Source organism: Collinsella aerofaciens (assembly GCF_039758965.1).
Lineage (GTDB): Bacteria > Actinomycetota > Coriobacteriia > Coriobacteriales > Coriobacteriaceae > Collinsella > Collinsella aerofaciens_BR.
This window is the reverse complement of record NZ_JBDMSL010000005.1, coordinates 1-81,320: the sequence shown is the minus strand read 5'-3', so window position 1 is coordinate 81,320 and position 81,320 is coordinate 1. Positions and strand designations below refer to the sequence as shown.

65 protein-coding genes, 4 tRNA genes and 1 pseudogene are annotated in these 81,320 nt (G+C 60.0%); 30 read left to right on the top strand and 40 right to left on the bottom strand.

The features are described from left to right. From ABHU32_RS02685 to ABHU32_RS02640, 10 genes and pseudogenes are all read right to left on the bottom strand, one after another. A pseudogene (locus ABHU32_RS02685) lies at positions 1-1,015 on the bottom strand (hypothetical protein); the annotation flags it as partial. Between the two features lie 100 nt (positions 1,016-1,115). Then, positions 1,116-2,849 carry a GH25 family lysozyme gene (locus ABHU32_RS02680; protein ID WP_346978831.1) on the bottom strand — a complete coding sequence of 578 codons (1,734 nt, stop codon included), beginning with the start codon at positions 2,847-2,849 and terminating at the stop codon, positions 1,116-1,118. A 262-nt stretch (positions 2,850-3,111) separates the two neighbouring features. Continuing rightward, positions 3,112-5,322 (bottom strand): hypothetical protein, encoded by a 2,211-nt coding sequence (locus ABHU32_RS02675; protein ID WP_260698881.1) that lies wholly within the window; start codon positions 5,320-5,322, stop codon positions 3,112-3,114. A gap of 80 nt (positions 5,323-5,402) precedes the next feature. Continuing rightward, entirely contained in the window at positions 5,403-6,305 is a 903-nt protein-coding gene (locus tag ABHU32_RS02670) for a PspC-like choline-binding domain-containing protein (RefSeq protein ID WP_346978830.1), read from the bottom strand. 87 nt (positions 6,306-6,392) lie between these two features. Beyond that, a complete protein-coding gene (locus tag ABHU32_RS02665; protein WP_346978828.1) occupies positions 6,393-6,659 on the bottom strand; it encodes a hypothetical protein in 267 nt (88 codons plus the stop codon). A 312-nt stretch (positions 6,660-6,971) separates the two neighbouring features. Continuing rightward, entirely contained in the window at positions 6,972-9,458 is a 2,487-nt protein-coding gene (locus ABHU32_RS02660; RefSeq protein WP_346978826.1) for a glycosyltransferase family 2 protein, read from the bottom strand. Next, positions 9,459-10,526 (bottom strand): glycosyltransferase family 2 protein, encoded by a 1,068-nt coding sequence (locus ABHU32_RS02655; protein ID WP_346978825.1) that lies wholly within the window; start codon positions 10,524-10,526, stop codon positions 9,459-9,461. A gap of 12 nt (positions 10,527-10,538) precedes the next feature. Next, positions 10,539-11,657 carry a glycosyltransferase family 2 protein gene (locus ABHU32_RS02650; protein ID WP_346978823.1) on the bottom strand — a complete coding sequence of 373 codons (1,119 nt, stop codon included), beginning with the start codon at positions 11,655-11,657 and terminating at the stop codon, positions 10,539-10,541. 74 nt (positions 11,658-11,731) lie between these two features. After that, on the bottom strand, positions 11,732-12,772 hold the full coding sequence (locus ABHU32_RS02645; RefSeq protein ID WP_346978822.1) for a glycosyltransferase family 2 protein: 1,041 nt from the start codon (positions 12,770-12,772) through the stop codon (positions 11,732-11,734). A 6-nt stretch (positions 12,773-12,778) separates the two neighbouring features. Next, a complete protein-coding gene (locus ABHU32_RS02640; protein ID WP_346978821.1) occupies positions 12,779-13,882 on the bottom strand; it encodes a glycosyltransferase family 2 protein in 1,104 nt (367 codons plus the stop codon). Positions 13,883-14,138: 256 nt separating this feature from the next. On the opposite strand from ABHU32_RS02640, the gene ABHU32_RS02635 reads away from it, so the two are divergent. After that, a complete protein-coding gene (locus ABHU32_RS02635; RefSeq protein ID WP_346978820.1) occupies positions 14,139-15,158 on the top strand; it encodes a glycosyltransferase in 1,020 nt (339 codons plus the stop codon). A gap of 24 nt (positions 15,159-15,182) precedes the next feature. Here the strand turns inward: ABHU32_RS02635 and ABHU32_RS02630 are convergent, their stop codons facing one another. From ABHU32_RS02630 to ABHU32_RS02610, 5 genes are all read right to left on the bottom strand, one after another. Next, on the bottom strand, positions 15,183-16,979 hold the full coding sequence (locus ABHU32_RS02630) for an AAA family ATPase (RefSeq protein ID WP_346978819.1): 1,797 nt from the start codon (positions 16,977-16,979) through the stop codon (positions 15,183-15,185). A 202-nt stretch (positions 16,980-17,181) separates the two neighbouring features. Continuing rightward, positions 17,182-18,993 (bottom strand): VgrG-related protein, encoded by a 1,812-nt coding sequence (locus ABHU32_RS02625; RefSeq protein ID WP_346978818.1) that lies wholly within the window; start codon positions 18,991-18,993, stop codon positions 17,182-17,184. A 127-nt stretch (positions 18,994-19,120) separates the two neighbouring features. Continuing rightward, positions 19,121-19,540 (bottom strand): HI0074 family nucleotidyltransferase substrate-binding subunit, encoded by a 420-nt coding sequence (locus ABHU32_RS02620; RefSeq protein ID WP_055286557.1) that lies wholly within the window; start codon positions 19,538-19,540, stop codon positions 19,121-19,123. Next, on the bottom strand, positions 19,527-19,814 hold the full coding sequence (locus ABHU32_RS02615; protein ID WP_035138649.1) for a nucleotidyltransferase family protein: 288 nt from the start codon (positions 19,812-19,814) through the stop codon (positions 19,527-19,529). The genes ABHU32_RS02620 and ABHU32_RS02615 overlap by 14 nt, the downstream gene beginning before the upstream one ends. 8 nt (positions 19,815-19,822) lie before the next feature. Next, positions 19,823-20,254 carry an RrF2 family transcriptional regulator gene (locus tag ABHU32_RS02610; RefSeq protein WP_117790831.1) on the bottom strand — a complete coding sequence of 144 codons (432 nt, stop codon included), beginning with the start codon at positions 20,252-20,254 and terminating at the stop codon, positions 19,823-19,825. 224 nt (positions 20,255-20,478) lie between these two features. Here ABHU32_RS02610 and sufC point away from each other — a divergent pair, with 224 nt between their 5' ends. From sufC to sufU, 5 genes are read left to right on the top strand one after another with little or no spacing between them, the layout of a single operon-like run. Further along, positions 20,479-21,279 carry a Fe-S cluster assembly ATPase SufC gene (sufC, locus tag ABHU32_RS02605; RefSeq protein ID WP_117821353.1) on the top strand — a complete coding sequence of 267 codons (801 nt, stop codon included), beginning with the start codon at positions 20,479-20,481 and terminating at the stop codon, positions 21,277-21,279. 12 nt (positions 21,280-21,291) lie between these two features. Beyond that, the gene (gene sufB, locus ABHU32_RS02600; RefSeq protein ID WP_117854891.1) at positions 21,292-22,704 is read left to right on the top strand and encodes a Fe-S cluster assembly protein SufB; all 1,413 of its coding nucleotides are present in this window, start codon (positions 21,292-21,294) and stop codon (positions 22,702-22,704) included. Then, positions 22,704-23,975, top strand: a complete 1,272-nt coding sequence (locus ABHU32_RS02595; protein WP_346978816.1) for a SufB/SufD family protein — start codon at positions 22,704-22,706, stop codon at positions 23,973-23,975. Before sufB ends, ABHU32_RS02595 begins: the two co-directional genes overlap by 1 nt. Continuing rightward, entirely contained in the window at positions 23,972-25,297 is a 1,326-nt protein-coding gene (locus tag ABHU32_RS02590; protein WP_346978815.1) for an aminotransferase class V-fold PLP-dependent enzyme, read from the top strand. The genes ABHU32_RS02595 and ABHU32_RS02590 overlap by 4 nt, the downstream gene beginning before the upstream one ends. Continuing rightward, complete coding sequence (gene sufU / locus ABHU32_RS02585) at positions 25,290-25,724, top strand: Fe-S cluster assembly sulfur transfer protein SufU (protein WP_260698897.1); 435 nt, start codon at positions 25,290-25,292, stop codon at positions 25,722-25,724. The genes ABHU32_RS02590 and sufU overlap by 8 nt, the downstream gene beginning before the upstream one ends. 659 nt (positions 25,725-26,383) lie before the next feature. Here the strand turns inward: sufU and ABHU32_RS02580 are convergent. After that, a complete protein-coding gene (locus ABHU32_RS02580; RefSeq protein ID WP_260698898.1) occupies positions 26,384-27,196 on the bottom strand; it encodes a transposase in 813 nt (270 codons plus the stop codon). A gap of 403 nt (positions 27,197-27,599) precedes the next feature. Between ABHU32_RS02580 and ABHU32_RS02575 the strand changes: the two genes are divergently transcribed. The 4 genes from ABHU32_RS02575 to dinD all read left to right on the top strand — a co-directional run bounded on the left by ABHU32_RS02575 (position 27,600) and on the right by dinD (position 32,162). Next, on the top strand, positions 27,600-28,334 hold the full coding sequence (locus ABHU32_RS02575) for an iron-sulfur cluster assembly scaffold protein (protein ID WP_006235554.1): 735 nt from the start codon (positions 27,600-27,602) through the stop codon (positions 28,332-28,334). An 18-nt stretch (positions 28,335-28,352) separates the two neighbouring features. After that, positions 28,353-29,357 (top strand): GGGtGRT protein, encoded by a 1,005-nt coding sequence (locus tag ABHU32_RS02570; RefSeq protein ID WP_006235553.1) that lies wholly within the window; start codon positions 28,353-28,355, stop codon positions 29,355-29,357. Positions 29,358-29,613: 256 nt separating this feature from the next. Beyond that, positions 29,614-31,140, top strand: coding sequence for an FAD-dependent oxidoreductase (locus tag ABHU32_RS02565; protein WP_346978814.1), 1,527 nt, complete (start codon positions 29,614-29,616; stop codon positions 31,138-31,140). A 161-nt stretch (positions 31,141-31,301) separates the two neighbouring features. Further along, a complete protein-coding gene (gene dinD / locus ABHU32_RS02560; RefSeq protein ID WP_346978812.1) occupies positions 31,302-32,162 on the top strand; it encodes a DNA damage-inducible protein D in 861 nt (286 codons plus the stop codon). Between the two features lie 263 nt (positions 32,163-32,425). Here the strand turns inward: dinD and ABHU32_RS02555 are convergent. The 3 genes from ABHU32_RS02555 to ABHU32_RS02545 all read right to left on the bottom strand — a co-directional run bounded on the left by ABHU32_RS02555 (position 32,426) and on the right by ABHU32_RS02545 (position 32,716). Continuing rightward, positions 32,426-32,498: transfer RNA gene (locus tag ABHU32_RS02555), tRNA-Lys, on the bottom strand. 43 nt (positions 32,499-32,541) lie between these two features. Continuing rightward, positions 32,542-32,617 (bottom strand) — tRNA-Lys (locus ABHU32_RS02550). Between the two features lie 22 nt (positions 32,618-32,639). Beyond that, positions 32,640-32,716, bottom strand: a tRNA-His gene (locus ABHU32_RS02545). Positions 32,717-32,882: 166 nt separating this feature from the next. Between ABHU32_RS02545 and ABHU32_RS02540 the strand changes: the two genes are divergently transcribed. Both ABHU32_RS02540 and ABHU32_RS02535 read left to right on the top strand, forming a co-directional pair. Next, a complete protein-coding gene (locus ABHU32_RS02540) occupies positions 32,883-34,064 on the top strand; it encodes a pyridoxal phosphate-dependent aminotransferase (RefSeq protein WP_006235487.1) in 1,182 nt (393 codons plus the stop codon). A 141-nt stretch (positions 34,065-34,205) separates the two neighbouring features. Next, positions 34,206-35,096, top strand: coding sequence for an ROK family protein (locus tag ABHU32_RS02535; protein WP_022094812.1), 891 nt, complete (start codon positions 34,206-34,208; stop codon positions 35,094-35,096). A 113-nt stretch (positions 35,097-35,209) separates the two neighbouring features. Here ABHU32_RS02535 and ABHU32_RS02530 read toward each other — a convergent pair whose 3' ends face one another. The 4 genes from ABHU32_RS02530 to argS form a co-directional block, all read right to left on the bottom strand. Beyond that, positions 35,210-35,659, bottom strand: coding sequence for a VanZ family protein (locus tag ABHU32_RS02530; RefSeq protein ID WP_346978810.1), 450 nt, complete (start codon positions 35,657-35,659; stop codon positions 35,210-35,212). A gap of 7 nt (positions 35,660-35,666) precedes the next feature. Beyond that, entirely contained in the window at positions 35,667-37,067 is a 1,401-nt protein-coding gene (locus tag ABHU32_RS02525; protein ID WP_346978808.1) for a hypothetical protein, read from the bottom strand. A 313-nt stretch (positions 37,068-37,380) separates the two neighbouring features. After that, the gene (gene rho / locus ABHU32_RS02520; protein ID WP_346978807.1) at positions 37,381-39,798 is read right to left on the bottom strand and encodes a transcription termination factor Rho; all 2,418 of its coding nucleotides are present in this window, start codon (positions 39,796-39,798) and stop codon (positions 37,381-37,383) included. 664 nt (positions 39,799-40,462) lie between these two features. After that, positions 40,463-42,316 (bottom strand): arginine--tRNA ligase, encoded by a 1,854-nt coding sequence (gene argS, locus ABHU32_RS02515; protein WP_346978806.1) that lies wholly within the window; start codon positions 42,314-42,316, stop codon positions 40,463-40,465. 342 nt (positions 42,317-42,658) lie between these two features. On the opposite strand from argS, the gene ABHU32_RS02510 reads away from it, so the two are divergent. Continuing rightward, the gene (locus ABHU32_RS02510) at positions 42,659-43,144 is read left to right on the top strand and encodes a CarD family transcriptional regulator (protein WP_006235480.1); all 486 of its coding nucleotides are present in this window, start codon (positions 42,659-42,661) and stop codon (positions 43,142-43,144) included. A 108-nt stretch (positions 43,145-43,252) separates the two neighbouring features. Then, entirely contained in the window at positions 43,253-43,852 is a 600-nt protein-coding gene (locus ABHU32_RS02505; RefSeq protein ID WP_346978805.1) for an HD domain-containing protein, read from the top strand. A 70-nt stretch (positions 43,853-43,922) separates the two neighbouring features. Here ABHU32_RS02505 and ABHU32_RS02500 read toward each other — a convergent pair whose 3' ends face one another. Further along, positions 43,923-45,209, bottom strand: a complete 1,287-nt coding sequence (locus ABHU32_RS02500; RefSeq protein WP_346978803.1) for a glutamate-5-semialdehyde dehydrogenase — start codon at positions 45,207-45,209, stop codon at positions 43,923-43,925. Between the two features lie 112 nt (positions 45,210-45,321). Here ABHU32_RS02500 and ABHU32_RS02495 point away from each other — a divergent pair, with 112 nt between their 5' ends. After that, positions 45,322-46,740: an alpha/beta fold hydrolase gene (locus ABHU32_RS02495; protein WP_346978801.1), complete on the top strand. Its 1,419-nt coding sequence runs from the start codon at positions 45,322-45,324 to the stop codon at positions 46,738-46,740. Between the two features lie 198 nt (positions 46,741-46,938). Here ABHU32_RS02495 and proB read toward each other — a convergent pair whose 3' ends face one another. From proB to ABHU32_RS02470, 5 genes are all read right to left on the bottom strand, one after another. Next, on the bottom strand, positions 46,939-48,066 hold the full coding sequence (proB, locus tag ABHU32_RS02490; protein WP_346978800.1) for a glutamate 5-kinase: 1,128 nt from the start codon (positions 48,064-48,066) through the stop codon (positions 46,939-46,941). Positions 48,067-48,146: 80 nt separating this feature from the next. Beyond that, on the bottom strand, positions 48,147-49,652 hold the full coding sequence (locus tag ABHU32_RS02485) for a nicotinate phosphoribosyltransferase (RefSeq protein ID WP_346978799.1): 1,506 nt from the start codon (positions 49,650-49,652) through the stop codon (positions 48,147-48,149). Positions 49,653-49,736: 84 nt separating this feature from the next. Continuing rightward, a complete protein-coding gene (locus ABHU32_RS02480) occupies positions 49,737-50,195 on the bottom strand; it encodes a hypothetical protein (RefSeq protein WP_346978798.1) in 459 nt (152 codons plus the stop codon). Between the two features lie 64 nt (positions 50,196-50,259). Continuing rightward, positions 50,260-50,332 (bottom strand) — tRNA-Ala (locus tag ABHU32_RS02475). Between the two features lie 150 nt (positions 50,333-50,482). Continuing rightward, entirely contained in the window at positions 50,483-51,421 is a 939-nt protein-coding gene (locus tag ABHU32_RS02470) for a radical SAM protein (RefSeq protein ID WP_006235472.1), read from the bottom strand. 525 nt (positions 51,422-51,946) lie between these two features. Here ABHU32_RS02470 and ABHU32_RS02465 point away from each other — a divergent pair. Continuing rightward, a complete protein-coding gene (locus ABHU32_RS02465; RefSeq protein ID WP_346978796.1) occupies positions 51,947-53,146 on the top strand; it encodes an MraY family glycosyltransferase in 1,200 nt (399 codons plus the stop codon). A gap of 156 nt (positions 53,147-53,302) precedes the next feature. Next, positions 53,303-54,352 carry a tryptophan--tRNA ligase gene (gene trpS, locus ABHU32_RS02460; RefSeq protein WP_346978795.1) on the top strand — a complete coding sequence of 350 codons (1,050 nt, stop codon included), beginning with the start codon at positions 53,303-53,305 and terminating at the stop codon, positions 54,350-54,352. Between the two features lie 393 nt (positions 54,353-54,745). On the opposite strand, the gene ABHU32_RS02455 is transcribed toward trpS, so the two are convergent. The 6 genes from ABHU32_RS02455 to ABHU32_RS02430 form a co-directional block, all read right to left on the bottom strand. After that, positions 54,746-55,066 carry an MGMT family protein gene (locus ABHU32_RS02455; protein WP_196022493.1) on the bottom strand — a complete coding sequence of 107 codons (321 nt, stop codon included), beginning with the start codon at positions 55,064-55,066 and terminating at the stop codon, positions 54,746-54,748. 80 nt (positions 55,067-55,146) lie between these two features. Then, positions 55,147-56,001: a DegV family protein gene (locus ABHU32_RS02450; protein ID WP_346978793.1), complete on the bottom strand. Its 855-nt coding sequence runs from the start codon at positions 55,999-56,001 to the stop codon at positions 55,147-55,149. 119 nt (positions 56,002-56,120) lie between these two features. Beyond that, entirely contained in the window at positions 56,121-56,570 is a 450-nt protein-coding gene (locus tag ABHU32_RS02445; protein ID WP_022093866.1) for a MarR family winged helix-turn-helix transcriptional regulator, read from the bottom strand. A gap of 170 nt (positions 56,571-56,740) precedes the next feature. Then, positions 56,741-57,460, bottom strand: a complete 720-nt coding sequence (locus tag ABHU32_RS02440; RefSeq protein WP_346978791.1) for a B3/B4 domain-containing protein — start codon at positions 57,458-57,460, stop codon at positions 56,741-56,743. A 225-nt stretch (positions 57,461-57,685) separates the two neighbouring features. Then, the gene (gene pckA / locus ABHU32_RS02435) at positions 57,686-59,356 is read right to left on the bottom strand and encodes a phosphoenolpyruvate carboxykinase (ATP) (protein ID WP_260699425.1); all 1,671 of its coding nucleotides are present in this window, start codon (positions 59,354-59,356) and stop codon (positions 57,686-57,688) included. A 278-nt stretch (positions 59,357-59,634) separates the two neighbouring features. Further along, positions 59,635-61,206 (bottom strand): L-lactate permease, encoded by a 1,572-nt coding sequence (locus ABHU32_RS02430; RefSeq protein WP_346978790.1) that lies wholly within the window; start codon positions 61,204-61,206, stop codon positions 59,635-59,637. Between the two features lie 180 nt (positions 61,207-61,386). Between ABHU32_RS02430 and ABHU32_RS02425 the strand changes: the two genes are divergently transcribed. Then, positions 61,387-62,961, top strand: a complete 1,575-nt coding sequence (locus tag ABHU32_RS02425; protein ID WP_346978789.1) for a lipopolysaccharide biosynthesis protein — start codon at positions 61,387-61,389, stop codon at positions 62,959-62,961. A gap of 308 nt (positions 62,962-63,269) precedes the next feature. Here ABHU32_RS02425 and ABHU32_RS02420 read toward each other — a convergent pair whose 3' ends face one another. Beyond that, positions 63,270-64,109 carry a metallophosphoesterase family protein gene (locus ABHU32_RS02420; protein WP_271758824.1) on the bottom strand — a complete coding sequence of 280 codons (840 nt, stop codon included), beginning with the start codon at positions 64,107-64,109 and terminating at the stop codon, positions 63,270-63,272. Positions 64,110-64,362: 253 nt separating this feature from the next. On the opposite strand from ABHU32_RS02420, the gene ABHU32_RS02415 reads away from it, so the two are divergent. From ABHU32_RS02415 to ABHU32_RS02395, 5 genes are all read left to right on the top strand, one after another. After that, entirely contained in the window at positions 64,363-65,964 is a 1,602-nt protein-coding gene (locus tag ABHU32_RS02415) for a potassium/proton antiporter (RefSeq protein ID WP_346978788.1), read from the top strand. Between the two features lie 227 nt (positions 65,965-66,191). Then, complete coding sequence (gene serC, locus ABHU32_RS02410) at positions 66,192-67,316, top strand: 3-phosphoserine/phosphohydroxythreonine transaminase (protein ID WP_346978786.1); 1,125 nt, start codon at positions 66,192-66,194, stop codon at positions 67,314-67,316. A 69-nt stretch (positions 67,317-67,385) separates the two neighbouring features. Continuing rightward, positions 67,386-68,549: a phosphoglycerate dehydrogenase gene (locus ABHU32_RS02405; RefSeq protein ID WP_346978784.1), complete on the top strand. Its 1,164-nt coding sequence runs from the start codon at positions 67,386-67,388 to the stop codon at positions 68,547-68,549. A gap of 175 nt (positions 68,550-68,724) precedes the next feature. Next, positions 68,725-69,945 carry a M20 family metallopeptidase gene (locus ABHU32_RS02400; protein ID WP_346978783.1) on the top strand — a complete coding sequence of 407 codons (1,221 nt, stop codon included), beginning with the start codon at positions 68,725-68,727 and terminating at the stop codon, positions 69,943-69,945. Between the two features lie 39 nt (positions 69,946-69,984). Further along, complete coding sequence (locus ABHU32_RS02395) at positions 69,985-70,674, top strand: DUF1015 family protein (protein WP_346978781.1); 690 nt, start codon at positions 69,985-69,987, stop codon at positions 70,672-70,674. A gap of 129 nt (positions 70,675-70,803) precedes the next feature. Here the strand turns inward: ABHU32_RS02395 and ABHU32_RS02390 are convergent, their stop codons facing one another. The 3 genes from ABHU32_RS02390 to ABHU32_RS02380 all read right to left on the bottom strand — a co-directional run bounded on the left by ABHU32_RS02390 (position 70,804) and on the right by ABHU32_RS02380 (position 72,753). Further along, positions 70,804-71,439 (bottom strand): histidine phosphatase family protein, encoded by a 636-nt coding sequence (locus ABHU32_RS02390; RefSeq protein WP_346978779.1) that lies wholly within the window; start codon positions 71,437-71,439, stop codon positions 70,804-70,806. Between the two features lie 17 nt (positions 71,440-71,456). Then, entirely contained in the window at positions 71,457-71,999 is a 543-nt protein-coding gene (locus ABHU32_RS02385) for a histidine phosphatase family protein (RefSeq protein ID WP_346978777.1), read from the bottom strand. Between the two features lie 82 nt (positions 72,000-72,081). Then, positions 72,082-72,753 (bottom strand): nitroreductase family protein, encoded by a 672-nt coding sequence (locus tag ABHU32_RS02380; protein WP_346978775.1) that lies wholly within the window; start codon positions 72,751-72,753, stop codon positions 72,082-72,084. A 235-nt stretch (positions 72,754-72,988) separates the two neighbouring features. Here ABHU32_RS02380 and ABHU32_RS02375 point away from each other — a divergent pair, with 235 nt between their 5' ends. Beyond that, positions 72,989-73,591 (top strand): HdeD family acid-resistance protein, encoded by a 603-nt coding sequence (locus ABHU32_RS02375; RefSeq protein WP_117797862.1) that lies wholly within the window; start codon positions 72,989-72,991, stop codon positions 73,589-73,591. Next, a complete protein-coding gene (locus ABHU32_RS02370) occupies positions 73,592-74,074 on the top strand; it encodes a YaiI/YqxD family protein (RefSeq protein ID WP_346978773.1) in 483 nt (160 codons plus the stop codon). Between the two features lie 104 nt (positions 74,075-74,178). Here ABHU32_RS02370 and ABHU32_RS02365 read toward each other — a convergent pair whose 3' ends face one another. After that, positions 74,179-75,267, bottom strand: coding sequence for a putative manganese transporter (locus tag ABHU32_RS02365; RefSeq protein ID WP_346978772.1), 1,089 nt, complete (start codon positions 75,265-75,267; stop codon positions 74,179-74,181). 172 nt (positions 75,268-75,439) lie between these two features. On the opposite strand from ABHU32_RS02365, the gene ABHU32_RS02360 reads away from it, so the two are divergent. The 5 genes from ABHU32_RS02360 (at position 75,440) to ABHU32_RS02340 (ending at position 81,071) form a co-directional block, all read left to right on the top strand. Continuing rightward, a complete protein-coding gene (locus ABHU32_RS02360) occupies positions 75,440-76,408 on the top strand; it encodes a 3'-5' exonuclease (protein ID WP_148332813.1) in 969 nt (322 codons plus the stop codon). 351 nt (positions 76,409-76,759) lie between these two features. After that, positions 76,760-77,950, top strand: a complete 1,191-nt coding sequence (locus ABHU32_RS02355) for a hypothetical protein (protein ID WP_346978771.1) — start codon at positions 76,760-76,762, stop codon at positions 77,948-77,950. Positions 77,951-78,370: 420 nt separating this feature from the next. Beyond that, on the top strand, positions 78,371-78,736 hold the full coding sequence (locus ABHU32_RS02350) for an ArsR/SmtB family transcription factor (protein ID WP_035137284.1): 366 nt from the start codon (positions 78,371-78,373) through the stop codon (positions 78,734-78,736). 63 nt (positions 78,737-78,799) lie between these two features. Further along, positions 78,800-79,018, top strand: coding sequence for a cation transporter (locus tag ABHU32_RS02345; protein WP_035137286.1), 219 nt, complete (start codon positions 78,800-78,802; stop codon positions 79,016-79,018). Between the two features lie 100 nt (positions 79,019-79,118). After that, on the top strand, positions 79,119-81,071 hold the full coding sequence (locus tag ABHU32_RS02340) for a heavy metal translocating P-type ATPase (RefSeq protein ID WP_346978770.1): 1,953 nt from the start codon (positions 79,119-79,121) through the stop codon (positions 81,069-81,071). Positions 81,072-81,320 lie beyond the last annotated feature (249 nt).

Genomic DNA, 81,320 nt, shown 5'->3' with positions numbered 1-81,320 from the left:
TGAGCCAGCCGGAGGCGAGGGCGCCGGAGCCAGTCGCGTAGTACCAGGTCCCGCCGTCGAGGACCCATCCGGTCGCCATCGCGCCGGAGGCGCTGAACCAGTACGCTGAGCCGTTGCACGCGTGGAGGCCCGTCACCATGGCGCCGCCCGCGTCGGGGTCGAGCCAGTACCAGGAACCGCCGGTGTAAAGCCAGCCGGTCGAGGCGATACCGTCAGCGAACCAGTACCAGGAGCCGTCGACGAGGCCCCAGCCGTTAAGGGGGCCGCAGCTGCCGAAGTAGCGGCGGACGCCCTGCGCGTCCGTCTGGTAGCCCGTCAGCATGGCACCCGTCCGGGCGTCGAAGCAGTAGGGCACGCCGCCGACGGATACGGGGCCGCGCGCCAGCGCGCCGGAGCCAGTCGCGTAGTACCAGGTCCCGCCGTCGAGGACCCACCCGGTCGACATCGCGCCGGACGAATTAAACCAGTACAGGGAGCCGTTGCACTCGTGAAGGCCGGTAGCCATGGCATGGGTGGAGGGATCAAGCCAGTACCAGGCGCTGCCGACGTAGGCCCAACCGGAGGCGAGGGCGCCGGAGCCCGTCGTGTAGTACCAGGTACCGCCGTCGAGGACCCACCCGGTCGCCATCGCGCCGGAGGCGTCAAACCAGTACGCGGAGCCATTGCACTCATGGAGCCCGATGGCCATGGCATGCGTCGAGGGGTCGAGCCAATACCAGGCCCCATTGGTATAGAGCCAGCCAGAATGCAACGAGACCGGATTGACTGAATCCACATAGAACCAGTTGCCGTCAAACGAATTCCAACCCAGATTCCATTTAACGGATTCTTGAGCAGGACCATCATCAATTGAATCGGAAGGAGAAAGAGTCGAGGGGACGGATTGCCGCTCAAAATCAGTAGGGATGGAGGAGCTTATGGGTTCTGCGTTCGCGATATCAACCACACCGGGTCCAGCGAGCAGTAGAGTTGAAAGAATGATTAGGATTAATGTTATTTGCTTTTTCCTTGCCATGTGCAGCCCCCAGTAGTTACCGATTTTTATATAAACATAGTCTACAAATGGATAGCTAAGAGCAATATGTAATTAGAAAAAAGCAATTAAGGAAGAGTTGCTAGCCGAGCCAAGCGCCATTACTAGCAAAAGAGTATTTCACCCCATCGATTTCTTGAACACCCGTAGTCATAGCGTGCGTCGAGGGGTCAAGCCAGTACCAGGCGCCGCCGACGTAGGCCCAGCCGGAGGTGAGGGCGCCGGAGCTCGTCGCGTAGTACCATGTGCCGCCGTCGAGGACCCATCCGGTCGCCATCGAGCCGGAGCCGTTGAACCAGTACATGGAGCCGTTGCACCCATGGAGCCCGGTGGCCATGGCGTGCGTCGAGGGATCGAGCCAGTACCACGCACCGTTTAGGCTGAGCCAGCCGGAGGCGAGGGCGCCGGAGCCAGTCGCGTAGTACCAGGTCCCGCCGTCGAGGACCCATCCGGTCGCCATCGCGCCGGAGGCGCTGAACCAGTACGCTGAGCCGTTGCACGCGTGGAGGCCCGTCACCATGGCGCCGCCCGCGTCGGGGTCGAGCCAGTACCAGGAACCGCCGGTGTAAAGCCAGCCGGTCGAGGCGATACCGTCAGCGAACCAGTACCAGGAGCCGTCGACGAGGCCCCAGCCGTTAAGGGGGCCGCAGCTGCCGAAGCAGCGGCGGACGCCCTGCGCGTCCGTCTGGTAGCCCGTCAGCATGGCACCCGTCCGGGCGTCGAAGCAGTAGGGCACGCCGCCGACGGATACGGGGCCGCGCGCCAGCGCGCCGGAGCCAGTCGCGTAGTACCAGGTCCCGCCGTCGAGGACCCACCCGGTCGACATCGCGCCGGACGAATTAAACCAGTACAGGGAGCCGTTGCACTCGTGAAGGCCGGCAGCCATGGCACCGCCCACGTCGGGCTCGAGCCAGTACCAGGTGCCACCCTGGCACAACCATCCGGTATACGCTTTGCCGTCAGAGGTTGCGTAATACCAAGTGCCCTCTTTTAACTGCCAGTAATAAAGAGAGACATCAACATACGCGTAATTCATATCAACGTTTCCGCTAATACCAGAAACTTTTCCGCGGCTTGTATACTGCCAAAAGCTGTAACTGCCGGTATAGTGACATTGGGAGTTGTATTGAGCAATCCAATGATCCCAAGAACCGCTCTTAAATACAGGGTCGGTCAATATATTGTTAAACCAATTTAGGTTTGCATAAATGCCTGGCTTATATCCAGCACTAGAAACCTTATTACAGAATATCTGAGCTCTAGATGCAATTCCGGATTGACGACCATCTGCAATAATTGTCTTGTCCTCAAGATCGTAATACACCGGTAGCCTAGGATTGCGCCCCGATAGGCAGTCAATCACCATGGACGCCTCATCGGCTGCCTGTTGATTATCAAAAGCATATGAATAGATATAGACGCCGTAAGGAATTCCGAGTCGCTCGCACTCAGAAATATTTCGATTAAATTGATAGTCAACTCGACCGCCCCAAGATGGAGCGCCAAATCCAACACGCAGTATAGCGAAATCGATACCAGAAGCCTTAACAGCATTCCAGTCAATACGTCCTTGATGCTCACTGACATCGATGCCCTGCGCCGTAGCCCCATCGGGAAGAATGTCCATGGACAATAAGGCTATTCCATCTTCTTCGGAAGAAGCATCCTCTGCGACCAATTGTCCATCCTCATAACGCCAGGAATTCTCAACTAGGGACCGCGCAGCTTCCGCGTTCGAGGGAAAAACAAACACAGAAATGGGCGCAAGGACCATCAGCACCAACAATGCCGAAAATAACTTAAGATGTTTGCTCATGTAAACCTCGTCATTCGTTCTTGTTTGCGTCTAGCTTACAGCATGGCTGTGAAAGATTTCCGAACATCCAACTGGACAAGGCGCCATCTAGGACGACAAATAACTGCACGCAATACCACAATGTAAACAAGAACTTCCCAGCAAGGTGAAACCAAGGACTCCTGGTCCCTACTCTTTGCCCAAAGAATGCCGACATCAGTTAGCTTTCAAACTAGATGTCAAAAAGGCAGGGGGCCCAGAGAGTCCCCTACAACTCGGAATTCTAACGAATCAATATTACTTTCGATGGACCCAAAGCAGTCAAACCAGAAATACGGTTTCCATAACCGTCACTATGCCAAAACAAGTTTTCGCTCGGCGAATTGCCCCAGAAAAAACCGATATGACTATCGTCCGCATATGGATTGTAAGGATTGAAAAATACAATATCCCCCTTACGAGCCAAACCACTACGCAACAACTCATCAATAGAGTTGAAATAAGTCACGTTCGCGCATGTATCGATAGCGTAGCCATACCAACGATACGCGTTAACGCAGCCGCCCCTTCCGGGACCCCCACTCCAAGGCGAATGGCTCTGCTCAGCGGCAATGGGAGCTAAATTACCGCCCGCCTTCATATATGCATGCGATACAAATCCGCCGCAGTTCATACCGGTATACCCGTCCCAACGAGGATCACCCTTTGGATACATGCATGATTCTTGGCTAAGATGCGTATCATAGCGTGTTCCACGGTAATAGCCGTCGTTTTCGTGGCTCATAAGCCAATTGACCAGGCTGGACCTATTGACCCCCAAAACAGAACCAGACGTATTCAACCATGCACCGCTTGCATTGAAGTAGTAGTCAACGCCATCGATTTTCAGCCACCCATTAGCAAACATGGCACCCGAAGGCTGGAGCCAGTACCACGTACCGCCGTCATTAAGCCATCCAGTTTTCATCTTGAATGTGGAAGGGTCCATCCAATACCACGCACCGTTGACATATTGCCAACCAGACTTAAGGACACCATTGGAAGATGCGTAGTACCAAGTATTACCGTTTTCATCAGAAGCGTCATTCGACATAATCCAACCAGATGCCACATTAACGACACCGTTTGCGTCCGCATAGAAAACTGCGTCTCCAATATGAATTGCACCTGGCAATGAAGACAAGTCGGCACGATCGGCGATTACGGGAGATCCATCAGATGAAGTAGGCAACGGCTCGCTCAGTGCTCCAGACGAATTCGCCCATGACATACCGTCGCTCAAGTTGATCCAGCACGAAGATGCCATCGCACCAGAATCATAAGAATAATAGCGCGTGTCGCCTACCGTATATTCACCAGTACGCATTGCGCCGGACACCTCATCAAGGTAATACCAGGCGCTTCCGGACTTTATCCATCGCCCTCGTTGAATTGCTCCGCTTGATGCGGCGTAGTACCAAGTATTATCAGCAAGTGCCCAGCCTGTTGCCATGGCACCTGAACTCGTAAGGAAATAGGAGGATGTACCCACTTGCACAAAGCCCGTGAGCATAATATGGCTTCCTGGATCCAGGTAATACCAAGAATTCCCTAGAAGTAACCAGCCTCCATGCAGCAAGCCGTTGGAGTCAGCGTAATACCAGTTGTTGTCAATAAGCGCCCACTGGGAGGAGAGCATGGCCCCCGATCCGTTAAAGATATAAGGGGTTCCATTGCATGCATTCAACCCGGTGGCCATAGAACCGTCCGCAGGATCAAGCCAATACCAACGGCCCCCATCCGAGAGCCAGCCCTTTACCAGGGCGCCAGAGCCGGAAAAATAATGCCAGACGGAAGCATCAAGATGCCATCCGATAAGCATTGCGCCAGAAGAGGAGAATCCATACGTAGCTCCCCCGATCTGCAGCATCGAGTCGTGGACCATCTTGCCTTCATCATCCAGCCAATACCAGTTGTTGCCGTCTGAAAGCCAGCCTTTTACCATGGCGCCAGAACTGGAGAAATAACGCCAAGCAAAAGTGGAGCCCGTAGAATCTAGGTACCAGCCGACACGCATTGCACCCGAAGAGGAGAATCCATAAGTCGCACCCCCGACTTGGACCAATCCATCCTGAGCCATTCGACCTTCGTCGTCGAACCAGTACCAGCTACCGTTTATATGTCTCCAAGAAGAAACAGCGATCGTTCCGTCGGACAAGCCCCAACGCCAAAAACCAGCCCCTTCTTCGGGTGATATCCACCCCTGATGCCAAACAATTTGATTCGAAACCTCAGAAGGGATCTCATTATCCATCTGAGAGTTCTGCTCGACAGCGAAGGTCGATTCGCGCTGAACATCAACGCCTGACTCGACAGAAGCAATAGCAACGTTAGATGCGGGACCTTCGTCAGTGTTATTCAAATCAAGGGCGTATAACATCGAGGGCGAACCCAAAAGGAGCCCCAAAGAAACAAGGCCCGAAAAGACCAGCACCCCGAATGACCATTTCTTCATAGCAGCACAGTATCCAATCACGCAGTGGCCCCGTCACCTCAGGGCAACGGGGCCTCAATCAAAACTAGCTCAGTAATGTACTAGCCAATTTGCTGGCAGTTTTTGCACTCTCGTGAAGCGCCACGCCTCTGGGCCTCCTGGATAGAGATCTGCGAATAGCCCTTTGCGTCCTTGCCAACGGTACGGCACTTATGCGTATGGTAAACATGGCTACCGCTCTTGTACCAAACTAAACCGTAGCCCGGAATCCACTTGCCGTCCTCGCCGACATAGTAGGAGCCAACCCAGGCATTCGTAGCCATGGCACCGGAAGACTGGAGGTAGTAGTCGCCGACCCAGGCGTCGTGGGCCATAGCGCCGGAACCGCTAAAGTAGTACCAGGCGCCGCCGACCTGACGCCAGCCGGTGGCCATCGCGCCGGAATCGTCGAACCAGTACCAAACTCCACCAACGTTAGCCCAAGAGTTAGAGGCCATAGCGCCCGAACCTCCGAGCCAATACCACGTGCCGCCATTGCTGAGCCAGCCGGTTGCCATGGCGCCCGAACCGCTCGCATAGTACCAAGAGCCGCCTGCCAAGAACCAGCCAGTGGCCATTGCACCGGAGTCGTCGAACCAGTACCAGGAGCCGCCGAGGCTGCGCCAGCTGTTAGCGACCATGGCGCCCGAGCCGTCGAGGTAGAACCACGTACCGCCGATGTTGAGCCAGCCAGTGACCATCGCACCGGAGGCATTAGTGTAGTACCAGGTACCCGAATCGTTAATCCAGCCAGTCAGCATGACCCCAGATTCGTTGAAATAGTACCAAGCCCCGCCGAGATTATGCCAACCGGTCAATAGCTCACCGTCAGAGGTCGCATAGGACCACTTTCCGTAGATGGAGTCGTAGAACCAGCCACTATGCTGCATGCGGCCATCGGCGTTGGCACCAGGGGTGTTCAGGAAGTAGTTCTTGCCGTCAATCTGAACTCGGCCGTATGCCATATCATGGCTTTCGGGATAGAAGTAATACTTGTCCCCACCGATAGACTGCCAGCCCGACACCGCGGTCCCGTCAGCGCCAAAATAGTACTAGACAGCTTCGTATTCGTTATGCCACTGGTTCGTGACCATGGCGCCAGTTTCGGGATCGAAATAGCGAAGGCTGCCGTCCTCGCACCGAACGAGTCCAGTCTTCGGACGACCGTCGGAACACCATTCCGTAATCGGTCCACCGCCTCCGCCACCGCCAGCAATATCAGCAAATGAGGGCGCCGGGGCAACCGTCATGCAGGCAGCGGCAAATGCAACAACTCCCAGCACTGTTAGTCCGTGCCATCTTTCTCGAAGGTTTTTCATACGACATCCTTTCTCCGAGATTTAAGGCTCTCTTAAGTTATTTTTAAACTATCAATTCAGTATTTCAACGGGAAATCGGTAAAAGGTGTCTTTGTGACTGCAATTTAAATATGAGTCGCCACACCTCAACCGTTACGCTAAATAGCTTCTGAGTCAAACCGAGCACATAAGCGAACCAATTTAATACGGCCACCTGAAAAATCCTGACACACGTTTTCGATATGACAAGAGCTGCTTGAACGGGGAGTACTTGAACCCCACCGCCCTTGCAGCTCTTGAGGATACTTTGCCGGAACTTGGCATTACTTCGCACTAAAACGAGAAGTACTCACTGTCGGAGGACAAGTTCGGCCCCAACCATGAATCGCCCGTCAAGAAGAACTCAGGCCAGCGTTGCATGAACAGTGCCTGTTCGCGCTTCCAGCGGCGCAACTTTTCCTCGTTGGCCTCTTCCCTGCCGCGCGAGGTGAACTCGTAGTGATACAGCTCGGCATAGGGCGTATAGATGGTGCGGTAGCCCGCCTCCCATACGCGCAGGCAAAAGTCTGCGTCGTTAAAGCCAACGGCGAATTCCTCGTTGTAGCCTCCGACCTGCTCAAATACGTCGCGTCGCACCATCTGACAGGCACCCGTCACGGCGCTAAAGTTGCCCGGGCGCACAGCACGAGCAAGATAGCCCTCGCGCTTTGCCGAGAAGTCTTGGTTGGCATGGGCAAGTGCGCCGCGCACACCGACCAAAATGCCAGCGTGCTGCACCAGATGGTCGGCAAAATAGAGCTTGGCGCCCACCACGCCCGCATCGGGACGCTGCAGATGCCCCATCATCTCTTCGATAAAATCGGAGCTTATGACCTCGGTATCGTTGTTGAGCAGCAACAGGTAGTCGCCCCTGGCGTGCTCCACACCAAAATTGACGATCTGAGAGTAATTGAACTCGCCCGGCCAGTACACAACGCGCGCGGTGCCCTTACCTTCGGATGCTGCAGCCACGCGCTCCGGCAGGGTTTCGTAATACGCAAACGTCTCCGGGGCTTCGCTGTTGTTCTCCACCAAGACGATCTCGTAGTTGGTATACGTGGCCTTCTGAGCGATCGACGTCACACAGGCATCGAGCGTCTCAACGTGATCCTTGGTGGGAATCACGATGCTCACCAGCGGCGCAGGCTCCGGCAGCGCATAGCGCATGCGGTAGACAAACGGCGTCTCGGTCTCCTCGACCGTTCCGCAAATGCCCAGTGCGTTAAAGTGGCGCTGAAGCGCAAGGCGCCCGGCTTCAATAGCATACGGCTTGCTATCGGCAGAACCATCGGCGGTCGATCCCGGATGAACGCGCCAGTGATACAGCACGTGCGCAACATGCTCAAACCGCGCGCCCGCCGCAAGGCAGCGAAGCGTAAGGTCGTAGTCCTGGGCACCAGCAACATCTTCTGGGGACGTGCCAATGTAATCGATGAGCGCCTTCTCCACCATCAGGAAATGCGTCACACAGTTATGACTATAGAGCAGATCGGCGTTGAGCTTGGTCTTAAAGACCGGCTGACCCCACTCCCCCGTTTTCTGAAACACGTCCTCGTCGCAGAACAGGACCTGGGGGCGCTCGCCCTCGGCCGCCTTATTCAGCGCGGAAACATACTGGAATAACGCGTCCGGTTCCAGAATGTCGTCATGGTCCAAGAACGCGATGTAGTCTCCAGCCGCCTGCTGAATACCAGCGTTGGTGTTGAGCACAATGCCGCCGTTGCCAGGCAGCTCAATACGACGGACCCGCTCGTCATTGGCGGCAGCCGCAAGATTGGCCACTGCATCCCATTCGGGCGAGGCGTCCATAAGCAACAATTCCCAGTTGTCATAGCTCTGGGCTAGCACCGAGTCCAGTAGCTCGCGCAGGTAGACTCGATCGGTCTTGTAGCACGGCACCACAATGCTCACGAGCGGCCTATAGGCAAAAGCCACCGAAGCGACACGCTGGCACGCTAAATCGCCCGGCTTTGCGCGATGCTGCTCAAACCAACGTCGATAAGCCGCGTCGTCTGCACGCGCATCCTTCATGCGGTTCCAGCTGTCGTCGACCATGCCGTTGTACAGGCGACCATCCATAGCGCAAAAACCACTCTGAATCTGCTCCGTGGGATCGCTCGCAATCGCGACAAAATCTCGTATAACCTGGGGCATCTCAACACTCAGATACGTTTTATTGACGCGGCATCCGTCCTGCTGCGGCACATCGACCTGCGACTCAAACACATGCACGGTGGCATCGATCGCATTCATATGCGTATCGAAGATCTGGATCTCAGGGGCGCACTGAGGATCTCCCGCCCACGTAACCTCATAGCGCCACACCGCGCCGGCGTCTGCCGGCAAATAGCGAATGGCATCGATCTCGTAGAGGCCGCAGTGTTCGCCACGCTGCGCATCGCGGATAAGCGCACACAGCGCAGGCTTTGCTTTGTAGTTAATCTTGGATTCCAACTTGGCCACGCGGCTATCGAGGCGAATGGAGCCCAACCTTTGGCCACCGGATGCAAAAACGACATCCATCGACGAGCCATCCAAAAACGGAAGCACCAAGACGGCGAGCTCGCGCTCGTAATCGGAAACGGAAGGGCAAAGCGCCAGCACACGGCCACGATCGACCGGGAGCACCAGCGACGGCACACAAGAACCGCTCGTCGTCGCATGGACAAACGCTTGAGAACCCTCCCGCTCGATAAGCGCGGCGACATCCTGACCGGCAAAACGAAGCAGCACAAACAGACGGCCCTGACTGCGACAAAGTGCCAAACGCTTGATACTCATCTACACTTCTCGCTTTCCCAGGGCGTTCGCTGCCATGCGTTTGCAGGCACCCAGGCGCCCAAACCTCAAGACGTCGTAATCGAACATGAGCTTTTTGCACCCACGGGCATTGGGGGCCTTGCTGGTAAGCGCCGCACGCACCATAGCAGCAACAGAAGAAGCGCATTGTGCGAGCGCAGCATCGCTGCCCACGGCAGAACCGGCAAGCGCCGTGGCAACGGCAGCAAACACCTTGCCGCAGTCCGAACCCAGCAACCTGAGCGCATCGTACAGCACCAGATCGCAGAGGAAGTACGCCAGGTCATCGGCATGCAGGACATCGAGACCGTCGCGCTGCCAGTCAGCCAGCACCGCAGAGTAAATCTTCACGTGCTCCAGCAGACGTGTCTCGTCGTCGTAGCGCATGGCGTCCATAAGCGAACCCTTGCGCGCCACGCGGTAGTCATACAGCTTGTTCGAGATAAGCGCGGTCTTGTGCGAACGACCGTACACGGCAAAATCGAAGACCTGGTCCTCGCCATACGTAACGGTATCGTCGAACACGATCCCGTTATCCAGCAAAAACTCACGCTTGCAGGCGGTGCGCCATGCAAAGGGGCGAGATGCTTCCTTAAACAGCAGATTGGAGCTATAGCCTTCAAACGACACATCGCGCGGGCTCAGCACATAGTTAAGCCACGGATACCCCGCCTCCAGCGGATACGGGTTCGCGCCAAAGGTCAAAACGTCGCAGTCCTCGCACTCAAAGGCATCGACGATCACGCGGCATGCATCGGGCGTAAACCGGTCGTCGGAATCCAAAAACGTGACGATAGGCGCCGTGGACGCAGCGATGCCTGCATTACGTGCACTCGACAGGCCACCGTTCTCCTTATCGACCAGCGTAAAGCGCGCATCCTTTTCGCAATAAGCGGCCGCAATATCGCGCGAGCCATCCGGTGAGCCATCGTTGACCAGCACGCCCTCCCAATCGAGCATATCCTGCGCAAGCAGGGAGTCCAGGCACCAGGCCAGGCACTCCTCCACTTTATAGATGGGAACGACAACGGAAATCTTGGGGGTAACCATAATCACTCGCTCCTACAGTGCGGCCGGAACGTCATCAGGGTGCGGGTTGTCGCCGTAGGTGCGCTGATACGTCAGCACGCGCCAGACCAGCGGCAGGCCGCCAATCTTAAAGTAGTGCTTAAACGTATTGAGCTTGCCGGGCTTCTTAAAGTCAAAGCGCGAATCGATATAGGCGCGGGGCGACTTGACCATCAGGCGCAAGTCGGTCTCGCCACGCGGATCGAACAGCGACAGGTCAAAGCGACCGGCATCCCAATCGGCCTTGAGATCGGACGAGGCTTTCTTCCAAAACTGCTCACGCAATTCATCGACCAGACGCTCATCATTCCAACGATACGTATCGACCTTCATGCGCATTAAAATGCCCTGGAGCTGAGCCTTGAGCTCAGGACGCTCGTCCAAAAAACGTTGCATCTCGGCATATTCGTCGCACACGCAAAACACCTTGTTGGGCGAATTAACGGAGCTCTTCTCGTTATCCTGGCGATAGCACAAAATAGGGTCCGCGATAAACGCGGCGCGCTCGGCGCAAGCCCAAACCTTAAAGTTAAAGCCTGCGTCCTGATACGAGGCACCCGGCGTGGGAAGGAACCGAATCTGATTGTCGTTGAGGAACTCGCGCCGATAGATAGCCGACCAAATGGAAGGTTTGCGGTAGAAGATGCCCGGGCGATCGACGGGGCGATACGCGGCGCCCGTCATATGCTCGTCGATAATCCCAAACAGCTCACGGCGCTCGCTGGGCGTGGACCAATACAGGTAAAAGTCGCCCTTCACCACATCGGCATGCTCAGCATCGGCCTTGGCGACCAGCTTTTGGAGCGAGTCCTCAAACATAAAGTCGTCGGACTCAAGGATGCCCACGTACTCACCGCGCGCCATCTCCAGACCGCGGTTCATCGAGTCGCCGTAGCCGCTGTTGGCTTTGTCGATCATCTTTACACGGGGGTCGCGCTCCATGTACTCGCGGATGATATCAGGCGAACTATCGGTAGAACCGTCGTTAATGCAAATGATCTCAATGTCTTTGAGCGTCTGCGCAACGGCAGAACCGAGGCACTCGCGCAGGTAGCGTTCGACATTGCAAATAGGAACAAGCAGCGAAACTTTAGGGTTATCAGAGTTCTGCAAGAGAACCTCCTGTTGAATAGCGTGTAACAGGGTTATTTTAGCAGCCGAGTTGCGGCGGGCGGCAGCGCTTGGAATTAGATAAAGCGCTCCAGGCAGGCTTTGAGACCGCGAGTCGAAAGATAGAACAGCGTGGCGTCTGCCATCGTAACGCCCGAGGTCGCCGCAACGAGCTTGTGGGCAACACGGCGAACGGCGCCCTTAGCAGGCACATCCGCCCACTCCGTTCCCAAAAACGTCGTGAGGTCCATGTTGACGCGAGCCGCCACGCGATGGAAGTCATCGGCATCCAAGCGCGCCAGGTCGAACACAATTAAGTCCAAAAACCAAGTTATCAGCTCGCCGGGGCACAGGTCCATAAGACCGTAGCCCGCCCAGTCCTCCAAGACCTCCTCGAGCATTCTCATATGGGCATCGAGCTTTTTGGCGCGAGCCTCGACACTGTTGAACTCGTGCGTCGCCGATTCGCTCTCCATCACGTAGTGGTAGAACTTGTCCGGCATGACGACGGTCTTGTGGGCAAGCGCATAAGCCGCAAATTGGAAGACGACGTCCTCGCCCAAAGCCAGACCGGGGGCGAAGCGAATGCCTTCGCGATTGAGCAGCTCGCGCGAAAAAGCCGCACGGCAGGCATAGGGCTGCGCATTCGAATGGAACAGCAGTTGGGGATCACGGGCGCCGAAGGTGCCAGCTTTGGGGCTCATGAGTTGCTGGACACGTTTGGGGGCAGCATCGGCAGGTTCACAGACGCCGCCAAAAACGGCGGCCTCGGCATCCGCAGACTCCATGGCATGCAGCACGCGCTCGACCGTCTGGGCATCGATGTAATCGTCGGCGTCCACAAAAAAGACGGTCTCGCCCTCGGCGGCATCGATACCGGCATTTCGAGCACACGAGACACCCGCATTTTCCTGGTCAATCACCAGTACGCGATCGTCAGCCTGCGCGATCTGGCGCAACACGTTCAACGAATCATCAGTCGACCCGTCGTTGACGCAGACAACCTGAATCGAGCGCTCGGACTGGGCCAACAGCGAATCAACGCATCGCTGAATGGAGCGCGCAGAGTTGTAAACGGGGACGACAATGGTAGCTTTAGGACACGAGGCCTCTCCCATGCCGACCTACCCCCTCAGCGATTCGATGAGGAAGGCGGCGACCACACCTGGGCCTCCAACCGAGGCGTAATACTTAGCACGCCCCAAGGCACCATCCGTCGCAAAACTCGGATGCTCGTCAACCCAGCCCTCAGGATCTTTGAGGATGGCAGCGAGGTTCGCGCGCTTCCACGGCTTGAGGTCGTCAAGCGAAAAGTCCCCGGCATCCAAGGCCGCCTGAAATTCCTTGGCCATCTGAGCCAGGAACTCCTTATAGAACTTAGGCGCCAAGCGCACATAGTTCCACATATACGAGTCGTACTTAATGAGCTGATTGAACTTGAGCATGCGCGCGACGTCATCGCTTGCGTGATCGCGGGCAAAATCCTCTCGGATCCAACGTTCGATCTCGGCATACTCGGTATTGACGCAAAAGACCTTAGCCGAAGAATTGACCGAGGAGTTCTCGTTGTCCTGACGATACGAAAGCACGGCATCGTGCAGGTAAACGGCCTTGTCGGCGCAGGCAATCACCTTAAAGGCAAACGACGTGTCCTGAAAGGATGCTCCCGGAGTCGGCAAGAACTTGATGCCGTTGCGCTCAAGAAAATCGCGACGGTACACAGCCGACCAAATCGACGGTTTCTGCTTAAAGAACTGCGTCGTGTCGCTCGGGTGCACCGGCTTACCGCAGTCCTTGGCCTTAAACATCTCGTGCAGCGAACGGCGCTCCTCGGGCTTAGACCAGTAGAAATCAAAGTTCGCCTTCGCAAAGTCGGCATTATTGCTATCGGCGGCCGAGACAAGCTTTTCGAGTGCGTCGGGCGCCATAAAGTCATCGGACTCCAAGATGCCAACGTACTTGCCACGCGCCATCTCCAGACCGTGGTTCATCGAGTCGCCGTAGCCGCTGTTGGCCTTGTCGATCATCTTGACGCGCCTATCGCGCTCCATATACTCGCGGATAATCGCCGGCGAGTTGTCGGTCGACCCGTCGTTAATGCAGATGATCTCAATATCCTTGAGCGTCTGCGCCAGGGCGGAATCGAGGCACTCGCGCAGGTAGCGCTGAACATTGTAAATGGGAATAAGCAGCGACAGAACAGGGCTGCCAGAGGCGTTAGTAGACAAATGTGCTCCTTAGGAAATACCTGTCGTTTCATGGTATCAAAGGGTCAGCGCGCCAGCGGGCGTTTATATAATCTATGGAGCCTCTTGCGGGCAAAGCAGCCCCACGTCATGCGGCGGGCCCATGGCAGGTTCCTGCGTTTTATTCAAAGCTTGCCGCCAAGGTGCGCCGAGCCTTTACAATAGGACAGTCCCAAGGACGTATTCGATAGCTTCCGTGCAGCGCATGCGCGCCGCACGTGAAAGGATATATTGCCCCATGCCTTCAACCCTTCCCGCTCCCATCGATAAGCTCGCCATCGTTGTCGTTACGTACAAGCGCCAGGAGCTCTTGGCCAACCTGTTCGACTCTATGACCGAGCTCACGGCAACGCCCTGGCGCATCGTGATTGTCGATAACGAGAATTCGCGCGAGACCGAGGCCATGTGCACCGCATTCAACGAGCGCCTGGCCAACCTGTGGGGCACCGACATCGATCAGCCCGACGCGAAGGTCGGCACCGACCGCGTTATCTACGCGCCGCAGGTTGAAAACGGTGGCGGCGCGGGCGGATTTTCCGCCGGCACCAAATGCGCCTATGACCTGGGCGCCCAGTGGTTTTGGGTCATGGACGACGACGTGCTCGTCATCCCCGAAGGTATCGAGCGTCTTGCCAAGTGGACCGACCGCTACGATGTCATCCAGGGTTCGCGCCTGGACTTTGACGGCGGCGCCTTCTTTTGGCAGTACCAGCTCATCCTCTCGCTCGGCATCCCCAACCCTGTCGCCAAGTGGGACTTGGGCCCCGAGGGCTACCGCGCCATGAACCAGCTGTGCTTTGAGGGCGGCATGTTCTCACGCCGCGTAGTCGACAAGATCGGCCTGCCCGATGCGCGCTTCTTTATCTACGGCGACGATGCCTGCTACGGCTACGTAGCCAGCCAACACTTCCCCGCCGCCGTGGTCGCCGACGTGGTGCTCAAGCGCGCCCGCGCCGTCTCTAACTGGGATATCGCCGGCAAGCGCCAGCTCAACTCTACGAGCGACACCAACCGTTACTACATCATGCGCAACCGCGGTTATCTGGCCCGCTACATGCAGATTTACGGCGACTATCACCCCGTGCTGTTCCGTCTGGGCAACGTCGCGACCTTCTGCAAGGAGTTCATTCGCCTGGCTGCGGTCGATAAGTGCTTTAAGACCGGTATTCCGGCGCTGCGCCGAGGCATGAAGGACGCCCGCAAGATCGTCAAGGATCCCAACTGGAAGCCCATGCCGCCCCTGAAGGACGCGGAGTAACGGAAGCCGGAAACACCTCGGCGCTTAAAGCAGCTGGCACACCGTAGCCACATGCTGCCCATCAAAACCGAACCCCCAGCGCATGCGACCCACGCCGGGGCGCGGTACACGGATTTCGTCGATGCCGCCGCGCTCTATGTCGAGTAGCGACTGCACGGCCAGCAATTCCAGGCCCAACGCATCCACATCGGGGTCATACATCAAGTTAATCGTTATCAGCGGGCGCTCGTCCAGCATGCCAATCGTGTCTGCTACGTCGAACACAGCACCCGTAGGGAAAACCTGGATGTCCCAGCGACCCGCGCCACACTTTCGCCTCGAGGCAGGATTGGCATAGCCCGGCAAGCCAAAGCAGAGCCCCTGCAAGAGCAGATGATATGGCAGCGGCGTATCTAGGTCGGTCTCACCGATTCCCGCATCACCCAGGATGCGGCTTAGCGCCCGCCTCACCGCATCCTCATCCCCACGGCACAGCCCGTCGCGAAACGCATCGACGTCTCGAATGTCTTCGGCAGCGCACTCAAACCACTCAACAATCACTAGACGCAAGGCCTGTCGAAGCTCGTTATTGGGCAATCGCAAAGCACGGAGGCGATCGCCATGCTCTGGCTCCTCAGTCATATCCGTCGTAAGAAAACCGGACAGATATAGCGCTGTCCACATGCCATCGTCAGGCGAGACATCTGGCTCTGCAGTGCCCAAACAAAGCGGGACCTCAGCGCACCCATGGGCCTCGAGCAAATCAAAGAAGACCGAAAGGCGGTCGAGATTCCACCCGGCAACTACCCTACTCAGGCAATCGGCATATCCATACAGATCGGCACGCACAGGCGCCGTACAGCCTCGGTCCAGAAAACCGATCACACGCTCTGGACTCGAGCAATAGGCCCTGCCAAACCGATACCCCTCGAGCCATTCACGCGCATCATCAAGGTATTCCTCGCGCCCAGCATGATTCAACAGAGCCTGGACCTCGGCATCCGAAAAGCCGAACCAACGGTCACACCAGGTCGAAAGCGGCGTCGTCAGACAATACGAGCAGCCATGCAAAGAAAGCGCCACTTCAGCAGGACGGGGACACTCCCCCATCAGACACGTCAGCCGCAACGAATCGCCCGCAGTGGCAATGGCCTCGAAAAGCACGCGATCAAATAGATCCGCCGAATCGGCGCCGGAAGCGCCCCTCGCGCTCGCACGGCCCAACCACGCCGCGTCGTACCCATCAACGAGCAATACAACCTGCTCATCGCAGGCCATCTTCAGCAGCTCTATGAGCACACCGAGCACCGAGTCAACCTCGTCCGCGCTCGCCACGCCGCGCGCGACGCGTTCGATGTGACGCACCTTATCTCGAGCTAAATCCGGAGCCCCCAAGAGCGCCAACAAGCGAGCGCACTCGCCCGAAAGGACATCGCGCACGACGCCGGCAACAGCGGGGCCACGCCTCGTAGCGCCAGAAAAGTCCAGCGATATCACCGGATAGCAAGCATACTCATCCCGATAACGCCCGCCGTCTGCATCCCAAATCTGAGCATCGGCAAACGAGCTCCGACCGGCGCGACCGACCGCAGGACGCTCCAGAAAAGCCCTGAGCATCGACAAGTTCATGCTCTTGCCAAAACCCTCGGGTCGACAGCACACCACAACGGACGCGTCGCAGTCCAACGCATCGGCAATAAACATGGTCTTGTCGACCAGCGTGCAGCAACCAAGAGCCTCCGCATAGTCGTGCATGCCAATGGGCAAAACTGCATCGTCGACACAGCCAATCAAACGCACGTCAAAGCCGGCAGCACAACCATTATTTGCCTGTTCAGACACCAAAACGTTCCCCCTAAATCGCAGCACGACGCCAATTGTAATGACCGCATCGCATGTACCGATGTCACCGCGCAAACATATCGGGCAACGGTAGCAACAAGAGGCGTGAGGGGGCACAACCAATCGTTGCACAACAAAACGGGGCCCGATGCATTCGCACCGGACCCCGTCCCAACTCTTTAGTTATCTAGCAACCGAGAGGCTACTCCTCCGAGCTGTCCTCCCCAGAAGCTTTCTTCTGCTGATCGAGCTTATGCTTACCACTTACGATAGACGTAGCGCCCAGTGTGGCTAAGCTTGCACTGGCAAGGCTCGCCATAACGATAAGGTCGCCCGTCTTGGGCATGTTACCGCCAGATGACTTGGTCGTTGTAGTCGTCGTGGTGGTCACCTTTTTGGAGTCATTTTGCTCCTGGTTCCGGTTGTCAGTGTTGCCTTTACCGTTGTCCTCGCCCTGCTGCTTTCCGTCCTTGGTCTTGCCCTTGCTCTCGTCCTTCTCCTCAGATTCAGACTTCTTATCCTCGTCCTTCTTCTGTTCGGACTTGTCGCCCTTCTCCTCAGAGCTAGAACCCTTATCGGATTCGGTCTTCTCGGAAGCCTTGTCCTTGGAGTCGTCCCTTGCGGCCTCGGTCTTTTCCGTGGAACCCTGATCAGAGTTGTCCTTGTTCTGGGCCGAGCCGTTATTGACGCCAGCCATCAGCGAAGAACCCAGCGTAGAACCAAGCTGCTCGGAGAAAGAAGGCTTCTTGTCCGGCGAAGCAACGGGAGCGTCCGGCGCCTTATTCGAGTCGTCCTTGGAAGCATCGGAATCAGGGGTCGTGTCAGAGCCGGAGCCGTTGTTAGAGCCGGTGTCAACGGACGAATCGCTCGAGCCGATGGATGAGTTAGAGGTGTCAGCGTCGGTCGAACCAGAAGCGTCGCTGTCCGTATTGCCGGCAGAGCTTGGAGACGAATCACCCGCAGCAGAGCCGTTCAAATCGGAGCCGTTCGAGGTAGAGCCGTCGTTGGTAGTGCCACCAGCAGAGCCATTACCGTCAGCATCGGTCGAGGGCGCATCCATCCTGTCATCGTTGGCATCGTCACTCGAGTCGTCATTCGAATCAGGTGTCGGCGAGGGCGCCGGCGTAGGCTCGGGCTGCACGGGCGTCGCAGCGGCTGCCTCGTCCTCAGCGATATAAACCAAGCAGTCCTTTAGCTCGTTGCGGTAGCGGTTCTTCCAGCCCTCGTGGTACTGGGGCTGGCTTGCATACTTGGTCGCCACGTTATTGACCACGCTGTTGGAAAGCGCCGTCACAAACTCGCGGTCGGACATATCGTTGGAAAGATTCGCCCAGCGGAAAAAGTCCCTGCAGCCACCAGTGCCGCACATGTTGGTAATGCTCCACACCATGCCCTTGACGCAATCGGCGCGGCCCGAAATATCAATACCCAGGCCGCTCTTGAGCCACGCCTCGGTCACCGCATAGTACGAGTTGTACGCATACGCATCCTGCAGAGCCGAAAACTCAGCAGGATCGGTGTTATAAGCACCCTGGAAGGCCTCCTGTGCAATACGGCCCAGCTCGGTAAGCTGGTCGTTCTCGTACATGGCATTGCTCGCGTTGGAAATCTCGCTGCCGCGATCAATCGCATCCTTGAGCATGCCGTACTTGGCAGAATCGTAGTTGTAAACCTGCTTCATAAACGGAATGAGCGACCAACGACGGTCGAACTGGTAATAGCCCAGCGCGTTGTAGCCGTCACCATACGAAAAGCCCTGGTTGTAGTTACCATGGCTCTCGTACTTGGTAAAGTACTTCATCTCGGTAGTCACGTTGACAAACGAAACGCCCTGGACCGACCTCAGCACGCCCGAGAAGGACTGCTGGGTGTAGAGACCCTTATCGATATCGGTGGCATCCGAGGCAACGCCTGGCGTGGGCTCCTCGGCAGCGGCGGGTGCCGGCGCGGAAACGGCGCCAAACGAAAGCGCCAGCGTCAGACCCGCGACAATAGCAGAATGCTTGGGCTGCATAAGATCCTCCCTGCATTGGTGTAGTTAAAGTGCAGTTTGCAAAGATAGAATCAGTATTGCAGCTCGTCCGTTGTTGCACAACAACCCCTCGGTAAACGGCAACAACCTTCCGCGAAATCTTAAGGAATTAAACAAACTGGTCGTCGGGCGCCATCAGAAGCTCGCCGTATCGCTCCATCAGCCCGTCCCTCAACTGACAGAAAGCGGGGATATAGACGTTCAAGATGCGCTGAATCAAATCTTGAGCGAGCTTGTTGTCGTAGATATGGACGTTCGTATTGCGGTCTCTGAGCATGTCTAGCCAGGCCGCCTCATCAATAAAGTCGTAGAATCGGTACGACTCCTTCAAGATGGCACGAGGAGACCCCGACGCGGCAAGCGTGGCGCCCTCATACTCGAGCAGACGCTTAAGGAGCTTCCAGCTCAGTTCAAATTGAAGATTGAACTTATTAATCAATCCACTCTGAACAAAATCATTGTTGAGATCCTGATTGGGCGCATCCTCAAGATTCGCCAAGGCGCTAACAAAGTTCTCATATTTTTTCATACAGAATCACACCATCCCTGGCAATCTCATCGAGCAATTGCTGCGATAAGGGCTCATCGAGATTGACGACATCTACATCTAAAAGAGTATCAAGACGCTCCTCGATCAAATATGACAACCGGCCGAAATCCCGGCAACCTGCTACGGCGATGTCAATATCGCTCTTAGGCAAGTTGTCACCTCGAGCGCGGGAGCCAAACAGCACAACCTTCTCGGCGTCACATTCCCGAGCAAAAACTTCAATTTGCTTATACACCTTGTCGAGAGATGCCATTTGCAGCCCTACAGCTTAATGTCGAAGTTGATTTCGGGGACGGCGGCCAGGTCGGCCAACGTCACGCCGTCGACATAGTTCTCGATGACCTCGTCAAGGCCACGCCAGAACTTGACGGTGGAACACAAGTCACTGCGGGCGCAGCTGTTGTCGATGCCATCGCACGCCACCGGAGCCGTGCTGCCCTCAACGGCACGCAAGATGTCGCCGGCACGCACCTCGGCCGGGTCCTTGGCCATCATGTAGCCGCCGCCCTTGCCACGCACGCTCTTAAGCAGGTCCGCCTTCATAAGCGGACGCACCAGCTGCTCCAAATACTTTTGCGAGATATGCTCGCGGTCGGCAACCTCGCGCAAGGCAATCTTGCCCTCGGCGTCGCCCAGCGCCGCGATATAGATCATCAGTCGGAGGGCATAGCGGCCCTTGGAAGAAATGAGCATACCTACCCTCCCATCGCATCTGGGACAACATAACCAGGTTTGTTTGTCCCAAATTTAAAGTAAGTGGGACAAACACAACAGGTTATTTTGTCCCAGAATTTGAAAAGTCGAGTGGATTAGTCGGGTTTTCCCTTGACTAACGCCGAACCCATAGTAACTTTATTCCGAGAAGATTCCTAGGGTTTAGTACACCTATGAGTACACCATATACAGAGAGGGACAGCATGAGCGCAAATCCGCTGCTTTCCATCGAAGGTCTGACCGCCTCCGTGGACGAGAAGACCATCCTCCACAACGTCAACCTCAACGTCGCCGCCGGCGAGACCCACGTGCTGATGGGACCCAACGGCGCCGGCAAGTCCACCCTCGGCCACCTGGTCATGGGCGACCCCGTTTACACGGTCAACGACGGCCGCATCGTCTTTGACGGCCAGGACATCACCGAGCTCACCACCGACAAGCGCTCGCGCGCCGGCCTGTTCCTGAGCTTCCAGGCCCCGGTCGAGATTCCGGGCGTGCCGCTGTCGAGCTTTTTGCGCGCCAGCATCGCCGGCCGCCCCGGCCTGGAGATGAAGGGCAAGGAGTTCCGCCGTCGCGTCAAGGAACTCGCGGCCGAGCTCAACATGGATACCGCCTACCTCAACCGTGAGCTGGGCGTGGGCTTCTCGGGCGGCGAGAAGAAGAAGGTCGAGATGCTCCAGCTTTTGCTGCTGCAGCCCAAGCTCGCCATCCTCGACGAGACCGACTCGGGCCTAGACGTCGACGCCCTGTCCACCGTCAGCCACGGCATGGACGCGTATCGCAAGAGCTGCGACGGCTCCATGCTCATCATCACGCACAACACGCGCATTTTGGAGCACTTGGATGTCGACCGCGTCCACGTTATGGTCAAGGGCCACATCGTGCGCGAGGACGACGCCTCGCTCATCCCCTGGATCGACAAGAACGGCTTTGAGACCTTCGAGCGCGAGGCCGCCGAGCAGCGCGCCCAGGCCGAGTCTGCCGCTGCCGAGCAGCAGGCGTAAAGGGGCGACGCAATGACCAAGAACCGCACCGAGGTCGCGGACATCGACCGCAGCCTCTACGACTTCACCTATGGCGAGGAGGGATTCGAGCGCCTCGACGCCGGCATCACGCCCGACATCGTGCGCGAGATCAGCGCCAAAAAGGACGAGCCGCAGTGGATGCTCGACCTGCGCCTCAAGTCCCTCGAGATCTTCAATCGTTTTCCCGACCCGACGTGGGGCCCCTCCATCGAGGGCCTGGACATGGACAACATCGTCACCTACGTCAAGCCCAACACCGATCAAAAGCACGACTGGGAGTCGGTGCCCGACGACATCAAGAACACCTTTGAGCGCCTGGGCATCCCCGAGGCCGAGCGCAGCTACCTAGCGGGTGTCGGCGCGCAGTACGACTCCGAGCTCGTCTACCACAACATGCAGGACACGGCGTCCAAGATGGGCATCGTCTACTCCGGTATTGAGGAAGCCCTGCATGACCCGCAGTGGGAGCCGCTCATCCACGAGAAGTTTATGACGCTCATCCCGCCCACCGACCACAAGTTTGCGGCCCTGCACGGCGCCGTGTGGTCGGGCGGCTCGTTTGTCTACGTGCCCAAGGGCACCAAGTTGGACTTCCCGCTGCAGAGCTACTTCCGCCTTAACGCCAAGGGCGCCGGCCAGTTTGAGCACACGCTCATCATCGTCGAGGACGACGCCGACCTGCACTTCATTGAGGGTTGCTCCGCGCCCAAGTACAACGTGGCCAACCTCCACGCCGGCGCCGTCGAGCTCTTTGTGGGCAAGCGTGCGCACCTGCGCTACTCGACCATCGAGAACTGGTCCAAGAACATGTACAACCTCAACACCAAGCGTGCGCGCGTGGACGAGGACGGCGACATCGAGTGGATCAGCGGCTCCTTCGGCAGCCACGTGGGCTACCTCTACCCCATGAGCGTGCTCAACGGCCGCCGCGCCCGGTCGAGCTTTACCGGCATCACCTTTGCCGGCGCCGGTCAGAACCTCGATACCGGCTGCAAGGTCGTGCTCAACGCACCCGATACCTCGGCAACCGTCGAGACCAAGGGCATCTCTAAGAGCGGCGGTATCCAGACCTTCCGCAGCTCTATCGTTGCCACGCCCAAGGCCGAGGGCTCCAAGGCAACCGTGAGCTGTCAGTCGCTGATGCTCGACGACCAAAGCCGCTCCGACACTATTCCGGCCATGGACATCCGCGCCAAGAACGTCGACATCGGCCACGAGGCCACCATCGGCCGCATCGGCGACGATAAGGTGTTCTACCTGATGAGCCGCGGTATCTCGGAGGAAGAAGCCCGTACCATGATCGTCAACGGCTTTGCCAACCCGGTCTCCAAGGAGCTGCCGCTGGAGTACGCCGTCGAGATGAACAACCTGATCAAGCTCGAGATGGAAGGAGCGATCGGATAATGAAACAGGAAACCAACACCGCTGCTACCACGCTCGAGCAGGTCAACGCGATGCCGGCTGCCACTTGGGGCTGGCTGAAGATGAATCAGACCAAGCTCGAGCTCTCTGACGAGCTTGCCGCCGCTCCCACCGAGGCCGTTGAGGTCGAGGGCTTGGACGAGCAGTTTACTGGCGTGGCAGACGCGTTCGAAGCCGCCATGGACGCCATGGCCGAGCGCTTCCCCGAGCGCCGCGCCTCCGCGCCCGGCGATGCCGCCGACCGCGCCCGCATCACGCCCGAGACCGAGCTCGACGTGCCCGCCACCTCCGTCTACCAGGCCGGCGCCATCAAGCTGGAGGAGGAGCTCTCCCCCGCCGAGGCCTTCGAGACTGGCATGGGCGAGGCTGCCTACGCCTACTTGGCCGAGCACGCCACCAAGCGCATCGTCATCGATGTGCCCACATACAAGCACGCCACGGTTACCGTGCACGTGAGCGGTGTCGATGCCGCCGCGGCCATCGCCGCCGTCGACGTCGTCGCTCGTCCCCAGTCGACGCTCGATCTGCAGATCGCCCTAGACTCCCCCGTTACCGGCGAGGGTGTCGTGGGCTCCGTGCTACGCGTGTGCGCCCACGAGTACGCCACCGTCAACGTGACCTGCACGCAGACGCTCGACGATAGCTGGATCGCGCTCGACGACACCGGCCTGTTCCTGGACGAGGGCGCGCGCGTCAACGTGCAGCACACCGTCCTGGGTGCTGGCGCCAGCGCCACCGGCCTTGCCGGCGACCTGCTGGGCGATACCGCCAAGGTCACCATCGATACTGACTACCTGGGCGCCCGAGAGCAGGTGCACGACTTTAACTACGAGCTGCGCCACCGCGGTCGCAAGACCGAGTGCGAGATCGACGCCAACGGCGTGCTGACCGGCACGTCCAAGAAGGTCTACCGCAGCACCATCGACCTCGTGCACGGCTGCAAGGGCGCAACCGGCACCGAGCGCGAAACCGTGCTGCTCGCCAACAAGGGCGTCGACAACAAGACCGTCCCCGTCATCCTCTGCGACGAGGACGACGTTGCCGGCAACCACGGCGCTACGATCGGCCACGTCCGCGACGAGCAGCTGTTCTACCTCGCCTGCCGCGGCCTTGACCAAAACGCCGCCGAGGACTTGTTCATCCGCGCCAAGCTGGAGGACGCCGCGCTTTCCGCCACCGACGAGCGCACCCGCGCAGCCGTCGTCCGCCTGGGCAACAACCTGATCGACAACTTTGAAGAGGAGCTCGCATGATCGACACCGAACACGTTAAATGCGATACCTGCACTGCCCCCGAGCCCATGGAGCTCGACGCCAGCGACGAGGCTTCGCGCGGCTGGCCCACCGTAGACATCGAGACCAACCCCTACAAGGCGCAGTTCCCGCTCTTCCAGCAGCACCCCGAGATCGCCTTCCTCGATAGCGCCGCCACTGCGCAGCGCCCTGCCTGTGTGCTCGACGCCGAGCGCGACTTCTATCAGCGTATGAACGCCAACCCCCTGCGCGGCCTGTACTCGCTGTCCGTCGAGGCCACCGAGGCCATCGCGAAGGTCCGCCAGCAGATCGCCGACCTCATCGGCGCTCCCCAGGCCAACGAGGTCGTCTTCACCCGCAACACGAGCGAGTCGCTCAACCTGGTCGCCAAGAGCTTTGCGCCAACGGTGCTCGAGCCCGGTGACGAGGTCGTCATTACCATCATGGAGCACCACTCCAACCTGATTCCGTGGCAGCAGGTCTGCCGCGAGACCGGCGCCAAGCTCGTCTACCTCTACCCCACCAAGACCGGCCAGCTCACCACCGAGGAAGTTCTTGCCAAGGTTGGTCCCAAGACCAAGATCCTGGCCGTGGGCCAGGTCTCCAACGTGCTGGGCGTCGAGAACCCGGTCAAGAACCTCGGCAAACTCGTGCACAAGTACGGCGGCTACCTGGTCGTCGACGGTGCGCAGTCGCTGCCGCACATGCCGGTCAACGTGGCCGACCTGGGCGCCGACTTCTTTGCCTTTAGCGCGCACAAGGCCATGGGCCCCATGGGCATCGGCGTGCTGTGGGGCAAGATGGACCTGCTCAACGCCATGCCGCCCATGCTCACCGGCGGCGAGATGATCGATTCGGTCACCGAGCAGGACGCCGTCTGGGCGCCCGTCCCCGAGAAGTTCGAGGCCGGCACGCAGGACGCCGCCGGCATCTTCGCCACGGGTGCGGCACTCGACTACCTCGTCAACACGGTTGGCTACGAAAACATCCAGGCACGCGAGCAGGCACTCGTCCACTACCTGATGGGCGAACTCATGCAGCTCGACTTTGTTCAGATCATCGGCTCCATCTATTGGGACAACCACCACGGCGTCGTGAGCTTTAACGTCAAGGGCATCCACCCGCACGACGTCGCGAGCATCATGGACATGGACGGCGTGTGCATCCGTGCCGGCCACCACTGCGCGCAGCCGCTACTCACCTGGCTGGGCGTCGAGAACCTCGCCTGCTGCCGCGCCAGCGTGGCCTTCTACAACGACAAGGCCGACATCGATAAGTTCATCGCCGGCCTGCATCACGTTTGGAGCACGTTCAATGGGTAATCTGTACACCTCCACCACGTTTATGGAGCACAACTCGCACCCCGACTACAAGTACGAGATGGATGCCCCCACGCACGAGCACGACGGCATCAACCCCAGCTGCGGCGACGAGCTCACCTTGCAGCTGCGCGTCGAGAACGGCGTGATCGAGGAGGCCTCCTTTACCGGCCACGGCTGCGCCATCAGTCAGGCCAGCGCCGACATCATGGCCGACCTCATCACCGGCGAGACCGTCGAGGAAGCTCGCCGCCTAGCAGAGCTCTTCCTCGCCATGATCCGCGGCGAGAAGCTCTCCGAGGAGGACCTGGAAGACCTGGACGAAGCCGCCCAGCTCCAGGACATCTCGCACATGCCCGCCCGCGTCAAATGCGCCGAGCTCGCCTGGCGCACCCTCGACGGCATGCTCGAGGGGCAAGCTAACCAGTAGCGTATGCTCCGAATCCAAGGTTTTTGATTGCCGAGCCGCCCGATACGGGCGGCTCTGTTTTTCCTAATGAGCACGAACACACAAAATCAGCGCGTCCGGCGCCCCGTCTGTCATTTACCACACGGCCAGACGCGAACACGGGCGTTTTCCACAGCACCAAAGGCCTGCGGCAGGGCCCCGGGCCCGCCAAGCAATGCGCCAAGCCCCGTTCTGCTGAGCTCCGACTCGCTTCGCGCCTGCCGCAGACGGGTCCCATAGGGTGCGACGTGCATTTTTGCGAGTATTCAGCACGCCAAGCTGTATGTATACGCATCGAAAGCGTTAATCAACGTCTCCAGGCGCATATATATTGTGTTTTAGAACAAGCATCGCGGTCTCAGGGATCACATACATGCGCTTCGGAGGCGCATCGGAAGGCATAAATAGCTTCGGGACCCGTATGTTGCAAGACTGCGGCAGTGCCGACAGCACCACGATGCTGAAAACTCCGTTTTTTGCACGGCGCAGACGGGGGTAGGCACGGGCAAACCCGGACTGAGCTGTTATTTTATGCAAGATGACGATTGTTCTATGCATATTAAGAAGTGCAGTTACCGTACCAAGCTTTTGAACGCTGGTTGCGGCGTATGGACGACCCCAACTGCGGTGAACAGGCGACCTTACATCACGTTTCCGCCAGCCCGCATCGCCGTTCGCGCGCGGGCGCGCACGATACGAGAGACGGTACTTTTGCCAATCCCGGTATACCGCTCAATCTGGCGCACCGTAAAACCGGCATCGTGCAATCCAAAAATAACGGTATCGCGCTGCGCCGGCGGTGCGACTTTAACCCCACGAAGCGGAACCCCGAGCTCCTTCGCCATCTTGTCGGCAAAGGCGTGGCGTTCCCATTCCGTCTCTTTCATATCGCACAGCGCTGGCTCACTGCCGTCGGGCGTCGAAAGCGAATAGGCAATAAAGCCCTCGGCAGAACCAAAAAGCTCAAGCACGCAAGAAGGATCAGAAAATCCCCTCGCGACATCGGCCGCGTCACCGTCGTAAGAACGCAGATGTTCCGCAAAGCTGCTCCAGGGATAACGCTCGATTAGGCTAACGCCCACCTCCTGCGGATCGGCGTGTACGGAGCGAATAGCCTCCATCACCTGCCAATCGGTATCGAGCGAACGCCGGTCAAAACGGTTCTGGAACAGATGGCCTGTGCGCCCCGTGCGCTTATTGAACCGCCGCGCGTATGTCAAAAGCAGCCGGTGCATTGCCGCGCTCATCCTGTCCTCGTAATCTGCAAGCACCAAATGCACGTGATTGCCCATAAGACACCAGGCGATAACCGTCACGCCCTCCTCGCGGCAGCGCTCGCGCATCAGCTCCAAAAACTCCCACCGGTCTTCATCGCCCTCAAAGATGAGCTGTTTGCCCACACCGCGGGCACAGACATGGTAAAAGCCGGTAACCGTTCTCCAAACGCGCTGCATGGCGCTCCCTTCGCCGGGATCTGCTTACCATCCAATACAGCACGATTGAAGCGTGCCATCAAAACATTCACGCAAAACAATACACTCGTGCGGCCAAAGGCAGCAAACAGGCGGCGAACGGCACCGTTGCAACAGGTCAACCACTGCAACGCTTGCAAGAGCGGACCAAAAGCTTGCCCAAGACGGACCCCCTCTACGGAAACTCACGACCACAGAACATAGAGTTAAACCGTTTCAATTAAAACTTCCGGACTTCTCGCTACGAAAACTGAGCCGTTCGCCGAATATTCCGTGCATTTCGCGGTATTATAGGGGCTGCATGTCATGTCCCTTTCGAAGGGTCGCCCGGCAATCGCCAGCCACGACCCCCAGACGGGACGCCAACACGATAGAGAGGAGAGGCATGCAGTACTCACAGGAAGTGGAGAACATGTGCCCCGTTGCCAAGGGTGCATACCACGGCCCCGCACCCATCCCCGAGGAGGGCAAGTGGGTCCAGGCTAAGGAGATTTCCGACATCTCCGGTCTTACGCACGGCGTGGGTTGGTGCGCACCTCAGCAGGGCGCCTGCAAGCTCACGCTGAACGTCAAGGACGGCATCATCGAGGAGGCCCTCGTTGAGACCATCGGCTGCTCGGGCATGACCCACTCTGCCGCCATGGCTTCCGAGATCCTTCCCGGTAAGACCATCCTCGAGGCCCTCAACACCGACCTCGTCTGCGACGCCATCAACGTTGCTATGCGCGAGATCTTCCTGCAGATCGTTTACGGCCGCAGCCAGACCGCGTTCTCCGAGGGCGGCCTGCCCGTGGGCGCCTCCCTCGACGACCTCGGCAAGGGCCTTCGCTCTCAGGTCGGCACCATGTTCGGCACCAAGGCCAAGGGCGCTCGGTACCTCGAGCTCGCTCAGGGCTACGTCACCCGCATGGCTCTCAACGACAAGAACGAGATCATCGCATTCGAGTTCCTGAACCTCGGCAAGTTCACCGACGCCGTCAAGGCCGGCAAGACCCCCGAGGAGGCCATCGCTGGCGCTATGGGCCACTATGGTCAGTGGGAGAACGCTGCCAAGTACATCGACCCGCGCACCGACGAGGAGACTCACTCCGTCGCCAGCGTGTTCCCGGTTCACGAGTAGAAAGGGAGGGAAATAACTATGACTGTTACGTTCGAAGGTTACGAGCGCCGCGCTGACAAGATCAACAAGTGCCTCGCCGACAACGGCATCGCCTCCCTCGAGGAAGCTCTGCAGATCTGCACCGACAAGGGCTTCAACCCGCGTGAGATCGTCAACAACACCCAGTCCATCGCCTTCCAGAACGCCGAGTGGGCCTACACCCTCGGTTGCGCTCTCGCTGTCAAGCGTGGCGCCAAGTCCGCTTCTGAGGCTGCCGCCATCATCGGCGAGGGCATCCAGGCCTTCACCGTTCCCGGCTCCGTCGCCGAGGACCGCAAGGTCGGTCTGGGCCACGGCAACCTGGGCGCTATGCTGCTCTCCGACGACACCGAGTGCTTCGCCTTCCTGGCCGGTCACGAGTCCTTCGCTGCCGCTGAGGGTGCTATCGGCCTGGCTCTAAACGCCAACAAGGCTCGCAAGAAGCCGCTGCGCGTCATCCTCAACGGTCTGGGCAAGGACGCTGCTCAGATCATCGCCCGCATCAACGGCTTCACCTACGTGAAGACCCAGTTCGACTACTTCACGGGCGAGCTCAAGGTCGTCGAGACCATCCCCTACTCCGATGGTCCCCGCGCCGCCGTCAACTGCTACGGCGCCGACGACGTCCGCGAGGGCGTTGCCATCATGTGGCACGAGAACGTCGACATCTCGATCACCGGTAACTCCACCAACCCCACGCGCTTCCAGCACCCCGTCGCTGGCACCTACAAGAAGGAGCGCCTCGAGGCTGGCAAGAAGTACTTCTCCGTCGCTTCTGGTGGCGGCACTGGTCGTACCCTGCACCCGGACAACATGGGCGCCGGCCCTGCCTCTTACGGCATGACCGACACCATGGGCCGTATGCACTCCGACGCCCAGTTCGCCGGTTCTTCCTCCGTGCCTGCGCACGTTGACATGATGGGTCTCATCGGCATGGGCAACAACCCCATGGTCGGTGCCACCGTCGCCTGCGCTGTCGCCGTCGAGGAGGCCCTCAAGGCCTAATCGCGCCCGCGCGATGCTCATATAGTTGAGCTTTGGAGCCGCTACCCACCCAGGTAGCGGCTCTTTTTGTTTGCGCTGTCGCAGGGTAGCTAATGCCGATATATCAGTTGGGGCGAAATACAAGATGTGATGAGATGGAGCGTCAGAGCGTCCATGACGCCCACCTGCCATATTTGCCCTTTACCGATTTGCCGAGTCTTTGCGGCCCCATTGCCGATCACCCGTGCGACAATGCGCCGGACGAGAAAGGAATCCGATGGAATCGACTGATGTACTGGTAATTGGATCTGGCATTGCGGGCCTTTGTGCCGCCATCGAAGCGGCACGCACGGGTGCAACCGTCACTGTGGCAAGCGCCGGCAAGACCATGAGTGGATCGAGCTTCTTCCCGGGTACCTGGGGCCTCGGCCTCATCGGTCCCGTCGACGAAGACGACGAGCAGGACCTCATCGACACCATCCTGGCCGTCGGCGGCGGCGTTGCCGACCCCGAACTCGTCCAAACGTTCGTCCACGGCATTCCCCAAGCGATTGACTGGCTCGAGCAAGACCTGGGCGTTGAGCTCCAGCGTCCGCAAAGCGCCAAGAGTGCTCAACAAAAGCAATTTATCCCCTGCTTTGACCACAAGACGCGCATGTGGCGCGGCCTCACCCGCAAGCCCCTTGAGGACGCTCTGACGACCTGGATCGAGTCGCTCGGCATTCGCCTGCTCCCCCGCCATGAGCTTATCGACCTTGTTGAGGACACGAACGGCAGAATAACCGGAACCGTACTCTACGACCTTACCGAAAATCGAATCGTGCCCTTTGCTGCCAAGGCCACGATCATCGCAGCCGGTGGCACAGGCGGCCTGTTCGAGCGCAGCCTTACGTCGGCTGATGTGCTCAGCTCCTCGCAGGCCATCGCACTGGCGCACGGCGCAACACTTACTAATATAGAGTTCATGCAGATGATGCCTGGCTTCATCGAGCCCAGGCGTAACTTGGTCTTCAACGAGAAAACCTGGCGCTACGTGCATGTAGACCAGCCGGTAGATATTGCCGACGACAAGCTGGACGACCTGCTCGAGCAGCGCTCTGGATATGGTCCCTTCACGTCACGCTTGGCCTCCCGCGCTATCGATCTCGTCATCGAACAGGCAGGTGCCGAAGGCCTGGCACTCCACTACGACTTCCCCCGCGAGGATGTCCCAGAGTTTGTGCAGACCTTTGCCACCTGGCTGCAAGACGAGCACGGCATCGCGCCGACCGACGAGATGCGCGTTGCGATGTATGCCCACGCCGCTAACGGCGGCATCAAGATCGATAAGACCGCGCACACGGGCGTTGAGGGCCTCTACGCTTGCGGCGAGGCGACAGGCGGCATGCACGGCGCCGACCGCATTGGTGGCTTGTCAAGCGCCAACGGCATCGTGTTCGGGCGCGTCGCGGGCGCATCGGCAGCCCTTGTAGCGCAGAAGGAGCCTGAGGCAGCCCTGAAGGCGGATATCACCCTCCCCCAGTACGGCATTGCCACAACAGATGCCGAACGCCTGACACACAGCCTTAGGCACACGATGAGCACCTATTGCATGATCAACAGGACCGAAACAGGCCTATCCGAGGCCCTGCAACAGCTTGAAAGCCTGCAAGACGAAGCCACGGCTCTAAATAAGCCACATGCCAACGACAGCGAAATCGCTGCCCTCGCCCGCCTGCAATCGCAGATTCGACTAGCACAGGAAATGGTCAAAGCCATGCGCAAGCGAACCGAAAGTCTCGGGTCGCACTATCGAGCGGATTAAACCGGACACCTATCTAAAGCAGAACACAACCAATCGATATCCATGGGCCCCGTGAGCTCGAAGCAGCACGGGGCCCATTCGTGTCCGCACGACAGCGTATCCTTATTCTGAATACAGAGCGGGCAAAGCCCGCATAGAAAATAGACCAGCGAGGAGGAGATATGGACAGTAGAGATATCGAGAAGTGGCGTATCGAACTTGATAGCTACGCCAATGTGGAAGACGGCGTTGAGTATTGGCTCGCACGCGATTTAATGGAACCCATGGGGTACACTCGATGGGAGAACTTCGCCGAAGTTGTTAAGAGGGCAAAAGTCTCATGCGAAACAAACAAAACTCCAGTTGATTCCCATTTTCGTGACACCACGAAAATGGTAACTGCCGGTGTCGCCGCTCGCGCGGTTAAAGACTACAAACTTACGCGCTATGCATGCTATTTAATCGCGCAGAACGGAGATTCAAACAAGCCAGAGATCGCGCTCGCCCAGGCATACTTTGCCGTGCAGACGCGCCGCCAAGAGCTCATAGAGCAGCGCTTCGCAGAGATTCAGCGCTTGCAGGCGCGCCACTCGCTATCCGATTCAGAGAAACAGCTCTCGGGCATTGCGTTCAAACGAGGCGTGGACTCCAAAGGATTCGCGATCATCAAGTCGAAGGGCGATGAGGCGTTATTCGGCGGCAGAAGCACGGCGGACATGAAGCGGCAGCTTGGTGTGCCCAAGAGTGCTGCATTGGCGGACAAGCTAGCCGATGTTCTCATCAAAGCAAAGGACCTCACGAACTCGATGACGGCCTTCAACGCCGAGGAACACGACCTGTACGGTCTGGACCAGATCAAACAAGAACACGTCGAGAACAACACGAGCGTGCGTGGTAGCCTCATCGACCGCGGAATTGTTCCCGAGAACCTACCGCCTGCCGAGGATACAAAAAAGCTCGAGCGTCGCGTGAAGGCAGACGAGAAGAAACTCAAGGAGGGTACTGACGGTTTCACCGATCCCCAGGGTAGACTCAATCTGTGAAAGCGGCCGCGCCCTTTCGGGTTCGACCCCATGCGAGGTCAACAAAAAACGACCAGCCTGAGCCAGTCGCTTTAACAATCTTTGGGTGGGCCGTCAGGGGGTCAGCCTGCTGCGCAGGCGGTCACTGCGGCGCTTCGCGCCTTGCGCGCTGCGCTGGCAAATGCTTACGCATTTCCTCAGCTCCGCGCCCCGACGGGTTCGACCCCGTGCGAGGTCAACAAAAAAGCGACCAGCCTAAGCCAGTCGCTTTAACGATCTTTGGGTGGGCCGTCAGGGGGTCGAACCCTGGACCTTGGGATTAAGAGTCCCCTGCTCTACCAACTGAGCTAACGACCCAAAGCTAAAGTCCGTTATGGCGGACTTTAGAGGAGATATCGTGTGGTGGGCCGTCAGGGGTTCGAACCCTGGACCTTGGGATTAAGAGTCCCCTGCTCTACCAACTGAGCTAACGACCCGATATCAACACGAAGCAAGAACTGGGGTGGGTAAAGGGACTCGAACCCTCGACCTACGGGACCACAACCCGTCGCTCTAGCCAACTGAGCTACACCCACCGTGTCCTGTGCGCTTCGCGCTCGACTATTATTGCAAGGAACGCCACGCGATGCAAGCCCCAATTTTCAAGAATTTTGAAAAGAGTTTTTCGAGCGCGTTTCGAGCAATTCCCACCGGTTCCATAGGAGTAAACTTGCCCCACTGCAAATCCTCGAAAGGACCGGCATGAAAGAACTCTCCAACCGCACGGCAACATTTACCGATTCGGTCATCCGCCGCATGACACGCATCTCCAATAAGTACGATGCCGTCAATCTCTCGCAGGGCTTCCCCGACTTCGATCCTCCGGCGCAGCTGCTCAACAGCCTGAGCACCATCGCCGCCGACCCCAAGCCGCTCTACCACCAGTACTCCATTACCTGGGGCTCCCAGGCCATGCGCGAGGCGCTCGCCGCCAAACAGGAGCACTTTATGGGCATGCCGATCGACCCCAACCAGAATATCGTGGTCACCTGCGGCTCCACCGAGGCCATGATGGCCGCCATGATGACGGTTACGAACCCCGGAGACAAGGTCGTCATCTTCTCGCCGTTCTACGAGAACTACGGCGCTGACACCATTCTCTCGGGTGCCGAGCCCATCTATGTGCCGCTCAACCCGCCCACATTCGACTTTGACCGCGAGGCGCTCGAGGCTGCCTTCCGCGACAACGACCCCAAGGCCATCGTCCTGTGCAACCCTTCCAACCCCTGCGGCAAGGTCTTTACGCGCGAAGAGCTCACCTTTATCGCCGACCTGTGCAAAAAGTACGACGCGTACTGCATCACCGACGAAGTCTACGAGCACATCGTCTACGCGCCCCATGAGCACGTCTACATGGCCACGCTGCCCGGCATGTTCGAGCGAACCATCAGCTGCAGCTCGCTGTCTAAGACGTACTCCATCACCGGCTGGCGTCTGGGCTACACCATCGCCCCGGCCCAGATCACCGAGCGCATCAAGAAGGTCCACGACTTTCTCACCGTGGGTGCCGCCGCTCCCCTGCAGGAAGCCGTTGTCACCGCCCTCAACTTCGACGACAGCTATTACGATGAGGTCCTCGACCTCTACACCGCCAAACGCGACCTGTTCTGCCAGGGGCTCGATAGCATCGGTCTTGAGCATAACGTGCCGCAGGGCGCCTACTACGTCATGATGGACATCTCTGAGTTTGGCTATGACAGCGACCTCGAATTCTGCGAGGACCTCGCATCCAAGGTGGGCGTGGGCGCCGTGCCCGGCTCGAGCTTCTTCCGCGAGCCCGTCAACCATCTGATTCGTTTCCACTTTGCCAAGCGGGACGAGACGCTTAACGCGGCACTGGAGAACCTCAAGTCGCTACGTGATAAAATCAAGCCGCGCGGGTAAGGACGGCCCGGCAACTAAAGCAACCAAAGAAGCCCCGCACCGCCCGCCACGTTGCGAGGCTTCTTTTTATAGCGCTTTCTTAAATGGTTTAGAGCCCTATACTTTAGTCACGGAGCAACTCGTCCCAGAGAGAGGAATACTATGGCAGAACAGCAGCTTATCGGAGCGCTCGAGGCCGGCGGCACCAAGATGGTCTGCGCCACGGGCTATGCAGACGGTACGGTCCTGGAGCGTGAGCAGATCGCGACCACGACCCCGCAGGAGACCGTTGAGGCCGTCAATGCATGGTTTGCCGACAAGGGCATCGCCGCGCTGGGCATCGGCGCCTTTGGCCCCACCGCAGTCAACCCTGCCTCGCCCCAATACGGCAAGATCCTGGAGACGCCCAAAACGGCATGGCGCTACTTTGACCTGCTGGGCACTATCCAAAACGAGCTCAATATCCCCTGCGGCTACGACACCGACGTCAACGTCGCCTGCCTGGGCGAGGTCACCTTTGGTTGCGCTCAGGGCCTCACTGACGTTGTGTATCTGACCATCGGCACCGGCGTGGGCGCCGGCGTGCTCTCGGGCGGTAAGCTCGTACACGGCATGATGCATCCCGAGGCCGGCCACATCCTGGTCACGCGCGACCCGCGCGACACCATTGGCGAGCACAGCGCCTGCCCCTTCCACGACAATTGCCTCGAGGGTCTCATCGCCGGCCCCGGCGTTAAAAAGCGCTGGGATGGCAAGAGCGCCGGAGACATGGCCGATGACCCGGAGGCCATGGACCTGCTCGCCGGCTATCTGGCACAGGCGCTCATGACCTACACGCTGTGCTACGCGCCGCAAAAGATCATCATCGGTGGCGGCGTGGCCGACCACACCCCCATCGTGCCGCTCGCGCGCAAGAAGTGCGCCGAGATGCTCAACGGTTATATCGTCACGCCCGAGGTCAACGACATCGATACCTATATTGTCAACAACAGCCTTGAGGGCAAGCAGGGCATCATGGGCTGCCTGGCCCTGGGCGCGCAGGCGCTTCAGTAACAGACGCACCCACAGGGCGTGGCGCGCCCGGCAAATCCAACCTACGGAACGACGCCACCACGCCCTATATAAGCCCTCTAATAAAAAAGGCCGCCTAGCACCAAGCATACGTCCTAGGCGGCCTTTTTGGCACATATGAGCGATCGTAGTAGATATCGGAGCACAACGCCCGTTGCCGCTCCACAGCAGTCGATCATCACATCGGTGATCATGCCGGCGCGTCCCGGCACAAAGAGCTGAATCGTCTCGTCGATCGAAGGAATCAGCAGCAGGAACACCGCCGTGGGCAGCAGCACGTCAAAGGTGCGCCGGCCCTCAAAATCAAAGGCGTGCGTTGCCAAGATGCCGAGCACCATATACTCGGTAAAATGCGCGCACTTGCGAACAACAAAGTTGGTCACCCATTCATATGGAAGTCCCACGCCGTGCAGGAAACCGCGGATAGCTTCCATGACCGTTAGGCTCAGCGAGCCCGACCCCGAGCCGGGAACCAGCGAATTGCCCCAGATCAAGAGCGCCATCAGGCAGGTCACGACCGCCCATTTTCGATTGATCTTAACCATGCAGAAGTTATGCCTCCGCGCGGAGCGGCGCGAAGCTGGCGGTACCGCCCTCGATAACGCTCAGGTAGGCACGGCCCGTACGCTTGGCGGTAGAGGACTGCAGGCGCTCGATCTCCTCCTCGAGGATCTGATTGACGCGCTCGTGACGACGGTTTTCCATAATGCCGGCGGCAATAGCCTCGGCCCGCTCGATGCTCTCGCGCGAGATACGGGCAGTATCCTCGGGGAACACAGCGCTGTGACGGCCGACATAGGCGGGGGCAGCAGGCTGAGGGGCAGCGACGGGAACGGGGGCTGCAACAGGAGCAGGCTCGTCAATCTCATCCAGAATCGCGGTGGCGGCGGCCCACATGTCCTCGTGGCCCGAGTAATCAGCCATGGGGACATCAACCTCGAGTGAGGCATCCGGAAGGTCGCCGGTGTCGATGCGATCTTGGGCATCAATCGATGCGGTGATGGCTGCAGGCTCATCGAGGTCATCGAAATCGATATCCGCGGCACCGGAGATGATAGGCATGCTGGCGAGGTTTACATTGTACGGCGCAGCCTCAGCCGCCTGCTGCTGGGCAGGAGCGCCCCACAGCGAGCTTTCGGCGGCACGGCGGGCGGCAACGGCCTCCTCGTCCGCGGCCATGGCTTCATCAACGTACGAATTGTCGGCAGAAGCGTTCGCGTCCGCCGAGGTAGCGCTGTAGGCGTTATTGGCTGCCGCGTTGGCGACGAGTGCCACGAAAGCCGCCGTGCTGCCCGCAGGGGCGGCCTGGGAGCCAGACACGGCGCGTGCCGCGGCGGCGATGTCGTCGCGATTGAAGGAGCCGGTCTGCCCGCCGTTGGTGAGCTCGTCGATGGCGACTTGATAGACGTCGCGCGAGTGTGCAGGGTCGCAGCTCACCGGCGAATCGTCGTCAAGCATACTGTCGATCATGGACCAAGCCTCGTCCTCGTCCATAGCATCTGCGGCTCGAGCGATGGTAGGGACACCATCATCGGCATGACGGCGCTGGAACGCACCAGTCAGGCCGGAAAGGAATGCCGAGGTAGACTGCTCCGCCTGAGCCTGAGAATCAGAAGCCGCAGCGTAAGGAGTCGCATCCTGCTGCTGAGCTGAAATCGAGGCGGTCTTGAACTCGCTTTGATGCTGATTGAGATTGGCGGCACCGCCCATGGCATCGGGCTGGAACAGACGCTCTTCACGCTGCGCACGATACTCGGAGATACCCAGCGAGGCGGCATAGATGCCCACGCCCGCCACCGCGCCCACGGCGAAGGGAACCGCACCCGCCACGACCGTCTCGTTCACAGACGAAAACGGCAGCGTCGCGGCATACATAACCACGGGAGCGGCAAGGCCGATCCCGCACGAAAGTCCGGCAAGGACTGCTCGTTGTGTTGCATCAGAAGAAGCCATGAGCTCTCCCCATCTTCCAGCACCCAAATCGCATCATTCAGTTGGCTGCGCGAGAGAAGATGAAGCGGGGCTATGCCCCAAAGCAACGGTATATGGTTCGTTTCATCTGCGTTATCCGTCGCGAAGCTTAAAAGCTATTATGCGAAACCGCCCTGTCGATTGCAAGCGACGATGTCGGATTGAAACGGGAAACCTGCTGCTTGCCAGTCTTATGGTCAAAAATAAGCGCGGAGCGGCGATATAGAAAAGGGCCGAGGTTCAAAGCCCCGACCCTTTATTGCATTGATGACTATCGCTGCGTGTGGATGACAACCTAGAACGTCTGCTCGTAGTCGCTGTGCTTTTTGGCCGAACGCACCAGGAACTCCTGGTTGGTGTTGGTGCCCTTAAGACCCTTGATAAACGACGCAGCTGCGCGCTCGGTATTGTTCATGCCGGCAAGAATGCGACGCAGGCCAAAGACAAACGGACGCATCTGCTCGTCAACCAACAGGTCCTCGTTACGCGTACCGGAGGCAACGGGGTCGATAGCCGGGAAGATGCGGCGGTCGGCCAGGTCGCGGTCGAGCTTGAGCTCCATGTTGCCGGTGCCCTTGAACTCCTCAAAGATGACCTCGTCCATCTTGGAACCGGTGTCGATGAGGGCAGAGGCCAGGATGGTGAGCGAGCCGCCGTTCTCGATATTGCGGGCTGCGCCCAGGAAGCGCTTGGGCGGATACAGTGCCGCCGAATCGACGCCGCCCGAAAGGATGCGGCCTGAGGCGGGCGCCGCCAAGTTGTAGGCGCGGGCAAGACGCGTGATGGAGTCGAGCACCACCACGACATCGCCGCCCAGCTCCACGATGCGCTTGGCGCGCTCGATGACGAGCTCTGCCACACGAGTGTGGTTGTCGGCGGGCATATCGAAGGTCGACGCCACAACCTCGCCCTTGATGGAACGCTGCATATCGGTAACCTCTTCGGGGCGCTCGTCGACGAGCAGGCAGATGAGGTGCACCTCGGGGTTGTTAATCGAGATAGACTGGCAGATCTTCTTGAGGATTGTGGTCTTGCCGGCCTTGGGCGGGGACACGATCAGGCCACGCTGACCCTTGCCGATCGGCGACACGATGTCGATGGCGCGACCGGTAATGGAGTCCTTGCCATGCTCCATGCGCAGCGGCTCGTTGGGATAGACCGGGGTGAGGTCACCGAACTTGGGGCGGTTGCGAATCTGCTCGGGGTCTAGACCGTTGACGGTCGTGATTTTGGCGAGGCCGGCGCGCTTGTCGCCGCCGCGCGAAGGACGCAGCGAGCCCTCGATGACGTCGCCCGTGCGCAGACGCGCGGAGCGGATGAGGTAGGCGGGGACGAAGGCATCGTCGTTGGACTTCATGTAACCGTGGGCATGGATGATACCGGAGCTGTCCGGACGAATCTGCAGGATGCCCTTGATGTCGCGGAAGCCCTCGGCCTTCGCGGCGGTGACGTAGATCTCCTCGACGAGCTCGGCTTTCTTCTTGCCGGTCGTCTCAATCTCGAACTCCTTGGCCTTCTCGCGCAGCTCGGCGACCTTCATGGCCGCGAGCTCCTCGCGCGAAAGCGTGGGCTCGGTGGGAGCGGCATTACGCTCCTTGTTGCGCTGCTTGCGATCGCGCTGGCGGTTGCGGCGGTCGTTGTTGCGCTCGTCCTTGCGCTCGTTGCGCTCGTCGTTGCGCTTGTGCTGGCGACGGTTGGGGCGAGCGCCGTCTTCGGCCTCGGCGGGCGCGGCGCCATCGGTTGCGGCGGCATCGGCGTTAGCCGCAGTATCATCGCTGGTCTCGGCCTTGGAATCGCCCTGCAGCTCGGCCTCGGCCTGCTGCTCGGACGCCCTGGCCTTAGCGGACTTCTTACGACCGCGCTTGGGCTTCTCAGACGCAGGCTGTTCGACGTCCTGGGGCTCGGCGGCATCAGTCGATGCATCGACGGTCGTCTCGGCGGAATCCTCGGACGCACCCTTCTTGGCAGCCTTGGCCTTGGACGTGCGCTTAGCAGCAGTACGACGGCTGCGACCGGGACGGACGTCGGCGGGCTCGGCATCGGCAGAAACGGCCTCGGAAGTCGTAGCATCCTGGACGGGCGCGTCGGCAGCGGTTGCAGACTCGGCGATCGCCGCAGCATCCCGAGCGGCGGCGGCTGCGGCTGCGGCCTTCTCGGCCTCGACGAAGGCCTTGGGCTTGCGACCGCGACGGTGCGGGCGCAAAGCCGGATCGACAACGGGAACTTCGCTGGCCTCGACAGGCGCAGCGGGCTCAACAGGCGATGTACCCTCCCCTGCCGCGGAACGGACCGAAGCCTCAGTGAGCTCGGGGGTTACCTGATCGGCAACCTGCTCGGCCTTAGCAGCCGTGCGACGGCGTGTGCGCGGTACCGGCTTCTCGGTCGGCTGGTCGGCGACAGGGGTCTCGGTGGCGGCAGGCGTCTCGGGCACAGACGGAGCTGCAAGCTCGGTCAGAGCCGCGGCCTCGCGCTCGGCAGCACGACGGCGGGCGCGCACCACCTGAGCCTCGCTAATCTGCGCCAACGCACGTGCCTGCGCGACCTCATCGGAAATCGGCGCCGAGGAGTCAGCTGCAACGGTGCGCTTGACGCGCGTCGTGCGCGTGGTACGGCGCTTGGGCTTGGTGACCTCCTCGCCGTCAGCAGCAGACTTGGCCGTGCGGCGCGTACGCTTGGGCTTTGCCGGAGCAGCCTCCTCACCAGTTGCAGGCACGGCCTTCTCAGCCGCTGCAGCCTTAGGCGTCTCAGGAGCCGAGGTTTGCGCGGGCGCCGCGACTTGGTCCGACGCAACCGGTGCAGCGGGAGCGGCCTGCGTCGTCGTTATTTCGTTTTCTTGCTGTTGATCAGACACAGTGTTTGCTCAACTTTCTTTTCAAGCCCTGTGATCACATGCTCCCTGCATAAACCTTCAGGGCGGCTAAACAGTCTAGTTCCGTTCAAAACGACGGACATCATTGATCTGTATCGAGATGATTGCGTCATATACGCAGCGTTAGTGTAACACAACCGCAACCACCTGCAACTTAGTCATTGGGAACGCTCTTAAACGACTAGTCAAAAGGGGCACTTTTTGGTTTAACACCCACAAATCTGACTGCCTCCGCCAAAACTATGGCGGTTTACTACGATGAATCGCTCAACCGCGACCACTCCGAAACTTGTTGAACTAAAACCGCAGGTAGATGCCTTGCACTTTTTGCGAAAAGCCGGCGTGGTTGGAATTTCTCATTTCATCGTAGTAAACCGGCATAGTTTCGTATTTCCAGCAGTTCCAAATTCGTCAATACGTCGGCGTTTGCAAAAAGCCCGACCTCCGTGGGAGATCGGGCTTTCAGGGCTCAGTTAAACCAAACTTGCGCGGTCAAATGACCCGCAGATTACATCTGCTCGGGAGCGGAGACACCAACAAGGGTGAGCACCAGGGCGAGCGTCACGCGGACGGCGTCGCAAGCGGCCAGACGGGCGCGCGAAAGCTCGGAGTCGACGGGACGGCCCTCGCTCGGCAGCACCTGGCAGGCAGCGTAGAAGCTGTGGAAGTCGCCGGCGAGTTCCTCGGCAAAGTGCGTCAGACGGAACGGGGCGCGGTCGCGAGCGCAGCTGGCAATCAGGTCGGTGAGCTCGTTGAGCTTGCGCGAAAGGGCGAGCTCGGTCGGGTCGGTCAGCAGCGAGTAATCGACGTTCTCACCGATGGCCTTGGCGGCGACGGCCTTCATGCCCATCTCGTCAGCCTGCTCGGGCGTAACGTCAGCGGCACGGCGCAGGATGGAGCACACGCGGGCGTGAGCGTACTGCACGTAGTACACCGGGTTGGAGTTGTCGCGCTTCTTAACGGCCTCAATATCGAAGTCGACCATCTGGTTGGAGCTCTTGGAGATGAGCGTGTAGCGAGCGGCATCGGAGCCGACCTCGTCGACGAGCTCCTGCAGGGTCACCATGGTGCCCTTGCGCTTGGACATACGGACGGGCTTGCCGTTGCGCAGCAGGTTGACGAGCTGACCCAGCAGAACCTCAAACTTGCCGGGGTAACCCAGAGCGTCGCAGACGCAGCGGACGCGGTCGATGTAGCCGTGGTGGTCGGCGCCCCAGATGTCGATGACGTGGTCGACGCGCTGGAACTTATCCCAGTGATAGGCAACGTCGGAGGCGAAGTAGGTGTACTCGCCGTCGGACTTGATCAGGACGCGGTCCTTGTCATCGCCCAGGTCGGTGGAGCGGAACCACAGGGCGCCGTCCTTGGTGTAGAGATAGCCCATCTTGTCGAGCTTCTCAAAAGCGCGGTCGACGGCGGAGGTGCCGGCGGTCTCGCCCTCGGTGTCCTTCACATACAGCGAGCGCTCGGAGAACCAACGATCGAAGTCGCAGTTAACGGCATGACAAAGGTCGCGCATGTTGTCGACCATCTTTACATAGCCGCGCTCGCGGAAGCTCTCCATGCGCTCCTGCGGATCGGCGTTGACCCACTTGTCGCCGTCGGTACGCCAGAACTCGGCGGCCTCGTCGATGATGTAGTCACCGCCGTAGGAGTCCTTGCCCAGAGTCTCGGCAAAGTTGTCCTGATACGGATGGGTCTCGGGGTGCTCGTCGCTCTCGTCGGCAACAAAGGCGTCGCGGTCGGCGATCAGCAGCTTGTGAGCCTCGTCGATATCAACGCCCTGCTTGGCGATGATGTCGGCAAGCTGCATATAGCGCGTGCTGATGGAGTTGCCGAAGGTGTTCATCTGAGAGCCGTGGTCGTTGATGTAGAACTCACGCTGGATGTCGTAACCGGCGTGGTCCATAACACGGCAGAGCGAGTCGCCCAGCGCGGCCCAGCGGCCGTGGCCGATGTGCATGGGGCCGACGGGGTTGGCGGAAACAAACTCGACCTGGGTCTTCAGGCCACCACCGACGTTGGACTTAGCGAAGTCCATACCCTTCTCGCGAGCCTCGCCAAAGATGGCATTCTTGACGGCAACGGAGAGGTAGAAGTTGATGAAGCCGGGGCCTGCGATCTCGACCTTCTCGATCGCGGGGTCCTCGGGCATATGGGCAACGATGGCCTCGGCGATCTTGCGCGGGGCGCAGTGGGCCAGCTTGGCGGACTTCAGGGCCATGGTAGAGGTCCACTCGCCATGAGAAGTGTCAGCCGGTCGCTCGATAGCGCAATCGTCAAGTTCAAATGCGGAAAGGTCGCCGGCCTCCTGGGCCGCAGCAAGCGCAGCGCGTACCAGCTCTTCAATCTTCTCGGGCATAGATCCTCCTTGTGTTAAAGCCCCCGAGCTCTTGGTCACTCGTAGGGCAAAAGCCAGAGTTTGTAGCACTCTATCACAAGCGACGGGCACTGTCGCAGGGTAAAGCTAATAGATATTGCATATGCACAAAAATGACTACAGCTTGTATGGAGTCACTCAAAGATGCCGGTCTGCCTGCAGATTATGCAGGCGTTGAAAATGCATAAAGGTGTGAATGAGCTGCGTCTGTTATCGAATACTCTTACCTATCGGAGTTGTGTGCTTTTCCTGCAAAAAGTAAGGGTTTGCGCACGTCAGCGTGTTATTCTAGACATACGTAAATTCGTATAAGTTGGAGGTAGCATGTTCTCAATCGGTCAACACGTCATTCATCCGGGCCAGGGAGTCTGCACCGTCGTCGGTTTTAGGGACGACACACCGCAGCCCATGCTGCTGCTCGAGACCAAGCAGGGACATGCGCAGACGATCCTCATGTACCCCGTGGCGCAGGCCGACCGTTTGCACGCCGCCATCTCACAGCAAGATGCCGAGCACCTGCTGAGCCACTATGACGAGCTGGAGTGCGACACCTTTACCGAGCGCAACAGCTCGCTTGAGGAGACGCACTTTAAGCAGCAGCTCAAACTGGGCGCGCCCGAGACTGTCCGCGTGGCAAAGACCATGATGCACCGCATTCGCCAGGCCGAGGAAGCTGATAAAAAACCCAGCTCCTACTACATGCGCGTACTCAAGGAGGCCAAGCGCCGCTCCATCGAGGAGTTCGCCGTGGCCTTGGGCGTCACCGAGGAGGCCGCCGAAGCCCGCCTAGCCCAAGCCGCCCTCAACTAACCCATCCGCGCCAAAAACCACCACAAAGGGGACAGGCACCTTTGTGGTGGTTTTCTTGTTCTAGTAGTATTCATTCTTATCGATACCCACGAGCACAAGGAGTCTCTTATGGCAGAGCTGCTTTCCGCCGGAATCACCCGCGACCGCGCGTTCGAACTGCTCAACGAGCATAACAAGGACCCGTTCCACATCACCCATGGCGAGACGGTCGAGGGCACTATGCGCTACTTTGCGCGCGAGTTCGACCCCGAGAACGAGGAGTTTTGGGGCATCGTCGGTCTGCTGCACGACCTGGATTGGGAGGAGCATGAGGACGATCCCGTGAACCACACCATCTATGCTGCAGAGATTCTTGAGGGCGAAGGTGCGTCTCCCGAGCTCATTCACGCCATCCAGACGCACACGTCGGACTTCAACACCTCGCTGCCCAAGCCCGAGCTGCAGATGGAAAAGATCCTGTTTGCCTGCGATGAGCTCACCGGCCTGATCGGCGCTGCAGTCATCATGCGCCCGAGCAAGAGCGTTATGGACTTTACGACCAAGTCGCTCAAGAAGAAGTTCAAGGACAAGCGCTTTGCCGCCGGCTGCTCGCGCGACGTGATTTCGCAGGGCGCCGAGATGTTGGGCTGGGAGCTCCCCGAGCTCTTTGACCGTACCATCGCGGCCATGCAGTCCTTTGCCCCCGACCGCGATACCTTCCAGGCCTAACCGCCCACGCCACCTAAAACCGCCACAAAGGGGACAGGCACCTTTGTGGCGGTTTTCGTTTACGAGGGGTTTAGGGGCGGACCTGGCCGGTGCCGCGGAGCTTGTATTTGTAGGTGGTGAGGGCCTCGGCGGCAAAGGGGCCACGGGCATGGAGCTTTTGGGTCGAGATGCCGATCTCGGCGCCCAGGCCAAACTCGCCGCCGTCAGTAAAGCGAGTGCTGGCGTTGGAGTACACGGCCGAGGCATCGACCGCATCGAGGAAGCACTCGCAAGCATCCGTGTCCTCGGCAACGATGGCCTCGGAGTGCATCGTGCCGTAGCGGTTGATGTGTGCGATGGCCTCGTCCTCGCTTGCCACGACCTTCACGCTCATCTCGAGAGCCAGGTACTCGCGACCCCAGTCCTCCTCAGTCGCGGCGACGTAGTCATCACCCTCGGCAAGACCGGCATCGGCGCACGCGGCGCACGTAGCCTCGTCGCCGTGAATGAGCACGCCGTGGTCACGCAGCACGGCCACGACCGCAGGCAAAAACGAATCTGCCACGGCACGGTCGACCAGCAGCGACTCGGCGGCATTGCACACGCCTACGCGCTGGGTCTTGGCATTGACGATAATGTTGAGCGCCTTATCAAAGTCGGCGGATTCATGCACGTAGATGTGGCAGTTGCCCGTGCCCGTCTCGATCACCGGCACAAGCGACTCGCGCACGCAGCGCTGAATCAGGCCCGCACCACCGCGCGGAATGAGCACGTCGACGATACCGCGGAGCTTCATGAGCTCGCCAGTGGCCTCGCGGTCGGTGGACTCAATCATCGAGACGGCCTCGCGCGGGAAGCCCTTGGCCTCGAGCGCATCGGCCAGCAGCTCGGCGATCATGGCACACGAGTGATAGGCCACCGAGCCGCCGCGCAGAATGCAGGCGTTGCCGGTGCGGATGCAGATGCCCGCGGCGTCGGCCGTCACATTGGGGCGCGCCTCGTAGACCATGGCGACCAGGCCCAGCGGCACACTCACACGGGTCAGGTCCACGCCGCTTGTAAGCACGCGGTGGTCGAGCACGCGGCCCACGGGATCGGGCAGCTCGGCGAGCTTTTCCAGGGCGGCGGCCATGCCCTCGACGCGCTCGGGCGTCAGCAGCAGACGGTCGAGCAGACCGGCCGAAGTGCCCGCATCGCGCGCGGCGGACATATCGAGCTCGTTAGCGGCGACGATGGAGTCGACACCGTTGCGCAGTGCTGCGGCCATGGCGCGCACGGCCTCCTGACGCTGCTCATCGCTCGCCCTGGCAAGCGAGGCCGACGCTGCCTTGGCGGCAACGGCAAGATCGTGGACATACGTGGCTATATCGACCGACATGGACGGCCCTTTCTCCTAGAAGTTTGCAACCATGGTAGCCGATTTGCGCATGGCCTCGCCCGCGGCGGTAGAATTGGTCAACCCGAAACACCGCAACGAACGGAAGACTCACATGGCCCTCATCACTTCGTACCACGTCCCCGGCCTTTACGTCGAGGACCACAGCATCGACGTCCCCCTTGACTGGCGCGGCCTGGAGCCGATGCTCCTGGCCGTCGGCAGCACCATGCGCCGCGGCGCTATGCCGACACCAATCGCCGGCGCGCCCGAGAGCATCAAGCTCTTCTACCGCGTGGTTTGCGCGCCCGACCGCATCAACGACGATCTGCCACTGCTCCTGTTTTTGCAGGGCGGCCCCGGCGGCGAGAGCCCGCGTCCGCTGTCGCCCACAAGCGACGGCTGGATCGAGGAGGCCGTCAAGCACTTCCGCGTGGTCCTTCCCGACCAGCGCGGCACCGGGCGCAGCAGCTGTGTAGACGGGCGCACGATTGCCGCACTGGGCGAGCGCGCGACGGTGGCCGGCTCCGATGCCGCACGCTCGCAGGCTGACTTCCTCAAGCGCCACCTCGCCAGCTCCATCGTGCGCGATTTTGAGTACTTGCGCCTGGTGGGCTTTGGCGGCAAGCCGTGGGTCACACTCGGGCAGAGTTACGGCGGCTTTTTGACGTTGAGCTATCTGTCGCTCTTCCCCGAAGGCGTGGCGGCAAGCTTTACCTGCGGCGGCATCCCCCACGTGCCGGCGAGCGCCAGCGAGGTCTACGAGCACACCTTCCCGCGCATGGCAGCCAAGACGCAGCAGTATTATGACCGCTATCCCGCTGACGTCGAGCGCGTGGCAGCCCTGGCCGATGCGCTCGAGGCTCAGAAGCCCGTGCTGCCCGACGGCTCGCCGATGACGGTCGAGCGCCTACAGCTCATGGGCAGCGACTTTGGCATGAAGCCGAGCTTTGAGCGTATGCATTGGATTATCGATCACGCTTTTGTTGACGGCGACGGCACGCTGACCTGCGGCGCCTCGGTATCTGACAGCTTTTTGATGCGCGCCTTCGAGCGCACCAACACGCGCACGAATCCGCTGTACTGGACACTGCAGGAGTTCATCTACGCCGACGGCGACACCATGCCCATTCGCTGGTCCGCGGCAGAGGAGAAGGCCCATCGTGCCGAGTTCGACACGCTCGCGCGCCCGCTCATGTTTACCGGCGAGGCCATGTTCCCGTGGATGTTTGAGCAGATGCCCGAGCTTAAGCCGTTTAAGCCCGCCATGGACCTGCTGATGGAAGACACCAGCTGGGACAAGATCTACGACCCGCAGCGACTGGCGTGCAACGAGGTGCCGCTCCAGGCCGCGGTGTATTTCGACGACATGTACGTCGATTCGGGCATGCAGCTCGATACGCTCAGCCGCGTGGGCAACTCGCATGCCTGGGTAACCAACGAGTTCGAGCACGACGGTCTGCACGGCAGCGTGGTATTCAAGCACCTCTTCGACGAAGCGCTCAACCGCGGAGACCTGCGCCGGATCTTCTAACAAAAGAGACTCACCACCTGCCGGCACATAAGGAACGTCCCCAAGTGCCGAGAACAGCAACATTGCAGGAAGAGGACGGAAAGCGAAAACGCCCCTAAGCGAGCAAGGTGACGTGAAAGAGGAGGGCATTGACCTTTTGGTCATGCCCGACGATTGAACGTCAGATTGCCGCTTAGGGGCGTTTGCAGCGTCAATTGGTTAGGCGAAGACGATTAAATTATCCCTGTGTATCGCGGGCTTCTCGGCCAGGTCTGCCAGCAGGCGGTTGCTGGCGATCTGGTCCTGGCGGCGGCCGGCAGCAAGCTCCAGCACGTCCGAATCGGCCTCGGCGATACCGCGGGCGACGACCATACCTCTCGGATCGCACACATCGAGCACATCGCCCTCGGCAAACTGGCCATCAACCTCGCGAATACCCACCGCAAGCAAGGAAGAACCACGGCTGACCAGCGCCTTCGCGGCACCGTCGTCAACCGTTACCGAGCCATGTGCCTTGTCACCCAGCGCGATCCACAGCTTGCGGGGCGCAATGTCCAGGCGCTCCGCCGGCGGATCGAACAGCGTGCCCACGCTCTCGCCACGGGCCAAGCGCACGAGGGAATCGGGCTCCTCGCCCGAGCAAATCACGCTCTGAATGCCGGCCGTCATCAAAATGCGGCTCGCGCGAATCTTGGTGATCATGCCGCCCGTGCCCACCGATGTGGAAGAATCGCCCGCCGAGGCGATAATCTTGGCATCGATCTTATGCACGACCGGGACAAACTCGGCCGTCGGATCCTCATGCGGATTGGCGGTGTAGAGGCCGTCGATGTCCGAAAGCGTCACGCACAGATCGGCAGAAACCAGGCAGCTCACGAGCGCCGCCAGCGTGTCGTTGTCGCCAAACTTGATCTCATCGACAGTAACGGTATCGTTCTCGTTGACGACCGGCACCACGCCAAGCTCCACAAGGCGCAGCAGGGCGTCGCGCGCGTGCAGGTAGGACGTACGGCGCGCCGTGTCGTGACGCGTGAGCAGCACGAGCGAGGTGAGCAGGTCGCGCGCATGAAACTCCTCGTCGTAGGCCGACGAGATAATGCACTGGCCGGCCGAAGCGCAGGCCTGCAGGCTCGGCAGGTCGCCGACCGGCTTACGGTCGAAGCCCAGCACGGGATAGCCACAGGCGATAGCGCCCGAGCTCACCACGACCAGACGCCAGCCGAGCTTGCGCAGCGCTGCGGCCTGATCGGCAAGCCCGCCGATAAAGGCGCGGTTGACCTTGCCGTCGGCGCCCACCACCGTGGACGAACCGATCTTTACCACCATCGTTTTATAAGAAGTCGTCATACGTCAAACCAATCGACTGTTCAGCGAACGGGCGAACGGGCGAGCGAGAAAATGATACGTTTTCCTCCGTCGCATGCGGATCATTTTGCCCAGGGGAAAGCCGAGGCCGCGGCCATATTCTTGCGCACGAGCTCGTCGCGCACCTGGGCCAGGCCCTGTTCCATACCCACCACGTAGGTCTGCGGATACAGGAAGCGCTTGAAAGCCGCATCCAGATGATCGAGCGCCCAAACACAGCGCTCGCGCGCGTCCTGGATGCTCTCACGCGGAGCCACCGCACTGCCGTCGCGCACGATCGGCACCAACAGCTCACGATACTCAAGTTCGGACACGTCGGTCACCAGGGCGGCATCATTCACGGCCACGAGGGTATTGCCGCGCGCGGCGCCCTCCCCCACCAGATGGTCCTCGTCGTAGATCATGTCGCAGACCGGGCCGCCAAAGCCGTCGTAATAACGGCGCACGCGCTGCACGCCCGGGATCGTGCGCTTGTAGGGCTGCTCGGAGAGCTTGACCACCGGCGTCCACGGGTCGGCCTCGCTCGCACGGCGGGCGGAAAGCTTGTACACGCCGCCCAGCGCCGGCTGGTCGTAGCAGGTCGCGAGCTTGGTGCCCACGCCAAAGCTATCGATGGGCGCGCCCTGGTCGAGCAGCGACTGAATCGTGTACTCATCCAGATCGTTAGAAACCGAGATCCCCACATAGGGCAGGCCCTCGACATCAAAACGGCCGCGAACATACTTGGAGAGCTTGGCGAGGTCGCCGGAGTCGATGCGAATAGCCGACAGACGCTCGCCCACCGCCTCCATCTCCTTGGCAACCGTAATGGCATGCTCGCAGCCCTCGCGCACGTCATAGGTGTCAATGAGCAGCGTACAGTTCTTGGGGCTCGACTTGGCAAAGGCGCGGAAGGCCTCGAGCTCGGAATCGAAGCTCATCACCCAGCTGTGCGCATGCGTGCCAAAGACGGGAATACCGTAGCGGCGGCCGGCGAGCACATTGGAGGTAGAGGAGCAGCCGGCAACGTAGCTCGCGCGCGCAACGGCCAGGCCGCCATCGGGACCCTGGGCTCGGCGCAGGCCAAACTCCGCCACAGGGCGACCGTCGGCGGCGAGCACCACGCGCGCCGTCTTGGTGGCGACAAGCGTCTGGAACCCGACGATGTTGAGCAGCGCCGTCTCGAGCAGCTGGCACTCCAGCGCGGGGCCGGTGACGCGCACCATGGGCTCGCGCGGAAAGACGAGCTCGCCCTCGGGCACGGCGTCGATGTTTACATGCGCACGAAAATCGCGCAGATAGTCAAGGAATGCGGACTTAAACATCGCGCCGCCGGCCGGGGCCTCAAGCGATGCGAGGTAGTCGATATCCTCGGGTGTAAAGCGCAGATTCTCGACTAGCTCGGGCAGCTCGGCGGTGCCGCACATGACGGCATAGGCGCTGCCAAAGGGATGGTCGCGGTAAAACGCGGTAAAACAACCCTGCTCATTGGCCTTGCCGCTCTCCCACAGGCCCTGGGCCATAGTGAGTTCGTACAGATCGGTGAGCATTGCGATGTCGGTGGGATGAGAGATATCGGTCAAAGCCATGGGGCGACCTTTCGGATGTGTGGTGCAGAATTTGAGGGTTGGACGAGAGCAGAGCATGCGGACATGACGCCCGATGCAAATCGGTTAGAGCAGGCCCATGCTGGTCAGGATCGTGTAGCCCATAAAGATGACAAACGCGATGAGGGCAAGGACAATGATGATTTTTTGAGCCGGCGCCATGCCAGGGATCTCGTTCTCGCCCGTAGGTTCCTTGGAGGTAACCATGCGCTGGGCAAAGGTCATCTCGTCACGGCTCGGCTTGGGCTCGACGGACTTAAGACGAGCGGCCTTTTTAGGCTGAGGTTTGGGCGCGGCAGGTGCAGGCTTCGCAGCAGCGGGCTTGGGTGCGGGCGCGGGCTTGCGCTCGGATGCGGCGTTCAAGGCGACCTCCTCGGCCTTCGCACGCTCGGCGCGCAGGGCAGCCAGCTCCTCACGCTCGCGACGGGCCTCTTCCTGGGCCTCGCGACGAGCCTTCTCGGCGCGGAGCTCCTCCAACTCGGCGCGCTCCTCGGCAGACAGTGGTTGGGACTCAAGCTCGGCCATGGTATAGCCCTTTCTTTTAAAAAAAGCCGCCGACACAATGTCAGCGGCTTATCAAATCCAAGGGTGGAGACGAAGGGAGTCGAACCCTCGGCCTCTGCCATGCGACGGCAGCGCTCTCCCAACTGAGCTACGTCCCCAGGACAAGTCGATATTTTACCTACGGCTCGCCAACTGTCAACGCCCAATAACCAGTCTTTTTGGGGCGCGGCTATTTTGGCAACTTTTCGAACAGGCGATCCTCTCGATGATTTTTTATCCCCGTCCCAGAAAAATCATCGACGAACGCACTACTTTGCGCTGGTAAGAACACCGGTGGTGTCGAAGGCCGGGGTGAAGCTCTCGTCTACCGCGCCGCCCTCTTGCCAGAACATCGTCGTAAAACCCAGGTCGTCGGCATGGTCGAGCACCTGCTCGTACTCCTCACGCGTCACGGCGCGTGCCAGGTCGCCGCCCTGCTCGCGCATGAGCGCATTGGGCGTGTACTGGTTCATAACCGAGATCGGCACGTCGCCCACCGTCTGCCACACCAGGTCCAGCACGCGACACGAATCGTCTGCATGCCCCGGAAGCACCAGGTGACGCACGATCATGCCACGCTTCATAAGCCCGTCCTCGTCCACCAACTCTCCCCCGCGGCGCTCGATCTCGCGCGCCATCTGGGCCAGACCCGACACGGCCACACGCGGGTAATCCTTTATATGGGAGAGCGACTGCGCAAGCCCGGCATCGGCATATTTAAAGTCGGTGAGCCACACATCGACCAGGTCGCCCAGCGCCGCCACGGCACTCGCGCGCTCGTAACCACTCGTGTTGTAGACGATTGGGATAACCAGTCCGCGCGCCCGTGCCGCGGCAATCGCGGCAGGCAACAGGTGCGCATAGTGCGTCGCCGTCACCAAATTGATGTTGTTGGCACCCTGGTCCTGCAGTTCCAGCATAATCTCGACCAGGCGCTCAGGCGAAATCTCAAGGCCAAAATTGCCGGTCGAGATCTCGTGGTTCTGGCAGTAGATACATTTGAGCGAGCAGCCGCTAAAGAAGATCGTGCCCGAACCGGCCTCGCCCGAGATAGGCGGCTCCTCCCACATATGAAGCGCGGCGCGGGCCACCTTGAGCGTGTCGTTAGCACCGCAGACGCCGTGCGCGCCCTCATCGCGCGCCGCACCGCAACGGCGCGGACACAAATGGCAGGCGGGCGAAAAAAGTTCGGTCAACGACGTCGGCATAAAACCATGCTCCAAAACAACGATTCAGCAGCTCAAACGTAAAGGGATCAACCCCACAGACGGCTCGAGCCCAAGGCGCCGTAATCGTCCGACACGATTTTTGTAATGTCAAGACTGGAATCGATAAAGTGCCGCTTTATGATGTAGGTATTCCGCCCCCCGCGGAGCAACTGGGTGAACCGTCGCGTTTATTTAGGGAGCCCACACAGTCGTACCTAGTACAGGTATCCTTCGTTGTTAAGGACGCTGGAACAGTCGATGAGGGCACCCACCTGTTTTAGGTGGGTTCATTTTCGTAACGTGGGGGGTGGTTTTCTTTTGCCGAAAATCACCATTACAGTCCATATGGATCCCCGCCGGCATCCCGACAAGCCATCGACAACATCCCAATATCTGGTAAGCGCGTGATTATCGCTGCGTGCAATTCCATGCACCCCCCTTGGTCGAGTATTATGGTTCGGCTATGCCCTTTGCGCATGGCGTTCTTCTGACCTTTTCCTTCGACGCTTGGCGGTTTTTAGATTCATGGCTTCATCCCCGAGCTACATACCGTACCTATGCGTGGCAGCGGCGGCCTTTATCACGACCTTCCTCACGGTACCCCTGGTCAAGCGCCTGGCAATCAAGCTCGACGCCGTCGACTATCCTTCTAAGCGCCGCATCAACACCAAGCCCATCCCGCGTTTGGGCGGAACGGCGGTGTTTTTGGGCCTGGTCGTCGCCTGCACTGTGCAAATCCTAGGCACCTGGTACCTGGGTTGGCCGCCCGTTTTGGTGCCCCACCCCCGTCTGCACATCAGCTACCCCATACTTGCGCTTTCTTTTACCGTTATCTTTGCGACCGGCGCTATCGACGACGTCTTCCAGCTCACGCCCAAGCAAAAGCTGGCCGGACAGGTCCTCGCCGCGCTTATCGCCTGCATGGGCGGCCTGCGGATCGGCGTCATCGTCAACCCGTTTGCTCCCGGCGAGATCATGCTCGGATGGCTCGCCTACCCCATTACCGTGATCTATCTGGTGGCATTCACCAACATCATTAACCTCATCGACGGCCTCGACGGCTTGGCCACGGGCATCTGCGGCATCGCATCGTTCACCATGTTTTCGATGGCTGTTCTCTCGGGCCGCATCGACGCCGCCGCGCTCTCCATCGCGCTCTTTGGCTCGTGCCTCGCCTTCTTACGCTATAACTTCAACCCCGCGAGCATCTTCTTGGGCGACTCGGGGTCGCTGCTTCTGGGCTTTGCGTTGGGCTCCATCTCGCTGCTCAACGTGAGCCGCACTGCCGCGCTCACCTCGCTCATCATCCCGCTCATCGTGGCCGGCGTGCCCATCATCGACACGTTTAGTGCCATCGTGCGCCGCAAGCGCGCCCACATTAGCATTGGGCAGGCCGACAAGGGCCACATCCACCATCGCCTCATTCAAGAGGGCTACAACCAAAAGCAGGCCGTACTGCTCATCTACGCCTGGTGCATTATGCTTTCGGCCGGCGCCGCCGCCATCAATCAGGTCGAGGTCCCCATGCGCGTGCTCATCTTTACCGTGCTCGCCATTGGCTCGGCGGCCTTCGCCAAGCACCTGCACCTGTTTGAGCCCGTGCTGCGCCACCATTACAACAAGCGCACGCACGAGGACGAGCTGGTAACCCCCGACGACCCCGCTTTTAAGCAGGAGGAGCAGGCGGCCGAGGAGCGCAAAGAAGAGCGCCACCACAAGCTCTAGGATAAGCTGCCGAGGATGTGCCCAGGCGCCGTTGGTCAGACGCAGCCCGGCACCCATCGCACAAGCCGCCACTCTCCTGTACCTCGCTTACTTACGCCTCGCCCCTTCAATAAACGCGTTATCATCTTGACCCATGAACATACGTTAGGAGCAATCATGCCAAACGAGAACAGCTACGAAGTCGCGCTGCAAAAGAGCAACGCCATTCGCGAGGGCCTGGCCAAGACGCCCGAGAAGTTCACCATGCTTACCGGCGACCGCCCCACCGGTCGTCTGCACCTGGGCCACTACTTTGGCACCCTCAAGGGCCGCGTTGAGCTGCAGAACATGGGCGCCAAGACCAACGTGCTCATCGCCGACTACCAGGTCATCACCGACCGCGACACCACCGAACACATCCAGGACAACGTGTACAACATGGTGATGGACTACCTTGCCTGCGGCATCGACCCCGACAAGACCATGATTTACGCGCACTCCGCCGTGCCCGCCGCCAACCAGCTCATGCTGCCGTTCCTGTCGCTGGTTTCCGAGGCCGAGCTGGCGCGCAACCCCACGGTTAAGGCCGAGATGGAGGCCTCGGGCCACGAGCTCACCGGTCTTCTGCTCACCTATCCGGTGCACCAGGCCTGCGACATCCTGTTCTGCAAGGGCAATGTGGTGCCCGTCGGTCGCGACCAGTTGCCGCACATCGAGCTCACCCGCACCATCGCCCGCCGCTTTAACAACCGCTACGGCAAGGTGTTCCCCGAGGTCGACGCGCTGCTGTCCGAGACTCCGCTGCTGCCCGGCCTGGACGGTCGCAAGATGAGCAAGAGCTACGGCAACGCCATCAACATCTCGATGACTGCCGAGGAGACGGCCAAGCGCATCAAGAAGAGCCAGACCGACTCCGAGCGCATGATCACGTTTGATCCCGAGAACCGCCCCGGCGTGTCCGGTCTGCTTTCGACCGCCGCTATCTGCACCGGCCGCTCCGAGGTCGAGATTGCCGAGAAGATTGGCATGGGCGGCTCCGGCCAGCTCAAGAAGTACGTGACCGAGGCCGTCAACGAGTACTTCGCCCCAATCCGCGAGCGTCGCCAGCGCTACGAGAACGATTTGGACTATGTGAAGGACGTGTTGCACGAGGGCAACCGTCGCGCCAACGAGATCGCCGAGCAGACCCTGGCCGAGGTTCGGGACGCCATGGGCATGGTGTACTAGACCGATTTGCTGGCTTGAGCTTTCGATTGCTTTAGGGCGGGCGCTACGACGTCCGCTTTTTTTGGAGCCGGACTGCTTCGGCTCCGCCCATTGCACTCCCCCGATAAACAGGAACGGGCCCGCCGGCAGTCAGTTGCCGGCGGGCCCGTTCCCGAAGTACACCGTTGAATCGCACAGAGGGGAGGAATGCGAATCAAACTCAACAGGGCAGGCTTTTTCATCGCCTATTGCCTGCTCCGTTGCTGAAACCAATATAGTTCACCGTGGTTTACTTTCTAGCGTCAATATGCGCCGCCATACCTTCTCCATAAGTTAGCTCCGGTAAACCTGCAACGGAAAACCACCACAAAGGGGACAGGCACCTTTGTGGTGGTTTTCGCCACGGCAGAGCCGCTAGAGCCCCGCTGGCCAGCGACAGGCGGCCAGGTCGACGTGCATGTCATCCTTAAACGCCACACCCTCCCCTAGCAAAAGCTCACGTTGAGCATCGGGACCGCCAAAAGCAAAACCCTCGCATATGCGCCCGTCGGCAAACACCACGCGGTGACAGGGAATCTCGCCGGGGCGCGGATTGCTATGCAGGGCATACCCCACATACCGCGCACTTCGTGGTCGACCGGCAAGCAGCGCCACCTGACCATACGTGGCGACCATCCCCTCGGGGATCTGCTCGACCACCTCGTACACCCGTTCAAAAAAGCCCTCAGACGCCATTGCTCGCTCCCTTCCACCCTGAAAAGCATAAACCACCGCAAAGGGGACAGGCACCTTTGTGGTGGTTTATGGCAGGTCAGTTAGTTGGCGGGCTGGAAGAAGGCTACGGCTACGGCGCCAGGGCCTACGTGGGTACCGATGGTGGCGCCGATGGTGTGAACGGGCAACTCGCCCTCGGTGTGGCCAGCCCAAAGTGCCGCGCTGTCCTCGATATACTTCTTGAGCACCGCATCCGAAAGACCCGTATAGCCGAGCGCCAGCGGCATGGAAAAGTCGATGCCGCCCGCTTTTTCGACCTTTTGGTTCAGCAGGTTGCGGCCGTTCTTGGAACCGCGAGCCTTGCCCAGCTGCACGATCAGACCGTCCTCGACAGCCACCACAGGCTTTACGTTGAGCAGCGTGCCCACGGCGCCGGCCGCAGCAGACAGACGACCGCCGCGCACCAGGTACTCCAGCGTCTCGAGCAGGCCGATGACGACCACGCGGTCACGGACGGCCTCGACGGCCGCCGCGATCTGGGCCGCACTACGGCCCTCGTTCACCAGGCGCAGGGCATACTCGACCAGGACACGCTCGCCCAGAGTGACGTTATTGCTATCCACCACGTACACGTCGCCGCCCGGCGCCTCGGCAAGTGCGGTACGGGCACTCTGATTGGTGCCTGATAGCTTAGCGCCCACGGTAATAATCACAGCCTCATCGCCGGCTTCACGAACCTTGGCAATCGCCTGCGAAAACGCGTACGGGTTGACCTGGCCGGTCTTGGGCAGCTCATCGCGCTCCACGAGCATCTCGTAAAAGCGCTGGTGATCGATGTCGATGCCATCCATGTACACATCGGTGCCAAAGGTGACGGACAGCGGCAAAACGGCCAGTGCTGGGTGCTCGACCGGCGACATATCGCTTGCGGAATCGGTAATAATGCGGACGGACATAGCGAATCCTTTCTTGCGCAGGTCCCGCGCAGGGAATTTTGACAGCAAGGCCCCGGCACGGTATACGCGCTCAAACGGGACTATGCAGTTGTTAATGGGAAGCAAATACCTTGGCGGCCTTAGATCTCGCGCAAGGTATTGAGAATCGTGCGCAGCGACGCGTACATCTGCTCGCGCTGCTCCACGCCCATGGCCTTACCGGTGGTGTCGAGCACTTCGCGAATGATGCGATCGGCCTCGCTCATGCTCTCGCCGCCCAGGGCAGTCAGGCGCACCGGGGCACGATACTTAACGGCGGCATCGCCCGAATCGTCGACCTCGACGTAGCCGCCCTCCTCCAGATGCGCGAGCGTACGCGAGACGGCGGCGCGGGTCACGCCTGCCATGCGAGCCAGGTCAGCGCCAGTCAGGCCGTCCTTGCTGCGCTCAAGATAGTAAAGGCACATAACGTCGGAGCCCTTGAGGCCCAGCCTTGCGCCCTCGGATGTCTTAATGCGCTGAATCTCCTTGTAGAGCCCGCTGATCAGTCCGACAAAGTCCTCGAAACGTGTCTCGTCGTTCTGCTGCATGGGAGACGACCGCCTTTCGCTTGCACAATGCTTACGGGTAAACATCTTAGTCGCATAAGGCGACACCCGTACCCAAATACCCCATTTGTTAACCCATCAACATAAAAACCACCACAAAGGGGACAGGCACCTTTGTGGTGGTTTGGAGCATCAATAGGTTCTAGGCGCCGCTACAGCTCCACGCAAGGATTGTCGCGGGTCACAAGCGTCTTGATGACAACCGTCGCTCCCAGATAGCGCTCAAGCAGCTCGGCTAAGCGATCGATCGCGGCCTGGCAATCCCCCATCCGCTCGGGCTCCACGCACTCAATCGCCAGGAACGCATCGGCCGAATCATCGGACAGCGCCGTGCGAACGCCGTCGCGCCAGTTCCAGCAGCGGCACACAGCGCCCGCATCGTCGATGTAGGCGAGCTCGCCGGGCAGCGTCGGATCGTCCGCCTCCTCGCCAAGCGGCAAGAACGCATCGCCACCATCGGTCACCTTCAAGCGAAGGTCTCCCTCGATCGCATGCAGATCCTCGCCTCCCACGGGCAGCGCGTAGGTCAGCGACACCGTGTTGTAAATATCCACCGCGGGCGTAATGTGGCCCACCGGCTTGCCTTTGAGCACGCGCTTAAGCAGGTTCTCAATCGAACAACGCGCACCCTTCTTAGTCTTGAACAGACGATACGCCTCGCGCCATGCCTTGACCGGTGCGTTCTCGCTGATAGTGTCGCTGGTCAGATGACGCTCCGCGTCGATATTGGCGCGATCGAGCAGCGCCGCAATCGCGTCCACGTCCTCTTGAGGAATCTGCGCCGCGGGTTTCATGCCCTCAACGACTACAACACCGACCGCTGCCTGCGGAAACAGCTCCCAAAATGAATCCTCGGCAATAAAGCTCTTCACACATGCTCCCTTCACGATTCGCGCCAACGCGAGCGCCTAAACAAAAAGCGCCCTTACAACGACCACCTTCAAAGTCCTACGGTGCCGTCACAAGAACGCTTACGCTGTCCCCATCCGGAGAAGGGGACGATATGTCAGGCGTATTGTAACCCGAGTCATCCACGTGAGCAAAACCACCACAAAGGTGCCTGTCCCCTTTGTGGTGGATATGGACTCACGGCGAAGCTAGTGGCGGAGTCCCAGCAGGCCGCGGCCGCGATGACGGGCCTCGGCGGACACCTGGGCGTGCGGGCCGGCGGCTTTGACGGACTCGGGCAGGTGCGAGTACTTCTTCTCGAAGTTCTCCTCGAACATCACCGCCAGGTTGTGCGCGGCCTCGTCGTAGCGCGCGGTGCTCTGCCAGTATTGGCGCGGCACCAGGATGCCATCGGGCACGCCGTGGCACGTCGTGGGAATGTCGACGTTAAAGATGTCGTCGTGCACGAACTCGCTGTCCTCAATGGTGCCGTCGAGGGCGCGCGCGACCAGCGAGCGCGTGTAGGCCAGCTCGATGCGATGACCCACGCCGTAGCCGCCGCCGATCCAGCCGGTGTTGACCAGGTACACGCGCGTGCGGCCGTCGGCAATGCGCTCGCCAAGCATCTTGGCGTAAACCATGGGGTCGAGCGGCATAAACGGCTCGCCGAACAGCGAAGAGAACGTGGGCGTGGGCTCGGTGACGCCGACCTCGGTGCCGGGAATCTTAGCCGTAAAGCCCGTCACAAAGTGGTACATGGCGGCGTCGGCCGTCAGGCGCGAGATGGGCGGCAGCACGCCAAAAGCGTCGCAAGTCAGGAACAGCACGACACTCGGAGTGGTGCCCATGCCCTTAGTCCACGCGTTAGGAATGTGCTCCACGGGATAGGCCACGCGCGTGTTGTGCGTGATCGAGATGTCGTCGTAGTTGGGCTTGCGGTTCTCGTCGAGCACCACGTTTTCGCAAATGGCGCCAAAACGGACGGCGTTGAAGATCTCGGGCTCGTGGAAGGCGTCCAGGCCCTCGCATTTGGCGTAGCAGCCACCCTCGATGTTGAAGATGCCCATGTCGGACCAACCGTGCTCGTCGTCGCCGATCAGCAGGCGCGTGGGATTGGCCGAAAGCGTGGTCTTGCCGGTGCCGGACAGGCCAAAGAACACGGCGGTCTCGTGCGTGACGGGATCCATGCTGGCCGAGCAATGCATGGGCAGCACGTCGTCCTCGACAGGCAGCAGGTAGTTCATGACACTGAAGATGGACTTTTTGATTTCGCCGGAGTAGCCGGTACCCGCGACCAAAATCACGCGCTCCTGGAAGTTGATGACCACGGCGGCGCTGGAGTTGAGGCCCTTGATGGCAGGATCGCACTGGTAACCGGGCGCTGCGAGCACGCAGAAGTCGGGCTCGCCGGTGCGCGCGATTTCGCGGGCGAGCGGACGGGCGAGCATTTGCTTAATGAAGAGTGCCTGGCTGGCACGCTCGCAGGCAACAAGCAGGCGACGCGTGTGGTTGCGGTCAGCGCCCGCCATGCCGCGCGTGACGAACACGTCGCGCTCGTTGAGATAGTCGACGATGCCGGCCTTGATGGCCTCATAGCTCTCGACGGACAGTGGGCGGTTGACCGCACCCCAGGCGATCTTGTCGTGAACATCGGGGGTGTCAACGATAAAACGATCGTTGGGCGAACGACCAGTGCGCTCCCCCGTCTCGATCACGAGCGCGCCATTAGAAGCCATACGGCCCTCTTTGCGACGAATAGCGTGCTCGACAAGCTCTGCCGCCGGCAGGTCCACCAGCAGACGGGGTTGATTCTCGGCGGGATCTTCAACGAGCGTAATACCAAAGTTGGACAGAACTTCTGCAGGGGTAACACCAGGCATGGGGCCTCCTTTAAAAACGCGACACGTGGACGCGGCGCGCACTTTACTCACGTAAAGCCCGTTGTACCCGATATGCAAAAACGTTTTTGCGGCAAGGGCGGCAAGCCCGCCCAACGGTCAAAAATCGCAGGCAAGCGGCCTAGTCATTGGGGACGCTTTTAAACGACTAGTCATTGGGGACACTCTTGAACAGACAACATTCAAGGAGTGTCCCCGGATGCCGGCACTTAGGGACGTTCCCAAAGTGCCGGCACATAAGGAACGTCCCTAAGTGCCGACTACAGCGGCAGGCCTTGGCCGAGCATGGCTATGGCGCTCATCAGGACCAGCATGCCGGCGGCGTAGGGCAGGACGGCGCCCAGGAGTTCGGCATCCTTACCGCGCACGAGCACGGCGGCAAGACCAATGGCGAGGGTCTGCGGCGAGATCATCTTACCGGCGGCGACGCCCAGGGCGTTCAACGCGACCATCCAGTAGTCGCTCACACCCAGCGCAGTGGCAGCCTGGCTCTGAATGGGGCCAAACAGCATGCCCGAGGACGTGCCCGAGCCGGTCACAAACGCACCAACCGCACCGATCCACGGAGCCAGAATCGGGTAGAGACCGCCGGCGACGGCGATGCAGAACGCGCTGATCGAAGAGATCATGCCCGCATAGCCCATCACCTTGGCACAGCCCAGCACCGAAAGCATCGTGATCACCGTCGGCATCATCTGCTTCACAGTCGCGGCCAGCACCTCGCCCATCATGCGTGGCGAAGCACCCTGAATGGCACCGCCGACAAACGCGGCCAGGAAGATCCAAACACCCGGCGTGTTAATCCACGAAAACGTAAGCGTACCGGGGTTCTCGCCGCAATACACCTGCACGTGGCTTGCAAAGGGCGCAAGCGCGGCATGCACGGCGGGCACCAGGTTGGACGTACCCAGCAGCAGTACAAAAATCAGAATGAAGCACGACCAGGCCGAAAGCGCCGATTTAACGGTGAGCTGTTCGCCGGCCTCGATATTCATATGGAAGCGTGCGTCCAGATGCCCCGACTTCTCGGCACGCATGGCAAGCGCAGCTGTCAGCGCGAGCGAAACGATGGATCCTACGACCACGGCCAGCTCGGGGCCCACAAACATGGCAACGACCAGAGCCGCGCCGACAAACGACACGCCGGAGAGCAACGCCACGCCGGCAACACCGTGCAGACGCTCGCCCACACTCGCGGCATTGCCCTGGTCATCGGCAACACGGCCCGCAACCAGCACAATAAATAGCGGCATCACCACAAAGAACGGTGCGAGCTGCACCAGCTGAACGGTCGCTAGGTGAAGGGAATCCAAACCCACCAGGTCGGCAACGGACACCGTGGGGATGCCGATGGAGCCGTAGGGCGTGGGCACGCCGTTGGCCAGCAGGCAGATGAGCACGGCAGGCACGGCCTCAAAGCCCAGGCCCGCGAGCATGCCGGCGGGAATGGCGACAGCGGTACCGAAGCCGGCCATGCCCTCCATAAAGCCACCGAAGCACCAAGCCACGAGCAGCGCCAGCAGACGGCGGTCGCTGCTGATGGAGGTGATCATGCTGCCGATCACGTCCATGGCGCCCGTACGAACGCACAGGTTATACGTGAACACCGCGGCGATGATCACCAGGACGATGGGCCACAGAGCCATCAAAAAACCTTCGAGCGAGGCGGTCGCGATCTGCGCTGCCGGCAGGTGCCACCATGCGAAGGCAAGCAAGCACGAAAGGACAAACGATCCGATAGCGGCCTTCCAAGCTGGCCATTTAAAGCACAGCAGCATCACGACCAGCCAAATAATCGGCACAAGAGCCAGTAAGAATGCGGCGACGTCCATAGGTAGAAGCTCCTTGGTACCGCGTGGGCGGCATCGGGGGTGTCACAAAACTTCAACAGGATACCGCACGTTTACCGACAAATTACAGCCGCCCGCCGAAATTATTGAACAATCCGTTCAAAAACACGAGCGAACACCGTCGCGTCTATACTAAAGCGCAGCAATAGAAAGGACTCCGCTTTGAGTATCACGCCCCTCGATAGCATCCGCCGCGCCATCGCCCGTCACAACGGCGTCTCCGACCCCACCGTATCGGGCGGGGCACCCAGCCAGGGCGGTCGCATCGAGAACGGCCTGTTCCCGGCCTCGCACACCGCCGAGGAGCTCGCTCGCATCCAGGAGCTGAGCCAGCGCAACGCCGGCGGGCCCGATAGCAGCCAAGCCACACGTCGTCGGCGCGAACGCGATCGGGAGCCCGGCCCCGTTCGCCGCATGGTCAACGCTTGGTGGAACCGTCTGCTCGGCGCCGTCTACGGCGGCGGCTTCTCCATGCAGGAAGCGGAATACGAGGAGCACGCCACCAGTCGCGACTATCTTTGGAACACCCTCGGCACCGCCGTGTGGGGCTTGGCGTTTCCGCTGCTCACCATCGTGTCTACGCAGCTCGTGGGAGCAGAAGAAGCAGGCAAATTCTCCATCGCCTTTGTCACCGGCACGCTCATCATGATCGCGTGCAACTACGGCGTGCGCAACTTTCAGGTCTCGGACATCGACGAAAAAACCTCCTTCGCCTCCTACCAGCTCAACCGTTGGCTTTGCGGAGCGCTCGCACTAGGCTGCGGCCTCACGTACAGCAGCGCACGCGGCTACGATGCGCAGATGGCCACGATCGGCCTGGGCGTCTACCTCTATAAGGTGATCGACGGCATCGCCGACGTGTACGAGGGCCGCCTGCAGCAGGCCGACAAGCTCTATTTGGCCGGCATGAGCCAAACGCTGCGTTCCGCCGGCGTCATCGCGGTCTTTAGCGTGGCACTGTTCCTCACGCGCAGCATGCCCATCGCGGCCATGGCCATGGGCATCGCCGCGATTGCCTCGCTCGTGCTGGTCACCGCCCCGCTCGCCCTGCTCGAGACCGAAAAATCACGCCGCATGAGCCTGCGCGAGGCTGGCCACCTGTTTATCCAGTGCGCCCCGCTCTTTGGCGCACTGTTCCTGTTTAACCTTATCGAGAGCATGCCCAAGTTCGTGATGGAAGGCGCGCTGGCCTACAAGTATCAGCTGTACTTTAATGCCCTGTTCTTTCCGGCGCAGGGAATTTTGTTGAGCATTGGATTTATCTATAAACCGCAGCTCCTGCGTCTGTCGAGCATTTGGGCGAATCCGCGCAAGCGTCGCCGCTTTGACCTGATTATTGTTGCCGTTATGGCGCTGATCGTGGTCATCACCGGCGTGTGCGCCGCATTTATGGCAGGTCCCGGTATTCCCCTCATGAGCTTTATGTATGGTCTCAGCTTTGAACGCTACCGTACGCTGGCGCTGCTGATGGTCGTCGCCGGCGGCGTCACCGCGGCCATCGACTTTATCTACGCCATCATCACGGTGCTGCGCCACGCTGGAGATGTCACCAAGATCTACCTGATCTGCTTTGCCGTGAGCGTGGTGCTCCCGGTGATTCTGATCAATCTGCTCGGCCTGATGGGCGCCGTCGTGAGCTACCTGGCCATCATGGCCCTACTGCTGGTACTGTTGATTATCGAGTACGCCCACATCCGCCAACGCATAGAGAGGGACCGGAATCCGTACGGCGCCTAATTGCGGCGATGGGAGAAGCTAATTTGCGGTGGAATCACCCCGGCTGGAGTCTCGTTGCGGACACGCAAAACTAAGTGAGTAGACTTTTACCGAATCCCGGACCACACCGACAAAGCACAAGTCCGTGACCAGCGGTTTTATTGAGGCAAATATGTTGGGTGCCCGGCATTTCCAAAAAAGTCTACTCACTTAGCCAGCGGGCAGCCAAATGATTATTTAATCCCCGTCCCTGAAAAATCAATTTGCGGGCAGAAGGGCAAAAGTAGTCAAAAAAGGCCCCGTCCAAAATTAGCTACCCCTTGCACCGATTATTCGCCCGGGTTGATATTCGCATAGAACTCGGCCCCGTCGTCCAGGCGCAGGATGCCCACGCGGCCGAACTCGGAGCCGGTGGCGGCGGCGCAGTCGATGTCGATGCGATCGGGCACACCAGCAGTGTCCTCGCCGCCCAAGCGCACGATCTGCCCGCGTCCCGATTCCTCATCGAGCCCCGCCAGACCACCGACCTCGCAATAGCGCCCAAGCGATACCGTGGGCGTGTGACCGCTCACCACGACCGGGCCCTTGCCCTCGGCAGAAAGCAGCCCGGTCGACGCATCCCAATAGCCATGACGAATCCACAGCAGGTCATCGGACGACTGCACCGCGAGCATCTGCTGCAGCAGCTCGCGATCGGCACCCACCGCTCCAACGCCATCGGCACAATCGACGCCATGCTCAAGCAAAAACGCCCGCGCCGCCTCGGTCTCAATACCGGCATGTACCAGCAGATACGGGCGCTCCTCGGTCTCGACCACCGCGTAGAGCGGCAGCGCGGCCATCCATCGCACGAGCTCCTCGTATGCCTCAAATTCCATGTCGTTGAGCTGCTCACGCGTCGTCCAGCCACCGTTGATATCCCAGGTCTCGGCATCGAGCGGATCCTGGCCAATGATGGCATCGAGCATGATCTGCTCGTGATTACCCTTGAGCACGCGGGCGTTGGGCAGCGAGCGCACGAGCTTAATAACGCCGACCGGATCGGGCCCGCGATCAATCATGTCGCCCAGCACGTACAGCGTGTCGTCGGACGTCAACGAGATCTTAGACAGGGCCTCGTCAAGCGCACGCACGTGCCCGTGAGCATCAGATGTCACATAGATCGCCATGGTACGCCTCTCTTTGCATTGCGGCCGAAGCCCGGCGCCGCAACTAAAACTTCAAGTTGAACTTAAACGTTACCCATTGTACTCCGTTGCAATAAAGCTGGAAAGGGTTTCCGAGCAGAGGCAAAGACGGCAGCCGTCTATGACGATATCGCGCGCGCCCGCAATCCAACCCCATAAACCCACCATCTTTGGGTACAAATATCCGCAGACAACTGACCGTGCCACGCCAACCACCCAGGAGCGGACACCATCCATGAACCAGATCCTTCTCTTTATCGGCCTTGTCATCATTTTGTGCCTGACCATCAAACCCGTCGGCAAAAAGCTCCCCTTCCCCACCCTGCTCATCTTTATCGCGCTGGGTATGCTGTTGGGCGTCAACGGCCCGGCGCACATCGACTTTAGCGACTACGCACTCACCGAAACCGTCTGCAGCACGGCGCTGCTGTTCATCATGTTCTACGGCGGCTTTAACACCAATATCGACCGCGCCAAGCCCGTCGCCGTGCCCGCGGTGCTGCTGAGCACGCTCGGCGTCGTCATCACTGCCGGCATCACCGGCGTATTCGCCCACTTTGTGCTGGGCTTCGACTGGATCGGCGGCCTGCTGCTGGGATCGGTCGTGGCGTCCACCGACGCGGCCAGCGTCTTTAGCGTTCTGCGCGAGCACAGCCTTTCGCTGAGGGGCGGCACCGACTCGCTGCTCGAGGTCGAATCGGGCTCCAACGACCCCGTCGCCTACATGCTCACCGCCGTGCTCGCCACACTCGCGGCCGGCGGCGACATCAACATTCCCGCACTGCTGGCCAAGCAGATTATCCTGGGCGCGGGCCTGGGTCTTGCAATCGGCTGGGCGGCGGGCCGCCTGATTGAACGCGCACACGCAACGGCCGAGGGTGCGCAGACCATCTTTTTGTTCGCCGTGGCCATCGTCGCCTACGCGCTGCCGAGCCACCTGGGCGGCAACGGATTTTTGGCCGTGTACCTGGCCGGCATTGTGCTGGGCGCGAGCGACATCACCGGCAAGGTCGAGATGGCGCACTTCTTTGACACCCTCACCGAGATGGCCGAGATGACGATCTTCTTCTTGCTCGGCCTGCTCGTAACGCCCGCACGCCTGCCGCAGATGCTGCTGACGGGCCTGGCGCTCATGGCGTTTATGCTCTTTGTGAGCCGCCCCATCGCCGTGGGAATGCTGTTGGCGCCCTTTAAGACGAGCCCCCGCCAGGTCGCGCTCGTAAGCTGGGCGGGCTTGCGCGGAGCAGCTTCGGTCGTCTTTAGCCTCTTTGCCGTGGTGGCCGGCGTTCCCGGCGGACACGACCTATTTGACCTGGTGTTTGTGATTGCCGTGTCGAGCATCGTGGTGCAGGGCTCGCTGCTGCCAGCGGTGGCGAAGAAGCTCGATATGATCGATGCGACCGGCGACGTACGCCGTACCTTTAACGACTACCGCGACGAGGACGGCATGTCGTTTGTAAAGCTCAAGGTGGGCGCGGGCCATCCGTTTGCCGGACGCTCGCTCGCCGATATTGGTAGCGCAACGAACATGCTGGTGGTCTTGGTGCTGCGCGACGGCGCGCACCCGGTGCTGCCCAACGGCGATACCGTCATCGAGGAAGGCGATCTGCTGGTGATGGCCGCCCCGACGTTCGAAGAGCGTGCCGAAGTTACGCTGCGCGAGGTCACTGTGACGCCCCACGGTCGCCTGGCCGGCCAGCGTCTTCGCGATGTGCCGCAAGGCAAGCATCCCTTTATCGTCGTGATGCTCAAACGCGACGGCCAGACGATCATCCCCGACGGCAACACCCTAATATACGCCGGCGACGAAGCCGTCATCGCCACGCTGGCGTCGTAGTGACCAGGAGGTAGCTAATTTGCGGCGAAGAGATCAAGCGCCTAGAGAACCTCATGCCTTCGCTCGCAGATTTGGATTTGCCTGAGGAGTAAAGCACCCCTCCCCCATGTAACCATCCTGTAAATCATAGCGGCGCACTCGGGTTTTGCTGTGATGCGGTCGCGCCTGGCGCTCCACTGTGCTAAAGTATCCCGAACGTCCAAACGACTACAAGGGGGAACTAGAAGATGGCACGTGTGCACAACTTCTCAGCTGGCCCGGCCGCGCTGCCTACAAGCGTGCTCGCCGAGATCGCCGACGAGATGATGGACTACCGCGGCTGCGGCATGTCCGTGCTCGAGATGAGTCATCGATCTAGCATGTACCAGCAGATCATCGACGACGCCGAGGCAACTCTGCGTCGCCTGCTAAGCATCCCCGACAACTACCGCGTCCTGTTTTTGCAGGGCGGCGCCACGCTGCAGTTTGCGGGCATCCCCATGAACCTCATGCGCCGCGGCCGCGCCGGCTACATCGTGACCGGCAACTTTGCCAACAAGGCATACAAGGAGGCCGCCAAGTACGGCGAGGCCGTACTGCTCGCGAGCTCCGAGGACACCAATTTCGACCGCATACCCACCATGGCCGACATCAACGCGCGCATTGCCGCCGAGGCCGCAGGCGACGGGCTCGACTACGTCTACATCTGCCAGAACAACACCATCTTTGGCACCATGTACCACGAGCTGCCCAACTGCGGCGACGTACCGCTGGTCGCCGATGTCTCGAGCTGCTTTTTGTCGCAGCCGCTCAACGTTGAGCACTACGGGCTCATTTACGCCGGCGCGCAAAAAAACGCCGGTGCCGCGGGCGTGACCGTGGTCATCGTGCGCGACGATCTCATCGCAGATGGCCCCGCCTTTGCGCAGACGCCGCAGTACATGGACCTTAAGACCCAGGCCGCCAAGGGCTCCATGCTCAACACGCCCAACACCTTTGGCATCTACGTGTGCGGCAAGGTATTCCGCTGGGTCGAGGAGACCGGCGGACTTGCCGCCATGGCCGAGCGCAACTGGGCCAAGGCCAATCTGCTCTATGACCTGCTCGAGCAAAGTGAGCTGTTCCATGGCACCACGCAGGCCGACAGCCGCTCTATCGCCAACGTCACCTTCCGCACCGGCGACGCCGAGCTCGACGCGGCCTTTGTCGCAGGCGCGGCAGAGCACCAGATTCAAAATGTCAAGGGCCATCGCCTCGTCGGCGGCATGCGCGCCAGCGTCTACAACGCCGTAACCATGGAGGACGTGCAGGCACTGGCCACGTACATGAAGGACTTCGAAGCGCAGCACGGTTTGAGCCAGCGATCTAACTAGCCCGCAGCACGCGGGCCGATCAGCCACTTCAAACCACTTGTTTTAAACAAACCAGCTAAGGAGTTTTTCATGCGCAAGATTAAGACCATCGACGACATCACCAAAGACGGCAAAGTCGAGTTTGGCGAAGGCTACGAATTTGTGAGCACCGCCGAAGAGGCCGACGCCATTCTGATGCGCTCAACCGACCTGCACGGCTACGAGCTGCCCGAGGGAATCCGCGCCATCGCCCGCTGCGGCGCCGGCGTCAACAACATCCCCGTCGAAGAGTACGCCAAGAAGGGCGTCGTCGTCTTTAACTCCCCCGGCGCCAATAGCAATGCCGTCAAGGAGCTCGTCCTAGGCATGCTGGTGCTCTCGAGCCGCGGCGTGGTGCAATCGATGAACTGGGTGCGCGACAACGCCGACGACCCCGAGATTCAGGTCGATGCCGAGAAGGCCAAGAAGGCCTTTGTGGGCCGCGAGCTCAAGGGCAAGCGCATCGGCGTCATCGGCCTGGGCAACGTGGGCTCCAAGGTCGCCAACGCCTGCGTCGACCTGGGCATGGACGCTTACGGCTACGACCCGTTCATTTCCGTCGAGCACGCGTGGGTGCTGAGCCGCGAGGTGCAGCGTGTGGGCACGCTCGAGGATCTCTGCCGCGGCTGCGACTACCTCACCGTACACGTGCCCAGCAAGGCCGACACCATCGGCATGATCAGCACCGAGCAGATTAACCTGCTGGCACCCGACGCCGTGCTCATCAACTACGCGCGCGAGACCATCATCGACGAAGACGCCGTCGACGCCGCCCTGCGCGAGGGTAAGCTCAGCTGGTTTAGCTGCGACTTTGCCACGCCCAAGACCGTCAAGATGCCCAATACGTTTATCACCACGCACTCGGGCGCCGGCACCGGCGAAGCCGAGGCCAACTGCGCCGACATGGCCATCAGCGAGCTCAAGGATTACCTGGAGAACGGTAACATCGCGCACAGCGTCAACTACCCCGCCTGCAGCATGGGCAAGGCGCGCGCCGCGAGCCGCATTGCCTGCCTGCATGCCAACGTGCCCAACATGATCGGCCAGATCACGGCCATCCTGGCCAAGGACAACGCCAACGTGCAGCGCATGACCAACGAGTCCGCCGGCGAGAACGCCTACACCATGTTCGACACCGATGAGCACCTGAACAGCAGCACGATCGAGGCGCTTAAGCAGATTCCGTCGATGTATCGCGTGCGCGTAATCAAATAGCGCCGGCTGATCTGACAGGCAGTTCCCCATGTGGCCTGCCCGTCACTGACATTGAATGCCCGCGGGGCGCCTTTCGCACGAGAGGCGCCCCGTTTTTGTGAGCGCTCCATTAAATGCACCGAGCCGCTTCTTGGCATACAATCTGTATGTTGACCTAACTATCTGTGAGGTGCCTATGGTTGATACAGATTTTGCTTGGCGGCTTACGCAAGGACTCGTGCGGATCGACAGCTCAGACCCGGGTGCGTATGAGGACGAGATTGAGCGCTATATCAAAGCGTTGGTTGAGGAACGGTTGGCGCAGCTGAGCCATCCGGTACTCCATGCCGTGCAGGTTGAGGAACTCGAGGTGCTGCCCGGGCGCCGCAACCTTATGGTCACCGTGCCGGGACTGAGCGACGAGCCACGACTCGTCTATATCTGCCATATGGATACCGTTACGCTGGGCGATGGCTGGGACGCGGACATTCCGCCGCTCGGGACGGTTGTGCGCGACGGCAAGCTCTATGGCCGCGGTGCCTGCGATATGAAGGGTGGCCTGGCCTGCGCCATTGCCGCACTGGTCCATACGCTCGAGCGCGTGGCGACGGATGGCGCGCTGCCCCGCCGCGGCTTTTCGCTCATCTGCTCGGTCGACGAGGAAGACTTTATGCGAGGCTCCGAGGCAGCCATCGATGCCGGCTGGGTCGGTTCGCGCGAATGGGTGCTGGATACCGAGCCCACCGACGGACAGATTCAAGTGGCGCACAAGGGGCGTACGTGGTTCGAGATTGAAATGGCTGGCGTGACAGCGCATGCGAGCCAGCCCTGGAAGGGCGCGGATGCCGTCGCCGCCATGGCCGAGGTCGTGTGCTCGCTTCGCCGCGCATTTGCGGCGCTGCCCGTGCATAATGAGCTGGGGCCTTCGACCATCACGTTTGGCCAAATCGAGGGCGGATATCGCCCCTACGTCGTACCCGACCGCGCCAAAGTCTGGGTCGACATGCGCCTGACCCCGCCGACCGATACGGCCGCCGCGACGCGCATGGTAGAGCAGGCCATCGCCGTCGCCGAAGCCGCCGTTCCCGGTTGCCATGGCAGCTACACCGTGACGGGCGACCGCCCCGCCATCGAGCGCGACCCGAACTCTCCCCTTCTAGCAGCGCTCAAGCGTGCCGCCGATGACGTGACGGACGCGGACACGACCGTCGGCTTCTTTACCGGCTACACCGACACCGCCGTCATTGCCGGCAAGACAGGTAACCGCAATTGCATGAGCTACGGTCCCGGGTCGCTCGCGCTCGCGCACAAGCCCAACGAATATGTGCCCCACGCCGATATCGTTCGTTGTCAGCAGGTGCTAATCGCGCTCGCCGATAACGTGCTCTGGGACGCGAGCGGCCAGGTTGGGGCATAATAAGCCGCGAACAAACCGACTCGTGCGTTAGGACCGCCCATGAAAGCACTTCCGTTTCCCTGCATCCGCCCGGCTCAGGACCGCGTGCTCGAGGCGCTGCCGCAGATGGGCGGCATCTTGAGCGGCAACGACGCCCTGCGCGGCGCCATTGCCGATGGCCTGATGCTCAAAGACCCGGGTGCGGCGTATTACGTGTACGAATGCTCGGGCGAGCCGGGACGTGTGACGGGCGTCGTGGCGATCTGCCCGGTTAACGTGCTGACGGCTAGCGATGAGGCTGCCGCCGAGAGCGTCGACGCACTCGCCGCCGCGCGCGCGATCGCCGAGCTCAAGGTGCAGCCGCGCCCCGTGTCGCTCGCCTACGAGGCGTCGCCCGTCATGGACATCATCCTGAGCGCTGCCAAAGAGGGCGCCTCGCTCTACGCCGTCACCGATCCTGCGGGCATCACGCACCGCGTGTGGGAGGTCAAGCGCGAGGACGCCGTCGGCGCCATCCGTGCCATGCTCGACCAGGCGCCGGAGCCGGCACTGGCCGACGACCCTGCCTACGCCGCCGCTCTGACCGGGGCGTCGCAGCTGCTGGCCGATGAGACCCGTGCCGCCGGCACCTACACGGGCAAAGAGCCGTTCAACTTTGCCGTAGCCGCGCTCCTCCCCGCCGCGCAGGTCAGCGGCGGCGCACCGCAGGTTCCGACGGGTCTGCTCACGCACCAAGTCGCGCGGTTCTAGCAAGACCAGACCGCGCAGCACAAAAATCGGCAGCTCAACAAACAGGGGGCGGAGATGCAGCAGGTACATGCATCTCCGCCCCTTTTGCATCGAGAAGTTATGCCGGCGACCCGAGCCGCCACGCTCGCGTTATCCGCGCTGCGGACCTGCAGTAGCCACAAGCGGTTCAAGGCCCAGCTCGCGTGCGTAATCCTCCTGCGTAAAAATCTCAATCAGCTCAAACGTGTCGGATTCGTCGTCAAACGCAAAGTGCAGCACCGAGCAGTTGCCCGGCACACGGTCGCGCTCGTCGGCCGCCGCGCCCTTCACGTGGTCCATGAACTCCTTGATGGCAGAGCCATGGCTTACCGCGAGCACGCACGTATGGTCCGGACGCTGCATAAGCTCGGTCAACGTCGCCACCATGCGCTCGCGCACCTGCATCTGGCCCTCGCCGCCAAACTGGCGATAGAAGTCGCGCCACGGGCGCTCGGGCATGAGCACCACGCGCTCGGCCTCAAAGTCGCCAAAGAACCACTCACGCAGGCCGTCCAGGCGCTCGTACGCCAAGCCCGGCCACAAGTTGGCGATAGTCTGCTCGGTGCGATGAAGCGTGGAGGTGTAGGCATGATCGGGCTCAATGCCGCGCGCACGTAAAAACATGCCGGCGCGCGCCGCCTGGTCGCAACCCAACTGCGTAAGCGGCGAGTCACTCCAGCCCTGAATAATGCGCTTAAGGTTGAATATCGTCTGTCCATGACGGACCAGATACAGATCTTTATTCATAGGGGTCCTTTCGTTCGTTACCAACCCAAGAGCGAAAACGCCCCGTCGCAATAGCCAAAATGAAGCACGGCACCGTTGTCGGGTAGTTCTCCCTCGCCAGTCACATACTCAAGAAACTCCTGGCAGGCTGAGCCGTGGGAAACCGCCAGCACGCAGTCGTGTTGCGGCCTGGCCATGATGCGGGACAGCGCCGCGACCATGCGCGACTGAAGCTGCACTTCCGACTCGCCGCCAAAGGCCACCGGATAATCGCCCCAGGGCCGCGGCGGCATCTCGCGATTTGATGTGCCCTCCAGCGAGCCAAAATGCCACTCACGCAGGTCATCGACCAGCTCAATGGAACGGCCCTCGCCAACGATAAGCTCGGCCGTATGCCGCGCCCGGCCCAACGGCGAGGAATACACATGATCAAAGGCCACGCCACGCGCCGCAAACGCCGTACGCGCCGTCAGCGCCTGCTCGCGCCCGCGCGCCGTAAGTGGCGAATCGTGCCAGCCCTGCAAAATGCTCTGCACATTGAGCTCAGTCTGCCCATGCCGCACCAAATACAGATCGGCCACATGCCCTCCCCTCGTACCACCACAAAGGGAACAGGCACCTTTGTGGTGGTTTACCGCCGGATCACGCCGCGGTGACGCTCAACTACACCAGCACGTCGACGAGCGAACGCTTGGGTACGTGGTGCACCTGTGCCTCGTCGCGCCAATAATTGATGGAGCCGTCGGGGTTAGAATCGATCGCATCGATCACCTGTGTCTCGGCCGGAACGCCAAACGCCATGATCAGCTTGAGCTCATACTTGTCGTTATCGAGCCCCATGGCATCGATCGCGTGGGGCGTAAAGGCCTTGAACATGCAGGCTGCCACCTCGGGCGTGGCGCTGCGGGCGGCGAGCATCATCGTCTGCGCGGCAATGCCCGTGTCGACCTCGGCAATGGGAGCGGCTGGCTTGCCCGGAACGGCGCGCTCGGCCAAAATCGCGATGTAGCCGGTCGGGCGCTCACCCTCGGCAGGACCCGGCCAATCCTTAAGCGCACCGGCCCACGCGAGCTCATCAAATACGCGCGCGCAATCCTCGGCACCGCTCACCACATGAAAACGAAGACGCTGAGCATTGGCACCACAGGGAGTCAGGTGCGCCAGCTCCGCCAGCTCAAGCAAAAGCTCACGCGGCACGCGCATGGACTCGTCAAAGCGACGGCACGTACGGGCGCGGCGAACCAACGCATCAAACGCGTTCAAGCCGAGCTTTTCGCAACCCTGCTTTGCCATCGTCTCGGCGCTTACCGGCGCCGCGGGAACTGCTTCGTTCATAGGGACCCCCAATACAAGCCAATTGTCCTTAGGAGAATCTAACCTAAAACGTAGGCAATAACGAACAGGGCTGCAATGTTCTACACCTGTTGAATAGAAAATCGCGACGTGGGGAACAACGGAAACAATTCGGGACCTTTGGGTTACGTTTCGCCCTCCCCGACCCATACGCCAGCGCCTTTAAGCGATACTGGTTGTAACGATCAAGGCTTACGCCGCACGGAAAGGAGACATTATGGGCATCTTTAAGAACGATGACCAAAAATCGAGCCAGTTTGGATTTGACGAGAAAAGCATGGCGGGCAAAGCCGTCAAGGCCGTACGCTGGATCTACGCCATCACGGGCGTCTTAGCGCTCATTGCTGGTATCGCGCTGCTTTTTGCACCCGCCAAGTCCCTCGTCTTTTTGACGACCGTCCTGGGTTTTTACTTTGTAATCACCGCTGCCATCAGGCTGTTCACTGCCATTTTTGAGCCGCTGCTGCCCACCGGCTGGCGCGTGACGAGCATCATCTCCAACCTACTCATTATCTTGGGCGGCGTCATAATCCTGCGCAACCAGGCTTTCTCGACCGCGACGCTCACCACGATGGTGGTTATCGTGGCCGGCTTTGGCTGGATTGTCGAAGGTGTCATGTCCATTCTGGAGTCCGAGCTTTCGTCCAACCGTGCCCTCGCCATCCTGAGCGGCGCACTCTCCATCATCGCCGGCATGTTCGTGTTTATTTATCCGCTGTGGTCGGCCAAGATGCTCGTCATCTTTAGCGGCGCCGCGCTGCTGGTGTTTGGCGTAACGCTGATTGTTCGCGCTATTCAATTTGGCAAACTGGTGCACTAGATGCCGCGAACGCTCTTTATTGATGCCGACGCCTGCCCGGTCACGCGCGAGTCGATTGACTGCGCGCGGCGGGCGGGCGTCGCCGTTGTTATCGCCGGCAACAGCACGCAAAACTTGGAACGGCACATTCGCCGCGACGACCCGCGCGATGCCGAGCACGCGCGACGCGGCTTTTGGGTCACGACGCTCGATGTGGGCGTGGGCGCCGACAGCGCCGACTTTGCCATTGTCGAACGCCTGCAGGCGGGCGACGTAGTCGTGACGCAGGACATTGGCTTGGCGAGCATGGTGCTCGGCCGCGATGCCGCCGCAATCGGTGTGCGCGGGCGCGTCTACGACAAGGCGACCATCGACATGCAACTGTTTATTCGCCACGAGGAAAAGAAGGTGCGCCGCGCCGGCGGACGCACTCGCGGACCGGCGGCATTTACCAGCGAAGACCGCGCTCGCTTTAAGCGCAACCTCACCGAGCTGCTGCGCTAACCAAGGTAGATTTTTGGGACATGCCTAAAAATCTACCTTTTTTTTGGCAGCGGGGAATGCCCCGGTCACAGGGGTAGATCGTAAGACATGTCCCAATAATCTACTTAAAGGCCAAAGGCAGAAAGGATAAGACCCCAGCCCGCACCGATGACGTACATCATGATCAGGAACAGGACGTTTTCGCGGGCGCTGCGGTTGGTGCGGAACAGCACCAGGTAGCCCACACCTGCAGAGATGAGCGTGCCGGCGAGCATCGGGGCCAGCTGCAGCGCGCCTTCCAGGTACAGTTGCGTGATGACGACGCTGGCCGAGCAGTTGGGAATCAGGCCGACGAGTGCCGAGCCCAGGACCGCAAGCGTCTCGTTGCCGCGCAGGAACTGCTCGATTGCGGACTCGCCGAACGACTCGAGCACGGCGACCAGAATCAGCGTCACCAGAAAAATGAATACCGAGACCTGCACGGTGTGCGAAATCGCGCTGCGTATGATCGACAGGACAGGCGTCCCTTCGTGGGAGTGGGAGTGACCGTGGCCATCATGGTGTTCATGCTCGCCCTCATGACCGTGATCGTGGCCATGTCCGTGGTCGTGCTCGTCCTCGTCTTCATCACAACCGCAATGGTCGCGCTCGCACAGCTCGTGGATGTGGTCGGCGCTCACGCCCGCCTCGGCCACCTCGTCGATGATGTCACCGCCAGTGTGGTCGTCGTGCGCGCAGTTCACGTGGGCCGGGTTGGCCGCGGTTCCCAGCACGGTGCGGCGAATCGCCGCATGCGCGCGAGCGTTACGACGCAGGCCGCGAATGGCGGCGTCCACGATAAAGCCCGTGACCAGCGCGATCAATGCCTTCGAAGCCAAAAGCATCGCCATGGTCTGCACGAGCACCTGCTCGGCGAGCAACAGCGGCAGCATCTCATCGGAGGTCGAAAGGAACACCGCCACCAACGTACCCAAGGTCACGACACGACCGGCATACAGCGTGGCCGCCATTGCCGAAAAGCCGCACTGCGGCACCATGCCCAGCAACGAGCCAACCACGGGGCCCGCGGCTCCGGCACGCTTGATGGCGCCGTTAACGCGGTTGCCCGCAACATGTTCGAGCGTCTCGAGGGCCAGATACGTCACCAACAAAAACGGCACCAGCGAGAGCGTGTCCTTGCCGGCGTCGAGCAGAATATCAATCAACAAACCCATGACGGATGGAACCTTTCGTGTCTTTCGGCAGCATTGTAAAAGTCCTAGCGGTCAACTAGGGTATTGTAGTTATCCTAGGCGCGATGCCAATAGTTGCCCATGGTAAACTATCATCTCGCCACATCTTAATGACTCAAAGCCGCACGACGCGGCCCATCCAAGGAGCAGTTATATGAACGTTTCACAAGCACTCGAATACGAGCGCCAGCCGTTTATTCCAATGTTTATCTATGGCGATCATGGCGCCATGGAGTCCGAGCGCCAGAAGGGCGAAGAGGCCCTTAAGGTGCTCGAAACCGAGTACTTTACCGCCGAGGGCGACCCCAGCTTCGACTTTGCCACCGTGCGCGACCTGGCTGACCGCAACCGCGACCTGTGCGACCAGATTGGCGAGGCGCGCCTGCGCAACGTGACGCCCGCGACGCTTTCGCGCGGTCTGTCCGACGCCGACACCTGCGCCGCCATCGGCAAGATGCAAAAGCGCACCGCCGCGTCCGTCATGCGCGAGATCCGCGGCGACCGCGACGCGCTCGGCGTGGCGTACGCCCGCAAGCCTATCCAAGGCACAGTGCTCGGCATCGACATCGAGACCACCGGCCGTGCACCCGAGCGCGGCTACATCATCAACGTGGGCTGGGAGATCATGGAGCTCACCAGCGACGCCGTCCCGCACGACGCCGAGGCACACTACTGCGGCCTGCCCGATATCTACCGCGGCGAGGATGTGCCGCTGTCGAATATCCACCACATCACCTGGGACGACATCGACGGCAAAACGCCCTTCCGCGAGAACAAAGAGCTGCAAAAGCAGCTGCTCAAGCTTATGAAGAAGTACCCGTACATGGCACACAACGCCGCCTTTGAGGACAGCTGGTTCAAGATTCACCTGGACGGTTACGCCGAGGCGCGTCGTGCCGGCAAGATTATCGTCATCGACTCGCGCCAGATCTGCCGCAGCCTGGATGCCGACGTCCGCTCGCTCCCCCGCGAATCCGCCCCCGCCGCGCTCGAGAACTGGGCGCGCCGCCGTGGAACCCTCGCCGCCGACGCCAACGAGCAGCATCTGGGTCTGGACGACACCGACCTCATGCTCCGCACCGTCCAAGCCGAGTTCAACCTCAAGAACCTGTTTGACAAGTAGAAACGTCTACGACAAACTCCGGCGTAGATCACGGGCGGCCTCGCAGCGGGAAACCCCGCAGCGGGGCCGCCCTACGTTCCACAAATAAACCTGCCATCACAAATTCTGAACCCTCATTTTGAATGATTTCGGCCAATTCCCGACACGTAATTCGTTGTCGGATGGTGATGCATCACTATCAAATGTGCGGCAATTGAGTATTTATATGCTATAGCTAAGCTGCGAAAACTTTTATTTAGGGCATACCAACTCATAATTGCGTCAAGTTTTTGGACAGCATTTGGTTAGACCTCTAAAACGACTTTTTCACTCAGCGCCATCAACACGGCATTAGCTGACACGATATATACCATGAGTATCGTATTGTCACATACCACTGCAAAAGCGGTCTACCAGGCCGTGCATTCGGTGTCTGCGAAAGGCATCGAGTTCTGTAACCCTGCCGCGATTTACGGATCATGTCCCACCGGAACGCTCCTTGACGCAGCCGCAGAATGGCTCACCAAACATGATGTTTCCCTCGACGCAAATGATTCCCTCGAGGTAATGGTGTTTCATCGCAGGAACGCGCGCTATGCAATGAACTGTCAATGCCACGTTTCTTCAAAACGATTCTCGAACTCACGCTTTATAGAGCTCAAAGATGGCATCTTCATTGTTAGCGTTGAGCTTTGCGCACTTCAGGCCGCCACCTATCTTTCTTTTCGTGAACTGGTGGAGTACTACTTTGAACTGTGCGGCGCTTATTCCCTTGGAACCGGCTCTTCCACCTCTTATAGCGAGCGTTTCGCGCTCACCTCGACCGAGAGGTTAAAGCAGTTCTTTAATTCCATTACCAGATGCGACGGTCTGGCCCTTGCCCGAAAGGCAATCCAATGTGTGCGCGACGGATGCCGGTCTCCTATGGAAACGGCCTTTGTCATGATGCTAACGCTGCCCAAAAGCGAAGGAGGGCTTGGTATTAAGGGAATTGAGACCGATTACGAGGTGCAGGTCACCGCCGCCGCAAAGAATCTCACGAGACGCAAAAAGTTCTTTATGGATGCGTATCTAAAGAAATCTCGCACAGACATTGAATACAACGGTTTTTATCATGACGCGGAAGAAGACCGCGCCATCGATGAGGAGCGCAAGAATGCACTTGCGTCCATGGGGTACGGAATCATCACCGTCAGCCGTTATTCCTTTATGCATGCCAGCTCTTTTGTTAGGGTCATGGAAGCAATCCAGCGGAAAGAGGGCGTACGCCCCTCGCGTCTGCCAAAAGACTTTCAAATCATGCAAGAGGACCTGAGACAGTTTGTGCTCAGAAGGTTTATAGAAGAGAAAAAGCGAATTCAGAAGCAGCTTCGCCAGGATTCCGAAGAGCGTCAACGAATCGACCTCGAAAAAGCAACGCTCGAAGGCATCACGCTGGATGACCCGACAATTAATGAAGTTCCGGCAATCGATGACATGCAGACTGTCGAATCCGACAGCCCATCATTTGCCCAAACAAGCAGCCTCGCGCCCGAGGGCAGGGTCTTCGGGGCCGGAGACTAGGCCGGCTAACAAGGTGGGTACCCTAGCGACGTGCAAAATTGCGAGTATTCAGCAGGGTCGGGTGTCTATCACCCTCGAGTGGATCCAAATGTGAAGCGAAATCACTCTTGCGTGAGAGCGTTAGGCAACATTTGAGGAAGAACTCATCGGATTAACACCCTAAGATAACTCTTGAACTGCATTATATGACCTGCAATAAATTAGCGGACCCCCTATAGTTGCAGAATACTCCATTTTTTGCACGGCACGAGGGTACCCACCTTGGCATCGACTATCAAAAAACGCTCAGTCCGGGATCTCGTCCACTATTCCCCATCATTTTGTACAACGAATTACCTGAACGTCATTGACATATGAACATGCACTCATATAATCGAAAGTAAATTATATGAGCGCATGTTCATATGAAAGGATATTGCAATGAGCATCCGCGTTGATGAAACGAAACTCGACATCGAGGCCACCGAACCCGCGATCCCGACCACCTGCTCGCCCGAGGACCTTCCCGACGAGGAGCTTCTCTACGACCTCGCCGACCTGTTCAAGGTCTTCAGCGACACCACGCGCATCAAGATCCTCTATGCCCTCATGGGCCGCGAGCTCTGCGTGGCAGACATCGCCGAAGCGACCGAAACCTCGCAGTCGGCAGTATCGCACCAGCTGCGCACACTCAAGCAGTCGCACCTGGTTAAATTCCGGCGCGACGGGCGCAATATCCTCTACTCGCTCGCCGACGACCACGTCTACACCATGCTCAACCAGGGCATGAGCCACATCTGCGAATAGCAGCCAACCACGGTACCAGCGCGGCCTGCACCCAAGCCGCAAATACAGGGAAAGGAACCCACCATGAAAAAGCAGTTTAAGCTCGATGAGATCGACTGCGCCAACTGTGCGCGCGAGCTTCAGGACGAGCTGGCCAAGCTCGAGGGCGTCAAATCCGTGTCCGTCAACTTTATGACCCAGAAGTTGACGCTCGAGGCCGATGACGCCGAGTTCGACGAGGTGCTCAACCGCGTTGTAGAGTTTACGGCCGACGCCGAGCCGGACTGCGAGATCATTCTCTAGCCCAGGTTTACGCCAACCTGCAAGGCCGCGATTGCCGCGGCCTTTGCTCGCGAAATTATATGAGCGAGTGTTCATACATTCAAATGGGAGGATACGAGTCATGGCCACCGCCGACCCCAAGAAGAAAAAGAAGAAGCGCAAGAAGAAAGAGTCACTCGAGCATAAGCGCAACCGCATCCTGGTAGCGCTGGGCATTTTTGCCGTGGTGTACGCCCTCGATGAGTTCGGCACCCTCACCGCCGCATTCGGTACCCCGGGCGACATCTACGCCAGCTTTGTGCTGTTCCTCGTACCGTTTTTGATTGCCGGCTACGACGTGCTGCAAAAGGCATTCAATAACATCCGCCGCGGCAAGGCCTTCGACGAGAGTTTCCTTATGGCAGTCGCGACCATCGGCGCGTTTGCCATGGTGCTCTTCCCCGATACCGACCCGCACATGGCCGAAGGCGCCGCCGTCATGCTGTTCTACCAGGTCGGCGAGCTGTTCCAGGCGTACGCCGTGGGCAAGAGCCGCAAGTCGATCAGTGCCATGATGGACATCGCGCCCGACTACGCTAACGTCGAGCAGCCCGACGGCACACTCGAGCAGGTCTTCCCCGATGACATCGCCGTCGGCACCGTGATTGTGGTCAAGCCCGGCGAGCGCGTGCCCATCGACGGCGTCATCGTCGAAGGCGAAACCCAGCTCGACACCGCCGCCCTTACCGGTGAGTCGGTCCCCCGCCCGGCCAAAACCGGAGACGATATCATCAGCGGCTGCATCAACATGACGGGGCTCATCCACGTGCGCACCACCAAGCCCTTTGGCGAGTCCACCGTCGCGCGCGTCCTGGAGCTCGTAGAAAACGCCAGCGAAAAGAAGGCGCGCACCGAGAACTTCATCACGCGCTTTGCCCGCATCTACACGCCCGCCGTCACCGGCGCTGCCGCGGTACTCGCGCTCGGCGGCGGCTTGGTCACCGGCGCCTGGTCCGACTGGATCCTACGCGGCCTGACCTTCCTGGTCGTCAGCTGCCCGTGCGCGCTCGTGATCAGCGTGCCGCTGAGCTTCTTTGGCGGCATCGGCGGCGCGTCCAAGCTGGGCGTTCTCATCAAGGGTTCTAACTACCTCGAGACGCTCGCCGACGTGGACACCGTCGTCTTTGACAAGACGGGCACCCTCACCAACGGCACGTTCTCGGTGGTCGCGGTACACCCCGAGGCCGGCTATACCGAGCAGTCGTTGCTCGAAGTCGCAGCCCTTGCTGAGTCGTTCTCCGATCACCCCATCGCGCAGTCCGTACGTGTCGCCTACCAGGGCGAGGTCGACCCCAAGCGCGTAAGCGACTCCACCAACGACGCGGGCCATGGCGTGACGGCAACCATCGACGGCAAGCACGTCGTCGTTGGCAACGCAAAGATGCTCGCCGCGGCCGGAGTCGAAGCGCCCGATTGCGAGGTCGTCGGCACCATCCTCCACGTGCTAGTCGATGGCATCTATGCCGGCCACATTGTAATTGCCGACACCATAAAGGCCGATGCCGAGCAGACGATCCGCGACCTGCACGCCGCCGGCGTCAAGCGCACCGTCATGCTCACGGGCGACCGCGAGGAAGTGGCTGCTGCGGTGGCCAAGCGGCTGGGGCTCGACGAGTTCCACGCGCAGCTGCTGCCGGGCGACAAGGTCGAGCGTGTTGAAGCGCTGCTGGCAGCCGAATCGGGCAAGGGCAAGCTCGCCTTTGTGGGCGACGGCATCAACGATGCGCCCGTGCTTACGCGCGCCGATGTGGGCATTGCCATGGGCGCTATGGGTTCTGACGCTGCGATCGAGGCCGCCGATGTCGTGCTCATGGACGACAAGCCGTCCAACATTTCCCGCGCGATCCGCGTGGCACGCAAGACCATGACGATCGTCTGGCAGAACATCATCTTTGCGCTGGGCGTTAAGCTGCTGATCCTTGTGCTGGCAGCGCTGGGCATCGCCAACATGTGGCTTGCCGTGTTCGGCGACGTAGGCGTGGCGATCATCGCCATCCTGAACGCCATGCGCGCGATGGGTGTCAAGAACTTGTAGCGTTCGTGGGCTGTCCGGCCGGGGCCGGGCTTGGTTTTGAAAACGTCCTCGACCAATGAAGTGCCCCCGTTCTGCTCCTTCGGAGCTACGAACGGGGGCACTTCTGGTCTGACGCTCCTATTTGGCAAGGTGTTTTTTAGAATCCATTTTGCGCTCGGCCTCGAACGCCCGTCTGTCCCAATCGAGCGGAAGTCCGGCCTCGACCCATGCCTCGTAGGCCCTCCTTATGGGCTTGAGCTCCCTTTGGCC

What these genes read in the sequence shown, in the direction of transcription:
- ABHU32_RS02680 (WP_346978831.1), bottom strand. Translation starts at nt 2,849, where the DNA reads ATGAGCAAACATCTTAAGTTATTTTCGGCATTGTTGGTGCTGATGGTC.
- ABHU32_RS02675 (WP_260698881.1), bottom strand. Translation starts at nt 5,322, where the DNA reads ATGAAGAAATGGTCATTCGGGGTGCTGGTCTTTTCGGGCCTTGTTTCT.
- ABHU32_RS02670 (WP_346978830.1), bottom strand. Translation starts at nt 6,305, where the DNA reads ATGGCATACGGCCGAGTTCAGATTGACGGCAAGAACTACTTCCTGAAC.
- ABHU32_RS02665 (WP_346978828.1), bottom strand. Translation starts at nt 6,659, where the DNA reads ATGAAAAACCTTCGAGAAAGATGGCACGGACTAACAGTGCTGGGAGTT.
- ABHU32_RS02660 (WP_346978826.1), bottom strand. Translation starts at nt 9,458, where the DNA reads ATGAGTATCAAGCGTTTGGCACTTTGTCGCAGTCAGGGCCGTCTGTTT.
- ABHU32_RS02655 (WP_346978825.1), bottom strand. Translation starts at nt 10,526, where the DNA reads ATGGTTACCCCCAAGATTTCCGTTGTCGTTCCCATCTATAAAGTGGAG.
- ABHU32_RS02645 (WP_346978822.1), bottom strand. Translation starts at nt 12,772, where the DNA reads ATGGGAGAGGCCTCGTGTCCTAAAGCTACCATTGTCGTCCCCGTTTAC.
- ABHU32_RS02635 (WP_346978820.1), top strand. Translation starts at nt 14,139, where the DNA reads ATGCCTTCAACCCTTCCCGCTCCCATCGATAAGCTCGCCATCGTTGTC.
- ABHU32_RS02625 (WP_346978818.1), bottom strand. Translation starts at nt 18,993, where the DNA reads ATGCAGCCCAAGCATTCTGCTATTGTCGCGGGTCTGACGCTGGCGCTT.
- ABHU32_RS02620 (WP_055286557.1), bottom strand. Translation starts at nt 19,540, where the DNA reads ATGAAAAAATATGAGAACTTTGTTAGCGCCTTGGCGAATCTTGAGGAT.
- ABHU32_RS02615 (WP_035138649.1), bottom strand. Translation starts at nt 19,814, where the DNA reads ATGGCATCTCTCGACAAGGTGTATAAGCAAATTGAAGTTTTTGCTCGG.
- ABHU32_RS02610 (WP_117790831.1), bottom strand. Translation starts at nt 20,254, where the DNA reads ATGCTCATTTCTTCCAAGGGCCGCTATGCCCTCCGACTGATGATCTAT.
- sufC (WP_117821353.1), top strand. Translation starts at nt 20,479, where the DNA reads ATGAGCGCAAATCCGCTGCTTTCCATCGAAGGTCTGACCGCCTCCGTG.
- sufB (WP_117854891.1), top strand. Translation starts at nt 21,292, where the DNA reads ATGACCAAGAACCGCACCGAGGTCGCGGACATCGACCGCAGCCTCTAC.
- ABHU32_RS02595 (WP_346978816.1), top strand. Translation starts at nt 22,704, where the DNA reads ATGAAACAGGAAACCAACACCGCTGCTACCACGCTCGAGCAGGTCAAC.
- ABHU32_RS02590 (WP_346978815.1), top strand. Translation starts at nt 23,972, where the DNA reads ATGATCGACACCGAACACGTTAAATGCGATACCTGCACTGCCCCCGAG.
- sufU (WP_260698897.1), top strand. Translation starts at nt 25,290, where the DNA reads ATGGGTAATCTGTACACCTCCACCACGTTTATGGAGCACAACTCGCAC.
- ABHU32_RS02580 (WP_260698898.1), bottom strand. Translation starts at nt 27,196, where the DNA reads ATGCAGCGCGTTTGGAGAACGGTTACCGGCTTTTACCATGTCTGTGCC.
- ABHU32_RS02575 (WP_006235554.1), top strand. Translation starts at nt 27,600, where the DNA reads ATGCAGTACTCACAGGAAGTGGAGAACATGTGCCCCGTTGCCAAGGGT.
- ABHU32_RS02570 (WP_006235553.1), top strand. Translation starts at nt 28,353, where the DNA reads ATGACTGTTACGTTCGAAGGTTACGAGCGCCGCGCTGACAAGATCAAC.
- ABHU32_RS02565 (WP_346978814.1), top strand. Translation starts at nt 29,614, where the DNA reads ATGGAATCGACTGATGTACTGGTAATTGGATCTGGCATTGCGGGCCTT.
- dinD (WP_346978812.1), top strand. Translation starts at nt 31,302, where the DNA reads ATGGACAGTAGAGATATCGAGAAGTGGCGTATCGAACTTGATAGCTAC.
- ABHU32_RS02540 (WP_006235487.1), top strand. Translation starts at nt 32,883, where the DNA reads ATGAAAGAACTCTCCAACCGCACGGCAACATTTACCGATTCGGTCATC.
- ABHU32_RS02535 (WP_022094812.1), top strand. Translation starts at nt 34,206, where the DNA reads ATGGCAGAACAGCAGCTTATCGGAGCGCTCGAGGCCGGCGGCACCAAG.
- ABHU32_RS02530 (WP_346978810.1), bottom strand. Translation starts at nt 35,659, where the DNA reads ATGGTTAAGATCAATCGAAAATGGGCGGTCGTGACCTGCCTGATGGCG.
- ABHU32_RS02525 (WP_346978808.1), bottom strand. Translation starts at nt 37,067, where the DNA reads ATGGCTTCTTCTGATGCAACACAACGAGCAGTCCTTGCCGGACTTTCG.
- argS (WP_346978806.1), bottom strand. Translation starts at nt 42,316, where the DNA reads ATGCCCGAGAAGATTGAAGAGCTGGTACGCGCTGCGCTTGCTGCGGCC.
- ABHU32_RS02510 (WP_006235480.1), top strand. Translation starts at nt 42,659, where the DNA reads ATGTTCTCAATCGGTCAACACGTCATTCATCCGGGCCAGGGAGTCTGC.
- ABHU32_RS02505 (WP_346978805.1), top strand. Translation starts at nt 43,253, where the DNA reads ATGGCAGAGCTGCTTTCCGCCGGAATCACCCGCGACCGCGCGTTCGAA.
- ABHU32_RS02500 (WP_346978803.1), bottom strand. Translation starts at nt 45,209, where the DNA reads ATGTCGGTCGATATAGCCACGTATGTCCACGATCTTGCCGTTGCCGCC.
- ABHU32_RS02495 (WP_346978801.1), top strand. Translation starts at nt 45,322, where the DNA reads ATGGCCCTCATCACTTCGTACCACGTCCCCGGCCTTTACGTCGAGGAC.
- proB (WP_346978800.1), bottom strand. Translation starts at nt 48,066, where the DNA reads ATGACGACTTCTTATAAAACGATGGTGGTAAAGATCGGTTCGTCCACG.
- ABHU32_RS02485 (WP_346978799.1), bottom strand. Translation starts at nt 49,652, where the DNA reads ATGGCTTTGACCGATATCTCTCATCCCACCGACATCGCAATGCTCACC.
- ABHU32_RS02480 (WP_346978798.1), bottom strand. Translation starts at nt 50,195, where the DNA reads ATGGCCGAGCTTGAGTCCCAACCACTGTCTGCCGAGGAGCGCGCCGAG.
- ABHU32_RS02470 (WP_006235472.1), bottom strand. Translation starts at nt 51,421, where the DNA reads ATGCCGACGTCGTTGACCGAACTTTTTTCGCCCGCCTGCCATTTGTGT.
- ABHU32_RS02465 (WP_346978796.1), top strand. Translation starts at nt 51,947, where the DNA reads ATGGCTTCATCCCCGAGCTACATACCGTACCTATGCGTGGCAGCGGCG.
- trpS (WP_346978795.1), top strand. Translation starts at nt 53,303, where the DNA reads ATGCCAAACGAGAACAGCTACGAAGTCGCGCTGCAAAAGAGCAACGCC.
- ABHU32_RS02455 (WP_196022493.1), bottom strand. Translation starts at nt 55,066, where the DNA reads ATGGCGTCTGAGGGCTTTTTTGAACGGGTGTACGAGGTGGTCGAGCAG.
- ABHU32_RS02450 (WP_346978793.1), bottom strand. Translation starts at nt 56,001, where the DNA reads ATGTCCGTCCGCATTATTACCGATTCCGCAAGCGATATGTCGCCGGTC.
- ABHU32_RS02445 (WP_022093866.1), bottom strand. Translation starts at nt 56,570, where the DNA reads ATGCAGCAGAACGACGAGACACGTTTCGAGGACTTTGTCGGACTGATC.
- pckA (WP_260699425.1), bottom strand. Translation starts at nt 59,356, where the DNA reads ATGCCTGGTGTTACCCCTGCAGAAGTTCTGTCCAACTTTGGTATTACG.
- ABHU32_RS02430 (WP_346978790.1), bottom strand. Translation starts at nt 61,206, where the DNA reads ATGGACGTCGCCGCATTCTTACTGGCTCTTGTGCCGATTATTTGGCTG.
- ABHU32_RS02420 (WP_271758824.1), bottom strand. Translation starts at nt 64,109, where the DNA reads ATGGCGATCTATGTGACATCTGATGCTCACGGGCACGTGCGTGCGCTT.
- ABHU32_RS02415 (WP_346978788.1), top strand. Translation starts at nt 64,363, where the DNA reads ATGAACCAGATCCTTCTCTTTATCGGCCTTGTCATCATTTTGTGCCTG.
- serC (WP_346978786.1), top strand. Translation starts at nt 66,192, where the DNA reads ATGGCACGTGTGCACAACTTCTCAGCTGGCCCGGCCGCGCTGCCTACA.
- ABHU32_RS02405 (WP_346978784.1), top strand. Translation starts at nt 67,386, where the DNA reads ATGCGCAAGATTAAGACCATCGACGACATCACCAAAGACGGCAAAGTC.
- ABHU32_RS02400 (WP_346978783.1), top strand. Translation starts at nt 68,725, where the DNA reads ATGGTTGATACAGATTTTGCTTGGCGGCTTACGCAAGGACTCGTGCGG.
- ABHU32_RS02395 (WP_346978781.1), top strand. Translation starts at nt 69,985, where the DNA reads ATGAAAGCACTTCCGTTTCCCTGCATCCGCCCGGCTCAGGACCGCGTG.
- ABHU32_RS02390 (WP_346978779.1), bottom strand. Translation starts at nt 71,439, where the DNA reads ATGAATAAAGATCTGTATCTGGTCCGTCATGGACAGACGATATTCAAC.
- ABHU32_RS02380 (WP_346978775.1), bottom strand. Translation starts at nt 72,753, where the DNA reads ATGAACGAAGCAGTTCCCGCGGCGCCGGTAAGCGCCGAGACGATGGCA.
- ABHU32_RS02375 (WP_117797862.1), top strand. Translation starts at nt 72,989, where the DNA reads ATGGGCATCTTTAAGAACGATGACCAAAAATCGAGCCAGTTTGGATTT.
- ABHU32_RS02370 (WP_346978773.1), top strand. Translation starts at nt 73,592, where the DNA reads ATGCCGCGAACGCTCTTTATTGATGCCGACGCCTGCCCGGTCACGCGC.
- ABHU32_RS02365 (WP_346978772.1), bottom strand. Translation starts at nt 75,267, where the DNA reads ATGGGTTTGTTGATTGATATTCTGCTCGACGCCGGCAAGGACACGCTC.
- ABHU32_RS02360 (WP_148332813.1), top strand. Translation starts at nt 75,440, where the DNA reads ATGAACGTTTCACAAGCACTCGAATACGAGCGCCAGCCGTTTATTCCA.
- ABHU32_RS02355 (WP_346978771.1), top strand. Translation starts at nt 76,760, where the DNA reads ATGAGTATCGTATTGTCACATACCACTGCAAAAGCGGTCTACCAGGCC.
- ABHU32_RS02350 (WP_035137284.1), top strand. Translation starts at nt 78,371, where the DNA reads ATGAGCATCCGCGTTGATGAAACGAAACTCGACATCGAGGCCACCGAA.
- ABHU32_RS02345 (WP_035137286.1), top strand. Translation starts at nt 78,800, where the DNA reads ATGAAAAAGCAGTTTAAGCTCGATGAGATCGACTGCGCCAACTGTGCG.
- ABHU32_RS02340 (WP_346978770.1), top strand. Translation starts at nt 79,119, where the DNA reads ATGGCCACCGCCGACCCCAAGAAGAAAAAGAAGAAGCGCAAGAAGAAA.